Source organism: Arenicella chitinivorans (genome assembly GCF_014651515.1).
Classification (GTDB): Bacteria; Pseudomonadota; Gammaproteobacteria; order Arenicellales; family Arenicellaceae; genus Arenicella; species Arenicella chitinivorans.
Window position 1 is genome coordinate 1 of record NZ_BMXA01000010.1, and the last position, 83,529, is coordinate 83,529.

An 83,529-nucleotide genomic window follows, 5' to 3' on the forward strand; every position below is an offset into this window, starting at 1 on the left:
GTACTTGGCGAATCAATTTGTCGAGCTGCTTATCGAGTGTTTGAATCTCTTTCTGAACGGCTTTCAGTACACGACGTATTGGCGCGTGTGTCGGTTTTGGCATGCGAGATAAGCGATTCTTTTGCTGTGTTCTGATGGTTAGTAGTTGTGTTCTCAGTGTGATTAAGTCACTGATTTGTTGTAGTTTTTCGGATTTCAACTGCGTTAAAGCAGGTTTAACCGCTTCGCCATAATGAGCGATGATGAAAGCATCGAGCTTGTCGGTCTTGGCAAGTTGCCCGGTGGCTTTAGCAAAGCTGTGAACGTGCCATGCATTGCAGATAACGATGGGTAACCCAGCATTAAACGCGGCACAGGCGAAGGGCAGTTCGAGTCGCCCTGTCGCCTCAATCAGGATACGATCGGGCTGAACGAGCGCAAGGCGTTCGATGGCGATTTTGATGCCATGCGGGTTGTTATCGACTGAGAAAAAGTCGCCAGTAGGTCGGATGGCGATGTCCAATCGATCTTTGGAAGTGTCGATGCCGACATTGATTTCAGTTTGGTTCATGCTAAGCTACCTCTTGCTTGTTATACGGGCTTGAGTGCTGCGCACCGCGACGCCACCAGGGCCACATCCCAAAAGACTATTCGAAGTTAAACTTGAGAGATTGCTAGCGCTCCTTCTTGTTATCGGTTTTTAAAACCCGTCGCAAATCGAGCTACTAACAATGGCCTTCGGCCGTTACCGAAGGTGGGTCTCAATTTACCCGTAAGACGAACATGGAGAAAGGATATTTATGTGTCGGAATCAACCCTACAAGTTTGCAAAATTTGCTACGTTCGTTTCACTCTTTGCGCGGGACGCGTTTTCAACGCGCCCATTGCAAAGGCGTTAATTACACAGGAGGTATCAATGAAAATCGCATCTTTAATTCTTATTGTTTTATTACTTTGTGGCTGTGCAACGAGTTCTGGCGTTCTCAATCTTGGGCCAGACACATTTTCCGTCTCAATGCATGCTGCACCTGCGAGGGGCGGTACGGTCGGCGCTAAGAAGCTTGCTCTTCAAGAAGCAAATAATCATTGCAAAACCATTAGCAAGTATATTTTGGTAACCAACATAAATACTTACCCTTCATCACATTTGCCGGGTGGTACTGCAGATATTACTTTTCGCTGTCTCGCAGAGGGCGATCCAGATTTAAAGCGTCCAACTTATGAAAAACCAGCCGATATTAAATTTGAAACAAACTAAATGAATAAGGTAATTAACAAGTTCAAAAACGAAACTGTCAGCGATGCTGGCGGCGACGCCGCTTAAACGCGGCGCCTGTTTTAAAGGCGTTACATGTATCCGCAATGAGGGTTCCTACCATTTCATATTATCGCGTACTGTTTGTTGGCTTGATGCTTATGCATCTAGCATTATTTATTTGGTTCGCTCTTTCAGAAAGTCTTCAGCCGATGCCTATGCTTGGAAGTATCATAAATTTCGTAGGTGCTATTGGCGTACTATTCGTTTTCATGACTATTTACGAAATTTTCCTAGAAGACGGAGCGTTTTTTGGTTTAGTTAGCTTTTTCGCAATACCTATACCTATTGTCGGATCAGTGCTTCTTTTTAAATTCTTAATTAAAATGATTAGAAAGGAGAGTCGTGAAAAGCGTAAAAGCATTTAACAAAGCTCAAAACAATACGAACAACAGTACTATGAGATGCGCGCCTAATCTGGTGTCTACTTCTCGTGGGTAGGACCAGCCACTAGACAACGAATTGAGCCAATGGAAACAGAAAAAAGTACAGCTCGCAAGAGAGCAGATGAAATAAAGGATTATCGCTGTAAAAATCTTATAGCTGTAATCGAAGAGCCGAATGACATTCGCAATATTGGAACAGTTATTCGTAATGTGAATGCTCTCGGTGTAGAGAAAACCTATATAGTAGATAGTCGCAAGGCACTACCTGATGGCTGGGAAGAGATGAGAGAAAGAAAGTCTCTCACAAAGCCCTCGGTGTCCGCTATAAAATGGAGCTTCGTAAAGCGATTCGATAGCACTGAAGACTGCCTTGATCATTTGCAGAAGAACAGGTTCGCTTCAGTGGTTACATCGCCACACGTAAAAGGCAAAGACAATCGAATTTTGCATGAAACTGATTACACAACTTACACCAAGCTTGCAGTTTGGTTCGGTAACGAATCCAGAGGAATTAGTGATATTGCCGTAGATCGTAGTGAGTTCTGTGTATCAATTCCAATGTTTGGAATGATTGAAAGCCTAAATCTTGGCACTACGAGTGGTATTGTCCTCTATGAAATCACTAAGCAGAGGCGTGCTTATCAAATGAAGTACAAACGTGCCAATCGTGGGCCTAACAAATCAAGCAGCGCCGGTTCTTGAGGCGTTAGGTTGCGGGCCTGCGCATGGTCAGTGACTACACGCTTGCTCATGAGCTTTACTGTTTCATGGTTTCGGTGCCTGAACTATGGACTTGGACGCAGCTTCAAGGATTGAAAGAGTCGGGGGGAGACACATAAGGAGTACCGAGGTCCAGATTCCGAGTTAATCTTCAGTCTGAGCGTTCTAGATTCAGGAACTGAGAACGGAAAAGAGTACTTACAAGTTTTTGTGAATGTGAGCGAAGTAAATCGCGGCATGTCTCATGGAAGTAGCTATAAGCCACTAGGCACATGCTACATACATATTAAAAATGGCGAGTTGGATATGCCCACAGCTAAGGATATATTCAATGATCTCCAAAAATACGCCACCTAACAAGCGGACAATCTGGTTGGTGCTCTATTTTGTGTATGGCTTCGCCATGTTACATAAAGCGCTACACCAACCAAAATGCAGCTACACTCTGCTTTAATTTTACAAATGCTTGAGCCCGATTACTCAAAGTATTCATATTCAGAGTTGCTTGATGTTTTAGAGCATATAGATCGAGAGACACACCCTGATAGGTACGAAAATGCCAGAATAAATTTGGAAGGGGCTGAACCTACAGAGGCAAAACCTAATGAACGAAAACGCTCAAAACGGTTTGCAAATAGGATTGCTGGAACTTTCTTGGCTATCTATTCAGTTTATATTGCCGCTATGATTATTTTTACTGGATACCCAGGTTATCGAAGCTATCTGCATGAATGGTCGTATTTCTTTATAGAGTCCAGTCAATTGCGTCAGACAGTTTCTTTCTGCGTGCTTATTATTGGCTTCATGCTTACTTACAAATTATGGAAAAAGAAAGATGACTAATAAATCTCAAAACAAGCGTCTTCGGCTCGGATGCGTTTTTAATGCGCCCCTTGCAAAGACGCTGGCCCTCAAGAATTAAGGAGAAACAATCAAATGCAGAATATTACGAACATTGGCGTACCGCCCTGGACTCGTTCTGAAATTATTTCCCATCTCGATGAATTTGAAGCAATCTATGCAGAGCGTCCTATCAAAGATAATCAAGGAGGTATGAAAGCCCCGCATATGTTTGCTGTTTGGTTCATGGCAAAACAATTATCCCCGGATATCATCGTTGAAAGCGGTATATGGAAAGGGCAGAGCACCTGGCTGCTAGAGACAGCATGCCCTGACGCCAAGTTGTTTTCAATTGACTTAAATCTAGGCTATCGGCAATATATTTCCGACCGTGCTATATATTTAGATAAGGATTTTGCTGAACAGGATTGGTCTGGAATAAGTGATCGTTCGCTCGTATTCTTCGATGATCACCAAAACGCCTACAAACGACTACAGCAGTGTAATTGGTTTGGGTTTAAACATATTATATTCGAAGACAACTACCCAGTGACACAAGGCGATTGTTATAGTCTTAAAAAGGCATTTTCTAATGCGGGTTTTGAACATGTTTACTCTGCATCAAGAACCCTTGGCAATAGTATCGTTGCTAAAGCAGCAAGACGAGTTGTTGCTCGGCTAGCTGGACTTAATCCAATTGCGCTAACCCCTCAGTATGAAACCGAAAAAATTCCTCCGAACGATGTGGATTCGAGGATGCTGAAAAAGAATCTTGATGTTTACTACGAATTCCCCCCAGTTTTCAGGACCAGCAAGACCCGCTGGGGCGACGAGTGGGATGATATGACATACCCGACCCCAAAGCCGTTAATCGAGCAGTCGGGCGAACTATCTCATAAGCTATTTTTAGATGAGGCAGTATTTTATACCTGGATATGTTACGCAAAACTGAAGTAACGAGTGGCTAACAAGGCGCTACACCGGACGGTAATTACGCTGCCCTCGATTGTCGCGGGTGAGATTGGGTGTTATGACTTGTGCGAGCACTATTAGGATTTGTCTTAGAGATTTATCATGTTCAAAAAACAACAAACAGAACATGCCAATATAAATACTAAGCACCTTGTCCGCTCGAATGAGCTTGAATCATACAAACACTTTAAATATCCCTCCCGTGGTCGGGCGGGACGCGTTTTTAATGCGCCTCGGTAAGTGGGCGTCATCTGTGTTGGCAGTACTATGAGAGTCTGTCAGGCGGTATGTATCCATATATGCCCATTAAAACGTTTAACCTGCTAGAAATCGGCGGGTGAAGAGAGGAATTGTTGAAACTGTCTGTAAAGCACTGTGACGGGATAAACGGATAGCGCGAAATTGTTGTCCTTGCTCATTTCCTTAATATGGTTGTCAGGATCAATTTCCACGAATACAGGGATATATCCCATGGTTTCTAGGGCTGATGAAATTTCATTTGTGTACTCCAAATCGATGCTTAGATCTTGGGAATCTCTCGGGTGCAGGATATCTATTTGCTTATCACCTACTATAGTTAATTTTTCCTTGTTATTGACATCAAAAGTAGATGTTAATATTTTTTCTTCACTATAGTAGAATCTTACTGTCACATTTTTAGCACGTTTCAACGACCAGTTGCGGACAGTGGAGGTAATCCGCAGCTTTCTGTCTTCTTCTATTAATTCTGTTTTTATATCAAGCGACAATAGCTTGAGTGAACTTTTTTTAAGGCCAAGATACGGTATAACCATCCCTAAGTCAGGGTGCTCGTAATACTGCTGCCAATAAGTAGGGAGTACTTTGTTAACAGGGACCCTCACTGCATAGCTAAGACGAATCATATTAGCTTGGTCGATGTAAAAGTATGGATGGATCTTGAAATCTTTGATGTCCTGATCAGGTGGGGGTAACCTAGGCAAGTTAAGTTCCAGACTAAACGTATTTTCAATGGTATAACTCGATAACTCCAACTGATGATAAGATTCTTCTAAATTTGACTCAATTTCTGTAGACAGACTGACAATTGCTGGAAACTCTACACCGATTGAAACTGATCCAGACACCGTTGTTGTCGCAGAAATTGATGTGCTATTCGTCTCATTATTCAAATCCTTGAATTCGATTTTGTAGGTACGATGCATATTCGGATTAACACTAATCTCTTTTCCCCATAGAAGTCGCTGAATATCCTCAGGTTCTCTAGGCGGGTAAGATAAAAGGTTTCCGGCCTGATGCGAGGCTCTTCTAAATAAATTACGTCCTAGCTCTGAAAGCTTCATAGGTTGAGATGATGGCCTAACAAATAAAAAACGCCCGGATGGCTCGTCTCCGATAAAAACAGGGTATTCGTATACTTCGTAGTTGATCCCCACGTACAACACCACGTCCTGCTTATCAACCTCAATGATTTCACTTTGAATAACTTCTTTTGTGCTCGTGTATGCGTTTTCGGTTGATTTGTCAAACCTGCTAGAAACTACTGCGTTGATCTTAGTGCCGAAAATATCGCCAATAGAGTTGAAGGAAGTTTCCAACTTTTTCGATTTTGACTGGCTTGTTTTGAACACGATATTCCTCTTTTCCTGTTTAGAACTTTGAGACGTGAAGGTGAGTGTCGGAATTTCGCCATCTGCGTAGTCAATCAATGAGGAAAATGGGATTGCGTCCAGTACCGCCAAGGGCTGTAGCCTATGCGTGATTGTATAGTTCCTTGGGTCTCTTGTACTAATTTCTTTATTTGAAAATGCTACTGCCGAGGGCCATATCTGAAAATCTTTGGAATCTCTCTTGTACCCCTTATCAACAATTTCAAATTGTCTATCATCTTTGTTTAGCTTAAAAATACGCTTGGTGACTTTGACATTGCTTATCCCTGCGGATGATGGTGATAGTTTAGAGCAATCTTGAACTATATATAGCTGTTCTCCTATATGAGTCCCTCTTGAATAATTCCAGAAATCACCTTCGTCCGATTCGAAAGCACGCCGCATTTCTTCATCTCTATTCAAAGTTCCATTGCTTTTCTGGGAAAATATCTCTAAGCACTGGTGTTGATTTTCTGAATATAAAAAATAAATAACATTACCGATATTATGAAGCATTGTAGTTTGGGTCATCCAAACCCAATCCTGCAAATTTGCAATTGCTACAGGATACTTTTTATCCCATATTTGGATATATTCTAATCCGGTCCATTTGTACCCCACTAAATTGTTGCTATGAAATTTGTGCAGATTCAAATACACAAATCCATTTAAGCAGATAACGCTTGGGTTGAGTGAGCCAAGAAATCTTACATTTTCGTATGACTGGACTGAAATCAGGCATTGAACTTTGTTTAACCTGATTTGCTTGGAGGGGATGTTAATAGTCAGCCGAATTATACTAGTAACAAGCTTCCCATCATTTGTAAAACCGCTTAACACAATCACCAAAATGATCGCATCTTTCGTTTGATTTTGTTCCGTAGAAATGTCTAAACCGCAAATGGAATCTTGTGCTATCCCCATATTGTGTTTAGTGACTGGTAGTTTTCCCCATACACTTTTCCCCCCTTTGGAAAAGGAGTAAATATCTACTTTAAACTGAGTTTCATCTACCGATACTGTTATGATCTGCTCTTTCCTCGGTACCCCTAGGACATCACAGGCGGCTGATTTAGTGTAATAGTTGGTGTGTTCTTTGTATAATTCCTGGTATCTGGAAAGCGAATTAAGATCTACTTGTGCCAAAGTGATCTCTGTATTTTTTTGAGAGAGCATTTGCAGCCCATTGGATTCTGTATCAAAACTTCCAATAAGAGCGTCAACTTTTGAAAGGTTCGCCACCTCCCGAGTACTCGAATTCCTTTCTTCGGCGAATTCTTCAGGAGTTATTCTTGAATCAACAATCAGCGCAGCCGATGTTGAGATAGACGTTCTACTAAATTCGCCAGTCGTTTCGGTAATCGATCGGATATAGCCCATCGGGAGCGTGAATTTCCAGCTATCACTGGACGTCTCATCCATTGGCCTACCAGATTGAACAGATTGATGTTTTTCCCGTTGTGAGGGAGGTTCTTTAAACTCTAGTTGATCTGAAATAGGTGATTCTGATTCTTTAAGAGACATTGTTTCTGCCCAGCTAGCGAATTGTAAGATTTCCGCTTGCCAGTTTGGCCTCTCCTTGAATGCATGATGCACTTGTCGATCTAGTTCGTGATCACCAGCCTCCAGTTTTTTCAGTGAAAGACCGGAGATGTCGTTGTCGTATCTTTGCACAAAGGAATAAGCTAGCTGGCTCTTGTGCGCCAGCTCCTGCATTATTGATTGGAGGCTTTTTTTCATGATTTATTTTTGAGAGTCAAATAAGTTGGGTGTACGCTCTTTTGTTTTCATGCTTATGTTAATTTTTGACGCTTCTTCGTAAATTTTGATTTTTAATAAATCGTAAAAGTCAGCCTGTCCCAAATGATCGGCGTGATTGTCTCTTAGCCGTTCCAATTCACGGTAACTTTTACTATCGGTTCATGACAAGTACGAGTGCAGTTGTTTTAGAGATATGTGGGCCATATGGTGAGGCTCTGAAAATATATGGTGACGAACCACCCCGACTCGGATCTATGGAATATGGATTGAGAGTTTCCAAAGCATACCGAATTCGTTCGCCCGTCATGTGCGTACACATCCGACATTGCAATCAGTAACACGAATACCATCAGCAGCCTCCTATTCTTCTCATTAGAACGAACGCCAGATGTTAAGTGTAGCCAAAGGATGCTATGTGAGAAAAGCGACGTTAGTCTAGTTTTTATGTGGCCAAAGGTGTATCTAATCTATGATCTTGAGGTGAGTGGCGGCGTTCCTAACCCAATATACGTAGGTTATTTAATTATCTATCGCGCATGATTTCAGCAGCAGGTGCGAGCGATATACGGTGGGTCATACGAAGTAATTTCACTTTCCCGACTCCAAACTGATACTTCAGCGTATCTCGCTAGTATTAAGTCGAAAAATACCCTGCCTACAACAACGCTGAATTCAATTCAGCACCGACTCTAAACCCGATAACTACGCTCAATATACTCACGCGTGACCACGCCATAGATGCGTTCTCGGCTCGGGCCGTGTGCACCGGTAATGTACAAAACGTTGCATTGCTCAGAGAGTATTTTTTCGTGGGCTGCTTGGCGTGTTGCCACGATCGCAATGGCGGCGGTGTCGCGTCGTTTGGCTGGGATTTTATATCGCTCCAACATGATTTGAGGGTCCATGAATTGAGAGGCAATACTCGAAAAAGCGGGCTAGTCTGGCAGTCAAGCCCGCGATTCAACAGTTGCTAGATCGTATTCGAACCTACTTTGATGGCGCAAATTTTGGAATGGTGCTCATGGCTTTCTCTGTGTCAAACTTTTCAGCTTGGAACAGCTTCGGGTAATACCATGCGCGCAGATCAGCGTGGAAGTTTCTGACTTGTTGATCGAATTCTAATGCTGAACGAACGTCTGTATTTGCAAGCGCCTCTAATTGTCTCTGAAGTAGGGTGGCAGGTGAAATTAAGCCTAGCCAGTTTGCGAGCTCGTCTCTTCTTGCTTGACCTTGTCGGTAAGCTAGACTGCGGGACTCAACCTTCTGGTCACCAACCTGCTGAAAGGCGTAATACCATTTCCATTCGAAACCGTCTTCATCGTTCCAGGCTGTGTGCTCGCGCCATTCTGGGTGCTGTACAAGGAAAGCCGCATACGTGGCGTGTTTGGGCAGGTCCCATGCATCATTGACTGCTTCCCGTTGGGTTAACACGATTTCGCCACCATCGATCATCGGGACAGTTTTGTCTATGACTTGCGTGAGTGTGGCTGGGACGATAACGCAGAATAAAAGCCATACACCAAGTAGGATAGTAAGATTGTAAGACCCCGTTCGATTGGCGGTTGCTAGCCACAACGAGATCGCCATCCAGAAAATAAGGTAGAGGAAAACCGCGAAGACGCAGAGTGCGAGTGTCGATGGGGCGGTTCCAGCGACAAGCCCTCCGATCACGACTGGCAGACAGAGCGCAGTGGTTAACGCTAAAATACGCAGTATTGAACGTTGCCACCAAAGCTTTCGTGTGCTGCCAACGCTCGCCTCAATTAGGTTTAACCGTCCAGCCACATGCTCACCCGAACGAAGGTCAAACAATAATAAGACGACTAGCAGTGGGGCAATTAGGCTTGCTACGAAGACAAAGTCAAATCGTCCGATCAGTGCAAAATCTGGGTTATTGGCATCTGTTTCGTAGATTTGACCTTCCAAGGCAAGCATACGAATGCGATGCTTCCAAGGGCTTACATCGCGTTGACCGAGAGCCGCATAAGCAAAGTTCGAGGGTGGATCAAAGGCTAAATGAAACGTGTAGTAGGCAGCTGACCCCCAATCGGACTGTTTTGAGAGAGTCACCTGTCGTTCAATTTGATCCAATTGCTGTAACTCGGCGATTTCCAAATGCTGTTGGCGTACTTCAATTGTTCCTAACACCACCGCAGATGCCGAAAAGGTAAGTGCCAGTAAACACCATACCCATACCGCCTTGTCGTGGAGCATAAATTTCAGTTCACGCATCATGGTTTCAGCCTCCTAGCGGTGATCATGCCGAGGCCGAGTATGACGACAAGCCAAATCAAGAGTGCCCCTAGCTTAGGTGTCGCGCGACCTACTCGTTCCATTGCGGGGTCAGGTGTAAACCTGAATTCTTTCAACACGCGCCAGTTGTCAGAATCGACACGTGCTCGCTTCCAGCCTTCTTCTCCTTTGTTGCGATTGATGTCATCGAGATACGACAGCTTTTCAATGTGCGCTTGATTTAAACCCTGGACGAAATCGTATCGCAATGACTCGGCTTCTCTTAAAAAGCGGTGATGCGTCTCAAGGTCAGTGCCCGCTAAGTTGCGAGATGCTCCGCTAATCGCGAGATAAGGTGATAACCATTTAAAGTTCGATAAATGGTTGGCTTGATCAAGCTCTCGTTGCATACGTTTTTCCGCATAGAGGTTTAGCGTTTTAGTTAACTCAGCTTCACTTCTTGAAGCGACCATTCCACGGAAATTCAGCGGCAGTTCCTCAACACTCTTGACGTTATATTGAGATAGTAGGGATACGCGAAACTGAGCAAACGCGGGATCAGCGGCATTGTGGCCGTCGCCCAGCTTTCGTAAATCTTCATTCATACGCATATCGGTCAATATCTTTCCTTCCGATGGTAGGTTGGCGCTGGCCGAGGTGACGCCAATGCGTGGAATAACCAGCACGCTGAGAACCCAAATCGTGGACAAAACTCCCAAGGCGACGGCACGAGAGCGCGTCGTGATCGAAACTAGCAGCGTTAACACGGCCCAAATGCACAGGTAGAGTAGGTTTCCGACATAGAGCGTCAGGCTGGTGAGGAAACTTTCGCCATAAAAGCTCGAAGTTACTGAGGAAAAAAGCGCCGGCAAAGAAAGTAAGCCAATCAATGCGCCCATGGCGACTAGCTTTCCTTGGTATAGAGAGATGCCAGTAACACCTTGAGATAACAGTGGCCCCAGTGTGCGCGCCTCTCGCTCTCGTAAAATGACGCCATGTCCTAGCGCAATAATCAAAAGCGGCAGAAACAAATGATAGAGCTTCGCTGGCGTCAGCTTGCCGAATCCACCCGTGCGGGCTTGCGCGCGCGCATCGGCAAACATGGCAGAGTTTTGACGATGCCCCTCTAAAAACATCGATTGCCCAGTAACCGCATCCACACCGGAATCAAACATGGCGAGCGGCGGTGGAGCACGAAAGACATAGTGGCCATAATGCACCATGCGATGGGGATGGCGATTGGGTTGGTTTAAAAAGGTCTCTTCAGCTTGTTGCTGTTGATGGAGGCGTTGATGCTGAGCTTCGCGTAACTCCAATGTATTGAGCACTGTTGTGAACAATAGTAAGGCGGAAAACACAATCAAGCAGAGGACGGTCAACTTAGAGCGCGACCACTGCCTCCATTCCTCTCTAGCTATTCGGACTATACTATTCATTTAGGAATTCGCTCGCTCAGCAAAGTTTGCGTGTACAACTTGAGTGTCTATTTTTTGTCCATTCATGGCGTCGAAACTTCCGACCAGTTCACCTCGACGTAGTAGACCAATGCGGTCAGCGACTTGGCATGCTCCATAGACATCATGGGTCACCATCAAAATCGTTTTACCTCGCTCCGCAAGTGTGCGCACAAGCAAATTGAACTCGTCAATTGCGATCGGGTCGAGGCCTGATGTCGGTTCATCCAGCAAGAGAATCGGTGTTTCCCGCAGGATCGCGAGAGCGATAGCGACTTTTTGACGCATGCCTTTCGAGTAACTCTCCATGTGCTTCTTCCGTGACTCAGGCTGAAGGCCAACTTCATCTAGGGCGCTGTCTAGCGCTACGTGAGGTATTTTTTTTCCGGCTAAATCTAAGAAGTACGCAAGATTTTCATATGCATTGAGGTGCGGGTACAGTGTCGCCGCTTCCGGTAAATACGCGATTTGCTTGCGAAGCTCTCTAGTTTGCTTCGTCACATCGCTATTCAAAACTGAGGCTGAGCCTTTGTCGGGGCTCAAAAAACCTAATAGTGTTAATAGTGTTGTGGATTTTCCTGCGCCGTTGCCACCAAGTAAGGCGTAGACACTGCCGGCTTCGACGTCAAAGGAAACACCTTGAAGTACCTCTGTACCGTTTCGGCTAACAAACAAATCGCTGACTGCTATGGCTGTCATGCAAAAGCTCCTAATGAATTTTAGTTTGAGTACACAATCTCACTCATGGCCCGGATAGTGGGCGCATGTTGAGTACCAGTTAGAGTTGCTAGAAAGAATAGGTCATGGTCATTCTCCATCGACGCGGCGCGCCAGGCCCTACCCATACGTCAGCATAAGAGTTGGTATAGAATGTCTCGTCTAATACGTTATCTACGTCCAAACGCAAAGACAGGCTATTGACCGGTTTGATCTCTGCAAACATCCTGAAGGTTGTGTAGTCCGGCAAGGTGAAGTCAGACCCGACAAACCCGTTACGCTCGCCGGTGTAGAGAACCCCACCACCGAGACGAAAGGGCAGTTCCTGAATCGTCAACTCTTTGCTGGTCTGGATGTTCAATTGATGTTCTGGCGAGTTGATGACAGGGTCTCCGGCATCAATAGAGAATCCAAATCCATCAGCATCAGCAAAACTATTCGTGAACTTTGCGTCAGTGTATGCGTACGAGGTCCAAACACTAAGACCGTTATCCCACTTTAAATAGGCGTCAAGTTCTAGGCCGGTGCTCTCAGCTTTACCCGCTGGAATTGAGAAAAATCCGACCGCAGTCGCCGCCGGCCGATCATCATTGACTAAAAAGTTGCTCTGCTCGATCTGGAACAAAGCCATTGTAAACGAACCTTCGATTGTGTCGGCCATTTCGCCAAGATCAACTTTTAAACCAATCTCAGCCGACTCCGTTATGTTCGGATCAAATTGATTGCCTTGAAAGTCCTGTCCGGTTTGTTGCCGATACCCTTCTCCGTAAGAGGCATACAGGCTTAACCCGTCGCTCACTCGATACACTGCACCGACTTGTGGGGAAAAGCGATCATCTGACGAAGTGATGGTTGTTGGCGTAGATGCCAGTCGATTAGTTAAGTCCTGTTCAAAGTCGTCAAATCGCGCACCAAGTCGGATTTGTAGCTTCTCGTTAAGATCAATTTGGTCCTGAATATAAATCCCGTAGCCTTTGAGAACCTCATTTCGATTGGTGTTCGCGCCCGCGAGCGGATTAAGGTTTGCACCGTAAACAGGGTTATCGATTTCAAGGATCAAATCGTTAGCGAGATCCGCTGATGTCAATGCATTAATATCGCCACTGAATCTCGAACGATATCGATCGATAACCAATGTGTTGTCAAATTTATCGTAGTCGATCCCGAAAATGACTCGATGCCGCAGTTCGCCTGTGTTGAACTCACCAGCTAGCTCGCCCCTGAGTACAAAATACTCAGAATCAAAGTCACGGGAGCGGAAGAAACGTGAGATGGTCTGACCGTTTTGGAAATAAGTTTGGCGTGAACCGAACTGAGGTTCGAACGCATCCCCATTAAGACTGGTTTCGCGGAAACCGACACCGCCTAAGAAACTCCAGTTATCGCTTAAGTTATTCTGAAATTCAAATTGATGTCCGACCACTTCAGTTTCGATGGGGACATTCTCGCCGACAAAAACGTCTCGCGGAGAGAATCCGAATTCCTCGGCGTAAACAACACCACGATCAAATGGCAGTTCCTGCGTGGTGTACTCTAAATCATAGGTTAGGCTAGTTTGGTCTGACATTTTCCAGTTCAAAGAGGGGTAAAACCCTACCTTTTCGGATTCTGCCGGTTCACGAAAGCTATCACTGTCTTCGTAGAACCCAACCAGGCGGAGACCAAGGTTTTCGCTCTCGCCTAACACCGTCTGGTAGTCTCCCTCAACACGGCGGTGGTTCCACTCGCCGACGCTGCCACGGAGATAACCGCCAGTTTCAAAGTTTGGACGTTTTGTTACTAGATTAATAGTGCCACCAGGTTCACCGCGCCCGAAGAGGGCTGAGCGAGGGCCTTTTAATACTTCGACAGACGCAATGCCGACTAAGTCACGTGGGCCACCGAATCCTCGGCCTGCGTTAAATCCATTCACCAGAAAACCACTGGGCAAATTGATGTCTCCAGAGAATCCGCGAATTGAAAAACTGTTCCACATTCCACCGAAATTATTTTGTCGAGCCACAGAAGCTGATAGGTCAAGCGCTTCATCTAAATTGATGGAGCCGGCATCCCGTAGCAGTTCTTCATTCATGAATTGGTCCGCTGTTGGACTCTCTAAAGCATCAAAGTTGCCCTGGTAAGCACGACGTTCTCCAAGCACAAACAGCTCTTCAATTTTTGCCGTCTCAGGTGCATTCGGTGTTGGTTCGTCCTCGGCATGCGCATTGGTGAGCCCAAGGGTTAGGCCGAGGAGCAATGTTACGGGTTTAAGCTTGTGATTGTTCATAGTGGATCTGTTCAGGGTTGGGTATAGAGGTAAAATTGGATGTTTGATTCGTTAACAGCAGCTCGGGGGCGGTTGGGGCACAATGGTCGAGAGTGACTTGGGCATGAGACTGGGCTGAGTATGTGTTGAAAGGTAATAATATAACATTACTGTTTGAGGTAACAAACGGATTTTTAGGTCATGAGAGAGAATTAGGGTTAGAGGGAATTGCTGGCTGATTCGCCTCAACAGGATTGCCGCATTTTTTCGAGATTCGTGCTGGGCACGCACGGACATGTTAATTTTTTTAATCAGTCACGCATATTCTAAGAATAGGGAGGCGAGTAAGATTGGGCCAGAGACTAAACGCATCTGAGCTACTTCGACTCGAGCAATGATGAGGGCTTTATCTATCCTGGCAGGCCCGGCCACTCTAAACCCGATAACTACTCTCAATATGCTCACGCGTGACCACGCCATAGATGCGTTCTCTGCTCGGGCCGTGTGCACCGGTGATGTACAAAACGTCGCATTGCTCAGAGAGCATTTTTTCGTGGGCTTCTTGGAGTGTTGCCACGATCGTAATGGCGGCGGTGTCGAGTCGTTTGGCCGGTATTTTGTATAAATCCAGTATCATTTCTTCGGGGTTGGGTACTGGTTTAGCGTGCTGTAACTCATTCAGGTGACGAGCTAGGTCGGTGGCCGGTAGAACGCTGTTCTTGCGGCTTCCTTTGGCGTCTCTGAGCAGAATCCAACGTGGTTCCTTGCTTAACAGTGTTTCAGCGTCGAGCGCGCTCATAATTCGCTCTTGCTGCAATATTTCACGGTCCATCACACTCGCGACGCCAATTCGTCTCAACGCTTTTGATAGCGGACTGTTGCGGTAGTCGAGGCCACGACTCAGCATCAAATGTCGATAGATGGATGATTTACCAAACACCACTCTGGTGACCAGTGATGCCGTGATGACTGCGGTCATGCCCGGTAGAATGATGGCCTCACTGGTGGTCAGCTCGAGCAGGTAGATCAAGGCTGCCAGTGGCGCTTGTAAGGTTGCTGCCATCATCGCCGCCATGCCCAAGATGGTATAAAACCCAGCTTCAGCCGTGCCCCAGCCAAGCGAATTCATGATGACGCCGATCGCCGCGCCAGCGGATGCGCCGATGAGTAGGATGGGTCCAATTAGCCCGGCTGGCATTCCCAGGCCAATAGACAAGGACGTGGCGGTAAACTTAGCCGCCAGCAGAATCAGAATAAACCCAAGTGACAGTTCTGCCAGCAGTAGGGCATCGATACTGGTGTAACCTGTGCCCATGATATGTGGAACCCAGAACGCGATCAGCCCGGTTAGCAATCCGGCTAACAGCATGCGTCGCCAAATGGGCTGACGCGTGAACAAACTATTGGTAAACAGTGTCAGGTGCGTGAACGCGGCGGCCAGGCAGCCGACAAGCGCGCCCAGTAGCGCGACAACCGGTAATTCAATTAAGGCGGCGGTTGCCATGCCTGGAACCGAAAACGCGGTGTCATCGCCAAATATGACGCGCGTGAGCGTGGCAGAACTTACCGCGGCGAGGATGACGGGCGTAAAGCCGATCACGGTGTACTCCATGATCACCACTTCCATCGCAAAAATAACGCCAGCTAACGGTGTGTTGAACGCAGCAGATATCGCCGCGGCAACCCCGCAGCCAACAAGAATGCGTACGCCATTATTGGGAATGCGCAACATGCGCCCGAGTACGCTCCCGCCGGTGGCACCTAAATGCACGCTGGGGCCTTCGCGGCCAACAGACTGCCCGGAAACCAGCGCAATGGCACCTACCACAAACTGCACAATGGCATTACGAATGGGTAAGTGCCCTTGATGGTAGTCAAGTCGCTCAAGTACGTGTACCACGCCAACATCACGCGCTCGCGCCTTTAATAATTGCAGTACTACACCGACGATTAGGCCGCCCGCCAAACATAACAGCAGGCGTGTAGTGCCCGACAAAGAATCGAAGCCTTCCGGCGTACCACTGGGCAATAGTGACGCACTGCTGCTGTCGACCGCTAGTCGAAACAGGATGATGATACCGCCGCTGATGAGGCCGCACACCAGGCCCAGCAGGGCGAGCATCGGCAGGCCTTCTACCTGACTGGCGAGACGGACTTGCTGGGCTTCCAGAAAACGCTGGTAACCGAGGCGCAGGAAACCAGGTATTAGCTCAGCGAAACCTGGTTTGCGCATCGGTGAACTCCTAGAACGGTGTGTTGACCGCCGGGTCTATTTGTTGGATAAGCGCCTTAAATTCAGACTGGATTCGGCTCAGTGCGGCGTTTGAATCGGCTTCGAATCGCAGCACCAGAATCGGTGTGGTGTTCGATGGTCGAATCAGGCCAAACCCGTCTTGGTAATCGACGCGTAAACCATCAATTTTACTGACTTCGGCGTCTTTGAAGTCGGCGGACTGTTTAAGTTTATCCATAAACGCGTAATGCTCACCTTCGGCGAACTCAATGCGCAGTTCAGGCGTATTGATACTGTTTGGTAACGCGTCGAAGATTTCTTGTGGTGTCTGCGGTAATTTTGCAAGCAGTTCGATCAGTCGAGCGCCAGCGTAGACACCATCATCAAACCCATACCAACGTTCTTTAAAGAAAATATGGCCACTCATCTCACCTGCGAGCGCTGCACCAGTTTCCTTGAGCTTGGCTTTGATAAACGAGTGTCCGGTGCGCCACATGGTTGGCTGGCCACCAGCGGCCTCGATTTCAACCGGCAGATTGCGCGAACACTTGACGTCGTAGATGATTTCGCTGCCCGGATTACGCTGCAAGATGTCGCGTGCAAACAAAATCATTTGACGGTCGGGCCAGACGATCTCGCCTTTGGCGGTGACCACGCCTAAGCGGTCGCCATCACCATCAAACGCGAGACCTAATTCAGCGTTTTCTGCTTTTACAGTGCGAATCAAGTCTTGCAGGTTTTCGATCTGGCTAGGATCTGGGTGATGATTAGGGAAGGTGCCATCCACTTCGCTAAACAGTTCGATAACGTCGCAGCCAATCGCTTTAAACACCTGAGGCGCTGTGGCACCGGCGACACCGTTGCCGCAGTCAATGACAATCTTCATTGGTCTGGCGGCTTGTACGTCGTCGGTAATGCGTTTGATGTAGTCGTCGATGATCGGCTGAGACTCATAACCGCCGTTGCCGCTTTCAAAGTCTTGTTCCAGAATGCGTCGCTTTAAATCCTGAATGCGTTCAGCGGACAGGGTAGTACCCTCGACCACCATTTTAAATCCGTTGTAATTCGGTGGATTATGGCTGCCGGTGATGGCGATACAGGACGGAATGTCTTTCGAGTAGCTGGAGTAATAAACCACCGGAGAGGGCGCTACCCCAACGTCAATCACGTCAACGCCGCTGGCACGCAGTCCGTCTGCTAACGCTTCGGACAGCATAGGCCCAGATAACCTGCCATCACGCCCGATAACGATGCTTTTGCCACCATTTTTAATTACTTCACTACCGACCGCCTGGCCAATTTTTTTGGTAATGTCGACGGTGAGCGTGTCATCCACAATGCCGCGGATGTCGTAAGCTTTAAAAATAGAATGCGGAAAGGTCATATCGATTGAAGGAGGTTGGTTTACTAAGGGGCCGAGATTTGGGACCGAATCCGACTATCATCAGTGATACGCGGATTCGATCACCAGCCTGACTGCGGCAACCCGTCGTCAGGCGTTCAGGGATTGATTAGTTTACTTTATGCAGCGCGCGACCAGTAGTGGCCAATGCAGCTTCATGCAGTGCTTCAGATAACGTTGGGTGTGCGTGAACAGTGCGCGCAATGTCCTCGGTGGAGGCGGAGTACTCCATCGCGAGTACGGCTTCAGCGATCAGCTCAGAGGCATTTGGGCCCAGAATGTGGACGCCAAGCACGCGATCGGTCTTAGCATCGGCAATTACTTTTACACGGCCACCTTTCTCGTTCATTGCCATGGAACGACCATTGGCTGCGAACGGGAAAAAACCGGTGTTGTAGTCAATGCCTTGCGCTTTGGCTTGTTCTTCAGTGATGCCAACCCAAGCAATCTCCGGATGGGTGTAGATTACCCAAGGAACGGTATCGTGGTTCAGGTGTGGTTTTTGTCCAGCAATCACTTCTGCGACAAACACACCTTCCTCAGAACCCTTGTGGGCGAGCATCGGGCCCTTGACTGCGTCCCCGATTGCGTAAACACCGTCGATACTCGTGCGACAATGGTCGTCAACGTCGACACGACCGCGCTCATCCAATTTCAGCCCGGCATCATCGCTGGCAATGTCGCGCGTATTCGCACGGCGTCCGACCGCCACAATGAGCTTATCGAAAGTGTCAGAATGAGATTCACCGTTCAGTTCATAGGTGACTCGAACCGATTTTTTGTTGACTTTGGTTTCCGTGACTTTTGCGCCAAGCTTAATGTCTAGCCCTTGGCCTTTGGTGAAGGTGCGGAACGCTTCGCGCGATAATTGTTTGTCGACCGGCGCCAGGAATTCGTCCATCGCTTCGAACAGCGTGACTTCGGAACCCAGGCGTTTCCAAACGCTGCCCAGCTCAAGGCCGATCACACCGGCTCCGATGACGCCTAGTTTCTTGGGTACTTTGTTGATATCCAGTGCACCGGCATTGTCAAGAATCACGTCGTTGTCGACTTGTGCGACCGGAATCGAGATTGGCTCCGAACCAACTGCGATAATCACGTTGTCGGCACTGTAGGTTGCAGTTTTGCCGTCTTTGCTCACTTCAACCTGTTTGTTCGCGAGCAGTTTGCCGCGACCGTGCAGAGAAGTGATTTTGTTGGCTTTAAACAGACCTGCGATGCCTTTGGTCAGGTTGCTGACGATCCCGTTCTTGCGTTCAATCATTTTGCTGACATCAAGCTCGACTTTGCCGACCGAAATGCCGTGATCCGCAAATTCATGTTGTGTCTGCGAGTACTTTTCGGATGAATCCAGCAGAGCCTTCGATGGAATACAACCAACGTTCAAACAGGTGCCGCCTAACGACGGGTTGCCTTCGGAATCTTGCCAATCGTCTACGCAGGCGGTGTTCATGCCTAGCTGTGCGCAGCGGAGGGCGGCGACGTAACCGGCCGGACCTGCGCCGATTACGATGACATCAAATTTTTCGGACATAATTTTCTCTAACTCGTTCCGGTACTAATTATTACAACTCGAGGAGCAAACGGGCAGGGTCTTCCAAGCACTCTTTGATGGTGCGTAGGAATAACACGGACTCTTTGCCGTCAATAATGCGGTGGTCATACGTCAATGCCAGGTACATCATCGGGCGAATCACGACCTGACCGTTCTCGGCAACAGGACGCTCTTCAATACGGTGCATACCCAGAATAGCGCTTTGCGGTGGATTGACGATCGGCGTTGACAGCATGGAGCCGAACACACCACCGTTGGACACCGTGAAGGTACCACCAACCAAGTCTTCCATAGTCAGCTTGCCGTCTTTGGCTTTTTGGCCGTATTCGCCAATGTTTTTCTCAACATCCGCAAAGCTCATCTGATCCACATCACGCAGGACCGGTACCACTAGGCCACGCGGTGACGACGCTGCGATACCAACATCGTAGTAATCGTGATACACAATGTCGTTACCGTCAATGGAAGCATTTACTGCCGGGAAGCGTTTCAGCGCTTCAATGGCGGCTTTCACAAAGAAAGACATAAAGCCCAAACGGGTACCATGTTTTTTCTCAAACAGCTCTTTGTATTGACTACGCAGATCAATCACCGCTTGCAAGTTGACGTCGTTAAAGGTCGTCAGCATGGCCTGCGTGTCTTGCGCTTCTTTTAAGCGACGAGCAATGGTTGCACGTAAACGTGTCATTGGTACGCGTCGCTCGTTGCGTTCACCAGCTTGCGGTGTTTTTGCCGGTGCGGCGGATTTGCTGCTGGCAGCGGGCGCGCTGGATGCGTTCTCGAGGTGGGCAAGCACGTCCTCTTTCAATATACGACCATTTTTACCAGTGCCTTTAATCGCCGAGGCAGACAGATTGTTCTCAGCCAGCATTTTGCGTACAGCTGGGCTCAACTTGTCGGCATCTTCAGAATTGGTTTCTGCAGGTGCTTCTGATTTGGCAGCTGGCTCTGGGGCTTTTTCTTCCGCTTTTTCAGCTGGTGCAGCGGCGCTGGCACCTTCTTCAACGATCGCGATGACATCTTGCTCACCTACCGTTGCACCTTCTTCAACGAGTAATTCTTTGATTACACCGTTAACAGTACTTGGAACTTCCAAAACCACTTTTTCGGTCTCGATATCCACGATATTTTCGTCGATGCTGACGGCGTCGCCGACTTGCTTGTGCCAGGTGGCAACGGTGGCTTCTGACACCGATTCTGGAAGGATGGGAACTTTGATTTCAACTGACATGGTGCTTGCTCCTGCAATAAATTAGGTTCAGCTGTTTCTTTAAAAACGTTTCGGTTAATTAGGTACGTAGGCGCTGGCAATTACACCAGCGCTTCGACTCGGTACGTGTCTTGTTCGTCAATCGGCGCCAGTGCCGCGTGAACCAATCGCGTTTGCTGTTCACGGTGGACCGCCAGATACCCCGCAGCCGGTGATGCAGAGGCTTCACGACCAGCATACAAAACCGTGTGTCGGTCTTCAACACAGGCACGGAAGTGATGCATGATCTGATACCAGGCGCCTTGGTTCTTTGGCTCTTCCTGACACCATACCACTTCGTTGGCATTCGGGTAGCGCTTCAACTCGGTAATGACCTCGTTACGCGGGAATGGGTATAGTTGTTCGACGCGAACAATCGCAATGTCATCAATTTTGTCAGCGCGGCGCTGCTCCAGCAGGTCAAAGTAAACTTTACCGGTGCAGAACACCACGCGATGTACTTTGTCGTCGCTCAGCTTATCGATCTCTGGAATCACGTTTTGGAACTGACCGCTGTGCAGTTCTTCCATCGTTGAGGTCGACAGTTTGTGTCGCAGTAAGCTCTTCGGTGTCATGACAATCAATGGCTTACGGTATGGACGCACCATCTGACGGCGGATCATGTGGAACATCTGTGCTGGCGTACTTGGGTAGCACACTTGCATATTGTGTTGTGCACACAGTTGCAGATAACGCTCTAGTCGCGCCGATGAATGCTCTGGACCTTGACCTTCGTAGCCATGCGGCAGGAACATCGTCAAACCACTGAGGCGGCCCCACTTAGACTCACCGCTGGAGATAAATTGGTCAATCACCACCTGAGCGCCATTGGCGAAGTCACCAAACTGCGCTTCCCAGATCACCATGGTTTTTGGATCTGAACAGGCGTATCCATATTCAAACGCCAGTACCGCTTCCTCGGATAACAAAGAATTGATCACCAAGAAGTCCGGCTGTTTATCTTTGATATTGCGCAGTGGTACATGTACTTCTTTGTTTTGCGTGTTGTGCAAGGTGGCATGACGGTGGAAAAATGTGCCGCGTCCGCTGTCTTGCCCGGAAATACGGACTGCGAAGTTTTCATCCAGCAGGGTCGCGTAGGCCAAGTTCTCAGCCATACCCCAGTCCAGCGCTAACTCACCGTTTCTCATTTTAACGCGGTCCTGCATGATTTTTTTGGTGCGGGCATGCAGTTGAAAGCCTTCTGGAATATCCAAAATTCGCGCGGCTAAAAAGTCCAAGCGTTTGGCATTGAAGCTGGTGTCGGTTTTTTGATCCCAAGGAATGTTGAAGTAGGGCGTCCAGTCAACCGTATGGTCACCTTGTTGTACTTCAACAAATTCCGGTACCACGCGCTCGCCAGCCACCATCGACTCGCGGTAGCCTTCGATGGCGCGCTTTTCGTCGTCAGCAGTGATCACACCGGCGTCGATAAGCTTTTGTGCGTACAAGCGTCGGGTGGTGTCCAGCGCCTTGATGTTTTTGTACATCACGGGCTGGGTTACTGATGGCTCATCGGACTCGTTGTGGCCATGACGTCGGTAACACACCAGATCGATCACCACGTCTTTGTGGAACTTCATACGGAAGTCCAGCGCGATTTGTGTTGCAAAGATGACCGCTTCCGGGTCGTCACCATTCACGTGGAAGATCGGTGCACCAACCATTTTCGCGATTTCTGTACAGTATGGTGTTGACCGTGCATCTTTAGGGTGACTGGTGGTGAAGCCAATTTGGTTGTTCACCACTATATGCACTGTGCCGCCGGTTCGATAGCCACGACACTCGGACATCTGGAACGTTTCCATGACCACGCCTTGGCCCGCGAACGCGGCATCGCCGTGGATTGAAATTGGTAGAACTGTGTTACCTTCATGGTCGTCGCGGCGTTGTTGGCGTGCACGCACCGAGCCTACAACCACGGGGCTCACGATCTCGAGATGCGAAGGGTTGAACGCCAGTGATAAGTGCACGGGTCCGCCTGAGGTTTGAATGTCAGACGAAAAACCTTGGTGGTATTTCACATCGCCGCTGGCAGCAAGTTCATTAATGTCGTGCTTGCCTTCAAACTCTGAAAACAATGTGCGCGGTGCTTTACCTAAAATGTTGACTAAGACGTTTAGGCGGCCTCGGTGGGCCATCCCAATCACGACTTCTTTGACACCTTCCGCGCCGCCCTGATGAATGATGTGATCCAGCATCGGGATCAGACTCTCACCGCCTTCAAGCGAAAACCGCTTTTGGCCGACATACTTGGTATGCAGATACCGTTCCATCCCTTCGGCCGCAGTGAGGCGGTTCAAAATATGTTTCTTTTGTTTGGCATCAAACGGGTCGTGACCGACGGGTTGTTCCAGCCGCGTGCGCAACCAACGGCGTTGCTGTGCGCTTGCCATGTGACCGTATTCGTAACCGATAGAGCCACAGTAGTTGGCCTTTAGGATCGCGACGATATCACGCAAGGGCAGACGATCGGGTGCGCGCAGAGGGCCGGTGTCGAACACGGTGTCTAAGTCGGCCGCGGACAAACCGTGATACTCAAGCGCCAATTCAGAAGCGTCTTGGGCTTCCATCTCATTAATGGGATCAATTTTTGCCAGCTTGTGGCCCATCGCACGATAGGTGCTGATCAGGCGTGACACTGAACCCTGCTTGGTGGCCATGGCGGCATCCAGACTTGAGCCGGATGACGTGCTGGTCGCCATAGGGGATTCCATCGACGACAGACTTGAGAAATACTGTTGCCATTCGGTCGGTACCGAGTTGGGGTCTTCCTGATATTGTTCGTAGACGTCTTCCAGGAAAGCTATATTTTGCCCATTGAGTAGGCTGCGCGGATCAGCAGGAGAGCTCATGATTTTCAGTAATCGTATATGAATGGTTTTTTAATTTGGATTGTACAAGCTGCGTCGGCGTTGTTCAGATCTCAAGACGCGAAATAAAAGCGTCGAGGTAAACTGAGTTGCGCGCGATTCCCAAGTAAACCAGGTAGCGGTCGGATGATACCCAAATCTGTTGCCAGTGGGGAGTCATACGCTGTTTTTTTGTCTTAATATTTCGTCAGTGTTAGCGATTTCATGCTTCTGAGGCCCGGTCAGGGCGTAAGACCCCAAGTATGCCACTATCCGGTGAGTAATTGGTCACAAAACGAGGAGTTTCCACACCATGTTCGCCAAAAGTATTAGGCTGAAATAAGAAAAGCCACCGAATGGTGGCTTTTCTGGATTGAATGATGAACGCGGCGATTAGGCGCGATAATCGTTCGGAATATTGCGCTCGCCATAACCTTGGTAGTTTTGTCGTGGACGCGTGATACGGAATTCTGGATCTTCCATCAATTCCATCCATTGGGCCAACCAACCAGCGGTACGTGGAATCGCGAACAACACGGTGAACGCTTCCATTGGGAAGCCCATCGCTTCGTAGATCAAACCAGAGTAGAAATCCACATTTGGATACAAGTTGCGTGATACGAAGTACTCGTCTTCCAGTGCGATGCGCTCGAGTTCCATGGCGACATCGATCAATGGATTGCGGCCAGTAACTTCGAACACTTCGTCGGCAGTTTGTTTCACGATGCGTGCGCGTGGATCATAATTTTTGTACACGCGGTGGCCGAAGCCCATCAAACGAATTTCGCCGCTCTTACAACGCTTCACGTAATCGGCAACTTTGTCTTTGGTGCCAATTTCACGCAGCATGTTCAATACTGCTTCGTTGGCACCGCCGTGTGACGGGCCGTACAGTGCTGCCGCCGCTCCGGCAACCGACACAAATGGGTCAGCTTTGGAGCTGGCAATATTGCGCATCGCGCTGGTGGAACAGTTTTGCTCGTGGTCGGCGTGCAGAATGAACAGGACATCCAGAGCGCGTTCTAAAGCAGGGTGCGCTTGGTAACGTGGCTCAACCATGCGGTACATCATGTTCAGGAAGTTGCCGGTGTAGCTCAGTTCATTGTCTGGGTAAATGTACGGCAGGCCTCGGCTGTTGCGATAGGCATAGGAGGCGATGGTCGGTGTTTTACCGATCAAGCGGCATGCCTGCAACATGCGTGTTTCAGGGTCGTTGACGTCTTTCGCATCTGGGTAAAAGGTAGATAACGCAGCCACCGTTGAGATGAACACGCCCATTGGGTGTGCGTCATAGTTAAAACCGCCCATCAAACGTTTGGTTTTTTCATGCAGCATGGTGTGGTGCGTGATGCGCTGTTCCCAGTCTGTCGACTGCTGCGCGTTGGGCAGTTCGCCATTGAATAACAGATATACGACGTCTAGAAAGGTGCTGCGTTCCGCCAATTGCTCTATTGGGTAGCCGCGATAGCGCAAAATGCCTTTAGCACCGTCGAGATCGGTGATGCGGCTGGTGCAACTCGCGGTATTCAAATACCCGGGATCGTAGCTCATCATTCCAAAATCGTCGGCTTGAACTTTTATTTGGCGAAGTTGGGTGGCGCTGATGTTGCCGTCTACGATATCGATCTCGTACTCTTTCCCAGTGCGATTGTCTTTAATTGACAGGGTATCTGACATGATTTCCTCATTAATAAAACGTTGTGGACTGCTTACACACGGCACCGCCAAAGGTAGATAACCCATGGTGTGCGGAGCACTGCCCGTTTCGAGAATTGGATTAGTCTGGTTGGTGATGCTTGTGCCCGGATGAAGCTCCGATTTTGCACATCCATCAGAATTGCGGTGCGCAGTATACCAAAAGCGCGGCCAAAAAATAATAAGTGCAGTGATCTATGTGGTAAATGATAGATATATGGTGAAAAAATACGCGCTATAACGCCTTATTTTACGCCAGTATGGCCGAATCCACCGGCTGCCCGAGCGGATGAATCGAAGTCTTCGACAATTTCGAAACTGGCTTGAACGATCGGAACAAAGACCATTTGCGCGATGCGGTCCCCAGGTTCGATGGTAAAACTGGCTTGGCCTCGATTCCAAAGTGACACCATTAACGGGCCCTGGTAGTCGGAATCAATCAGCCCGGTCAGGTTTCCGAGCACGATGCCGTGTTTGTGGCCGAGGCCTGAGCGCGGCAACAGCACGGCGGCAAGGCTTGGGTCTGCAATGTAAATCGACATGCCAGTCGGAATCAGGTTGGTAACGCCGGGCGCGAGTTCCAGCGGGGCATCAATGCAGGCTCGTAAGTCCATTCCGGCCGCGCCTTGGGTGGCGTAGTCCGGTAGGTCGAAGTCAGTGCCGAGGCGTGGATCAAGGATTTTTAACTGGATGGCTTGAGTCATAAGGTAAAAGAGTAAGTTGCTTTAAATTTAGGCGTTTTTCGTTTGGTAGTGCTTGGCGATTTCCGCGATTAGTTGGCGGGCAAGCGCGTATTTATTCTGCTTTGGTAACGGGGTTGCCGCTTCGGCGCTGATCAAGGTGATTGCGTTGTCGGGTACGCCAAAACCGGTCTGCTCACCACCGACGTGATTGGCGGCGATTAGATCCAGCTTTTTACGCTCAAGTTTGCCGCGAGCGTACGCCTCGACATCATTGGTTTCGGCCGCAAAACCAACGCAAAAGGGCGCCGGGTTGCGCGCGGCGACATCAGCCAAAATGTCTGGGTTTTTGACCATCGTAATGGTCATTTCATCCTGTGATTTTTTAATTTTCTGCCCTTGTTGGTCGACCGGTCGGTAATCGGCGACCGCGGCTACGCCGATAAATATATGCTTATCTTGAATGTCCTGCATAACGGCTGCATGCATATCCAGCGCAGACACCACATTGACGACTTTGGCGCGTTCCGGTGGCGTCAACGCAGTTGGGCCGGAGACCAGTGTAACTTGCGCGCCGGCTTCGATGGCTGCCTGCGCCAGCGCGTACCCCATCATGCCAGAACTGTGATTGGTGATACCGCGTACTGGATCCAAAGCTTCCCAGGTGGGACCAGCAGTAATCATGATCTGTGTGCCGCTTAAGCTTTCAGTTTTGAACAATTTGCCAATTTCTGCTGCCAGATCCACCGGTTGCAGCATGCGGCCCGGACCGACTTCACCACAAGCTTGTTCTCCAGAGTCGGGCCCCAGAACGGCGACCTTGCGATGACGCAGGGTGTCAATATTGGCGATGGTGGCGGGATTTTGCCACATCTGTTGGTTCATCGCGGGCGCCACAGCAATCGGTGCTTCAGTGGCAACACACACGGTGGTTAATAATTCATCTGCGTTGCCTTGGCATAGCCGTGCGATGAAATTGGCCGTTGCTGGTGCGATTAATACGATGTCGGCCCAGCGAGCTAAGTCGATGTGACCCATGCCGGATTCACTTTCGGCAGTCATAGCATAGTTGTGTACGGCATGACCACTGACTGCTTGTAAAGCGAGCGGGGCAACAAATTGTTCAGCGTTCCGACTCAGAATAACTTGTACTTCGGCACCGAGTTCAATTAGTTTTCGCACTAGATCAGGCGACTTATAGGCGGCAATGCCAGCGGTAACGCCGAGTAGTACGCGTTTATTGGTTAATGGTTTCACGTTACATGCAGGGAAGTTTCGGTTAAGGCAATTGGTCTGCCGAATTATCCATGATAACCGATTTGTGCGTGACATGGTTTTATCGGTAGCTGATTTTGTGGTCTAATAAATCACACAGTGTGCGTCTGAATCAACGCAGGCTGGGTGTTGCTAAGGAAAGCACGTCAATCGTGGGTCGCGTTGTCAATGCGGCGAACTCAAAACCATACGGAGAGTGATATGAAACGTAATTCGAGCACCATTGCAGGTGTGAAATCCATCAATAAAGACTCACTAAGCTTATTGCCGATCAAGGAATGGCCGGAAGCTGAGCGCCCCAGAGAAAAATTGTTGCAGGGTGGGGCCGAGCGACTGTCAGATGCTGAACTGTTAGCGATTTTCTTGCGTACTGGGCTGCCTGGCCGCTCAGCGGTAGACTTGGCGCGAGATGCGCTGTTGCGGGCGGGCGGGTTACGTGCTTTGCTTAATTTATCGCTGTCTGAGTTATGTGTCTTGAAAGGCATCGGAGAGGCAAAGTACGTACAATTTCAAGCAGCGTTGGAACTTGGGCGCCGCTACTTGATGGAAAGGCTTGAAAAAGGTGAAGCCATGACCAGCCCGCAAGCCAGTCGTGATTATTTGAGTCTGGTATTGCGTGATAAGCAGTATGAGTCATTTTTTGCTATGTTTTTAGACAGCAAGCACCGCGTGATTCATCATACCGAAATGTTTCGTGGAACCATCGATAATGCTTCTGTGCCAATACGCGAAGTCGTAAAAGCTGCACTGAAACACAATGCAGCAGCGATGATTGTGGCGCACAATCATCCGTCCGGTGTGGCCGAGCCGAGTGCTGCGGATAAAGCCTTAACGGAGTCGCTGGACTTGGCGCTGGCAATGGTTGGTGTGAAGTTATTGGACCATTTTGTTGTCGGTGACGCTGAGGTTGTTTCATTTGCCGAAATCGGTGCGTTGTAAAACCTTCAGCCAGCTGAGCTCTGGTGCTAAAAAGTGCTGGATAATTTGTTCGAATTGGTTTTATTTTCAATGGCTTTCTGGTATAAATCGCCCCCTAGATTGGACAGTGGGCACAGAATCGTCTTGCTGCCCTGAAAAAACAAACACTTACAGCGCCTCGAATATAATCAGTCGTGACATCCGGTTTCGGGTTGGAGCGACTGTGGTCGAGGTTGTTTAAGTACAGCACGCAGATTAAAAAAGAAAAGGTTTAGTACGATGTCTAGAATATGTCAGGTCACCGGAAAAGGTACGACGTTTGGTAACAACGTGTCACATGCGAAAAATCGCACTCGTCGCACATTCATGCCAAACTTGCACTACCGTAAGTTTTGGGTAGAAAGCGAGAATCGCTGGGTTCGTTTGCGAGTGTCTTCTAAAGGCATCCGCATTATCGATAAGAAAGGTATCGATACTGTATTGAAAGACTTGCGCGCTAGTGGCGTAAAAGTATAACTGCACCTAATTACGCTACAGGAGTCCTGTCATGAGAGATAAAATCAAGTTGGTTTCGAGTGCCAATACCGGTCATTTCTACACCACTACTAAAAACAAACGCACCATGACCGAGAAAATGGTCATCAAAAAGTTTGACCCAGTTGTGCGTAAGCACGTTGAGTACAAAGAAGCAAAAATTAAGTAAGTCGATTACTTGACCGTTTGGTTAGATTTCGTACTTAAGTGGCGCTCTGTGCTTTGAGTTCGATTCCCAAACACTCTGCGTGCCACAGATGATTCTGTCTGTGCCAGCCTTTTAAAAAAGCCAGCGATAATGCTGGCTTTTTTGTTTTTGTCCCGAGTAAGCCAGTGCGATGAACAAACGATGTCATCGTCCACCGCACTGGTTGGTGAATTGTCAGGTTTGAGAGTTGGGCTTAGTTGCCCCAAATCATAGTGACGAATTCGGGATGGTCAACAAACGGATTTCGATTACCCTGATACGTATGGGCCGCGGCATTGCGGTCAATCTCCTTCTGGCTCACCGGGTCCTGCTGATGCCAGGCTTTCAACATCGCGAGGTACCAAGGTTCAAAGGCGCTGGTATTGGTGCCATTCAACACTGCATCTGAGCTACTGTTGTTATTTTCCCAGTTTGCAACCAGGTTTTGATAGCGGGTCGCCATGTAAAATTGCGCGCGCGCGACATCGCCTTTGAATTCATCTATCGGCTCAAATACGTCACCAGAGTACCCCAGACCGGATGCACCACTTCCGGCTTTGGAACCGTTGTTGGACACGAAGCTCGCGCTGCCCACTTCGCCATACGGGAAACTTCCGCGTTTGGAATTGACATAACCATCCGACGCAAAAATATGATGGATGTCAGAATTCATCGGCTCGATAGCGCCGCCGAACCAGCTACGTGGAAACGAGTGTTCACGGTTGTAGCAATCAGCTTCGCTATTGTAGGTGCCGCATTGGTCCGAAATCACGGTGTAAGTATACGCGTCGCCGCCAGTCGGGTTCTCTGAATAGATATCCAGAATGCTGCCGTCGTTATCGTAATAAGTGTCGATTTCATGACTGCTGTAAAAGCCCCAGATTGCGCCATACCCTTGTGCTGCATGAGTTTTGATGATGTCGTGCAATTCGGTTTTTAGCGCGTAGCCAGTCAAACCTTCTGCGCTGGCGTAGTATTCACCAAGATCCGGGTTGCCGCCGCCGCTGGTATCACCGAGTGTGAAGTTGTGCATTTCGCTGCTGCCAAACTGGCCACCGCTAAACAGTACCTGGCCGTCGACTTCGAGCATGTAGCTGCCATTACCATACTGGCAACAGATGCCGTCGCCGTAGCTGTCGGTGATGGTGAACGTGTAGTTGCCGTCTAAGAGGCACGCCTGTTCGGAATGACTGGTGTTATTGGCCAGACTGCCGTTGCTGAGCACCACTTGATTGCCGCTGTCACGGATTTCCCAGCTGGTCTCAGACGCATAATTGTCGGTGTTTAATGTCACGGTGGTGGCGTGATCATTGCAAGTGCCCGGTCCTGGGTTTGGTGGTGTGCTGTGGGTGGGTTGGAAGTGATCGACATAGACCACTTCGGAGCCATCAAAACCTGAGACATCGTAAAACCGTAAACCAACTTCGATGGTTTCAGCCTGCGATGCCGTGTAGCTAAATTGGATTTGTTGCCATTGATTGATGAGATTGGGGTCGGAGTAACCTTGGTATCCATTCACGTAAATCCGCGCCCGTACGCCACCTTCGGTGTGGTAAACCGAGGTCGAAAATACATAGGTTTGATTGGCGTCTAGAGAAACGGACTGGCGCAGGTCAGTGGCACTTTGACTGGTTGTGGTAACAGTGACTCGGGCGGCCAGACTGCCGTTGCTGACTGGGGAGCTGACCGGGTCTAGGTAAATACCGCTGTCGATGGTGGTCCAGCTGTCGGGCGTGCTGCTTTGCCAGGATTCAAAATCTCCATTGGCGACTTGCGCCGAAGACAGCGATGCTGCGAGTAGTAAGGTGGCAGCGAGAGTGGCTTGTTTTAAGTACATTTAGAGTTACCTCATCATGGTTGGTAGAGCACGCAGTCCAGCCGCCCCGGCGATGCTGTAATGACCAGCGGGTAGGTTTGCTGGCGCGAGTGGATGCGCAACGTAGGAATTTGAGTGAGTTGATAACTACCATGACGAGTTTGTATTACGGCTTGATGAACATGGTAATCCGTGGTCTGTCTCAGACTTGGTGCTGGTCCAGTGCCCAGTCGATATGTTCGCGCACCATATCGTCGACGTATGGTCTGCGGTCTTTGAGGGCTGAGATGATGGCCGCGCGTTCTGCGTCATCCGCCGGGTTGGCATTGCCGAGCGCAACGGCAATATTACGTTGCCAGCTGGCGTGTCCGATGCGGCGAATCGCAGAGCCTTCGGTGTGTTTTAAAAATTCTTCCTCTGACCAGTCGAACAACGCCAGTAACCGGCGGTCGGTAATCGCAGTGCGCGGGGAGAAATCAGGCTCTTTGGTGGTGCGCGCAAATTTATTCCAAGGGCAAACAAACTGACAGTCATCGCACCCGTAGATACGGTTGCCGAGTTTGCTGCGCAATGGCACTGGAATAGGGCCGCGCAGTTCAATGGTCAAGTAGGAAATGCACAGTCTTGCGTCGACCTGATAAGGGCCTATAATGGCACCCGTCGGGCACAGGTCGATGCAGCGGGAGCAGGTGCCACAATGGTTGGTTGCGGCGGTATCGACGGGCAATGGCAGGTCAATATACAGTTCGCCGAGGAAGAACCAGGAACCAGTTTTTGAGTCCAGCAAATTGCTGTGTTTACCGATCCAGCCAAGACCCGCTTTTTCCGCCAGTGCTTTTTCCATCACTGGCGCGCTATCGGTGAAGACGCGATAGCCAAATTCACCGATTTCTTGGTTGATTCTTTGTGCCAATTGTTTGAGCCGAGCACGCAACACTTTATGATAATCTCGACCCAGTGCGTAGCGCGAGACATAGCCCAACTCTGTTTGTTGCAATTTTTCTTCTGCTTGTTGGATATCTGGGGGTGCATAATCCATGCGTACTGAAATAACGCGTCGTGTGCCCGCAACCAGTTCGGCTGGACGTGTCCGCTTGGTGCCATGTTTGTGCATGTAGTCCATGTCACCGTGCATCCCTTTCGCCAGCCAGTTTTGTAAGTGTACTTCGTGTTCCTGCAAGTCCAGATCAGCAATACCAACGGCATCGAATCCCAGCTGCTTGCCCCAGTCTTTTATTTGTGCGGCTAGCTGAGCTAAGTCTTCGGGTGGCGTGGTGGCAGTGTTTTTAGAAAGTGGCGCACTCATAATGCCTGATTTTACCTGATTCGCGCGCGAAATCGCACAATTGTGCGTTATTGCCAGGGTGTACTGACGCGGGGTGTGCCCAAGACAGCGTTCTTAGCTACTGACTTTACACGTTAGAGTGTTTGATCGTAATCTGAGTGTGAGCTGGTGCACGCTAACCATCGACAGAGTCGGAAGTTGCAAAAATGCGCGGCGGATATGAGTAGCGACCCGAGTAGCGTGATCGATGACTCCCAGTGTGGGGCAATATCCACCCGTTCCAGATTCAGAGCGAAAACCAGCATAGATAAGCCCGCAATACCCAGGAGTGCGACCCAAATTCGTTGGTGACGCTTGCACCCTAAGCCAAGGGAAAAACAACTCGCGGGTACGACACCAACAACAAGGTAGAAATGTAATTCTTCGCCAGCAAAAAAAGTGGTGCCTAGTGCCGGTACGAGAACTAACAGTAGTGGGGTGGCTAAACAATGCACAACGCAGAGGGTTGAAAGACCGATGGAGATTCGATCGAGCCACGGTAGAGTTTCATTAATCCAGCGTTGTTGTGTGAAATACTTCATGTCGAAGGTTTGGCGCAGAGTGCATCGATGGCGTCAGACAGGGGAGCGTTGCCAGGCGCTTTGGGGTGCTGATAGTCGTAGCTAACTGTGACTTCGTTTTGAACAATGGCCGAATCGACATTAACCTCGCTCATGTCGTTAACGATCACAGCAACACGTTTATTTTGGCGGTTATTCAATATATGGCTTAGCACTGTGGACTTGCCAGCACCGAGAAAGCCGGACAAGACGGTAACGGGCAACTTGGGACGCCCGGTCGATGACGTTGGTGTATTCTGGTTCATGCGTGAGCTGTTTATGGACGGCTATTTGTATAATGTTATAATATAACATTTGCAATGAAGTTAACACAACAGGTTGCCTGGCTACGTTTTCGATCTGGAATTCGTGATGTTGGTGGCCGCGGACGGTCAATGCGGTTTCTTGGCCTAACTTGAGTTAGGCATCCATAACTCAAACTGTCATAATCATCACAACTTTAGATCTGCTTTTGTCTACACGTTCCAACACCATGCAAAAACTGTTTGAAAGTCATAGCCTCGGCGATACGATAAAAATCGGCGAGATGATTGCATCCAACTTAGATGCGCCGGCGTCGGTCTACCTCAACGGCAGTATGGGGGCTGGCAAAACAACCTTGATTAGGGCGATCCTAGCTGGGTTGGGGTACACTGCACCGGTGACCAGCCCAACCTACAATCTAATTCATGAATACCCATTGCCGAGCATGACGGTTTACCATATGGATTTGTATCGACTTGAGGATCCGCAAGAGCTGGAATACTTAGCGATTGAAGATCTCTGGCGGGAAGATAGTCTGTTTTTGATCGAATGGCCTGAGCGTGGGGCAGGATGGTTGCCCAAAGCCACTGCTACGGTGCAGATTTCACCGCATGAAAACCAACAAAGTGAATCTCGAATGATTGCCTTTGAGCGTTTGTAACGTTTGATCAGCATGGCATGAGTTATCGCCTAATGACACCTTTGTTATAGTGCTCGATTCAGGTCGCAAAAGCTGGTGTAATTAGCGTATGGCCGTCGAGTGTGTGCGGCAAGTATTTAGATGCTGTTTTTTTTAACCACCAGAACCCGTGAGTCGCTTGATTAAAATTACCTACACAGCTGTTTTTGTTTGGGTTTTTCTACTCTTAGGCGTGGTCCCTATGGCGACGGCTCAGACCGATGCCGCCAGTGAACTGAAGCAAGTTCACAATATTCGACTGTGGCACGCGCCTGATAAGACGCGGCTGGTGTTTGACGTTTCGGCAGACGTTGTGCACCGGGTGTTTACCTTGCAAGCCCCCAATCGTGTGGTTATCGATATCGAAAAGGCAAACCTGTCGATGGCACTGCCGGCGCTGGATTCTTCTAACGCGCATGTGAGTAGTATCCGATCAGGTCGGCCTCGCAAAGGGGTTTTGCGTATCGTGTTGGATGTAAAAAAGCCATTGGAGCACACCAGTTTTGTGCTGACGCCCAACGAATTGTATGGTTACCGTCTGGTGGTGGATCTGTCCGACCCTTCTGTGCCGCAAATAGCAAAGGATTCGACCCATTCGGAGTCCATTAAAGAACCCCGTTTGGACCAAGCTCAAACAACACAAACGATGACCCCTGAACCCAGCGCCGAAGTACCGACCTTGGAGCCAGTGGTCCTCGAGGCGCAACCGAACCAGCAGTTGGTGGTTGCGATCGACGCCGGGCATGGTGGTGAAGACCCGGGTGCCATCGGGCATCGTGGCGCACGCGAGAAGCACGTGACGCTCGAGATTGCCAAGCGTTTAAAGAAAGCGATTGACGATGACCCAAGAATGCAGGCCGTATTGATCCGGACCGGGGATTACTACATCGACTTGCACCGGCGTCGACAGAATGCACGTGCGAAGGGGGCGGACTTGTTCGTCTCAATTCATGCCGACGCGTTCCACAAAAAATCTGCTAATGGTTTGTCAGTGTTTGCTCTCTCGCAGAGCGGTGCGACCAGTGCGATGGCCGGTGCCTTGGCTGCAAAAGAGAATGCGTCGGACTTGATCGGCGGTGTCAGTCTGGCCAATAAAGATCAGGTACTAGCTCAAGTGCTGGTCGATTTGTCGATGACAAATACGATCAGCGAAAGCGTCAACTTTGGCGGGCGGGTCTTGCAAGAGCTCAGTAAAGTGGGGCGGCTACATAGTAAGCGCGTTGAGCAAGCGGGTTTTGCCGTGCTTAAGTCACCTGACATGCCCTCCATTCTGGTTGAAACTGGCTTTATAACCAACCCTGGCGAGGAGCGTAAGTTGCGCACCGCACGTTATCAGCAGCAAATTGCGGACGCGATTCATACTGCAATCGCCAAATATTACGAGCAGACACCGTACTACAACAATGCCAGTTATGCTGCGCCCAGAGTCGCCAGTAATTCAGCGTCAAGCTCGCCTGTTTATCACCAGGTGGTGAGAGGTGATACCCTATCGACCATAGCGCAGAAGTATGGGGTATCAGTACGAACGCTCAAATCTTTAAATGGGTTGAAACGCGATACTGCTGTACTGGGTGCGCGCCTCAAACTGCCTCGAAGTGCCGTAGATACACCGGTGGCGAATAAGCCTTCACGCTCGGCTAAACCAGCAGTGCATGTGGTGCGTCGGGGAGATTCGCTGTCAAAAATATCCGCCCGATATAATGTCACGATTCGCGCGCTCAAACAGTTGAATGGCTTGTCGAAGGATACCCTGTACTTGGGGCAGAAACTTCGTTTGCCAGGTGGGCTTGCTGTGCGCGATGTAATCTCGCAACATAAAGTGGTGCGTGGTGATACTTTGTCTGAGATTGCGCTTAAATACGGTTCGACTGAGAAAAAAATCATGCAGGCCAACAATATGCGCAACCGAACTGTTATGCTCGGTCAGGTTTTGAAAATCCCTCAGTAGATTCTATATTCTCGCCTTACTATGTCTCACACCGATCCGTCTCAGCATCGCATTCATGCGCTGGACCCGCGATTAATTAACCAGATCGCAGCCGGCGAAATCATCGAACGGCCCGCCTCGATGTTGAAAGAGTTGATCGAGAACGCGTTGGATGCCGGCGCGACCGCCATCGATGTTGACGTAGATAACGCCGGCGTGAAGCGGCTTAAAATATCAGATAACGGTCACGGTATTTTAAGGCAGGACTTGGCTATGGCCTTGTCGCGGCATGCCACCAGTAAAATTCAAGATCTGCAAGACTTAGAACAGATCGCCACGCTTGGTTTTCGCGGTGAAGCATTGCCGAGTATTGCCTCAGTCACGCGGATGACGATTCAATCCCGTGAACGCGGTGCTGAGCAGGGCTGGATGGTCTCCAGTGATGGTAACAACCTGACAACGGAGCCGACGCCAGTAGCGCACCCGGTTGGCACGACGATCGAAACGCGTGATTTGTTTTATAACACGCCAGCACGACGAAAATTTTTACGCACGGACGCCACTGAATTTAAACATTTGGATCAGATCGTACGACGCATGGCGTTGTCGCGTTTTGATGTGGCTTTCAAGCTGTCGCACAATGGCAAAGTTGTTTTGCACCTGCCATCGGTACCCGCTGATGATCCGCGCCGTCTGAAAATGGTCTGCGGTGATAACGTGCCGGAGAACAGTGTTTATTTTACAGAACAACGTGAAGATATGCGGCTTTCGGGTTGGGCCGGTTTGCCGAGTTTTTCTCGCAGTCAAGCGGACATGCAGTATTTTTTCCTTAACGGACGCCTTATTCGCGATAAAACCATCGTGCACGCCGTGCGTTTGGGTTACCAAGACGTTCTGTTCCATGGTCGTCACCCAGTCTACGTTTTGTATCTGGAAATGGATCCGGCTCGCGTGGATGTGAACGTGCATCCAACCAAGCACGAGGTGCGTTTCCGCGAGAGCGGCGCGGTACACAGTTTTGTGTTTCGCAGTCTGCAGCGAGTGATGAGTAGCAGCGCCGGTGAAGTGGGCAGTTTGCAGGTCGACGCACAACACGGGGCGGCCAGTCCAAAGCCACAGACTTCCTACACGGCACCGGAGCAAATTACCGAGCAGCGGCCCTTTAACTACGCGCAGGCCCCGGTTTCTCATGCCCAGGCATCGGAGCGCATGTCACCGGATGCTGTCCGCGAACAGATCGCCGGTTATCAACAAATTGCGGACTCAGTGTTTCGTCCAGACCCCGGAGTTACGTCACCTGAGATTCCTAAGGCTGACACCCATGCTGACGGTACCATACCGCCACTGGGCTATGCGTTAGGGCAATTGAAAGGCATCTACATCTTGGCGGAGAATGAAAAAGGCCTGGTGCTGGTGGATATGCATGCTGCTCATGAGCGAATCACTTACGAGCGCCTCAAGACTGGTATGGAAGGTGCCGCGATACGGCAGCAGCCACTACTGGTTCCGGTAACCATTCAAGTCAGCGATAATGAAATCCAGGCATGGAGGTCACAGCAAACACTGTTCGATCAGCTTGGCTTGGAGGTTGAACAAATAGACGAAAATGTCCTCGTCGTGCGCAGCGTGCCGGACCTGTTAGCGAAAGCCGATGTGTCGCAGTTGGTGCGCGATGTCTTGTCCGACTTAGTGGCGGACGAGCACAGTGATCGAATCCAGGAAACTATGCATGAAATCTTGTCGTCGATGGCATGTCACGGTTCAGTGCGTGCGAACCGCCAGTTATCGATACCAGAAATGAATGCGTTGCTGCGTGATATGGAAATTACCGAACGCAGTGGACAGTGCAATCATGGGCGGCCGACTTGGGTCCAGATGTCGCTGGGCCAACTCGACAGTTGGTTCAAGCGAGGGCAGTAATGCAAAACCACGGGCAGAGTGCGACAGAGATTCCTGTGATCTGTATCATGGGGCCGACCGCGACCGGGAAAACCGATGTGGCAGCACAACTTTATGATGGGCTTGATTGCGAAATCATCAGCGTCGATTCGTCGTTGGTTTATCGTGAGATGAATATCGGCACTGCCAAGCCCGACGTTGATTTTTTACGTCGCTACCCGCACCATCTGGTGGATATTCGTGATCCGAACGACACCTATTCTGTGGCGGATTTCTACACCGATTGTAATCAGTTGATTGAATCGATCACAGCCCGCGGTAAGCTGCCAGTGTTGGCTGGTGGCACCATGTTTTACTTCAACGCCTTAGAACAAGGTTTAAGTGATTTGCCCAAAGCGGATCAAGCACTACGTGATGAAATCACTCAAGGCGCGCAAGCGTCCGGCTGGGTGGTGCAGCATGCGCGACTGGCTGCGCTAGACCCCGAGAGTGCGGCGCGCATTGATCCAGCCGATGCTCAACGCATTCAGCGCGCACTCGAGATCGTTCTCACCAGTGGTCGGACCGTAGCGAGCCACAATGCCAGCCGTAAGCCGCCAGTGCCCAACCCTATGTTGAAGGTCGCGTTAGCGTTTTCCGATCGATCCGTGTTACATCAACGTATTGCTAAGCGGTTCGACATTATGCTGGATCAAGGTTTGCAGGCAGAGGTTGAAACACTCTTGGCCCGCGGTGTGGACTCAGAATCGACTGCAATGAAAATGATTGGATATCGCCAGATGCTTGAATTTCTGAATGGCGACCTTAATTATGACACTATGCGGAGCAAAGGGGTTGCGGCAACGCGGCAGCTGGCAAAACGACAGTTGACTTGGCTGCGCAATCAGCGAAATATGCTTTGGTGGATCGATACAGGTTTAGAAAATAAGCAATTTCAACCGCTTGTTACGCTTATTCGCTCAATTGTTAGTGTTTAGCGCGCTAAATTAGAGAAAATTGTCATTTAAGTAGAATATAATGAAAACGATCGTGATCTGAATTTGTTAAAGAGTACCCGCATTGGAGCTCATGGAAATTCTTGCAAGCGAATCGTCGGAACGATGTTCTTGATAAGAATCCGGTGGTTGAGCATGGTGCGTAGAATTATCAGTATGATCAGTTTACAGCGTTCAAATAAATGATCTAATAAATAGTAAAACGAGAATAAGAACAATGGCACAGAATAAAGGCACAGCGCTGCAAGACCCTTTCCTAAATGCGCTTAGAAAAGAACGTATTCCGGTTTCGATCTACTTGGTAAATGGTATCAAGCTGCAAGGGCAAGTAGAGTCGTTTGATCAGTTCGTTATTGTGCTGCGCAACACGGTAAATCAAATGATTTACAAACATGCTGTTTCTACGGTGGTACCAGCAAAAGCCGTTAAAATCGATTTTGACGACGAATCGTAATTTTCAATCAGTGAGTTATTCTCCATTTGAAATGGTTTCTGTTGATCAGAATTGCGTGCTGGTGGCATTCGCCCGCCAGCATGGGCTAACTGATTAAACGTCTGCTGCGAACTCCGCAGCGAATTAAATTAATACTGTGTTTGAACTCGCTGAAGCTAAATCCCAACCCCGCGCGCTGATCTTATTTCAGCGCGACTCCTCGCACGAAGACTCAGAGATCTTAGAAGAGATCAAGTTGCTGGCTGAGTCCGCCGGCGCTGAGGTGCTCGACACCATAACCGCATTTCGACGGACGCCTGATCCTTCGACCTACATCGGTAAAGGGAAGTTAGAGGAAGTCCAGCAGCGTGTTGAGTCCGACAACATAGAACTGGTTATATTGAACCACTCAGTGAGTCCGATTCAGGAACGAAACCTTGAACGTGCGCTCAAAGTCCGTGTGCTGGACCGGACTGGTCTAATTTTGGATATCTTTGCCCAGCGTGCCACCAGTCATGAGGGTAAATTGCAAGTCGAGCTTGCACAGTTACAGCATATTTCAACGCGGTTGGTGCGCGGCTGGACACACTTAGAGCGTCAAAAAGGTGGGATCGGCCTGCGTGGCCCAGGTGAGACGCAGCTTGAAACCGACCGCCGTCTGATCGGACATCGAATTAAAGCGCTGAATAAACGTTTGGACACGGTTTCTGCCCAGCGCCAACTCAGACGCAAGTCTCGCGCCAAGGTACCGGTGCCGACCGTGTCATTAGTGGGTTATACCAATGCCGGTAAATCGTCTTTATTCAATCGGATCACAGACGCTGATGTATTTGCTCAGGATCAGTTGTTCGCGACACTTGACACCACAATGCGTCGAGTTGAACTTGCGGAATTTGGGACTTCGATTTTATCGGATACCGTTGGGTTTATTCGTGATCTGCCGCACTCGCTGGTCGAGGCCTTTCATTCGACATTGGAGGAAGTTGCCAATGCTCAGTTGCTGTTGCACGTGGTGGATGTCGCCAGTGCCCATCGCGAGCAGTGCATCTCAGAGGTTAACAAGGTGCTGGCTGAAATCGGCGCCAGTGCAATACCGACCATCATGGTCTATAACAAAATCGACCTGACGGGTGCACAACCCAAGGTCAAACGCAATTCGGCTGGCCTGATTGACAGTATCTGGTTGTCGGCGCACAGTGGTCACGGCATCGATCTGTTAATGTCAGCGGTGACGGAGCACTTGTCACGCCTGCACACTCGTTGCCGCATTATCTTACCTGCGAGTGAGGGTAAGCTGCGCGCATCGTTGTATCAGAAAAGTGTGGTGAAGACCGAGACGGTCGCAGACGATGGCTCCTTTGAGCTGGAGTTGGAAATGTCACCGGCTGATTTTGGTTGGTTGCAGAAGCAATCTGAGATTACTCAGATTGATGCTTTGTAGTCACCGTTATCACTCCGATTTTGGTAGAATTAAACGCATAAACCTTCTTATTTGGAGAAATTACGAATGCCTTGGAATGAACCTGGCTCAGGTAACTCGGGAGGCCGTGATCCTTGGGGAAACGGCAACAATCGAGGTAATCAGAACCCCGATATTGATCAGATTATCGATAACGTACGTAAACGTTTTGGCGGTGGTCGCAATGGTAAAGGTGGTCGAGGCGGTATGTTCGCCCCGTACCTGTTGGCATTGCTTGTGTTGCTCGGATATTGGGCTACACAGTCGGTCTATCAGGTCGATGAGGGTCACCAAAGTGTCGAGTTACGATTCGGCAAGTTTAAACAAACGGTCGGCGCAGGCCTGAAGTTTATCGTCTGGCCGATTGAAGAAAAGATTGTGATCGATACCCAGCAGGTTCGTACTGTGGAAGTGGGCTATCGCGGAAATGCCTCTGAACCAAAAGAGGCCCTGATGCTGACAGAAGACCAAAATATCGTCGACGTGACGATGGCAGTGCAGTACACCATTAAGTCGATTGAAGATCTTGTATTCAATACCGGAGATCTGACATTGGGGCAACGTTCTGGTATCGGGATTAATGATGTGGTCCGCAGTGCCACCGAGAGTGCGCTACGAGAAGTTGTTGGTCGCACCGAGATGGATGAACTGCTCACCACCGGTCGTGCGGTGGTGGACTCAGAAACCGAGTCTCTACTGCAAGTTATTCTGGATCGCTACAATTACGGAATTCAAATTGAGTCGATTGAAATTCAGGATGCTAAACCGCCAGTACAGGTTCGTGATGCCTTTGACGACGTGGTTAAGGCGGATCAGGATCGTGAAAAGTTGAAAAACCAAGCGGAAGCTTACGCTAAACAAATTGTGCCTAATGCGCGAGGTGAGGCGGCACGTATTTTGCAGGAAGCCGAAGCGTACAAAGCGAAAATCGTAGCGGAAGCCACGGGTGAAGCCGAGCGTTTTAGCAAGATTCTTGAGGAATACCAGAAAGCGCCTGCAATTACGCGAAAACGTTTGTACATCGAAGCCATGGAACAAGTGTTGGCCGACAGCAGCAAAGTTATGATCGACCAGGAATCTGGTAGTGGAAACAGTTTAATGTATTTACCGATCGATAAAATTATCGAAAACAAAGGGCAGGTTCGGCCCCGCAACACATCGCGCGAAGATGGCAACTTGATTCCGCAAACCACGACACCGCCGGCGCAAACTACGTCGTCGACAATTCGTCGAGGAGGTCGCTAAATGAAATCCGAAAACTTGTTTATTGTGCTGTTGATCTTGCTGGCACTGTTGGCTGCTGTTCTTTCAAGCTCACTGTTTACAGTCAAAGAATGGGAGCGCGCATTAAAGTTTAAGTTTGGTGAATTCTCGGGTGAGGAAATCCAACCTGGTTTGAACTTCAAGCTGCCATTGGTTAATACCATTGAGAAATACGATGTGCGAATCCAAACCATGGATCGTCCGCCAGAGCGCTTTATCACCGTCGATAAAGAAGAGTTGTTGGTCGACAGTTTCGTGAAATGGCGCATCACCGATTTGCAAAAGTACTACAAAACAGTGAAGTTTCGTGCCAACGCCGAGAACCGTCTGGAACAAAAGATCAATAACAGCCTAAAAGCTCAGATCGCACGACGCAATATTCGTGACGTGGTCGCCGGTGACCGTGGTGAAATTATGAGTATTGTGCAGCAGGCAATTGATGGTGAGGCATCGGCGATTGGAGTTGAGGTCGTCGACGTGCGCTTGAAACGCGTTGATTTGGCTGATCAAATTCAAGCTAACGTCTTTGAACGTATGCGTTCAGAGCGTCAGCGAATTGCCAATGAGTATCGCGCAACGGGTAATGAGGTCGCCATTGAAATACGCGCGAATGCAGACCGCACCAAGGTTGAGTTAGTCTCCGAGGCTGAGAAAAAAGCGCAGTTGACGCGCGGTGACGCCGATGCTACGGCAACAAAAATTTACGCAGATGCGTTCGGTGCTGATGAGGAGTTCTATGAATTTTTCCGTTCACTCAACGCCTACAAGTCAACGTTCAACTCGTCGGGTGATTTGATCATCTTGGATTCAAACTCGGAATTCTTTAAGCATTTCAATTCAGCGACTAAATAGTTCGACCGATGAAATCGAGCGTCGATGTTCGCATCTATGCGCGACATCGACGCTTTATCGATCGGTCGATCGCTACTGCGCCGGATTGCGGCCGATAAACCCGTCAGTAATTCTGGCTCAGGGCTATATTCGATCTCGGCTTGCACGTATAATCTGCGCGTAATCAACCCAGACCCTTGTAAAGGCTACTCGCCATGGTTAATGACGCTAACTGGCTACTACCAGAAGGTGTTGAAGAAATCCTGCCAGACGAGGCAATCAAATTAGAAATGCTACGACGTGCGGTTCTTGATGACCTCACTGAACGTGGCTTCGATTTGGTGATGCCGCCGGTAATGGAGTTCGTCGATGCATTACTCACCGGGACCGGTGAGGAACTCGATACCCAAACCTACAAATTCATGGATCAGCATACGCACCGTATGTTGGGAATTCGGGCCGATATTACGCCTCAAATCGCGCGTATCGATTCGCACTATCTGGCTGACCGCGAGGTCAATAAGCTCTGTTATGCTGGCACCGTCCTGCGCACACAACCTGCGCAAATGGGCGGGCAGCGAGAGCTATTACAGATTGGTGCCGAGGTGTTTGGAATCGAAGACGAAAGTGCCGATATGCAAGTTATTGACGCGATGTTGCAGACGTTGAGTTTAAGCCGCGCGCCGGATGTCACACTGAGTATTGGTCATGTTGGGATTTATCGCGCGTTGCTACAACAACAAGCCATTGAGGGCAGTACGGAACAACGTTTACGTGATGTATTGCTGCGCAAATCTCGTCCTGACTTGGCCGAACTGCAAGCACAGGTGGATGTGGCACCGTTCAATGCTTTACTCGATTTGCAAGGCGGCGTGGCCGTGCTCAGTACCGCACGTGACATGCTCGCCAATGACGACGAGTTACAATCGGCTTTGCAGCAACTCAGTAATGTTGTCGAACACCTTCAAGCGAGCGCACCAAAGGTCAAAGTGCATATCGACTTAGCCGACGTTGCTGGTTACCGCTACCACACCGGACTAAAATACGATGCGTTTGTGAGCGGTCGCGGACGTGCCGTTGCCCAAGGCGGTCGCTACGATCGGATTGGTAAATTGTTTGGCCGTAGTCGGCCCGCAACCGGCTTTAGTGCCGACCTCAAAACTCTGGTAAAGCTGGCGTAATAGGCTTGCGCCAACAAACTCGACGCAGTCTGATTCAGTCAATCTGCGACTAAAGAAACACCGTAATTGTGATATCGAAAACCGTATGAGCAAAAAAGTAATTGTCGTTGGCACGCAGTGGGGCGACGAAGGTAAGGGGAAAGTTGTCGACTTGTTAACGGATGTTGCCAACGTGGTGGTGCGCTTTCAAGGCGGACATAATGCGGGTCATACGCTGGTAATTGACGGTAAGAAGACCGTGCTGCACCTGATTCCGTCAGGTATTCTGCGCGACGGTGTGCAGTGTTTGATCGGCAACGGTGTGGTATTGGCCCCGGACGCCTTGTTTGAAGAAGTTGAACAACTTGAAGCCAATGGCGTGCCGGTTACCGAGCGGCTGGGTATCAGTGAAGCTTGCCCTTTAATCTTGCCGCACCATGTGGCGCTGGATCAAGCGCGCGAAATCAAGCGTGGTAACAAAGCTATTGGCACCACAGGCCGTGGCATTGGTCCAGCTTACGAAGACAAAGTAGCTCGACGCGGTATTCGCCTCGGAGATTTGGTATACGACTATCATTTCGCCGATAAATTAGAAAGCGTGATGGAATATCACAATTTTGCCCTTATTAACTATTACAAGGTGGAGCCACTAGATTTTAAACAGGTGCTGGATCAGTGTCTGGGCTATAAGGATCGATTGGCGTCCATGACCGTTGATGTGACTCAATTGCTGGACGATTACAGCCGTGCGGGGCGTCCGATGATGTTCGAGGGCGCGCAAGGCATGATGTTGGATATCGATCACGGTACCTATCCGTACGTGACCTCATCCAACACATCGGCGGGTTACGCTGCGGCAGGTAGTGGCATCGGGCCGACGGCATTTGATGATGTCCTGGGAATCGTTAAAGCGTATACCACACGCGTTGGCGCAGGTCCGTTTCCAACTGAGCTCGATTGTGAAGTTGGCGAACATCTCGGCACCAAAGGCCATGAATTCGGTGCCACAACCGGGCGTTCACGCCGGTGTGGTTGGTTTGATTCTGTGTTAATGCGACGTTCCCGGCAGGTCAATGGTCTGACCTCACTGTGTTTGACTAAACTGGATGTGCTGGATGGCTTGTCCGAACTCAAAATCTGTACTGCCTACGAATACCAAGGGCGTAGACTGTCGGTTTCACCAGCTGGTGCAGATGCTCTGGCACAATGTAAACCAGTATATGAAACAATGCCTGGATGGTCTGAAGACACCCAGGGTGCTCAGTCTCTGGCCGACTTGCCTGAGGCAGCGCAAAACTATGTGGCACGATTGGCCGAGCTGGTCGGTGTGCCAATTGATATCGTTTCGACTGGCCCGGATCGGGCGGAAACGATTATTTTAAGAGACCTGTACGCCTAGTCGGTATAGACAGGTCAGGAAAAGATTAGGAATTTGAAAAAGAAAAATAAAACCAAAAATAAATCCACACGAAAACATAAACGCTTGAGCACCAGTATTGTGCTTAAGTACCTGTCTCAGCGACGCGAACCAGCCAACACCAAGGCCATCGCTGAGACCTTAGGACGAGTCGGCAAGGAAGGCCGACAAGAAACCTTTGAGATTCTCGAGCAACTCCGCGACGAAGGTAAAGTATCGCAACTTAGCAAACACCGCTGGGCGATGAAACACGCGATCCAGGAACACCGCGGGCGTGTGGTCGGCCACGTTGATGGCCACGGCTACGTTTTGACTGATGAAACGCGCGAGAAAGTGTTCCTGCGCTCACACGAAATGCGTGAGGTGCTGCACAACGACATCGTCAACGTCCGTATCGTTGGGCGTGACCGCCGACATAAATTGTTTGGTCAGATTGTGGATGTCATTGAGCGCGGTAACCTCGAAGTGGTTGGGCGCTACTACAATGAGAATAATCTACACTTTGTGGTACCAGACGATCAGCGTATCGGCCAGGACATTTTTGTGCTGCCAGAACATACGGCGGGCGCCGAAACCGGTCAAGTTGTGTCGGTTAAAATAACCAAACACCCAACCAAACATTTTCAACCGGTTGGGGAGATTGTCGACGTGTTGGGTGACTACTTGGCGCCGGGCATGGAGATCGAAATCGCGATCCGCAAGCACCAATTACCGTACGAGTGGCCGGAGGCGGTGGTGCGCCAGATCGACGGCTTTTCTGAAACAGTGAGCGAAGCGGATAAACGAGGCCGAACCGATATTCGCGATCTGCCGCTCGTCACCATTGATGGCGAAGACGCGCGCGATTTCGATGATGCGGTCTATTGTGAACCGTTGAATGACGGTAAACATCGGTTGGTCGTTGCGATTGCTGATGTGTCTTCCTACGTAAAAGAACACAGTCCCCTAGATCTGGAAGCTTGGCAACGAGGTACCTCGGTCTATTTTCCGAATAATGTGATCCCCATGTTGCCTGAGATTTTGTCGAATGGGCTGTGCTCTTTGAAGCCGGAAGTGGATCGCTTATGTTTTGTGTGCGACATGGTTGTTGACCGTGAGGGAGAAATCGAAAGCTATGATTTCTACCAGGCGGTAATGCATTCGCATGCGCGCCTTACCTACACCCAGGTCGCAGCATTGGTTGCTGGCGATGCGACTGAATCAAGCATTGCACCAGCGTTGCATGCGCCGATTAAGGCCTTGTACGCCTTGTCCAAGCGACTCGGTGCACGACGTCGCGCAATCGGCACGATCGAGTTCGAGATACCCGAACCAATTATCATTTTTGATGATGAACGCAAGATTGAGCGCGTTGAAGCAAGAGAGCGAAATGATGCTCATCGCTTGATCGAAGAGTGCATGCTAGCGGCAAATATCTGTGCTTCTTTAATGTTGAATGACTCCAATGCGGCTGGTATTTATCGCGTCCATGATGCCCCAGATGAGGACAAAATTGCCGACGCCCGTACCTTTCTACGTCAATTCAAATTGTTACTGCCCGGTGGCGACACACCGGGGCCGCAAGATTTTTCCAAAGTGATGAAGGAAGTAGATGATCCGTTGACCGCCAAGATTGTGCAAACTGCCTTGTTGCGCAGTATGAAGCAGGCACGCTACGACGTTGAAAATAACGGACACTTCGCACTAAATTTCGATTCCTACACGCATTTCACGTCGCCGATTCGACGGTACCCGGATTTGCTTGTCCATCGGCAGATACGCCGTTTGCTGACCGACCCTGAGTTACAAGATTCGGACGAAAAGTTCATTGAGGTCGAGAAGACTGCCGAGCAGGCGTCATCCACCGAGCGTCGTGCTGAAGCAGCCACGCGTGAGGCTGTGCAGTGGTTAAAATGTGAGTTTATGAGCCATAAAATTGGTGAAAAATTGCATGGTGTGGTGTCCAGTGTCACTGAGTTTGGTCTGTTCGTGGAACTCGAGGAGTTTTATGTTGATGGGCTGGTGCACATAACGTCACTGGGGCAGGATTATTATCGCTTTGATTCAGAAACCCGGCGCTTGATCGGCGAACACTCAGGCCGCGTCTACACCACGGGTGATCGCTTGGAGGTACAGGTAGCGCGGGTTGATATGGATCAAGGCAGGATTGACTTTGCGTTGACCGACATCAAGAACGAAAAGTTTCGTCGCGGTAAGCGATCGAAGAGTAATCAGCAAGTTAGTGGCCACGGCAAACATCACCATAAAGGGAGTAAGCACCGACGATAAGTCGCGTTTTCATCCGCGCTTGAGGTAAACTTGCCGCGGTTTTTTTTGTAGACGCAGATACATAGCGAATTGGAGCGATCAAAATGAGTCAACAACAATCCTGGGTGATTGGGCACCATGCTGTCAGTGCTGTGTTACGGGTGAATCCCGAGCGAGCGATTGAGCTCTGGGTGGTGATTAATCCCTCGAATCAAGTCCAGGCGGATATTTTGACTCAAGCCAGTACCATCGGCTTGTCGATTCATCCGGTGGATCGTGCCACGCTGGATCGTCGTTGTGGCAGTCCGCAGCATCAGGGTGTGGCCCTGCTTGCAAGGCCACGTGCAGTTGGCGGTGACAAAGACTTGCGTCATTTTATCGAGCAACAGCCAGCCGCAAAACCAGCCTTGTTACTGATACTTGATCACGTTCAAGATCCGCATAATTTTGGTGCATGTTTGAGGACTGCCGATGCCGCTGGCGTGGATGCGGTGGTGGTGGCTAAGGATAACGCTAGCCCGATTACCTCCGTAGTTCAAAAGGTCGCGAGCGGCGCGGCGGAAACCATGCCGATTTTTCGCGTGCCGAACCTGGCCCGCAGTATGGATATGCTTAAGCGAGCAGGGCTCTGGATGATCGGTACTTCTGACAAAGCCGACCATGATCTATATCAACAAGATTTGACTGGGGCGATTGCGATCGTTATGGGGGCCGAAGGTAAAGGGTTGCGAAAACTCACGGCCGAGAAGTGTGACTGTCTGGTCAGTTTGCCGATGGCCGGTTCGGTGGTGTCCAGTCTCAATGTGTCTGTGGCTACCGGTGTTTGTCTGTACGAAGCGGTACGGCAACGCTGTCAGGTCTGAACGGCTTGCTCGAGTTCGAACATTACCGTAACGTCACAAGTTGATATACGCTGCAAGCTAATCAGCCAAACTTGAGAACTGAAACAATTAATTGGAGTCTGTTTATGAAACTTGTTCGACTAGGAGTACTTGTGGCATGTTTGCTGCCGTTATCGGCATGTGCAGCGAGTGATGAGAAGCCGAAACTGGACGTGGCGGCCACCAGTGCACCGATTCCGGCTGCGATCGAAGACGTATACGCAGAGATGGAGCGAATCGTGGGTTCCAGGGTTTGTGAAACAGACGCCGATTGCGCCACGATCCCGCTTGGGCAGCGCGCTTGCGGAGGCCCGAGTGGTTACATGGCATACTCAAAACTGATCGGCACCGACGCGATTGTCCAGCTGGAGGAGCTGGCCAAGCAATCCGCAGAACTAGCGCACCAGAATAATCTCAAAAATCAGATGATGTCGACTTGTGATGTCATGCCGCCAGCGGTTGCCGCTTGCGTGGAACAGCGATGCAAAATTACCACGGCTCGAGAGTTGATCCGTTCCGGTACACCGGTTAATAAAGATGATGGGTTAATTCAATAGTACAGGTGAACGTATACACCATGAAAGGAAGTCACATCGCTTAATAGCACGCCGAATACGACCAATTCAGTATACCGATGTCGCTGGCTCAAACCGTAATTCTCGTCATCGGCGGGCTACAGGGGCTGTTATTGTTCACGTTGCTCATCACGGACCGACGAGTGAACAGTGCTGGTAAAATTCTCGCCGTGCAATGCTTGTTGATTGCCACGATATTCTTCCTGCCGATGATTGTATTTGCTGGCAACAGTGCTTTTTCTTGGCTTATTGGGGTTCTACTGTTTCTGCCCGCATGTTCGGGTGGACTTACCTATCTGTATTGTCGCACGGCACTCACCGATTCCGGATTAAGGCTAGGCGATGCCGTGCACTTGCTTCCCTTGCTCCTTTGCTGTCTACTGAACTACGACATTTTGCTCTCGTCCGAGCGTGCACTTGAATTCGTGCGCGTGCCACAAACCACGTTACTCCGACACACGCTGACCCAAGTGGTTTTTTACGGCCAGATTGTAGTCTACATCGTATTGCTAGTGCGATTGGTCAGACGTTCACAAGGTCAAGCACGAAAGACCTTGTCGGCCTATAACCCAGATATTTTTAGTTGGTTGTGGACGCTGATCGGGTTCACCGTGTTGATCTGGGGTCTAAAAGTGCTGTTCTATTTCCTCATGCGCGAGTCGGTTGCTGTCACATATGCGCCGACGTTTAATATGTTGGCTGATTTTCTGTTGGTTGTGATGGTGTATTTTGTGGCCGTTATGCAGTGGCGGAACCCGGCGCTTTTTCACATCACGCAGCTCGAATTACCGTCCGTCACCAGCCTCAGAGTTAAACCAGAGGCCGACGGCGTGCTGGATCGTGAGACTCGCGCTAAGGTCTTGAATCTGGTGAAGCAACAGGTCGAGACGCAATGCCTGTATCGAGACAGTCAGCTCACTCTGGCAGCGTTGGCGGAGCAGGTTGGTGTCAGTGTGCATCAGCTTTCCGAAACGCTGAATCAGCATGATGGCAAGAACTTTAATCAGTTCATCAATGAATACCGCGTAGCCGAAGTGTGTGAGCAACTTGGGCAGCCCGCTGACCGAAAGTTAATTGACCTGGCATTGGATGCCGGATTTTCCTCCAAGAGCAGTTTTAACGCGATCTTTAAAAAAGTAACGGGTGTCACACCAACGCAATACCGCACACAACAAATTTAGGCCGCCGCCCGGCGTCCAATATTATAAACGTGGACGCGATTCGCAATCTGGAATGTTGTACTTGCGCCATCAATAACTGATGGAACTTAATTATGCTAAAAACACTCTCTAAATGGCTCTTGGGTCTGTTCGCGATACTGCTGGTACTGGTTTTATGTGTTTTGCTCTGGTTTACAAATGGTGTTGACGCAATCTACGGCGCGCACACGCAAGAGGTCGATTACACCGCCTTTGCATCGCGTAGTGAATTAGTCGCGATAAGTAATGTCAATGTGCTGTCTGAAGATGGGCAGTCTATGTTGGCGAATCGCACCGTGGTGGTGGATGGCGGTGAGATAATTTCAATCACGCAAGACGGCGTAGCCTCACACGATGCAAGACAGATCAACGGTGAAGGCAAGTATCTGATTCCTGGGTTGGTCGATTCACATATGCACTTATTAAAGAGTCCCAATGACCTGTTGTTGTATGTGGCCAATGGTGTCACGCATGTGCGTGATCTGGGTGGACCGACAGCGCGGTTGAGATGGCGTTCTGAAATCGAGCAGGGCGACCGAATTGGCCCCAAATTATTCGTGTCTTCACCACCGATCAACACGAAGGACCTGCTCGAGGGGGCATTCTTTGAGTTGATCACGTTCCATAAGACTACGCGTAGTGTCGAGCAGGCCGAGCGCTTAGTGAAAACCTATGCTGAGCAGGGCTATGATGCGATTAAAACCTACCACCTGGACATGCCGAGCTACCGAGCGGTGAATAAGCTGGCTTCCGAGTTAGGCGTGCCAACCACGGGTCATTTTCCGTTGATGATGGAATTAAATGAACTCACCGTGACGCAACAAAACGAAGTGGCGCATCTGGAAGAGATCGTGCGTGTACTGATTCGCGAGTTCGGTTCCATTCATGAGCAAGGTAGTGAAGCCTTTTTCGCTCACGTCGAAGCGCGCAGTGACGCTATTATTGATGACCTATTGGCGAACGACATCACAGTGAATTCGGTATTGTGGTTCATGGAAAACATTCATGATCAGTTTAGTGACCTTGAGGCCGCGTTGAAGGATGTGGCGATCGAGTATGCGAACCCGGGCCTGGTGGAAGGCACGCAAGATTCTGATCAATACAAAGTTGGTTGGTTGCCGGGCTACAACCAGTTCGAGGCGGAGGCGGAACCGAATTCAGATGCTTTCCATAAAAATGATGCATTCTGGCGAGCCAGAGAAACCGCGCACCACATTTTGTTACGTGCGATGGTGCGTCGAGGTGTCAACATTGTCGCTGGCACCGATTCCGGCGGTAACTTGGTGGTGCCTGGGTTCTCTCTGCATGATGAGTTAGTGTCTTTGCAACGAGGTGGCATGAGTCCCGCACAGGCGCTGGCATCGGCGACACGCGCTCCGGCAGAACTGATGCACAGTGACGCAGGCTGGATCGCACCAGGTCGCCGTGCAGACCTCGTTTTGCTTGAGCAAAATCCGCTAGATGCGATCGAAAATACCAAGACAATTAATACAGTCATCCTCAACGGGCGCGTATTTGAGCGTGAACAGTTGGACGCGATGTTAGCCGCAGTCGTCAAGGCCAACGATAACAGTCGAAAAATTAATATCGATCAATACCGATAGCTGAAAGTCGGGCGGAAATAGGTTGCTACCTTCGGACAATCCTTGGAGCAGGGGTAGCAACCTAAAACCCGAATGCGGTCTCTTATGGTGGGGCCACACTCAATGACAGAGTTGTTCTCCTTGAACCGTTAGCAATAACTTACTGACGACACTTCCAGGTGTCCCTGTCGACAACAATAGTATCGACGGTGTCACCCGAGCGCCTCACCCGAGCAGGTGATTTTTCGGTATTTAAAGAGATCAATTATTGATGAGTGATAAAAACTCAGAGCGCGTCGACTGGTTGTCTCGAAAGATTCCCAACATTGACGATGTTTTCATCGATGAGTTTTGTTTCTCGACGCCTCGCATCATCATACACATATGCTTGGCTTCAATCACCACGGCTACGCCTTCGGCTTCGGTTACTTGTTGGATGGTCTCGGCGATTTCGGTGGTCAACTGTTCCTGGATTTGCATCCGGCGAGCGTACATGTCGACGATTCGGGCAATTTTAGACAAACCGAGTACTTTGCCATTGGGAATGTAGGCCACGTGCGCGCGACCGATGAACGGCAGCAAATGGTGCTCACACATAGAATAGAGTTCAATGTCTTTGACGATCACCATTTCACGAGAGTCGGAAGGGAATAAGGCATTGTTAATAACCTCATCCAGCTTTTGCTCGTAGCCACGGGTCAAAAACTGCATGGCTTTGGCAGCACGTTTTGGCGTGTCTACCAGTCCAGGCCGCGTAAGGTCTTCGCCGCAGGCTTCGATTATCTTTTTGTACGCTTCTTCCATTTTATTTCTCGATGGTTAATTGGGTGTTTCCGCTGGGTCGGATTATGCCGCAATCAGAGTGTGGATAAAGTTAAAATATTTGATCCGATTAGTTTTGTCGACATGACTTTATGATATCTTGCGGAGTTCACGGAGAATACTGCCTTGCCCAAAAACACAATGGAACAAAAATTTACTGAGTTTTTGCTGCGTTGGCGACACTGGCTCGCCATTTTAAGCGTGCTGCTGACCGCTATACTCGGCTTCGGTATCCGGGATTTATACCTCGAGTCTGACTATAAGATATATTTTGAGGAAGACGAACCCCAATTGGTGGCGCATGAGGCAATCCAAGACACATACACGAGTACCGATAACTTAGCCATCTTACTGCGCCCTAAAGAAGGTGATTTGTTTAACTCGCGAGTCCTGACGGCGATCTATGAACTCACCGAACACGCATGGCAGACGCCGTTCGTGATGCGAGTTGATTCGATTACCAATTTTCAGCACACCGAGGCAAATGGAGACGATCTTTTGGTGGAAGACCTTGTGCTGGCCCCGGCTGACTTGAGCGCGGACAAAATAGCCAAGGTGAAACGCATTGCGTTAACTGAAAAGCAATTGGTTAATCGCATGGTGTCGGCGGATGGCAAAACCGCACTGGTTAATGTTAATTTGGAACTACCGCCAGAGGTGGACAAGACTGCGGATCTGGAAACGCAAAAGGCACAACGGGCTAAACGTGATGCCTCGCATCCGGAGGTAGTGGCGTTTGGGCGCGCCGCGGTGCGGGAATTTCAAGCGCGGTATCCAGAGTTGGAAATGCATATTGCGGGTGTATCGAAGATCACCAACTCATTTAATGAATCTGCCCAGCGCGATGCATCATCACTGATCCCGCTCATGTACCTGGTCATCTTGCTGTTGTTGATCTTCTTTTTTCGCTCCATTGGCACAGTGGTGGCTACTTTGTTAGTGATTGCCTGTGCCAGTATTGCGGCGGTGGGTAGCGCGGGCTGGATCGGGTACCCGATCAACACCGTGAATGTTATGACCCCCACCATAGTACTGACCATCGCAGTATGTGATGCGGTACATTTGCTGTCGGTCTATTTGCGTGGTCTAGGTGAGGAGCTGTCGCCGTTGGAGGCCATGGCTGAAAGCTTACGACTCAACCTACAACCGATTATTCTGACCAGTATCACCACGGCGGTGGGCTTTCTTACGCTGAACTTCTCGATTTCGCCACCGTTTGTGGAATTGGGGAATATGACAGCGATCGGCGTGATGTGGGCCATGGTGCTCACTTTTACTCTATTGCCGTCGGTCGTTATGTTACTCACGCGCAAAGGAAACATGGTGGCTGACAAGCAGCGCTGGATGAGTCGCTATGCGCACTGGGTGGTGGCGAATCGACACAAAGCACTGGTCGTGAGCATACTGAGTGCCGTTTTACTGATCTCTTTTTTACCGCGCAACCAGTTGGACGACGACCCCATTGCCTACTTTCAACGTGGTGTGCCGTTTCGTGAGTCAATCGAATTCTCAATTAAGTATCTTCCTGGGGTGAAAGACATCAATTTTACGCTGAACTGCGGTACGTCCTCGTGTGTCAGTGATCCGGATTTTCTTACAACACTCGACCAGTTTAGTCGGTTTCTGGAAGCCCAGCCCTATGTGGTGCATGTGGGTTCCTATGTTGATGTGATTAAGCGGCTTAACCGCAGCATGAATGGAGATGATCCGGCGTATTATGCGATTCCAGAGCGAGCTGATCTGGCGGCGCAATACAATCTCATGTACGAGATGTCGCTGCCGTATGGCTTAGACTTAAATAATCAGCTCAATCTGGATAAGTCCGCTACGAAGATCAGTGTGATTACGCAAAAGATGACCAATCTTGAGTTGATCGATCTGGCTGAACGTTCGCATCAATGGCTGAAAACAAATTATCAAGCGTCGGTAGAACCCGGTTCCAGTGTGAGTTTAATGTTTGCACATATTGGTGCCAACAATATTCGCTCTATGTTGTGGGGCGGTCTGTTCGCAATTATTGGTGTTACCATCACCATTCTGATTGCGTTGCGCTCATTTCGTTATGCTCTGATTAGTATGATTCCGAATGCAATACCCGCTTTCATGGCGTTTGGTTTGTGGGGCCTGTTGGTCGGGCAGGTGAACATGGCGGTGGCTGCGGTATTCAGTATTTCGTTGGGTATATTGGTCGACGACACAGTGCATTTTATTTCAAAGTACCGCCGTGCTCGCCAGATCAAGGGGCTGAGTCCGGAATCGGCTATTCATTACGCGTTTGAAAATGTGGGCTCAGCATTGATTGTGACCACAGTGGTGCTGGCCTGTGGGTTTGGCGTGCTGACCACCTCGGACTTCAATCTGAATGCGATGTCAGGGGCGCTGACTGCGATCACCATTTTAATTGCACTGATATTTGATTTTTTAATTTTACCGCCGATCTTGATGTTGTTCGACCGTGAAGCAACCACACTGAGCTGATGGCACACTCCATTCCACGAGAAGTTTGATTATGATAAATGACCGTATTAGTTTAGACGTGAGCAATCATGTTGCTCACGTAAAGTTAAGCCGCCCCGAGAAGATGAACGCGCTTGACCCAGAGATGTTCGCTGCCATTCCTATGCTTGAAGAGCAGTTGCGCGCTGATAAATCAGTCCGCGTGGTGGTGCTGTCCGGTGCGGGAGACAACTTCTGTGCGGGCCTAGATAAATCGAATTTCAGCGCTATGTTGTCACCGCAGTCTGGGGATAACGTGCAAACCGCCACCGCAGGTGGGCTTTCAGAGCGAACGCACGGTATCGCCAACGCACCGCAATACGCCGCATGGATGTGGCGCAAGCTGCCCATGCCAGTGATTGCTGCGATTGATGGCGTGGCATTGGGTGGTGGCTTACAGATTGCGCTCGGCGCAGACTTTCGCTACGCCAGTGCGACCAGTCGATATTCCATTTTGGAGCTTAAGTGGGGCATCGTTCCAGATATGAGCAGCACGCAAATAATGCGGCACATGGTGCGCGATGACATCATTCGTGAGTTGACCTACACAGCAAAAATATTCTCCGCTGAACAGGCCAAAGAGTGGGGGTTTATTACTGATATTGTCGATGACCCGGTAGCGCATGCCATGGACATCGCGGCGCAGATTGCCGATAAAAACCCAGATGCGATCCGTGCGGCAAAGCAAATCATTGACCGCAGTTATTATCAGTCCGAAGCTGAGGGCCTGATGACGGAGTCAGCCGCACAGGATCAGATCATCGGCACGCCAAATCAAATTGAGGCGGTGATGGCCGCCATGCAGAATCGTAAGCCGACGTTTAGTGATTAGACGCTGACTTCGGTGCTTCGAGTGCCGCCACGGGCACCACCTGATGAATAAATTTTTCAACTTCTCGCCAAGCGTGGTTAGCGGAACCATAGCCGAGGTTGAATAAATGCCAGTCGTGGATTTGATCTTTCCATACTTGGAGTGTGACGTCTGAGCCCATGGCTTTTGCTCGGTTCGCGTAGCGGATTGCCTCGCCCAACAGCATCTCATTGCTGCTGGCATGGATTAGCGTTGGCGGCAGCGAACTCAAATCACCAAACACCGGCGAAGCAAGCGGATTGGCTGGATTCATGCGCAGCGTCACTAACCCAATCCAAGCACGAGCAACCGCAGGAAGTCGACTGAGGAGACCGAGTCCTTCGCCCAGCATCAGATCCGTGAGTCGATTGGATTTGATGGTTGGTGACATCATGGTCATGTCGGTTGATGGCGAGAAGGCGATCACGGCATCCGGTTGTCGCTTAGTGTGTGTTTTACTCCAGCTCGCCAGCATGAGCGCTAAATTGCCGCCCGCGGAGTCGCCAGCAACCAGCAGTGTATCCAGGGCATGAACACCATCGACATCGTGTTGTAGCAACCATTGATACGCGATTTGCGCATCGATAATACTGGCTTTACGGCCATGTTCTGGCATCAGTCGATAATCTACCGATAGAACCGCTGCCTGCGCGAGTTTGGCGAGTTGATCACTCATTTTTCGGTGCCCTAATGGGCTGCCGAAGATAAACGCACCGCCGTGTAGAAACAGAATGCGGCGACCAGGACGGCAATTTTGAGGAATCGTCCACTCGGCCTTGACACCATCGCAAGTGACTTGCTTAAACTCACTGTCTGTCTCTAGGTCTGCAGAGATATTGTCGGCAAATTCACGCACCACGCCCAAAGCTTTCTTAATGGATCGCGTTCCACTGGCTTTCGCCCGCGTGTCTTTTAAGACCGTTACCAGTGACTTCACAGCCTGCTCATCTTCAGGGTGATTCTCGAATACATCATCGACCGCTGAGTCAAAATTGCGCATGTCCTGGCCGGATAAAACGAACACTGCCACCAGCCAAAGTGTGAGCAGTACGGCGAAGAGAATAATCCACGTCATGATTGGTTCCGCAAAGGCGTTGGGTTGAAATGCTTCAAAGGGCTAACTTTACCTATGATTTTGGCGGTATGCCAGCGGTGTATAACCGGTCCAAGCTTTAAAAGCGCGAATAAACGCGCTGGGTTCAGAAAAGCCAACGCGAGTTGCTATTTCTTCAATCTTCACTTTGTTTTCAAAGATCAACCCAATGGCAATATCGCGCCGGGTCTGCATTTTTATCTCCTTGAAACTCAGGTCTTCGGCCTGCAGCCGCCGATGCAGTACTTGCTGACTCATTTGAAAATGACTGGCGGCTTCCTTGAGGGTTGCGCGATAATTACCTTGTTTGATGTGTCGTTCCAACCATTGTCGAACTTGGTCTCCGATGACGCGATAATTTTTGGGTTGGTATAGGAGGGATAAATTCGTGCCTTTGAGATAGGTATCCAATGTCTCGGGCGTTTGCACTATTTCGAGTTCCAAGTGCCGTCTGGGGAAACAGATGCGTGAATCTTCCCCTTGGTAGCTGACGGGTGCGCCGTAAAACAGGGGGCGGTATTGATCGCTGTAGCTTGGTTCTGTGTGTACGAACTGAACCGCGTCAAGCGGTATAAATTGGCCGCCCAGCCAGCAATGAAAACGATGTACTGATGACAGAATGGCCTCGGCCATATAATTATTGATTGGTTCTTTGCCACTGAGTGGTTGCAGAATGTAGCTGACAGTCTCGTCCTCCACCTGAACCTGATGGTGATAGGCATTCTTGAACAGATTCCAAAACTTAGCAGAACGCCGCAGTGATCGGTGAATATTGCGCGCACTAATACTCGCCCGGCACATCATATTAAAACTGCCCAGCGGTTGCTTTTGTGACGTGAGTCCTAGGCACTCGTCATCTAACAGTTTCATGACCTCGATGGCAAAGGCTGCGAACGACCTTAGTGATACTTGGGTACCCGGTTTGTCCAGCGCCAATCTGGAGATGCCGTTGCGCAAAAGCAATTGATCACATTCCAAACCTTGACGCTGAGCACCTTCGAGCAGCATGGAAACAAAGCAGGTATCAATGGTTGCGTCTTTCATTTGATAATTAAAGCATATTTATGCGCAAAGTTTGATAGAACATGTCCATTTATTCGATAGCTTCTGTCATTGAGTGTCGAGGTCGACACAGTAGAATGGTGTGAGAATCGCGTTAACCCCAACCAAATGAGGAGTATGATGAGCAACACCGCTTATATTTATGACGCCGTGCGCACACCGCGTAGCAAAGGCAAGGCGGACGGCAGTCTGCACGAGGTAAAACCAATTGACCTAGGGGCTGGGTTGTTGCGGGCGTTGCAACAGCGTCAGGATCTCGACACGTCATATGTTGACGATGTGGTCATGGGTTGTGTGTCGCCGGTTGGTGAGCAGGGAAGCGACATTGCCAAGATGATTGTTCAAAATGCGGATTGGGATGAATCAGTCGCGGGTGTGCAACTCAATCGGTTCTGCGCCTCGGGTTTGGAAGCAATTAATACTGCGGCGGCGAAAGTCGCTGCGGGCTGGGATCAATTGGTCGTGGCTGGCGGTATTGAGTGTATGTCACGGGTGCCGATGGGCTCGGACGGCGGTGCCATGGGCATGGATGCGGCCTTTGCCATTAAAGAGAGTTTTGTACCACAAGGAATTGGTGCTGATACCATTGCCACGATTGACGGTTATTCGCGCGAAGATGTGGATGCCTATGCGTTGGAATCACAAAAGCGTGCAACGGCGGCGCGGGACAACGGTTGGTTTGATGGTTCAGTGATTCCGGTGACCGATAAAAATGGTGTCACGATTCTCCACCGTGACGATTTTATTAAGCCCAATACCACTATGGAAGCGCTTGCTGGGTTGCGCGCGTCGTTTGCTGAAATGGGTAAATATGGATTCGACGACATCGTGATGAAAAAGTACCCGCAATTGGAAGCGGTTAATCACGTGCACACACCGGGCAATTCGTCGGGCATTGTGGATGGCGCCAGTGCCGTATTGATCGGCTCAAAACAAGCCGGACAGGATTTGGGCCTGACACCACGTGCACGCGTGGTGGCGACCGCAATTCTCTCGACTGACCCGATTATTATGCTGACAGGCCCTGGACCCGCCGCCAAGAAAGCGTTGAAAACGGCAGGTATGTCGGCCTCGGACATCGATTTGTGGGAAATCAATGAAGCGTTTGCCTCCGTGGCGTTGCGTTACATGCGTGATCTAGGCATTGAGCACGATATTACCAACGTGGTTGGTGGTGCAATCGCGATGGGGCACCCATTGGGTGCGACCGGCGGCTGCATTCTTAGCTCAATGCTCGACGAACTTGAGCGTCGCGACCTCAATCGCGGCATGTTGTCCTTATGTGTCGGTGGTGGCATGGGCATTTCAACCATAATCGAACGCGTTTAACCAAACAGGATAAAACTCATGAGTGCATTTAAATACGAAAAAGATAACGACGGCATCGTGGTAGTGACCATGGATATGAGTGGTCCGGTTAACGCGATGAATTCGGAATACCACACTGCGATGAATGAAGCCGTGGCCAAGTTGGAAGCCGAAGAGGGCTTAACTGGCGTGGTATTTGCCTCGGCTAAAAAGGTGTTTTTTGCTGGTGGCGATCTGAACGTACTGTTAGCGGCCAAGCCAGAAGACGCGGAATCATTTTTTGCCGGTGGCGAAGCCATGAAGAACGACTTACGTCGTCTAGAGAAATTGCCGGTACCGGTTGTGGCGGCGATTAATGGTCCGGCTCTTGGTGGCGGCTATGAGATCTGTTTGGCGTGCAACCACCGCATTGCCTTCAATCACAAATCTGTGCAAATCGGTTTGCCGGAGTGTTCACTCGGTTTGTTTCCGGGCGGTGGCGGTGTGGTACGTCTGACGAAGTTGATCGGGGTTGAAAAAGCGCTGCCGTATATTCTAGAAAGCAAACGCTTGACGCCGGAGAAAGCCCTGGCAAATGGTTTGATTGACGCTACGGTGGACAGTCTCGATGAGCTGGTTCCGGCAGCAAAGGCACACATTCTAGCCAACAAAGATAAACCCGAAGCAGCGGCTCAACCTTGGGATACCAAGGGTTATCGTGTGCCGGGTGGCGCCGTAAACTCGCCGAAGAATGCGCAATTGGCGGTGATGGCGCCAACCATGTTGCATCAGAAATCTCGTGGTCTCATGCCGCAGATGACGGCAGCAATGGATGTGGCATTCCAGTCGACTATGCTAGACGTGGATACGGCATTGCGGATCGAGGGACGTGAATTTACTAAAATTGCGACCGGCCCAGTAGCTAAGAACATGATCTCGACGTTTTTCTTTCAGCTCAATAAGATTAATGGCGGTGCCAGTCGACCAGCCAATGTTGAGCCGATGAAAACCCGTAAAGTTGGTATTCTCGGTGCAGGTATGATGGGGCAGGGTATTGCGTATGTCTCAGCCATGGCTGGTATTGAAGTGGTGCTGAAAGATATTTCGCAGTCGGCAGCAGACAAGGGCAAGGCTTATTCTGAAGCTCTGTTAAATAAGCGTGTTGCGCGCGGACAAATGGATGAAGCCAAAGCCAAGTCGGTATTAGATTTGATTTTGCCCACCGATAAAAATGAAGACCTGAATGGTTGCGATCTGATTATCGAAGCCGTGTTTGAGAACATTGCGCTCAAACACAAGATCACACAGGAGCTTGAACCATGTTTGGCGGAAGACGGTTTCTGGGGTTCGAATACGTCGACTCTGCCGATTACAGAATTGGCGGAAGCCAGCGTTAAACCAGAGAACTTTATTGGGATTCACTTCTTTTCACCGGTCGACAAAATGCCGTTGGTGGAAATTATTTGTGGCGAGAAGACCAGCGACGAAGCCCTGGCCAAAGCGTTCGATTACACCATGCAAATTCGTAAGACGCCGATTGTGGTGAACGATTCATTGGGTTTTTTCACCTCGCGCACGTTTGGTACGTATCTGGATGAAGGCGCACACCTGCTTACTGAAGGCGCACACCCTAAACGTATCGACAACTTGGGTAAGTCTGTCGGTATGCCGGTCGGCCCGTTACAGGTTCAAGATGAAACCAGTTTGGAATTAACTCGTAAAGCACAGGAAACGTGGGCTGAAATGGGTGTGACGGACAAATGGAGCAACGGTGATGTGATCCGTCGCGTGATCAAAGATATGATTACCGACCATGGTCGCGGTGGCCGACATCATGGTGGTGGCTATTACGAATATCATGAAGATGGCAGTAAGAATATTTGGCCAAAATTGTATGATTTATACTACAAACCAGAGTACAAAATCAGTGACCAAGACATCAAAGACCGTCTTATGTTCCGCCAAGTGATCGAGACTCTCAAGTGTCTTGAGACTGGCGTGCTTCGCTCAGTGGCGGACGCCAACATTGGTTCAATCTTCGGAATCGGTGCACCGGCGCACACAGGTGGTTTTATCCAGTTCGTCAACACTTATGGTCTGGATGCGTTCATCCAGCGCTGTGGAGAACTCGAGGCAGCCTTTGGCGAGCGCTTTGCCTGCCCACAAATAGTGAAAGAGCACGCCAAAAACGGTAAGCTGTTTGCCTAGTATTCGCATAACGCACGAGGAAGCATGTCAGAATTTAAATTTATCAATTACTCAGTCACTAACCGAGTAGCCACCATTGCTTTGAATACGCCGGATTCGCTGAACGCGTTTCATCAGGCTATGCGTTTGGAGTTTATTGATGCCGTTAAACTGGTGGAGCAAGACGATGATGTGCGGGTAGCCATCCTCACCGGTGAAGGCCGCAGTTTTTCAGCTGGGGCCAACCTGAAAGAAGGTACCAAAGGCCATGACTCATTTGTTTCGCAATGTGCCGCCGAGTACACGCCCTGGTTGATGGGTATTCATGATTCCAGCAAGCTATATATTGCGGCGGTGAACGGTGTCGCCGCAGGAATTGGCAGTGCGGCGGTTATGAATTGTGATTTGGTGATGATGGCGGATGACGCGTATTTGTATCAAGCGTTTTCAGCGATTGGTCTCATGCCGGACGGCGGTGCTACCTGGTTGTTGTTGCAAAAGCTGGGTTATCAACGCGCGTTGGAAATGGCGGTTGACGCGGGACGACTGACTGCGGATGAGTGTCTACAATTGGGGGTTGCCAATAAAGTAGTCCCAGCAGCCGAGTTGCGTGAAAAAGCACAAGCTTGGGCCGAGCATCTGGCAGCGGGCGCACCACTGGCTCAAACAGCTGTGAAGCGTGTCATGCGGCGATCCTTTGAAATGAGCTACGCAGAGGTGATTGACGCCGAAGCAGTAGAACAAACAGCGCTAGGGCAAAGCGAAGACGCGGCTAACGCTATTCAGGCCTTTTTTGCTAAGACCAAGACGGTGTTCAAGGGTCGATAATCGACACGAGGTTGCCGCATGAGTCGATTGGTATTCAAAGCAGCAAAGTCGATGTGGTTCTCACCGCTGAGAATGCCCGGGCGCTCATGGTCAAGTGAGTTGTGCGCGCGGGCCGTGCGCGAGTTGTTTGTCGCGGGAAATAAACGCCCCTTGTCTTGGCTCAGGGGGCAGATGAACACCTCGGTGGTGCCCCACCCATCGATGCTGAAAACTCACTTTACACAGCATTCCTTGGCTGAGGTGCCAGTAATGATGGCCGCGCCCAAGGGGCCTTACTTTCAATCAAAAATTATCCTCTATCTACACGGCGGCGGTTATGTGGCCGGCTCGCCTGCTAGCCACCGAGCTTTGATCGCACAGCTGGCAATTAATTCAAAGTGCTTGGTGATTGCCCCGGACTATCGATTGGCGCCGGAACATACTTTTCCAACACCGCAAGATGATTGCTTGGCGGTGGCCCAAGCGGTGGCTGAGATTTATTCTGGTGCCAAACTGATCGTGGCAGGGGATTCGGCTGGCGGTGCGCTGGCGGTGACTACTGCGATTGATCTAGCACGATTGCACGAAGCGGGTGAGGCGGCTAATTCGGCCAGCAAGCTGGTGTTGATATCACCTTGGGTCGATCCAACAGATGACGCGGGTACAATGCAATCGAATGCGAGCAGCGATGTATTTCGGGCTGAATTCCTGCAGCAGAGCTACCAAGCGTTGATGCAAGGAGATGCGCGCTTGAGTGCGCGTGTGAAGGTGCTGGACGCGGACTTATATCGCTTGCCTCATACGTTAATACAATGTGGCACTGGGGAGTTGCTTTACGATCAGATCCAAGCCTTCAATCTGGCCGCCCAGCAGGCTGGCGTGGTGGTGCAACTCGAAAACTACACGGGGCAGTTTCATGATTTTCAAATGTTCTCACCACTATTGGCCGACGCTCGGCGGGCAATGCAGTCCATCGCCCGCTTTATTGGCTGAGTATGGCCCTAGACTTCTGAGATAAACTCAACCAGATCGTCGACGTTGGCACGTCCGACTTCAAATTGATTGATTGGGTTCGATTCATCCGCGTACCCAAACGATAAACCAAACATGATGGCGTGATTCTCAGGAATGTTAGCCAACTCCTGAACCTTATCCGTATACATGGCCAGCGCGCCTTGCGGGCAGCTCGCCAGTCCGTTTGCCGTCATCAATAACATCACCGTTTGCAGATAAATGCCCATGTCAACCGCGTTGATCTCGCTCATGGTTTTCGGCATTGAGAAAAAGGCCGCGTGCGGTGCACCAAAAAACTGCCAGTTTCGCAGCATCAACTGCTGACGTTTATCTTTTTCCTCGTACTTTACGCCGACAGAATCGTAGAGTGAGATTGCACAGTCAATCTGGCGTTTGCGGTACTCATCTTTCAGGTTCTGGTCGCCAGGTGTGAAGTGCGGCGTCGGAGTTTTGCCGGCCATGATGTCGCTGACCATCGATTGTTCGACAGCGTCACGCGCTGCGCCGGATACCACCACCACGTGCCAAGGTTGGGTGTTGCAGTTTGATGGTGAATCTTGTGCGTCACTAAAAATTTTACGAATCAACTCCGGATCTACCTGTTTGTCCTGGTACGCTCGAACCGAGCGTCGTTGTTTGATAGCGTCATTAAGATTCATGCGAGTTCTCTCCTGGCGGCACGGCGGGCTAGGCCGCGCATCTAGTTTCGTTAGTATTGATAGCTCTATTCTAGCTGAGTTGCTCCGTGTAACAATGACATCCCAGAAACTAAAATAGACATCTCACCTTATCCCGCAATCGCAGCTGAGTCAGTACAATCAAGTGTACGATAAGATATGTCTATATTTCTAATGGCTACTGTCATTGTGCAATAGGGCGGAGAACCTAAAATGGATTCATATCACGTACCGACTTGAGAGACCGAATTATGAGAAATTTTACCGAAGAACAAACCATGTTCCGCGAGGCGTATCGCAAATTCCTAGAACAACATATTGCGCCCAATATGGCAAAGTGGCGCGAAAACGGCATCGTTGACCGTGAAGCGTTTACCAAAGCCGGTGAGCAAGGTTTCCTAATGATTTGGCCGGATGAGAAGTATGGTGGCCTGGGCGATAACGATTTTCGCTATGAGCAGATTATTATTGAAGAAACCGTGCGCCAGCAGTGCGGTGAGTGGTTTAATACCCTGCACAGTCGACTGGTCGGTCCGTATTTGTACAAATACGCAAACGAAGAGCAGCGTCAACGCTTCTTGCCGGGTTGTGTGTCTGGAGAAAAAATTCTCGCTATTGCCATGACAGAGCCAGACGCAGGCAGCGATTTGTCGGGTATGCGAACCACAGTGCGAGATGGCGGTGATCACTTTGTATTGAATGGGTCTAAGACCTACATCTCGAACGGAATTTTAGCGGACTACGTGGTCGTGGCTGCCAAACTTGAAGGCGCCGAGAGTGCACATGCGATGGTGTTAATGGTGGTCGAGCGTGGAATGGACGGTTTTGAGCGTGGACGTAACCTTGAAAAGATGGGCCTCAAAGCGCAGGATACCGCCGAGCTCTTTTTCAATAATGTCAAAGTACCGAAAGAAAATGTGCTTGGCGAGCCAGGTAAGGGCTTTTTCTATCTAATGGAAGGATTGGCCGAAGAGCGATTATTGAACGCCGTTGGTACCATTTCCAGTGCCCGCAAAGCATTCAATGTGACGCGTGATTTTGTGATGGAGCGCAAGGCATTTGGTAAGAAAATCTCTGATTTTCAGAATACTCAATTTGAAATGGCGCAAATGGACGCTGAGATCGAGGTGGCACAAGTGTATCTCGACCACTGCGTGGCCTTGCACAACGAGGGTAAATTGACTGCCAATATGGGGGCCAAACTCAAATTGATTGGCGCTGAACTGGAATGGAAGATGATGGATCTGGGTGTGCAGCTACACGGTGGTGCAGGCTATATGCAAGAGTACGATATTTGCCGCATGTTTACCGATGCGCGAATCAGTCGAATCTACGCCGGCACCTCCGAGATCATGAAATTGATTATCGGTCGTGACGTGTTCTCTGACGCCTACAGCAGTATACTCGACTGATGGGTACACTCACTGGTCTTAAAGTTGTTGAGATGTCCGCCATCGGCCCAGTGCCACTGGCGGGCATGTTGTTGGCTGATATGGGGGCCGAGGTGGTGGTGCTGGACAAGGCCAATAATCCTTTGCAGCCGCCCGTTGATGTGACGCGGCGCGGTAAGTCAGTCGTTGAATTAAATCTCAAATCTGAGTCGAACCTGCAACAGGCTAAAACCTTGATTGATCAAGCTGATATCCTACTGGAAGGATTTCGACCTGGGGTCATGGAACGTCTGGGATTAGGCCCCGAAACCTTCACCGGCACCAACCCTGGCTTAATTTACGGTCGCATGACGGGTTGGGGACAAACCGGGCCTCGGTCACACACCGCCGGGCACGATATTAACTATATCGCCTTAACGGGTGCATTGTACGCAATGGGGCGTCCCACGGAGAGCCCAGTTCCACCGCTGAACCTTGTTGGTGACTATGGTGGTGGTACGATGTTTTTGCTCATGGGGGTACTGGCGGCGCTCTATGAGCGCCATCAATCCGGTCAAGGACAGGTGGTCGATGCCGCGATTACGGAAGGCACTGCCAATCTGATGTCTTTGTTTTACAGCCTAAGCAAAATTGGCATGTGGCAGAATCAGCGTGGGGTCAACCTGCTTGATTCCGGTGCGCATTTCTACGACACCTACGAGACCGCTGATGGTGGTTATTTGTCCATCGGTGCCATTGAGCCGCAGTTCTACGCGGAATTGTGTGAAAAAATGGCGCTTGATCCGAGTGACTTCAAACATCAGCAAGATCCACGGCGCTGGCCGGAACTGAAAACAAAACTTGCCGCCGTGGTGGCGACGAAAACACGGGATGAGTGGTCAAAAATTTTTGCCGATTCCGATGCTTGCGTTGCGCCCGTGCTGGATTTTCAAGAAGCGACTCAGGACCCCCACATGCGTGCTCGTGAGGCGTATCTAGATCTTGATGGGGTAACGCAACCTGCGCCAGCACCGAAGTTCAGTCGCACACCGTCGCAGGTAACATCCGGACGGGCCGAGCGCGCCTTAGTGGACGATATTATCGAACACTGGCGCGACGTCAGACTAAGTTAGGACGCAGCCGATGTGTGGTCGATTCAACAATCATTTACCGAAAATGTTAGGTTGGTCGACTATGTTAGCGGAATGGCCCGACGTGCCGCTGTCTTACAATGTGGCACCGAGCGCGGATATCGCGGCGTTTACTCTGCAAGGTGATCTATGGCAGGGGCAGGTGATGCGGTGGGGTATGATCCCCTCTTGGGCTAAAGAGTTCACTTCTAATTTTGCCACCTTTAATGCACGTCTTGAAACTGTCAGTGAAAAACCGACGTTCCGCTCCGCTTGGGCAAAGAAACGGCGCTGTGTCATTCCCATGGCCGGGTATTATGAGTGGAAGCAAACCGATGATGGCAAACAACCGTTCTATCTAACCGATCGAAACGTTGGTGGATTGGTCGCAGCAGGACTGTACGAGCCGTGGCAAGAAAAACTGTCCTGCACCATGCTGACCAAGCCTGCGATGGGTGCACTGTCCGCAATCCATCCACGCATGCCGGTTTTGTTGAATCCAGCCTCCGCGCGCCGCTGGCTGGAAGATGACACAGTCGCGCAGCGCTTTTTGCATATGGTGGACGCACCTAGTATTGTTTACTGGCCGGTTGCAAAAGCGGTTGGCAATCCGCGCAATAACGACGCCGATTTGTGTACCCCGATCGACCTGAAACCAATGAGTAAAAAGGCAGACTAGTTCACCGCTTGATGACGTGTCAATCTAGTAAGACGTTGGCTGTGGCTCGATGGTGGCAATCGTGGCGTAGGTTGCTTCAGACAACACCTGGTTCGGTTTTATATCAGTCTGAGTATCCTGTTGATTTGGATTGCTGGCGCGTGCCAACGCAGCCATATGCTCCTGCCAGAGTTCCAGAGTACTTCGTTGCTTTTTATTTAAGCCGGTGCCGGCCCCGGAAAATTTACGTTTTTTCATCGGTTGCTCCTTGTTAGTACTCGCGCCACACTCAATAGGCTGGCGCGGTGATCGAACTGCGTGTGAGTATGAGTTCGGTACTCACGGTACCCATTATGGCGAGTTCCATTGCCGCGTGCATCACCCAAGCGGGTGATTTATCCGAATGGTCGACTTTTTTCTTGGATTTTCAGCATGATGCGTAAAGTTGCTAAACAGGATATCATTAGCTGCACTAACGTAAGTATTGGCCGTTTGCATGCTTGCGATCAACGAACTGAGTCCCGTCCACAAGTTGCGGGCATGATAACTTAGCGAGAGATTCTCTATGGCAAATGTGGTTCTTTGTTCGGAAATGGAACATGGCCCTCGCGCGTTGTTGCGGTTAGCAAGTTGTGCGACCGAACTTCGCTCGAAAGGTCATTCTGTCAGATTGGTGTGCAATGATCTCGGATTGGCACACCGCACTGACGCATTCGACAAGGTACCGGTTTTTCAGGCGCCGCAGATCCTTGTCTCCGATAAAGCCCGGCAGCGGCGGTTGGTTAACCACGCCTCGATACTGTTATCAAAAGGGTTTGCGAACAGAGAGAATCTGGTACCTGCAGTGCGTGGCTGGCTGCATCTTTTTGCCATCAGTGATGCGGATCTGGTGATGACCGATGCAGCACCAACTGCGACTTTGGCCGCCAAATTGCTGATGATTCCCTGTGTCATGATGGGTATGGGGTATACCGTTCCACCGAAGAAGGCGCCGTTACCGAGCTTGGTGCCATGGACCGCAAACACCATGAAAAAGGACGAGGCGGACGCGCTGTTACACGCCGAGGATGAGCCATTGCTGGTTGAAGTCAATGCGGCCGTCAAAGCGCTCAACTTTAACAACGTTTCTTTTAAATCAGCACAGGAATTATTTTCTCATGCTGATCACTGGGTTACTTCGTTAGCTGAAATCGATCACTACGGAAAACGCGATGCGAAGTACGTCGTGCGTTGGTCTGATAAGCATCAAGCACCGGACCCGAAATGGCCTGCGCTGGAAGGCGACAAAGTATTTGTCCAAATGAGTACCGAGTCACCACATCTTGAGGCGGTTGTGAATCAGCTAGCCAAACGTGGTGCACCAACGCTGATGGTAATCCCTGACGCGTCAGAAAAGCTGATCGCGCGAACCAACATCCCTAATATTAGACTACAACGTGAACCGGTTAACTTAAAGAAGGTCACGGAGCAGTGCCGTGTGGTCATTACGAACTGTGAGCACAACGTCTTGTACGACGTTCTGCTGGCGGGTACACCTTGTATTCTGTTGCCCGATACGCATGAAAATACGGTGTTGGCGTACCGCGTCGCGCGGCGGAAACTAGGTTTTCCTGGACCCGCCAAGGCCGACAAGTTGAATCTGGACCAATTAATTGAAAAAGCCACCACCAATGATCAAGTTTGGGCTAATACATCGCGTGTCGCGTTGAAATATCAAAACCATGAATCATTACAACGTATACACGATCTGATTGCGGAGAAATTGCCGGAATAATCACCACGGCGACAACGTTGATGTTGAAGCGCTTATGTTAGTAAACCGCACACCATCTCCACGGGAGCTACTCACGCAAACCGTGCAGACGCTAGAGCAAGTTGGCCAAGCAGTTCTGGCAACGCTGGTGCATATTGAAGGTAATGCTCCGTACCCAGTTGGCACGCAGATGCTAATTCGTCCAGATGGTCATTTCTATGGCCAACTGACTGGTGGTTGCGCCGAGCGAGCGATTGCGGATCAGGCGTTGCTGGTGTTGCACAGTGGACAGAATCAGGTGCATCGCTATGGGCTAGACTCACCGTTTTTTGATATTCAGTTGCCCTGTGGCTCTGGTATTGATGTGTACTTCGATTGTCAGTTGGCGTTGGACGAATTGCGTATGGATTTGGCCAGCCTTGAGCGCAGGCTTCCAGTCACGCGTTCTATTGAACGGATAACGAAACACTACCTCCCCACACCTCGTGTCATGTTATTTGGTCAGGGGCCCATTATGCTTGGGTTAACGCGTTTGGCGCTGGCGTCCGGGTTTGATGTCATTTGTTGTGCTCAGAATGACGCTACTCAGAACCTGCTAGGCGAACACGATATAATTGTGGAGTCCTTTGGGCGTGCTGCCGATTTGTTGAGTAACATCGACCCATTTACAGCCGTGGTTTCGTTGTTCCACGAGCATGATTTAGAAGTACCGATTCTTGCGCAAACCGTGCACAGTAAAGCGTTTTACCTTGGTGCGCTCGGCAGCCGCCGCACCCATCGGGAGCGTCTTGCAAAGCTGACTGCTCACGGAATCGACGAGTCATTGAGCGCCAAAATCAACGGGCCGGTCGGCTTGGCTATCGGCGCGACTACGCCAGAACAGATCGCGGTGTCGATTCTGGCTGAAGTCATTGCACAGATGAATGCAGCATCCAAAGAATAAATCAATCGAGTGTTTAATTTTGGCAGCCGGGCGCTCACAGCGTTTTGGTGGTCCCAAGCTAAGACATCGCTTGTCGCCCTCGGGCGAGCCAATGATTGTGCACACCATTCGCCGTTACCAAGCCGTGTTTGAGCGGCCCTCGGTGGTGATTGCCAGTCACGACGACGCATTACGTGAGATCGTCATCCAAACCGGTGTGCACGTGATCGATAATCCGGCTGCGGAGCAGGGCATGAGCCAAAGTATTGTCCAAGGCGTAAGTCAAACATCGAGTTCCACCGGCTGGCTGATAGCGCTTGGTGATATGCCCTGGGTGTCAGAGTCAACTGTGCAACAACTCCTTGCCCATGCGCACCCAGAGCGGATCGTGGTGCCGAGCTATCAGCATCAGGATGGCAACCCTGTACTGTTTGGCGCACAGTTTGCGCCCCAGCTGAAGGCGTTAACCGGCGATCACGGCGGGAAAGTGATATTACAATCACCCGATGCACGGGTAAGGCGCATCGCGACTGGGGATCAAGGTATTCTGCGTGATGTCGACACGCCCGCTGATCTGATAAATCGTAGCAAGCGCTAGTCACGTTTTGACTGCCTGAGTACTCTATTTTAGAGGTGACTCAGGACTAACTACCGGCGGCGAACTGCTGCAGCGCATTCCCGGTCAGGCGATATACCGTCCATTCATCTTGTGGTACCGCACCAATCGAACGATAAAACTGAATTGCTGGTTCGTTCCAGTTAAGCACGCTCCATTCCACACGACCACAGCCTCGCGCCACCGCAATCTTTGCGAGTTCCTGAAGCAGGGCTTTGCCAACCCCAAGTCCCCGAGTCTCTGGTCGGACATAGAGGTCTTCCAGGTAAATGCCATTGCGTCCAAGCCAAGTTGAAAAATTGAAAAAATACACCGCAAAACCAACAGGCTGCGCGTCCAGCTCAGCGATGAGTCCAAACACGTTGGCGTGTTTTCCAAATAAGGCGGCATGCATATCCGACTCCGTTGCCTCGACTGCGTTTGGTTCCTTTTCGTAAACAGCCAGCTCATGCACGAATTTTAAGATCTGTGAAATATCACTGGGTTCGGCTGGGCGAATGGTAAGATGAGACACAGGGTTCTCCATGATCGTATTGTTAGGTTAAGCGAGTGAAGTGCGCGTTGGTTAAGGACGCAAGGTCGGCTGGGCTAAGTTCGATTTCCAGTCCGCGACGACCAGCACTGACGAAGATTGTCGCATAGCTTTGTGCAGACACATCGATGAATGTGCGCAATAGTTTTTTTTGCCCGAGCGGGCTAACGCCACCTAAGATGTAACCAGTGGTGCGTTGTACCTTTGATTTATCGGCCATATCACAGCGCTTGGCCTTAGCCGCTTTGGCCAACGACTTGAGATTCAACTGGTGTGAAACTGGTACCACTGCGACCAGTAACTCACCTGCATTCGTCTCGACCACCAGAGTTTTGAAAACTTGTGATGGGTCAATGCCTAACTCTATTGCGGCTTCTTCCCCATACGATGCGGCCGATGCATCGTGTTCATAACTGTGCACCTGATGGTCGATGTTATTATTGTTGGCAAGGTCGATGGCTGGGGTCACGTGCGTGTTCGATGGGTTGGTATGTGTGCGTTGAATGTCGCGGTCGCTCGACCGGTTTATCGCTATACTAATAGAATGCGAATATCGATTAAAGTGATCGCCAATGCGGCTCAAACCGAAGTGGTCGGTTTTGTCGGCGAATATTTGAAACTCAGGATCGCTGCAGCACCAGAAAAAGGCAAAGCCAATAAGGAAATCATCCGATTCTTAGCCAAAGAGTGGAGGTTGCCAAAACACGCAGTGCAAATTGAGTCTGGACACACCAGTAATTTAAAAATCATTCGCGCGCAAGGACTCAACCCAGAGCGCTTACGCGCCTATCGTGCTTGATTCAAATGCGGTAAATTGCCCCAGATCACTCACATTCGAATTAATCGCTTTTAGTGTGGCATACATGGCGGCCACTACCTGATTCGAATGCACGCCACGTGTCGTCATCTTGCGACCTGTATCCAGCTCCCAAGTGATTGACGCTTCGGTCAAGGCATTGGTCTTACCCCCTTTGGGGATGTGTACCTGGTAATCAATCAGGCGCGGCCGTTGCAACTCGGCATAGTTTTCCAGAATTTCATCCAAGGCGTGAACAAACGCATCGTAGGCACCGTTGCCTTCGCCCTTGGCAGATTGCTGAGTGCCATCGATTGCCACCGTGAGTTCCACGGTTGAATCTCCGTTCAAGCGACCAAAGGTCGTGCAGTCAATAAGCACCACGCGTGCGGCGTCGTTGCTACCCAGCACATCGGCGATGATGAACGGCAGGTCTTCAGGTGTGATAACTTGTTTTGAATCGCCGAGCTGAATCACTTTTGCCAGTACTTTCTGCTGGTCTTCCTCACTCAGCGAGATACCCATTTCATCAAGGTTTTGTTCGAGCGACGCTTTACCGGCGAGTTTACCGAGTGCGTAGGTGCGTTTGCGAGCGAAGCGTTCCGGCGTCAAATTAGTCACATAAAGCCCGCCTTTTTTATCGCCGTCGGCATGAATGCCGGCAGTTTGTGTGAACACATCAGACCCTAGAATGGGCGCATTGCAAGCCACGAATTTGCCAGAGAAACTTTCCACCATTTGACTCACATCGACTATGTGCTCTTCGTCAATACTCAGCTCGATCTGCATTTTGTCGCGTAACACGACCGCGACTTCTGCCAGCGAGGCATTGCCTGCACGCTCGCCCAAGCAGTTTATAGTGCAATGAATTGACCTGATGCCTGCAGCAACCGCTGCCATCACATTGGCGGTGGCGAGGCCGTAATCGTTATGCGGATGAAAATCGAATGCTAGATCCGGGAAGCGCGTCACCATATCGTTGATCGCGATGCTGACTTCCTGAGGTGACATTACACCCAAAGTGTCCGGCAACATAAAATGTCCGATTTCGCGCTCGTGAAGTGCGGTGATCAGGTTATACACATACTCCGGTGAATCCTGATAGCCATTCGACCAGTCTTCCAGGTAGACATTGACCTGAACCCCTTGCTCCAGCGCGTAGTCGATGGTTTTATGAATATTCTCGATATGCTGCTCAGGCGACTGGCGCAGTTGCATGCGGCAGTGCTTTTCACTGCCTTTGGTTAACAGGTTGATGACTTTGCCACCAGTGCTGGTAATCCAGTCGACACTGCGTGTGTGATCCACGAAGCCAAGCACCTCGACCCGGTCCAAGTACCCGTGCTGTGAGGCCCATTGATTTATCTTCTTAACAGCCTCTTGTTCGCCTTGCGAAACACCAGCGGAAGCTACTTCAATACGATCCACCTTCAATCGGCCAAGCAAGGCCTGAGCGATACTGACTTTCTCGCCAGGAGCAAATGACACGCCTTGGGTTTGTTCGCCATCGCGAAGTGTGGTGTCCATTAAGGTGATTTTGGGCTTGTGTGACATGCAGGTACTCAACAGTTAAGCTCTCGACTATATCGAGTTTTGACTTGGAAATAAAAGGGTTTCGCGCAATTGCCTTGGTGCTCGAGCCTCGTTACTCCGGGCTGGTAGAACGCAAAAAAGGGCAGCATGCGCAGCCCTTTTTTGACAGTGCCAAAGCGTTGGCGTTAACTAGCCCACAACCAAGGGAACTTCTGCTTGTGTTGTTCTTCGTACTGATCGATTTTATCGGTGTGCTTCAAGGTCAACCCAATGTCATCCAGACCTGCGAGCAGGTTGTGTTTACGAAAACCGTCGATGTCAAATTTAACCTCAATACCACCTGGCGTGCTGACCGATTGATTCTCAAGATCCACAGTGAAAGAAACGCCCTCATTCTCTCGAATCTCGCTCATCAGCGCTTTTAGTGTTGGTGCATCGACTACGATTGGCAGAATCCCGTTCTTGAAACAGTTGTTGTAAAAGATATCGGCAAAACTGGTTGAGATAATGGTGTTGAAACCATAGTCGTCAATTGCCCAAGGTGCGTGCTCGCGTGAAGACCCGCAACCAAAGTTATCGCCGGCGACCAAAATGCGTGCGTCTTTAAACTTTGGATTGTTCAACTCAAAATCCGGATTCAGTGTGCCGTCCTCAAGGTAGCGCCAGTCGTGGAACAGATGAATTCCAAAGCCAGTGCGTTCAACTTTCTTCAAGAACTGCTTGGCGATGATTTGGTCGGTGTCGACATTGCTGCGATTCATCAAGGCGGCAACGCTGGTGTGCTTAGTGTATTTTTCCATGATCGTGCTCCTATTGTTCCAGTTCGCGGATATCGACGAATCGACCGGCGGCAGCCGTGGCCGCAGCCATGGCAGGGGATACCAGATGGGTACGACCCCCTTTGCCCTGGCGACCTTCAAAGTTGCGGTTTGATGTGGATGCGCAGCGTTCGCCTGGTTTTAGTTGATCACCATTCATCGCCAAGCACATTGAGCAGCCCGGCTCGCGCCACTCCCAGCCAGCGTCAGTGAAAATCTTGTCCAGACCTTCTTGTTCTGCCTGCGCTTTTACGAGGTACGAACCAGGCACTGCAATCGCCGTAACATTCGCCGGTACTTTGGTGCCCTTGGCGACTTCTGCGGCAGCACGAAAATCCTCGATGCGTGAATTGGTGCAGGAACCCAAGAATACGAAGTCAACCGAGATGTCGGTCATTTTGGTGCCCGCTTGCAAGCCCATATACTCGAGTGCGCTTTGACACGCAATCTGCTTGCCTTCCTGCTCAAAATCACCGGGAGCTGGTACCGTTTTGTCCACTGGCACAACCTGTTCTGGTGAGGTGCCCCAGGTCACTTGCGGTGCGATCTCTTCAGCACGCAAGGTCACCACGTGGTCATATTCTGCACCAGCGTCGCTTGGCAATGACTTCCAGTAAGCCAGCGCCTGTGCCCATTTCTCACCTTTCGGTGCGAATTCTTTGCCTTCCAGAAAGTCATAGGTTTTTTGATCTGGTGCGACCAGACCGGCGCGAGCGCCAGACTCAATCGCCATGTTACAGAGCGTCATGCGGCCTTGCATCGACAGCGCCTCGATGGCTTCGCCAGCGTATTCGATGACATACCCATTACCACCAGCGGTGCCGATTTTGCCGATGATGGCCAGCGCGATGTCTTTGGCGGTACTGAACTTTGACAACTGGCCATCCACTTTCACTAACATGGTTTTGGACTTGGACTGTGGCAAACATTGCGTTGCCATCACGTGCTCAACTTCAGAGGTGCCAATACCAAATGCCAACGCGCCAAACGCGCCGTGCGTGGCGGTGTGCGAGTCACCACAGACGGTGGTCATGCCTGGGTGCACAAATCCGTGCTCGGGCACCACAACGTGAATAATGCCGTTGTTTTCGCTCTCCATGTCGTACAGCGTCAGACCATGTTCTTGACAGTTATTCATCATGGTTTGAACCTGCTTGGCACCGATCGGATCCGGCAAATTGATGCGGTCTGACAGTTTGGTGGGCACGCAGTGATCCAATGTCGCCAAAATACTGTGTGGATTGCGAATGGGGCGGCCTGCCATCTTCAAGCCCTCGAATGCTTGCGGCGAAGTCACCTCATGCATCAAGTGACGGTCAACATACATCAGCGGGGCCTGACCGGGTTCTTCGTGAACCAGGTGTGCGTCCCAGATTTTTTCATACATGGTCTTTGCCATGACATACCTCGAATTTGTGTCTCGCGCTTGCGCGCAATGTCTCGAAAAAACAAGTGGTCAGCGTGAATAACCACCGAAGAGGAGGCGCGTGGCGCGCCTGTATGCGGGTAAATATAGCAAAGCTCATTGATAATACAAATTCATTGTTATTATAATATCGATTCCAAAATGGAATCCATAATGAGGTCACCTTCGATGGATATTTTTTCCTTGCAAGCCTTTATTGCCGTGGCGCGATATGCCTCGTTTTCCAAAGCCTCGGAATCCTTGTTTGTTACTCAACCGGCAGTGAGTAAACGTGTCTCGGCCTTAGAGGAAGAGTTAGGAACTCAGCTGTTTAATCGGATCGCACGACAGATCAGTTTAACCGAAGCCGGTAAGCAGTTATTGCCCAGAGCGCAGGAGCTGGTGAGTCAGGCTGACGACATGCAACGGTTTGCGTCCACGCTTAGTGATGAGATCAGTGGCAACCTAGCGATTGCCATTGCGCACCACATCGGCTTGCATCGTATGCCGCCAATCTTAAAACAGTTTCACCAACGTTACCCCAATGTGCATCTGGATATTCTGTTCGAGGATTCCGATAAAGCATTCCACGCGGTGCAGCAAGGTGATATTGAGTTTGCGATTATTACGCTGCCGAGCGAACTGCCAGATCAATTGAGCAAACAATTGATCTGGCACGACCCATTGCAAATAGTTGTCGGCTTAGACCATCCGCTAGCCAGATCTGACAAAATCACATTAGCGGAACTGGCTACGCATTCTTGCGTGCTGCCGAGTGAGGATACCGAAACACACAAAATCGTGCGTCGACAGTTTCACGAACATGACTTAAGTCTCTCCGTGCAAATGGAAACGAATAATTTAGAAACTTTACGTATGCTGGCGGAAGCGGGCTTAGGATGGTCTGTGTTGCCTATCACCATGCATAGCGACAGTTTACAGCGCCTGAATATTGGCGTAAATCTCTCGCGTGACCTCGGTCTTGTCGTGCATGCTAAACGGAGTTTGTCGAATGCCGCGAACGCATTACGTGACTTGGTGTTTGAGCAGGCGGAACCAGTGTTAACATAATCACGACGTGTCGCAACATACCCTTAGGTACGCCACAAGAACCTAAATTTTGTAAGGTGCCCTATGTTTCGATTCATAAGTCTGGCTAGCATGTGTTTGCTACTCAGTCTATTTTACCAAACGGTTGACGCACAAGCTCAAGAAGCCGTTGCCTGTCATGACTTGCAGACGTATCGCGCCATGAAGCTGCGGTCTAAAACCGAGATTGATTTTTGCGCAAAATTCGCAGGTAAGCCAATGCTGATTGTGAATACTGCCAGTCAATGTGGGTTTACTGGGCAGTTTAAAGGGCTAGAGGCCTTACACAAACGTTTCGGCGACCGTTTGGCGATTATTGGTTTTCCCTCCAACGACTTTAAACAAGAGTACACCGATACCGACAAAGTTGCCGATGTTTGCTATGTGAACTATGGTGTGACCTTTACCATGCTGGAACCCAGCGTGGTCACGGGCAAAGAGGCGAATGCCGTGTTTGCCTTACTTGCGCAAAAAACCGGTCAGCAGCCAAGTTGGAACTTTAACAAATATTTGGTTTCGGCCAATGGTCAAAGCGTCACGCATTTTGGTTCGCGTACAAAACCCGGTGCACCAGAATTGCTCGACGCCATTGACTCTGTGTTAAACGCATCAGATTAATCAAGTTCTGCGTCAGGCGTACAGTTCGGTATGAACTGCAGCAATGCGGCTTAATGAAAATTGCGCGATGCGGTTTTAAGCTCGGGCAGGGTATGGTCGAGCTGCTCGATGTAACCCGCCACCACATTGGCAACGCCATGCTGATGTTCTAAGGTGCCTTTAATGTAGAGAATGCGACCGGTGAGTATCTGTTGCCGAAAGCGCTCCTGGATTCCTTTCCACAGAACCACATTGATATTGCCGGTTTCATCTTCCAATGTCATAAAAATTACGCCGCTGGCGGTGCCAGGGCGTTGTCGCCCGGTCACCACGCCAGCAATTTCGATCATGCTGTTATTGCGTCGTGTTAGAAGTTGATCGGCCGAGATACAGCGGTTGAAAGGCGCTTGGTGGCGTAATAACTGCATTGGGTGATGCGACAAAGAAACGCCTCGCGCGTGCCGGTAGTCAGACAATAGTTCTTCCACTGGCTGCAGTGGCCGAATAAAACTTGCCTTGTGTTGTTGCTGGGTGTGTAATCCATCGTCCAGTTGCAGCGATTGCCAATACGCTCGGCGTCGATTGCCTTCGAACTGGTGAAAGGCGTTGGCATTCACCAGTTTAGTCAGCTCGTCTTGCTGTAAAAGCTGGCGCTGTTTGACGTCATCCATGCCGATGAACGGACGTTGTCGACGCGCCGCTACCAGCTTGCTTGCTGAGATCTCCGAGACACCTTTAACTAAGCGCAAGCCCAAACGTAACGCGGGCGAGTCGGCAGCATAATGCTCCAGTGTGTGATCCCAGTCGCTGTGGTTAATACAAACTGGAAGCACCTGTACATTATGCCGACGGGCATCCTGCACCAATTGCGAGGGCGAGTAAAATCCCATCGGCTGGCTGTTCAGAATGCCAGCATAGAAGGCGGCCGGGTGATAGCACTTTAGCCACGCAGAAACATACACCAACAGCGCAAAGCTAGCCGAATGGGATTCTGGAAACCCATAACTCCCAAAGCCCTGAATCTGTTTGAATAAACGGTCTGCGAATTCGTGGCTGTGGCCGCGCCGCAACATGCCATCAATCAGCTTATCTTTAAACTGCGCGAGATTGCCATTTTTACCCCAGCTCGCCATTGCGCGCCGCAGATGATCGGCCTCACCACCACTGAATCCGGCAGCCACCATGGTAAGTTGAATCACTTGTTCCTGAAAAATCGGAATCCCCAACGTGCGCTCTAAAACCTGTTTGATTTCGGGAGAAGGGTAAGTCACGGCTTCTTCACCATTGCGGCGTTTTAAATACGGATGCACCATGTCGCCCTGAATGGGGCCGGGTCGTACAATGGCCACTTCAATCACTAGGTCATAAAAGCTGCGTGGTTTTAAACGTGGCAACATCGACATTTGCGCGCGCGACTCAACCTGAAACACACCAACACTGTCACCAGCGCACAGCATGTCGTACACGCGTGCGTCTTCTTTGGGAATGTCTTGCACTTTACTGATGGCTGGTTCATAGCGCTGGATCATCGCCATGGCGCGGCGAATGGCGCTCAGCATTCCTAAGCCAAGTACGTCTACTTTAAGCAGGCCGAGAATTTCAATGTCGTACTTGTCCCACTGAATGATGGTGCGATCCGGCATGGCGGCGTTTTCGATCGGCACCAATGTGCTGGTTGGGCTGTGCGTGATCAAGAAGCCGCCAACATGTTGCGACAAGTGGCGTGGCGTGCCGATGATCTGTTTCGCGAGCTTAAAAAACTGCATGCTCAACGAACTGTCGAAGGTCATTTTTTGATCTCGCATGCGCTCCATCAACACATCAATTTTATCCCACCAGGCCATCGAACGATTAAGCTCATCAATAAAGTTGAGTGGCAGCCCCAGCGCTTTGCCAACATCCCGAATGGCACTTTTACGGCGGTAAGTAATCACGGTGGCGGTCAGAGCCGTGCGTTTGCGGGAGTACTTTTGATAAATATACTGGATGACTTCTTCGCGCCGCTGACTTTCAAAGTCCACGTCAATGTCGGGCGGCTCGTTACGCTCTTTAGAAATAAAACGTTCAAACAAAAGCTGATTGGTCTCAGGGTCGATTTCCGTAATGTGTAAGCAGTAACACACCGCCGAGTTCGCCGCTGACCCTCGGCCCTGACACAGAATGTCTTGCGAGCGAGCAAAAGCAACAATGTCATACACAGTGAGAAAATAATATTCGTATTTCAACTCCTGAATCACGCCCAGCTCATACTCAATGATCTTGGCGGCTTTTTGGGGAATGCCGTCTGGCCATCGTTGTTCAGCGCCCTGATAAGTCAGTTCGCGTAAGTGCGCACTCGGCGTCATGCCATCGGGCACTACTTCGCGCGGGTATTCGTAGCGCAGTTCCTGCATTGAGAAATGACACAGGTCAGCAATTTTGACTGACTCTTCAAGCAGCGCAGGCGGGTACTGGTGCTGTAAAACGGGTAGGGGTTTTAAGTATCGCTCGGCATTTGATTGACGTGCTTTACCCAGCGCCTGAATCGTGGTGTTCAGGCGAATCGCCGTAAGTGTGTCTTGCAGTGGCTTGCGTTTTTTATGATGCATATGCACATCGTTGCAGGCCACCATGTTGAGTTTGCACTGCTGGCTTAATCGCTCGCAATACAAGTAATGCTGCTGGTCATTGCCTTGCCAGAACAGCTCAACGCCAAGCCACAAACGCTGCTTAAAATACCGGGCTAGCAGCTGACCGTGCTGCGTATCGAACTCATGCGATGATGGCAACCAAATGGCCAGACAATGACGCAACCCAAACCGTAGATCATCAATCGATAAATTGTATTCCCCCTTGCGGCTACGGCGTCGGCCCTTGGTAATCAGAGCAGATATTTCGCTGTATGCACGACGGCTCGGTGCCAGCAATACTAGGCGCGCAGTCTGGTGTTCAATGGTGATTGTGAACTCACTGCCAACAATCAGCTTGATGCCGCATTCCTCGCTGGCTTTATACGCCTTGACCAGTCCTGCAAATGAGCACTCGTCGGTAATCGCGATCGCCGAGTAACCTAATTCAGCCGCCTGATACACCAGCTCCTCTGGGCTCGACGCGCCGGTCAAGAACGTGTAATGCGACTTGGTATGGAGTTCGGCGAACATGGTTTACACTGCCTTAAGCCGGTCGTACGGACTTAAAGTGCCTGCGAAATGCTTGCCAATAACATGAGTGTAAATTTGTGTGGTTGTCACATCTGAGTGGCCAAGTAACTCCTGCACGGTTCGAATATCGGTGCCAGCTTCAAGCAAATGCGTGGCAAAACTATGTCGAAATGTGTGACAGCTTACCCGTTTACTGATCGACGTATTACTCACTGCCAGCTTTAGCGACTTGCGTATTACCGACGTGTGCAGGTGGTGACGGCATAGCTTTTTATTAACAGGGTGGTGAGAAATCGTTGTAGACGGAAAAACAAACATCCAACCAGGCATTTTGAATGCGTTAGGGTACTTGCGGCTCAGTGAGTCAGGCAATGATGGACCCAGGTTTTGCGAATTGTCTTCTTTTTGAATAGACAATGAAGTACGCATTTGAGCCAGAACTGCATCTTGCAACTTATTGCTAAGAATAGTTACTCTGTCTTTGCCGCCTTTACCGTTACGAACAGTTAAAGCGTTGCGGTGAAAATCCAAATCTTGAATACGCAATCTTAAGCACTCGGAAACCCTTAAGCCGCTCCCATAAATCAACTCGACTACTAGCCGGTGGACTCCTTCTAGCTGGTTAATAATCAGCATTACTTCGTCAACCGATAACACCGTTGGGAGGTGGCGAGGCCTGGTAGCATATTTAAACCCCAAAGCCCCCAATGGTTGTTCTAAATACTTGTTGTACAGAAAGCTCAGCGCATTTAAAGCTACTTTTTGAGTATTGACGCTTACATTCCGCGTAGATGCCAAATAGTCCAAATACGCGACAACTTCAGCTGCCCCCATTTCTTTAGGGTGGCGGTATTTATGAAAACGAATAAAAGAAGCAATCCATACAAGATAAGTCTTCTCCGTTCGAATACTGTAACCACGAAGTCTCATCGCTCTCCGAATAGATCCCAAAAAAGGGCTTTTTGTTTTCATTACTAATCGTCCATGATGCTGTATAAATAAACAGTATATTTTAAAAATGCCGTTTTATACAAGCCTAATCTAAGAATATTTACGCGCACATATTTTTATCTCGATTGAAAAAAACATTGATAAACAATAGCTTACAAATCCGTTGTCTAGAATAATGCGCACTGCTACCATGATATATGAGCACGCTCATTTACACGGAATCAATGGAGAGTAGTATTGAACATTAAGTTAGTAAAAACAGTCACTTGCAAAGCAAAGTGTAGAAACCTTGTCCAGTGCATACGCGCATGCACAGAATTAAGCTGTTAGGTCTACCTATGAATATTCCCAGTTTTCCGACGGATAATCTCTACAAATTTTTAGCTATTTCAGGAACTTTAATCGTAATTTCTATTTTAGCCTTTGGGTATCAGACGCTGTATGAGTTAGAAACAAAAATGGCAGTTAATAAAGGCGATATAGCTATTATTGATCAGACAATAGAGAGAATTAAAAATAAAGAAAAAGTTAGTGACGAAGAGTTGGAAAAAATATACTCATTAAGCTTAGATTCATTGAGAATTTCTACAATTAACAATGAACTGGCTCTCGTAAACCAAAAGTTTTTTGCGCGAACAACTGGCGGTATGATTCTTGGTCTAATATTAATGTTAGTTGGATTTAGCCTTTGGTATTCAAGAGTTCAAGTCTATCAAGACATCGTTTTAGCAAAGAAAATAAGTTCAAAACCAGATGATACCTAACAAGCTCAAAAACTCACGTTCACTTCGTTCTCTCGGACGCGCAAAAAACGCGCGCCCGTTTTAAGGGCGTTAGGTGTGTCCTGTCTATTTAGCTAAACCAGTCGTTGATAATAAGTTTATTGTTGGTGCAAGTTTCCGTAGGTGAGGCAGTCTAGAAAACTGATTCATCGTTGTAAGTTAAGTATTTATATCGTTTTGGTCGAACAGCATTTTTATCACTAAACGAATTCTGATAGTCTGGTTGAGTAAACAAAAGAAATGGTTTTGTTCTCTGGAGACAAAAGGAAGTGCATCAAATCATCAAAAAAGTCACACCACCTAACAAGGCGTCAAAGTTCACTCCGCCAACAAGTTGGCTCCGCGGGACGGCTGCTTCGCGCCGCCCCTTGGCTTAGCGTTAAATAGCAATCGAGACTCGGGCAATGTCAGAAGTTAAAGTTGAATTGGCTGGTGAAATGCCGCCCTTTTATGATATCGCCGAATTCTTATGGGGCAAGGGTGTTGATATTGATTCAGATGGAAATTCAGATCATCCTAGTTCAACTACTTGGAGTGAATTGACAATCATTCTACGCAGTGATTTGTCTCAAAGAGTAGATATTGATCCTGCTGAAGATGGAAGCCTGAAGGTAAGCTCACAAAACGGCGAGTTATTGTCTAGGGTCATATCATATTTGCGGAACTGCGGATCTATCAAATGAGTTCAGCATTTAACAAAGCAAGGCAATCTGACAGCTTACACTCCGCTTGTTTTTGTGCGCGAAAATATTCGCACAAAAACAAGCTCCATTACAGCTGCAGTTGCTTGCGGCGTTAGGTATATGGCGAAAAACATCTACCTTTCATTTGTATTCATCATATCCTTATCTGGTTGTTTCGGTGAATGCGGTTATCGAGATCAAGTAGAGCTTGTGGAATCTCTCTCTCAAGAAGGGTTATCCTTACTCTATGAAGAAGTAAATTTACTTTCGCAAAAAAGCGGTGAGTTTAAAAAAACTTTAAGAGCAAAAGACATATCGGCAAACTCTGCTGAACTGTCAAAATTGTCATTTACACTTATTAGGCTTCAAAATGAAAGGGCGAATTTGATGCTCGGGGGCTGCGTTGATAATAAAGCATACCTTCATTTTAAAGGTTTTAATGAAAGCGAAAAATCTATAATACTAACTGAAGGTGAACATTCAACTTACAGAGAAGTGGTCTTATGGCGTGCAGCAGATTAATACCTAACAAGGCAAAAAACTTCACGCCTTCGGCTCGGACGCGTTGCCCGCGCCCGTTTTTGCGGCGTTAGGTTTACTGAAGATCTATGGCTGATTTAGCACCAGAGCAAAGTTCTAGATTTGAATCTCAAGAAGATATTGATATCGTTCAAGCGCTATCTGAATCAGAAGTTAAATTAATAGATGGTTGGCTCATGTCTTTTGCTACAAATAATTATCAAAAAGTGGCAATGCTCGTAGCAAAATCGTTAAGCCTATCTCATGAAAATAAGCTATTAACTGATGTTCCAGACATCTACTTTGGAATAAGAGTTGAAGTACTGGTAGATAACCAGCTCCTAGAAGGAGAAGGTGATTTAACTAAAATGCGGTCTAGTGAGGTGCGTCTTGCAAGTCATTAATCCTAATCGAAACCTAACAAGTCAAAACACTATCACTCACTACGTTCGCTTGGACGCGTAAAAGACGCGCGCCCGTGTTTGAGGCGTTAGGTATATATGATTGCTGTTAATAGTAGATACTCCAACTTTAAAGCCCCACTTCTTTATAAAAAGTATTTTTGGGCTAGTCTTTCTGAATTCGAACTGAAAGCACTC

The 83,529-nt window shown here is 49.7% G+C and carries 71 protein-coding genes and 1 pseudogene; 41 read left to right on the plus strand and 31 right to left on the minus strand.

The genetic code is table 11. The features are described 5' to 3' along the window. On the minus strand, positions 1 to 550 hold a 550-nt coding region (locus IE055_RS17135), incomplete at its 3' end, for an IS110 family transposase (protein WP_189402920.1). 345 nt (positions 551 to 895) lie between these two features. Between IE055_RS17135 and IE055_RS17140 the strand changes: the two genes are divergently transcribed. From IE055_RS17140 to IE055_RS17155, 4 genes are all read left to right on the plus strand, one after another. Next, positions 896 to 1,237, plus strand: coding sequence for a hypothetical protein (locus IE055_RS17140; RefSeq protein WP_189402921.1), 342 nt, complete (start codon positions 896 to 898; stop codon positions 1,235 to 1,237). A gap of 527 nt (positions 1,238 to 1,764) precedes the next feature. Beyond that, positions 1,765 to 2,382: a TrmH family RNA methyltransferase gene (locus IE055_RS17145; protein WP_189402922.1), complete on the plus strand. Its 618-nt coding sequence runs from the start codon at positions 1,765 to 1,767 to the stop codon at positions 2,380 to 2,382. 450 nt (positions 2,383 to 2,832) lie between these two features. Continuing rightward, on the plus strand, positions 2,833 to 3,243 hold the full coding sequence (locus IE055_RS17150; RefSeq protein WP_189402923.1) for a hypothetical protein: 411 nt from the start codon (positions 2,833 to 2,835) through the stop codon (positions 3,241 to 3,243). 93 nt (positions 3,244 to 3,336) lie between these two features. Then, positions 3,337 to 4,197 (plus strand): hypothetical protein, encoded by an 861-nt coding sequence (locus IE055_RS17155; RefSeq protein WP_189402924.1) that lies wholly within the window; start codon positions 3,337 to 3,339, stop codon positions 4,195 to 4,197. Between the two features lie 338 nt (positions 4,198 to 4,535). On the opposite strand, the gene IE055_RS17160 is transcribed toward IE055_RS17155, so the two are convergent. From IE055_RS17160 to coaBC, 14 genes are all read right to left on the minus strand, one after another. Further along, the gene (locus IE055_RS17160) at positions 4,536 to 7,580 is read right to left on the minus strand and encodes a CARDB domain-containing protein (RefSeq protein WP_189402925.1); all 3,045 of its coding nucleotides are present in this window, start codon (positions 7,578 to 7,580) and stop codon (positions 4,536 to 4,538) included. A gap of 710 nt (positions 7,581 to 8,290) precedes the next feature. Further along, positions 8,291 to 8,491 carry a hypothetical protein gene (locus IE055_RS17165; protein WP_189402926.1) on the minus strand — a complete coding sequence of 67 codons (201 nt, stop codon included), beginning with the start codon at positions 8,489 to 8,491 and terminating at the stop codon, positions 8,291 to 8,293. A 97-nt stretch (positions 8,492 to 8,588) separates the two neighbouring features. Continuing rightward, the gene (locus tag IE055_RS17170; protein WP_229794349.1) at positions 8,589 to 9,836 is read right to left on the minus strand and encodes a DUF3526 domain-containing protein; all 1,248 of its coding nucleotides are present in this window, start codon (positions 9,834 to 9,836) and stop codon (positions 8,589 to 8,591) included. Next, positions 9,833 to 11,269 carry an ABC transporter permease gene (locus tag IE055_RS17175; RefSeq protein ID WP_189402927.1) on the minus strand — a complete coding sequence of 479 codons (1,437 nt, stop codon included), beginning with the start codon at positions 11,267 to 11,269 and terminating at the stop codon, positions 9,833 to 9,835. Before IE055_RS17175 ends, IE055_RS17170 begins: the two co-directional genes overlap by 4 nt. After that, positions 11,270 to 11,986: an ABC transporter ATP-binding protein gene (locus IE055_RS17180; RefSeq protein ID WP_189402928.1), complete on the minus strand. Its 717-nt coding sequence runs from the start codon at positions 11,984 to 11,986 to the stop codon at positions 11,270 to 11,272. 88 nt (positions 11,987 to 12,074) lie between these two features. Beyond that, positions 12,075 to 14,270 carry a TonB-dependent siderophore receptor gene (locus tag IE055_RS17185; RefSeq protein ID WP_189402929.1) on the minus strand — a complete coding sequence of 732 codons (2,196 nt, stop codon included), beginning with the start codon at positions 14,268 to 14,270 and terminating at the stop codon, positions 12,075 to 12,077. Between the two features lie 412 nt (positions 14,271 to 14,682). Further along, entirely contained in the window at positions 14,683 to 16,482 is a 1,800-nt protein-coding gene (locus tag IE055_RS17190) for a chloride channel protein (RefSeq protein WP_189402930.1), read from the minus strand. Between the two features lie 10 nt (positions 16,483 to 16,492). Next, positions 16,493 to 17,866 (minus strand): phosphomannomutase/phosphoglucomutase, encoded by a 1,374-nt coding sequence (locus IE055_RS17195; RefSeq protein WP_189402931.1) that lies wholly within the window; start codon positions 17,864 to 17,866, stop codon positions 16,493 to 16,495. 127 nt (positions 17,867 to 17,993) lie between these two features. Next, positions 17,994 to 19,418: a dihydrolipoyl dehydrogenase gene (lpdA, locus tag IE055_RS17200; protein ID WP_189402932.1), complete on the minus strand. Its 1,425-nt coding sequence runs from the start codon at positions 19,416 to 19,418 to the stop codon at positions 17,994 to 17,996. Between the two features lie 31 nt (positions 19,419 to 19,449). Next, positions 19,450 to 20,670 carry a 2-oxoglutarate dehydrogenase complex dihydrolipoyllysine-residue succinyltransferase gene (odhB, locus tag IE055_RS17205; RefSeq protein ID WP_189402933.1) on the minus strand — a complete coding sequence of 407 codons (1,221 nt, stop codon included), beginning with the start codon at positions 20,668 to 20,670 and terminating at the stop codon, positions 19,450 to 19,452. An 80-nt stretch (positions 20,671 to 20,750) separates the two neighbouring features. Continuing rightward, positions 20,751 to 23,543, minus strand: coding sequence for a 2-oxoglutarate dehydrogenase E1 component (locus IE055_RS17210; RefSeq protein WP_189402934.1), 2,793 nt, complete (start codon positions 23,541 to 23,543; stop codon positions 20,751 to 20,753). A 390-nt stretch (positions 23,544 to 23,933) separates the two neighbouring features. Next, a complete protein-coding gene (locus IE055_RS17215; RefSeq protein ID WP_189402935.1) occupies positions 23,934 to 25,217 on the minus strand; it encodes a citrate synthase in 1,284 nt (427 codons plus the stop codon). A 263-nt stretch (positions 25,218 to 25,480) separates the two neighbouring features. Then, positions 25,481 to 25,939, minus strand: a complete 459-nt coding sequence (dut, locus tag IE055_RS17220; protein ID WP_189402936.1) for a dUTP diphosphatase — start codon at positions 25,937 to 25,939, stop codon at positions 25,481 to 25,483. Positions 25,940 to 25,966: 27 nt separating this feature from the next. Further along, positions 25,967 to 27,172 (minus strand): bifunctional phosphopantothenoylcysteine decarboxylase/phosphopantothenate--cysteine ligase CoaBC, encoded by a 1,206-nt coding sequence (coaBC, locus tag IE055_RS17225; protein ID WP_229794350.1) that lies wholly within the window; start codon positions 27,170 to 27,172, stop codon positions 25,967 to 25,969. A 282-nt stretch (positions 27,173 to 27,454) separates the two neighbouring features. Between coaBC and radC the strand changes: the two genes are divergently transcribed. From radC to rpmG, 3 genes are all read left to right on the plus strand, one after another. Continuing rightward, the gene (gene radC / locus IE055_RS17230) at positions 27,455 to 28,129 is read left to right on the plus strand and encodes a RadC family protein (protein WP_189402988.1); all 675 of its coding nucleotides are present in this window, start codon (positions 27,455 to 27,457) and stop codon (positions 28,127 to 28,129) included. Between the two features lie 258 nt (positions 28,130 to 28,387). Next, positions 28,388 to 28,624: a 50S ribosomal protein L28 gene (gene rpmB / locus IE055_RS17235; protein WP_189402938.1), complete on the plus strand. Its 237-nt coding sequence runs from the start codon at positions 28,388 to 28,390 to the stop codon at positions 28,622 to 28,624. A gap of 31 nt (positions 28,625 to 28,655) precedes the next feature. Beyond that, positions 28,656 to 28,811, plus strand: a complete 156-nt coding sequence (gene rpmG / locus IE055_RS17240; protein WP_189402939.1) for a 50S ribosomal protein L33 — start codon at positions 28,656 to 28,658, stop codon at positions 28,809 to 28,811. Positions 28,812 to 29,043: 232 nt separating this feature from the next. Here the strand turns inward: rpmG and IE055_RS17245 are convergent, their stop codons facing one another. The 4 genes and pseudogenes from IE055_RS17245 to IE055_RS17260 form a co-directional block, all read right to left on the minus strand. Then, positions 29,044 to 30,666 (minus strand): endonuclease, encoded by a 1,623-nt coding sequence (locus tag IE055_RS17245; RefSeq protein ID WP_189402940.1) that lies wholly within the window; start codon positions 30,664 to 30,666, stop codon positions 29,044 to 29,046. Positions 30,667 to 30,847: 181 nt separating this feature from the next. Continuing rightward, on the minus strand, positions 30,848 to 31,951 hold the full coding sequence (gene queG, locus IE055_RS17250; protein WP_189402941.1) for a tRNA epoxyqueuosine(34) reductase QueG: 1,104 nt from the start codon (positions 31,949 to 31,951) through the stop codon (positions 30,848 to 30,850). Between the two features lie 113 nt (positions 31,952 to 32,064). After that, positions 32,065 to 32,511, minus strand: a complete 447-nt coding sequence (locus tag IE055_RS18130; protein ID WP_189402942.1) for a MerC domain-containing protein — start codon at positions 32,509 to 32,511, stop codon at positions 32,065 to 32,067. Positions 32,512 to 32,591: 80 nt separating this feature from the next. Then, a pseudogene (locus IE055_RS17260) lies at positions 32,592 to 32,795 on the minus strand (GTP-binding protein); the annotation flags it as partial. 206 nt (positions 32,796 to 33,001) lie between these two features. Between IE055_RS17260 and tsaE the strand changes: the two are divergent. The 15 genes from tsaE to IE055_RS17335 all read left to right on the plus strand — a co-directional run bounded on the left by tsaE (position 33,002) and on the right by IE055_RS17335 (position 51,362). Beyond that, positions 33,002 to 33,454: a tRNA (adenosine(37)-N6)-threonylcarbamoyltransferase complex ATPase subunit type 1 TsaE gene (gene tsaE / locus IE055_RS17265; RefSeq protein ID WP_229794352.1), complete on the plus strand. Its 453-nt coding sequence runs from the start codon at positions 33,002 to 33,004 to the stop codon at positions 33,452 to 33,454. A gap of 220 nt (positions 33,455 to 33,674) precedes the next feature. Beyond that, positions 33,675 to 35,420, plus strand: coding sequence for an N-acetylmuramoyl-L-alanine amidase (locus IE055_RS17270; RefSeq protein WP_189402944.1), 1,746 nt, complete (start codon positions 33,675 to 33,677; stop codon positions 35,418 to 35,420). 21 nt (positions 35,421 to 35,441) lie between these two features. Then, positions 35,442 to 37,319: a DNA mismatch repair endonuclease MutL gene (mutL, locus tag IE055_RS17275; protein WP_189402945.1), complete on the plus strand. Its 1,878-nt coding sequence runs from the start codon at positions 35,442 to 35,444 to the stop codon at positions 37,317 to 37,319. Beyond that, entirely contained in the window at positions 37,319 to 38,275 is a 957-nt protein-coding gene (gene miaA, locus IE055_RS17280; RefSeq protein ID WP_189402946.1) for a tRNA (adenosine(37)-N6)-dimethylallyltransferase MiaA, read from the plus strand. Before mutL ends, miaA begins: the two co-directional genes overlap by 1 nt. A gap of 235 nt (positions 38,276 to 38,510) precedes the next feature. Then, positions 38,511 to 38,747 (plus strand): RNA chaperone Hfq, encoded by a 237-nt coding sequence (hfq, locus tag IE055_RS17285; protein WP_189402947.1) that lies wholly within the window; start codon positions 38,511 to 38,513, stop codon positions 38,745 to 38,747. Positions 38,748 to 38,883: 136 nt separating this feature from the next. After that, on the plus strand, positions 38,884 to 40,167 hold the full coding sequence (hflX, locus tag IE055_RS17290) for a ribosome rescue GTPase HflX (RefSeq protein WP_189402948.1): 1,284 nt from the start codon (positions 38,884 to 38,886) through the stop codon (positions 40,165 to 40,167). A 66-nt stretch (positions 40,168 to 40,233) separates the two neighbouring features. Then, a complete protein-coding gene (gene hflK, locus IE055_RS17295) occupies positions 40,234 to 41,430 on the plus strand; it encodes an FtsH protease activity modulator HflK (protein WP_189402949.1) in 1,197 nt (398 codons plus the stop codon). Further along, complete coding sequence (gene hflC, locus IE055_RS17300; protein WP_189402950.1) at positions 41,431 to 42,300, plus strand: protease modulator HflC; 870 nt, start codon at positions 41,431 to 41,433, stop codon at positions 42,298 to 42,300. A 194-nt stretch (positions 42,301 to 42,494) separates the two neighbouring features. Further along, positions 42,495 to 43,460, plus strand: coding sequence for an ATP phosphoribosyltransferase regulatory subunit (locus IE055_RS17305; RefSeq protein WP_189402951.1), 966 nt, complete (start codon positions 42,495 to 42,497; stop codon positions 43,458 to 43,460). An 85-nt stretch (positions 43,461 to 43,545) separates the two neighbouring features. Next, positions 43,546 to 44,838: an adenylosuccinate synthase gene (locus IE055_RS17310; RefSeq protein WP_189402952.1), complete on the plus strand. Its 1,293-nt coding sequence runs from the start codon at positions 43,546 to 43,548 to the stop codon at positions 44,836 to 44,838. Between the two features lie 33 nt (positions 44,839 to 44,871). Further along, on the plus strand, positions 44,872 to 47,124 hold the full coding sequence (rnr, locus tag IE055_RS17315) for a ribonuclease R (RefSeq protein ID WP_189402953.1): 2,253 nt from the start codon (positions 44,872 to 44,874) through the stop codon (positions 47,122 to 47,124). Positions 47,125 to 47,207: 83 nt separating this feature from the next. Next, complete coding sequence (gene rlmB, locus IE055_RS17320; RefSeq protein ID WP_189402954.1) at positions 47,208 to 47,966, plus strand: 23S rRNA (guanosine(2251)-2'-O)-methyltransferase RlmB; 759 nt, start codon at positions 47,208 to 47,210, stop codon at positions 47,964 to 47,966. A 104-nt stretch (positions 47,967 to 48,070) separates the two neighbouring features. Then, positions 48,071 to 48,541: a hypothetical protein gene (locus IE055_RS17325; protein WP_189402955.1), complete on the plus strand. Its 471-nt coding sequence runs from the start codon at positions 48,071 to 48,073 to the stop codon at positions 48,539 to 48,541. A 77-nt stretch (positions 48,542 to 48,618) separates the two neighbouring features. Next, entirely contained in the window at positions 48,619 to 49,740 is a 1,122-nt protein-coding gene (locus tag IE055_RS17330; protein WP_189402956.1) for a helix-turn-helix domain-containing protein, read from the plus strand. A 92-nt stretch (positions 49,741 to 49,832) separates the two neighbouring features. After that, entirely contained in the window at positions 49,833 to 51,362 is a 1,530-nt protein-coding gene (locus IE055_RS17335) for an amidohydrolase family protein (RefSeq protein ID WP_229794353.1), read from the plus strand. 240 nt (positions 51,363 to 51,602) lie between these two features. Here the strand turns inward: IE055_RS17335 and folE are convergent, their stop codons facing one another. Next, the gene (gene folE, locus IE055_RS17340) at positions 51,603 to 52,145 is read right to left on the minus strand and encodes a GTP cyclohydrolase I FolE (RefSeq protein ID WP_189402957.1); all 543 of its coding nucleotides are present in this window, start codon (positions 52,143 to 52,145) and stop codon (positions 51,603 to 51,605) included. A 159-nt stretch (positions 52,146 to 52,304) separates the two neighbouring features. On the opposite strand from folE, the gene IE055_RS17345 reads away from it, so the two are divergent. Together IE055_RS17345 and IE055_RS17350 are read left to right on the plus strand one after the other, a co-directional pair. Next, a complete protein-coding gene (locus IE055_RS17345; protein ID WP_189402958.1) occupies positions 52,305 to 54,641 on the plus strand; it encodes an efflux RND transporter permease subunit in 2,337 nt (778 codons plus the stop codon). 31 nt (positions 54,642 to 54,672) lie between these two features. Further along, a complete protein-coding gene (locus tag IE055_RS17350; RefSeq protein WP_229794354.1) occupies positions 54,673 to 55,491 on the plus strand; it encodes a crotonase/enoyl-CoA hydratase family protein in 819 nt (272 codons plus the stop codon). Here the strand turns inward: IE055_RS17350 and IE055_RS17355 are convergent. Together IE055_RS17355 and IE055_RS17360 are read right to left on the minus strand one after the other, a co-directional pair. Beyond that, entirely contained in the window at positions 55,481 to 56,584 is a 1,104-nt protein-coding gene (locus tag IE055_RS17355) for an alpha/beta hydrolase (RefSeq protein ID WP_189402959.1), read from the minus strand. The genes IE055_RS17350 and IE055_RS17355 overlap by 11 nt on opposite strands. A gap of 48 nt (positions 56,585 to 56,632) precedes the next feature. Continuing rightward, complete coding sequence (locus IE055_RS17360; protein ID WP_189402960.1) at positions 56,633 to 57,646, minus strand: AraC family transcriptional regulator; 1,014 nt, start codon at positions 57,644 to 57,646, stop codon at positions 56,633 to 56,635. Positions 57,647 to 57,784: 138 nt separating this feature from the next. On the opposite strand from IE055_RS17360, the gene IE055_RS17365 reads away from it, so the two are divergent. From IE055_RS17365 to IE055_RS17380, 4 genes are read left to right on the plus strand one after another with little or no spacing between them, the layout of a single operon-like run. After that, entirely contained in the window at positions 57,785 to 58,993 is a 1,209-nt protein-coding gene (locus IE055_RS17365) for an acetyl-CoA C-acetyltransferase (RefSeq protein ID WP_189402961.1), read from the plus strand. Positions 58,994 to 59,011: 18 nt separating this feature from the next. Next, positions 59,012 to 61,159: a 3-hydroxyacyl-CoA dehydrogenase NAD-binding domain-containing protein gene (locus IE055_RS17370; protein ID WP_189402962.1), complete on the plus strand. Its 2,148-nt coding sequence runs from the start codon at positions 59,012 to 59,014 to the stop codon at positions 61,157 to 61,159. A 24-nt stretch (positions 61,160 to 61,183) separates the two neighbouring features. Next, entirely contained in the window at positions 61,184 to 61,966 is a 783-nt protein-coding gene (locus IE055_RS17375; protein ID WP_189402963.1) for an enoyl-CoA hydratase/isomerase family protein, read from the plus strand. An 18-nt stretch (positions 61,967 to 61,984) separates the two neighbouring features. Further along, positions 61,985 to 62,938, plus strand: a complete 954-nt coding sequence (locus IE055_RS17380) for an alpha/beta hydrolase (RefSeq protein ID WP_189402964.1) — start codon at positions 61,985 to 61,987, stop codon at positions 62,936 to 62,938. An 8-nt stretch (positions 62,939 to 62,946) separates the two neighbouring features. Here the strand turns inward: IE055_RS17380 and IE055_RS17385 are convergent, their stop codons facing one another. Further along, a complete protein-coding gene (locus IE055_RS17385) occupies positions 62,947 to 63,618 on the minus strand; it encodes a nitroreductase (RefSeq protein ID WP_189402965.1) in 672 nt (223 codons plus the stop codon). Between the two features lie 269 nt (positions 63,619 to 63,887). On the opposite strand from IE055_RS17385, the gene IE055_RS17390 reads away from it, so the two are divergent. Genes IE055_RS17390 through IE055_RS17400 form a run of 3 tightly spaced genes read left to right on the plus strand, consistent with a single transcriptional unit; the run spans position 63,888 to position 66,815 of the window. Next, positions 63,888 to 65,048, plus strand: coding sequence for an acyl-CoA dehydrogenase family protein (locus IE055_RS17390; RefSeq protein WP_189402966.1), 1,161 nt, complete (start codon positions 63,888 to 63,890; stop codon positions 65,046 to 65,048). Continuing rightward, positions 65,048 to 66,139, plus strand: a complete 1,092-nt coding sequence (locus tag IE055_RS17395; RefSeq protein ID WP_189402967.1) for a CaiB/BaiF CoA transferase family protein — start codon at positions 65,048 to 65,050, stop codon at positions 66,137 to 66,139. The genes IE055_RS17390 and IE055_RS17395 overlap by 1 nt, the downstream gene beginning before the upstream one ends. A 10-nt stretch (positions 66,140 to 66,149) precedes the next feature. Further along, a complete protein-coding gene (locus IE055_RS17400) occupies positions 66,150 to 66,815 on the plus strand; it encodes an SOS response-associated peptidase (RefSeq protein WP_268244553.1) in 666 nt (221 codons plus the stop codon). Positions 66,816 to 66,839: 24 nt separating this feature from the next. Here IE055_RS17400 and IE055_RS17405 read toward each other — a convergent pair whose 3' ends face one another. Next, a complete protein-coding gene (locus IE055_RS17405) occupies positions 66,840 to 67,052 on the minus strand; it encodes a hypothetical protein (RefSeq protein WP_189402969.1) in 213 nt (70 codons plus the stop codon). 307 nt (positions 67,053 to 67,359) lie between these two features. On the opposite strand from IE055_RS17405, the gene IE055_RS17415 reads away from it, so the two are divergent. Genes IE055_RS17415 through IE055_RS17425 form a run of 3 tightly spaced genes read left to right on the plus strand, consistent with a single transcriptional unit; the run spans position 67,360 to position 70,067 of the window. Then, positions 67,360 to 68,568: a glycosyltransferase gene (locus tag IE055_RS17415; protein ID WP_189402971.1), complete on the plus strand. Its 1,209-nt coding sequence runs from the start codon at positions 67,360 to 67,362 to the stop codon at positions 68,566 to 68,568. 34 nt (positions 68,569 to 68,602) lie between these two features. After that, complete coding sequence (locus IE055_RS17420) at positions 68,603 to 69,490, plus strand: XdhC family protein (protein WP_189402972.1); 888 nt, start codon at positions 68,603 to 68,605, stop codon at positions 69,488 to 69,490. After that, complete coding sequence (locus IE055_RS17425) at positions 69,471 to 70,067, plus strand: nucleotidyltransferase family protein (RefSeq protein WP_189402973.1); 597 nt, start codon at positions 69,471 to 69,473, stop codon at positions 70,065 to 70,067. The genes IE055_RS17420 and IE055_RS17425 overlap by 20 nt, the downstream gene beginning before the upstream one ends. Before the next feature lie 46 nt (positions 70,068 to 70,113). On the opposite strand, the gene IE055_RS17430 is transcribed toward IE055_RS17425, so the two are convergent. After that, on the minus strand, positions 70,114 to 70,599 hold the full coding sequence (locus tag IE055_RS17430) for a GNAT family N-acetyltransferase (protein WP_229794355.1): 486 nt from the start codon (positions 70,597 to 70,599) through the stop codon (positions 70,114 to 70,116). Positions 70,600 to 70,621: 22 nt separating this feature from the next. Further along, positions 70,622 to 71,086: a Cys-tRNA(Pro) deacylase gene (gene ybaK / locus IE055_RS17435; RefSeq protein ID WP_189402975.1), complete on the minus strand. Its 465-nt coding sequence runs from the start codon at positions 71,084 to 71,086 to the stop codon at positions 70,622 to 70,624. A 75-nt stretch (positions 71,087 to 71,161) separates the two neighbouring features. On the opposite strand from ybaK, the gene IE055_RS17440 reads away from it, so the two are divergent. Then, positions 71,162 to 71,416 carry a DUF167 domain-containing protein gene (locus IE055_RS17440; protein ID WP_189402976.1) on the plus strand — a complete coding sequence of 85 codons (255 nt, stop codon included), beginning with the start codon at positions 71,162 to 71,164 and terminating at the stop codon, positions 71,414 to 71,416. On the opposite strand, the gene IE055_RS17445 is transcribed toward IE055_RS17440, so the two are convergent. The 3 genes from IE055_RS17445 to leuC all read right to left on the minus strand — a co-directional run bounded on the left by IE055_RS17445 (position 71,396) and on the right by leuC (position 75,163). Further along, positions 71,396 to 72,967: a hydroxymethylglutaryl-CoA lyase-like TIM-barrel protein gene (locus tag IE055_RS17445; RefSeq protein WP_229794356.1), complete on the minus strand. Its 1,572-nt coding sequence runs from the start codon at positions 72,965 to 72,967 to the stop codon at positions 71,396 to 71,398. The genes IE055_RS17440 and IE055_RS17445 overlap by 21 nt on opposite strands. 164 nt (positions 72,968 to 73,131) lie before the next feature. Further along, positions 73,132 to 73,746 (minus strand): 3-isopropylmalate dehydratase small subunit, encoded by a 615-nt coding sequence (leuD, locus tag IE055_RS17450; RefSeq protein WP_189402977.1) that lies wholly within the window; start codon positions 73,744 to 73,746, stop codon positions 73,132 to 73,134. Between the two features lie 10 nt (positions 73,747 to 73,756). Continuing rightward, positions 73,757 to 75,163 (minus strand): 3-isopropylmalate dehydratase large subunit, encoded by a 1,407-nt coding sequence (gene leuC / locus IE055_RS17455; protein ID WP_189402978.1) that lies wholly within the window; start codon positions 75,161 to 75,163, stop codon positions 73,757 to 73,759. A 195-nt stretch (positions 75,164 to 75,358) separates the two neighbouring features. Between leuC and IE055_RS17460 the strand changes: the two genes are divergently transcribed. Both IE055_RS17460 and IE055_RS17465 read left to right on the plus strand, forming a co-directional pair. Next, the gene (locus IE055_RS17460) at positions 75,359 to 76,240 is read left to right on the plus strand and encodes a LysR family transcriptional regulator (protein ID WP_189402979.1); all 882 of its coding nucleotides are present in this window, start codon (positions 75,359 to 75,361) and stop codon (positions 76,238 to 76,240) included. 63 nt (positions 76,241 to 76,303) lie between these two features. Beyond that, the gene (locus tag IE055_RS17465; protein ID WP_189402980.1) at positions 76,304 to 76,876 is read left to right on the plus strand and encodes a glutathione peroxidase; all 573 of its coding nucleotides are present in this window, start codon (positions 76,304 to 76,306) and stop codon (positions 76,874 to 76,876) included. A 50-nt stretch (positions 76,877 to 76,926) separates the two neighbouring features. On the opposite strand, the gene IE055_RS17470 is transcribed toward IE055_RS17465, so the two are convergent. Both IE055_RS17470 and IE055_RS17475 read right to left on the minus strand, forming a co-directional pair. Next, on the minus strand, positions 76,927 to 79,995 hold the full coding sequence (locus tag IE055_RS17470; RefSeq protein WP_189402981.1) for an error-prone DNA polymerase: 3,069 nt from the start codon (positions 79,993 to 79,995) through the stop codon (positions 76,927 to 76,929). 3 nt (positions 79,996 to 79,998) lie between these two features. Further along, the gene (locus IE055_RS17475; protein ID WP_189402982.1) at positions 79,999 to 80,967 is read right to left on the minus strand and encodes an integron integrase; all 969 of its coding nucleotides are present in this window, start codon (positions 80,965 to 80,967) and stop codon (positions 79,999 to 80,001) included. 317 nt (positions 80,968 to 81,284) lie between these two features. Between IE055_RS17475 and IE055_RS17480 the strand changes: the two genes are divergently transcribed. The 4 genes from IE055_RS17480 to IE055_RS17495 all read left to right on the plus strand — a co-directional run bounded on the left by IE055_RS17480 (position 81,285) and on the right by IE055_RS17495 (position 83,334). Further along, positions 81,285 to 81,710, plus strand: coding sequence for a hypothetical protein (locus IE055_RS17480; protein ID WP_189402983.1), 426 nt, complete (start codon positions 81,285 to 81,287; stop codon positions 81,708 to 81,710). 422 nt (positions 81,711 to 82,132) lie between these two features. Continuing rightward, a complete protein-coding gene (locus tag IE055_RS17485) occupies positions 82,133 to 82,411 on the plus strand; it encodes a hypothetical protein (RefSeq protein ID WP_189402984.1) in 279 nt (92 codons plus the stop codon). 54 nt (positions 82,412 to 82,465) lie between these two features. Beyond that, entirely contained in the window at positions 82,466 to 82,933 is a 468-nt protein-coding gene (locus IE055_RS17490) for a hypothetical protein (RefSeq protein ID WP_189402985.1), read from the plus strand. Positions 82,934 to 83,019: 86 nt separating this feature from the next. After that, positions 83,020 to 83,334, plus strand: a complete 315-nt coding sequence (locus tag IE055_RS17495; protein ID WP_189402986.1) for a DUF3658 domain-containing protein — start codon at positions 83,020 to 83,022, stop codon at positions 83,332 to 83,334. Positions 83,335 to 83,529 lie beyond the last annotated feature (195 nt).

Excerpts from the sequence above, each read along its gene's own strand:
- IE055_RS17140 (WP_189402921.1), top strand. The coding sequence starts at position 896 with ATGAAAATCGCATCTTTAATTCTTATTGTTTTATTACTTTGTGGCTGT.
- IE055_RS17145 (WP_189402922.1), top strand. The coding sequence starts at position 1,765 with ATGGAAACAGAAAAAAGTACAGCTCGCAAGAGAGCAGATGAAATAAAG.
- IE055_RS17150 (WP_189402923.1), top strand. The coding sequence starts at position 2,833 with ATGCAGCTACACTCTGCTTTAATTTTACAAATGCTTGAGCCCGATTAC.
- IE055_RS17155 (WP_189402924.1), top strand. The coding sequence starts at position 3,337 with ATGCAGAATATTACGAACATTGGCGTACCGCCCTGGACTCGTTCTGAA.
- IE055_RS17160 (WP_189402925.1), bottom strand. The coding sequence starts at position 7,580 with ATGAAAAAAAGCCTCCAATCAATAATGCAGGAGCTGGCGCACAAGAGC.
- IE055_RS17165 (WP_189402926.1), bottom strand. The coding sequence starts at position 8,491 with ATGTTGGAGCGATATAAAATCCCAGCCAAACGACGCGACACCGCCGCC.
- IE055_RS17170 (WP_229794349.1), bottom strand. The coding sequence starts at position 9,836 with ATGATGCGTGAACTGAAATTTATGCTCCACGACAAGGCGGTATGGGTA.
- IE055_RS17175 (WP_189402927.1), bottom strand. The coding sequence starts at position 11,269 with ATGAATAGTATAGTCCGAATAGCTAGAGAGGAATGGAGGCAGTGGTCG.
- IE055_RS17180 (WP_189402928.1), bottom strand. The coding sequence starts at position 11,986 with ATGACAGCCATAGCAGTCAGCGATTTGTTTGTTAGCCGAAACGGTACA.
- IE055_RS17185 (WP_189402929.1), bottom strand. The coding sequence starts at position 14,270 with ATGAACAATCACAAGCTTAAACCCGTAACATTGCTCCTCGGCCTAACC.
- IE055_RS17190 (WP_189402930.1), bottom strand. The coding sequence starts at position 16,482 with ATGCGCAAACCAGGTTTCGCTGAGCTAATACCTGGTTTCCTGCGCCTC.
- IE055_RS17195 (WP_189402931.1), bottom strand. The coding sequence starts at position 17,866 with ATGACCTTTCCGCATTCTATTTTTAAAGCTTACGACATCCGCGGCATT.
- lpdA (WP_189402932.1), bottom strand. The coding sequence starts at position 19,418 with ATGTCCGAAAAATTTGATGTCATCGTAATCGGCGCAGGTCCGGCCGGT.
- odhB (WP_189402933.1), bottom strand. The coding sequence starts at position 20,670 with ATGTCAGTTGAAATCAAAGTTCCCATCCTTCCAGAATCGGTGTCAGAA.
- IE055_RS17210 (WP_189402934.1), bottom strand. The coding sequence starts at position 23,543 with ATGAGCTCTCCTGCTGATCCGCGCAGCCTACTCAATGGGCAAAATATA.
- IE055_RS17215 (WP_189402935.1), bottom strand. The coding sequence starts at position 25,217 with ATGTCAGATACCCTGTCAATTAAAGACAATCGCACTGGGAAAGAGTAC.
- dut (WP_189402936.1), bottom strand. The coding sequence starts at position 25,939 with ATGACTCAAGCCATCCAGTTAAAAATCCTTGATCCACGCCTCGGCACT.
- rpmB (WP_189402938.1), top strand. The coding sequence starts at position 28,388 with ATGTCTAGAATATGTCAGGTCACCGGAAAAGGTACGACGTTTGGTAAC.
- rpmG (WP_189402939.1), top strand. The coding sequence starts at position 28,656 with ATGAGAGATAAAATCAAGTTGGTTTCGAGTGCCAATACCGGTCATTTC.
- IE055_RS17245 (WP_189402940.1), bottom strand. The coding sequence starts at position 30,666 with ATGTACTTAAAACAAGCCACTCTCGCTGCCACCTTACTACTCGCAGCA.
- queG (WP_189402941.1), bottom strand. The coding sequence starts at position 31,951 with ATGAGTGCGCCACTTTCTAAAAACACTGCCACCACGCCACCCGAAGAC.
- IE055_RS18130 (WP_189402942.1), bottom strand. The coding sequence starts at position 32,511 with ATGAAGTATTTCACACAACAACGCTGGATTAATGAAACTCTACCGTGG.
- IE055_RS17270 (WP_189402944.1), top strand. The coding sequence starts at position 33,675 with ATGGCGACGGCTCAGACCGATGCCGCCAGTGAACTGAAGCAAGTTCAC.
- mutL (WP_189402945.1), top strand. The coding sequence starts at position 35,442 with ATGTCTCACACCGATCCGTCTCAGCATCGCATTCATGCGCTGGACCCG.
- miaA (WP_189402946.1), top strand. The coding sequence starts at position 37,319 with ATGCAAAACCACGGGCAGAGTGCGACAGAGATTCCTGTGATCTGTATC.
- hfq (WP_189402947.1), top strand. The coding sequence starts at position 38,511 with ATGGCACAGAATAAAGGCACAGCGCTGCAAGACCCTTTCCTAAATGCG.
- hflK (WP_189402949.1), top strand. The coding sequence starts at position 40,234 with ATGCCTTGGAATGAACCTGGCTCAGGTAACTCGGGAGGCCGTGATCCT.
- hflC (WP_189402950.1), top strand. The coding sequence starts at position 41,431 with ATGAAATCCGAAAACTTGTTTATTGTGCTGTTGATCTTGCTGGCACTG.
- IE055_RS17305 (WP_189402951.1), top strand. The coding sequence starts at position 42,495 with ATGGTTAATGACGCTAACTGGCTACTACCAGAAGGTGTTGAAGAAATC.
- IE055_RS17310 (WP_189402952.1), top strand. The coding sequence starts at position 43,546 with ATGAGCAAAAAAGTAATTGTCGTTGGCACGCAGTGGGGCGACGAAGGT.
- rlmB (WP_189402954.1), top strand. The coding sequence starts at position 47,208 with ATGAGTCAACAACAATCCTGGGTGATTGGGCACCATGCTGTCAGTGCT.
- IE055_RS17325 (WP_189402955.1), top strand. The coding sequence starts at position 48,071 with ATGAAACTTGTTCGACTAGGAGTACTTGTGGCATGTTTGCTGCCGTTA.
- IE055_RS17330 (WP_189402956.1), top strand. The coding sequence starts at position 48,619 with ATGTCGCTGGCTCAAACCGTAATTCTCGTCATCGGCGGGCTACAGGGG.
- IE055_RS17335 (WP_229794353.1), top strand. The coding sequence starts at position 49,833 with ATGCTAAAAACACTCTCTAAATGGCTCTTGGGTCTGTTCGCGATACTG.
- folE (WP_189402957.1), bottom strand. The coding sequence starts at position 52,145 with ATGGAAGAAGCGTACAAAAAGATAATCGAAGCCTGCGGCGAAGACCTT.
- IE055_RS17345 (WP_189402958.1), top strand. The coding sequence starts at position 52,305 with ATGGAACAAAAATTTACTGAGTTTTTGCTGCGTTGGCGACACTGGCTC.
- IE055_RS17350 (WP_229794354.1), top strand. The coding sequence starts at position 54,673 with ATGATAAATGACCGTATTAGTTTAGACGTGAGCAATCATGTTGCTCAC.
- IE055_RS17355 (WP_189402959.1), bottom strand. The coding sequence starts at position 56,584 with ATGACGTGGATTATTCTCTTCGCCGTACTGCTCACACTTTGGCTGGTG.
- IE055_RS17360 (WP_189402960.1), bottom strand. The coding sequence starts at position 57,646 with ATGAAAGACGCAACCATTGATACCTGCTTTGTTTCCATGCTGCTCGAA.
- IE055_RS17365 (WP_189402961.1), top strand. The coding sequence starts at position 57,785 with ATGAGCAACACCGCTTATATTTATGACGCCGTGCGCACACCGCGTAGC.
- IE055_RS17370 (WP_189402962.1), top strand. The coding sequence starts at position 59,012 with ATGAGTGCATTTAAATACGAAAAAGATAACGACGGCATCGTGGTAGTG.
- IE055_RS17375 (WP_189402963.1), top strand. The coding sequence starts at position 61,184 with ATGTCAGAATTTAAATTTATCAATTACTCAGTCACTAACCGAGTAGCC.
- IE055_RS17380 (WP_189402964.1), top strand. The coding sequence starts at position 61,985 with ATGAGTCGATTGGTATTCAAAGCAGCAAAGTCGATGTGGTTCTCACCG.
- IE055_RS17385 (WP_189402965.1), bottom strand. The coding sequence starts at position 63,618 with ATGAATCTTAATGACGCTATCAAACAACGACGCTCGGTTCGAGCGTAC.
- IE055_RS17390 (WP_189402966.1), top strand. The coding sequence starts at position 63,888 with ATGAGAAATTTTACCGAAGAACAAACCATGTTCCGCGAGGCGTATCGC.
- IE055_RS17395 (WP_189402967.1), top strand. The coding sequence starts at position 65,048 with ATGGGTACACTCACTGGTCTTAAAGTTGTTGAGATGTCCGCCATCGGC.
- IE055_RS17400 (WP_268244553.1), top strand. The coding sequence starts at position 66,150 with ATGTGTGGTCGATTCAACAATCATTTACCGAAAATGTTAGGTTGGTCG.
- IE055_RS17405 (WP_189402969.1), bottom strand. The coding sequence starts at position 67,052 with ATGAAAAAACGTAAATTTTCCGGGGCCGGCACCGGCTTAAATAAAAAG.
- IE055_RS17415 (WP_189402971.1), top strand. The coding sequence starts at position 67,360 with ATGGCAAATGTGGTTCTTTGTTCGGAAATGGAACATGGCCCTCGCGCG.
- IE055_RS17420 (WP_189402972.1), top strand. The coding sequence starts at position 68,603 with ATGTTAGTAAACCGCACACCATCTCCACGGGAGCTACTCACGCAAACC.
- IE055_RS17425 (WP_189402973.1), top strand. The coding sequence starts at position 69,471 with ATGCAGCATCCAAAGAATAAATCAATCGAGTGTTTAATTTTGGCAGCC.
- IE055_RS17440 (WP_189402976.1), top strand. The coding sequence starts at position 71,162 with ATGCGAATATCGATTAAAGTGATCGCCAATGCGGCTCAAACCGAAGTG.
- IE055_RS17445 (WP_229794356.1), bottom strand. The coding sequence starts at position 72,967 with ATGTCACACAAGCCCAAAATCACCTTAATGGACACCACACTTCGCGAT.
- leuD (WP_189402977.1), bottom strand. The coding sequence starts at position 73,746 with ATGGAAAAATACACTAAGCACACCAGCGTTGCCGCCTTGATGAATCGC.
- leuC (WP_189402978.1), bottom strand. The coding sequence starts at position 75,163 with ATGGCAAAGACCATGTATGAAAAAATCTGGGACGCACACCTGGTTCAC.
- IE055_RS17460 (WP_189402979.1), top strand. The coding sequence starts at position 75,359 with ATGGATATTTTTTCCTTGCAAGCCTTTATTGCCGTGGCGCGATATGCC.
- IE055_RS17465 (WP_189402980.1), top strand. The coding sequence starts at position 76,304 with ATGTTTCGATTCATAAGTCTGGCTAGCATGTGTTTGCTACTCAGTCTA.
- IE055_RS17470 (WP_189402981.1), bottom strand. The coding sequence starts at position 79,995 with ATGTTCGCCGAACTCCATACCAAGTCGCATTACACGTTCTTGACCGGC.
- IE055_RS17475 (WP_189402982.1), bottom strand. The coding sequence starts at position 80,967 with ATGAAAACAAAAAGCCCTTTTTTGGGATCTATTCGGAGAGCGATGAGA.
- IE055_RS17480 (WP_189402983.1), top strand. The coding sequence starts at position 81,285 with ATGAATATTCCCAGTTTTCCGACGGATAATCTCTACAAATTTTTAGCT.
- IE055_RS17485 (WP_189402984.1), top strand. The coding sequence starts at position 82,133 with ATGTCAGAAGTTAAAGTTGAATTGGCTGGTGAAATGCCGCCCTTTTAT.
- IE055_RS17495 (WP_189402986.1), top strand. The coding sequence starts at position 83,020 with ATGGCTGATTTAGCACCAGAGCAAAGTTCTAGATTTGAATCTCAAGAA.